The sequence below is a fragment of the Pseudomonas sp. Marseille-P9899 genome (genome assembly GCF_903166565.1).
GTDB classification, from domain to species: domain Bacteria; phylum Pseudomonadota; class Gammaproteobacteria; order Pseudomonadales; family Pseudomonadaceae; genus Aquipseudomonas; species Aquipseudomonas huaxiensis.
The window spans coordinates 337143-447541 of record NZ_CAESCG010000005.1; the positions used below are offsets into that span (position 1 = coordinate 337143).

The window sequence follows — 110399 nt, forward strand, 5'->3', positions numbered from 1 at the left end:
ATCTTTTTTCCTCCTATTTCAAGAAGACGGACCCCGTAAAACTCCATCATGGACCCTTCCCCTAGTATCAGCCTCGCCTCACTCTTCGCCGATTTCGGCATGATTCTTTTCGCTCTCTTGCTGGTTCTGCTCAACGGCTTTTTCGTAGCCGCCGAGTTCGCCATGGTCAAACTGCGCTCGACCCGGGTCGAGGCAATCGCCGAACAGAATGGCTGGCGCGGACACATCCTGCGCACCGTACACAGCCAACTGGACGCCTACCTGTCCGCCTGCCAATTGGGTATCACCCTGGCATCGCTGGGCCTTGGCTGGGTCGGCGAACCGGCATTCGCCCACCTGCTCGAACCGCTGCTGGCCGCCATCGGCGTGCAGTCGCCGGAGATCATCAAGGGCGTCTCGTTCTTCAGCGCCTTCTTCGTGATTTCGTACCTGCACATCGTGGTCGGTGAGCTGGCGCCCAAATCCTGGGCGATCCGCAAGCCAGAGCTGCTGTCGCTGTGGACCGCCGTGCCGCTGTACCTGTTCTACTGGGCCATGTACCCGGCCATCTACCTGCTCAACGCCAGCGCCAACGCCATCCTGCGTATCGCCGGCCAAGGCGAGCCCGGCCCGCACCACGAGCATCACTACAGCCGTGACGAACTGAAACTGATCCTGCACTCCAGCCGCGGCCAGGACCCCAGCGACCAAGGCATGCGTGTGCTGGCCTCGGCGGTGGAAATGGGCGAGCTGGAAGTGGTCGACTGGGCCAACTCCCGGGAAGACATGATCAGCCTCGACGTCAATGCGCCGCTGAAAGAGATCCTGGCGATGTTCCGCCGGCACAAATTCAGCCGCTACCCGGTGTACGACGCCGAGCGCGGCGAGTTCGTCGGCCTGCTGCACATCAAGGACCTGCTGCTGGAACTGGCCGCGCTGGACCACGTTCCCGAGTCCTTCGACCTGGCCGAACTGACCCGCCCGCTGGAACGCGTCTCCCGGCACATGCCGCTGTCACAGTTGCTGGAGCAGTTCCGCAAAGGCGGCGCGCACTTTGCTCTGGTTGAGGAGGCCGACGGCAAAGTCATCGGCTACCTGACCATGGAAGACGTGCTGGAAGTGCTGGTCGGCGATATCCAGGACGAACACCGCAAGGCCGAGCGCGGCATCCTCGCCTACCAGCCGGGCAAGCTGCTGGTGCGGGGTGACACGCCGCTGTTCAAGGTCGAGCGCCTGCTGGGCGTGGACCTCGACCACATCGAGGCGGAAACCCTCGCGGGCCTGGTCTACGAGACCCTCAAACGGGTCCCGGAAGAGGAAGAAGTGCTGGAAGTCGAAGGCTTGCGCATCATCATCAAGAAGATGAAAGGGCCGAAGATCGTTCTGGCCAAGGTGCTCAAGCTCGATTGAGTACCTTCACGGGTTGCCGGCGGTGAAGTTCGGCAATCCACCCACGGGCTGGTTGAACTGGTAGGGAATCGACTCCACCGCCAGCCCGACATTGCGCTGCACCACGAAATGCAGGTGCGGCGCGGTGCTCCTGCCGGTATTCCCCGACCGCGCGAGCGGCGTGCCATACGCCACCTGCTGCCCTTCCCTGACCACCACCGAACCCCGCATCAAGTGCAGGTACACGCCCATGGTGCCGTCGCTGTGCAGGATCCTCACGAAATTGCCGGACGGCTGCGTGCCACGCCCGCTCTGCCGGTTCTCCACCTTGACCACTACACCAGGACGCGCAGCGATGATCGGCGTGCCCTCGGGCATGGCGATGTCCATGGCGTAGCGGCCTTTGGGCCCGAAATGGCTGAAGCGGCCGTTAGGGCCCTGGGTCAGGCGAAACGGCCCGCCACGCCAGGGCAAGGGGTAGCGATAGGCCTGCGGCCGCTGCACGGGATCGCCGAGGGCCGTGCGAAATTTCTCGCGGTAAGTTACCGGTTTGCCCGGTTGCAAGGCGCTGACGCTGGTCAGCGCTACCGTGGCCCGTGGCGGCACCACCCGGCGCACTACCCGCGGTCCGACGTCCCTCGCATTGCCCAGGCGCTCCAGGCGCAACTCGACTTCGACGGGCGCGAACAACTCGTTGTACACGGAGAAATGCACACCGCCGGCATGCGGCGTGGCTTGAAGGTGCACCTGACTGTCCAGTTGCTCGACCATCTGGTCCCGAAAGATGAAAGGCCGCGCACCAGGCTGGGGCCGATCAGAGTAGGAAACAACACCGTAAGGGTCGGTGCTTTTGTAGATGGTCATGGCCAGAGCCGGCCCGGCAGATAGCAGCAAGGCGCAGAACAGCAGCAGGCGGGATGACATGACTAATGGCCTTCTGACAGTTGTGCTTTGTCGAAGCCTAGCAGCCGGTTTTTGTCGCAGAAGGCGGGGACTGTTTCAGGAAGGTTCAAGCCGATCAGCGGTGGCAATTTGCCGCCAGACGGCGCGTCGGCGAGCCACTGGGCAGCTTCGCTCGACGCAGGTCGGGGTGAACGGTGATCAGGCGCTCGGAATGTATTGCTTCTGGGCCGTACCGCGGGCGATCAGGCGGGACAGGTAGTCGAGCTTCTGCGCATCCTGGTCGACGAAGCGGAAGATCAGTTGCAACCAGTCGCTGTCGGGCTTGGGCTCAAGTGCCGCGACCGAATGCAGGTAGCCGTTGAGCCGGGCGATCTCCGAGGTTTCGCCTTGCTCCAGGTCCAGCACGGCGCCTTCCAGAACCTGCGGCAGGGCATCGCTGCGGCGTACCACCAGCGAGGCTTCCTTGAGGGTCAGGGCCTTGATGATGCAGGGCTGGTTGCCGCTGGACAGGCGCAACTGGCCTTGGCCACGTCCGGCCGGCACGGCAGGCTTGGCCGGCTCGGGCGCGGGAGCGCTGACCTGTGGCTGGGCGGCTGGCGCCGCGACCGGTGCACTGGCCTTGGCCTGCTCAGGCTTGCCGCTGGTCAGGGCCGACAGCGAGTCATTGGCAAAACCGCTGGAGGAGCGTGCATTACCGCCGGCCATGCTCGCCTCAAGCTTGCCAACCTTGGCCAGGGCCTTTTTCACTTTGGTCAGCAATTGCTCGTTGGTGAACGGCTTGCCGACATAGTCGGAAACGCCGGCCTGGATGGCCTGAACCACGTTTTCCTTGTCGCCGCGGCTGGTCACCATGATGAACGGCAGGGTCTTCATCGCGTCCTGCTGGCGGCACCAGGTCAGGAGCTCGAGGCCGGACATCTCCGGCATTTCCCAGTCGCACAGAATCAGGTCGAACACCTCCCGGGCCATCAGGGTCTGGGCTTTGCGCCCGTTGACCGCATCTTCAATGACCATGCCCGGAAAATAGTTGCGCAGGCATTTCTTCACCAGATCGCGGATAAACGGCGCGTCATCCACCACCAAAACACTGACTTTACTCATCGCCACTCCTTCCTGATCCCGACTAGCATAACGTTGACTGATGGCCATTGGCCAAAACTTCGGTCACGCCGGGACATAACGCATTCGTTCGCGGGTGCCTTCTATTGCGCTGCCGCAAACGAAAACGCCCGGCCGGAGCCAGGCGTTAGTTCTCGGGGCAGTCTTATTTATCGTCAGATTCGCCCGAAACATTAGCTTTTTCAGTGCCCTGAACTTCTTCTCTCATGCGCGCCAGGCCCAGGTGACGGACGTCTGTGCCGCGCACCAGGTAAATCACCAGCTCGGAGATGTTGCGCGCGTGGTCGCCGATACGCTCCAGCGAACGCAGGGCCCAGATCACGCTCAACACCCGCGAGATGGAACGCGGGTCTTCCATCATGTAGGTGACCAGTTCGCGCAGCGCGGTCTTGTATTCGCGGTCGATGGTCTTGTCGTATTGAGCAACCGACAGGGCCAGTTCGGCGTCGAAGCGGGCGAAGGCGTCAAGTGCATCGCGGACCATGTTGCGCACCTGGTCGCCGATGTGGCGAACCTCGACGTAACCGCGCGGCGATTCGCCTTCCTCGCAGAGCTGGATGGCGCGGCGAGCGATTTTGGTCGACTCGTCACCGATGCGCTCCAGGTCGATCACCGACTTGGAAATGCTGATGATCAGGCGCAGGTCCGACGCGGCCGGCTGGCGACGGGCAAGAATGCGCACGCATTCTTCGTCGATGTTGCGTTCCATCTGGTTGATTTGCTCGTCAACCTCGCGCACCTGCTGGGCCAGACCGGAGTCGGCCTCGATCAGCGCGGTGACCGCGTCGTTGACCTGCTTCTCGACCAGGCCGCCCATGGCCAGAAGGTGGCTGCGCACCTCTTCGAGCTCGGCGTTGAACTGCTGGGAGATGTGATGGGTGAGGCTGTCTTTGTCGATCATGCTTTCGCTCCGCGAATAAGCTGCCAGCTTCAAGCCGCAAGCTTCAAGTCGTTCGTGTAATCCCTGAGTTCACATTGTTGCCGCTCGTGGCTCGCAGCGTGAAGCTGTCGCGCCCCGCGCGACTAGCCGTAGCGACCGGTGATGTAGTCTTCGGTCTGCTTCTTCGCCGGGTTGGTGAACAGGGTATCGGTATCACCGAATTCGACCAGTTTGCCCATGTACATGAACGCGGTGTAGTCCGAAACCCGGGCCGCCTGCTGCATGTTGTGGGTCACGATGACGATGGTGTACTTGGACTTCAGCTCGTAGATCAGCTCTTCGACCTTCAGGGTGGAGATCGGGTCCAGTGCCGAGCAAGGCTCGTCGAGCAGCAGGACTTCCGGTTCCACGGCGATGGTACGGGCGATCACCAGACGCTGCTGCTGACCACCGGACAGGCCGAGGGCCGAGTCGTGCAGGCGGTCTTTCACTTCTTCCCACAGGGCCGCGCCTTTCAGTGCCCATTCGACGGCTTCGTCGAGCACGCGCTTCTTGTTGATGCCCTGGATGCGCAGGCCGTAGACCACGTTTTCATAGATGGTCTTGGGGAACGGGTTCGGCTTCTGGAACACCATGCCGACGCGACGGCGCAGCTCGGCGACGTCTTCGCCCTTGCGGTAGATGTTGTTGCCGTAGAGGTTGATCGCGCCCTCGACGCGGCAGCCGTCGACCAGATCGTTCATCCGGTTGAAGGTCCGCAGCAGGGTGGATTTACCGCAGCCGGACGGGCCGATGAAGGCGGTCACGCGCTGTTTGGGGATGTTCATGCTGACGTCGAACAGGGCTTGTTTCTCGCCGTAGAACAGGCTCAGGCCGGGCACTTCGATGGCCACGGTTTCTTCCGCCAGACGCAGGCTCTGTTTGTCGCGACCCAAGGCCGACATATCGATGCCGTGGGTGTGGGGTTCATGCTGCATGGTCAGACTCCATACGCTATCAATTTCGTTTCATCGAACCGCCCGGCACACAGCGCGGGCGGCACTTGCAAAAAGACGGTGACGATCAGTGATCCAGCGCTTTGTACTTCTCGCGCAGGTGGTTACGGATCCAGACCGCCGACAGGTTCAGCGTGGCAATGACCAGCACCAGCAGCAGCGCGGTGGCGTACACCAGCGGACGTGCGGCTTCGACGTTCGGGCTCTGGAAGCCGACGTCATAGATGTGGAAGCCCAGGTGCATGATCTTCTGGTCCAGGTGCAGGTACGGGTAGTTGCCGTCCACCGGCAGCGACGGCGCCAGTTTCACCACACCCACCAGCATCAGCGGCGCCACTTCACCGGCGGCACGGGCCACCGCGAGGATCATGCCGGTCATCATCGCCGGGCTGGCCATCGGCAGAACGATCTTCCACAGCGTCTCGGCCTTGGTTGCGCCGAGGGCCAGAGAGCCTTCACGCACGGTCCGCGGGATCCGCGCCAGGCCTTCTTCAGTGGCAACGATCACCACCGGTACCGCCAGCAGTGCCAGGGTCAACGAAGCCCAGAGCAGGCCCGGCGTACCGAGGGTTGGCGCCGGCAGCGATTCGGGGAAGAACAGCCGGTCAAGCGAGCCACCCAGCACGTAGACGAAGAAGCCCAGGCCGAACACGCCGTAGACGATCGCCGGGACACCGGCCAGGTTGTTCACCGCGATGCGGATCAGCCGGGTGATGGGTCCCTGACGAGCGTATTCACGCAGGTAGACCGCTGCCAGCACGCCGAATGGCGTCACGATCACGGCCATGATCAGGGTCATCATCACCGTACCGAAAATGGCCGGGAAGATACCGCCTTCAGTGTTGGCTTCACGCGGGTCGTCGCTGAGGAATTCCCAGACCTTGGCGAAGTACACGCCCAGCTTGGTGAACAGGCCCATGCCGTTCGGCTGGTAGGCGTGCACCACCTTGCTCAGGTTGATCTCGACTTCACGGCCGTTGCCGTCACGCGCTACCAGGCTGTCGCGAGCGAAATCCTGGTGCAGGGTGCCCAGACGCTCTTCGATGGCCTTGTAACGGTTGTTCAGCTCGGCGCGCTCAGACTCGATGTCGGCCTGGGCGGCGGCATCCAGCTTGCCTTCCAACTCCAGCTTGCGACCGTGAAGGCGCAGACGCTCAAGACCGTGGTTGATGGCACCGATGTCTTTCTTCTCAAGACTTTGCAGGTCGCGAGCCAGCTTCTCCGAGCGCTCCAGACGGTTCTGCAGTTCGGTCCAGGCAGCCTGCCCTTCGCCGACCACCTTGCCGTTTTCCTTGACGCTGACCAGGTAGCCGTAGAAGTTGCCCCACTCGCGGCGTTCCAGGGCGATCATCTCGGCGGGACGCTGTTCGTCGGTCAGCCATTCACCCACAACCCAGGTGAAGTCGCTGCCGTTGAGGTCACGGTTACCGACCTTGATCAGTTCGCGGGTCATGAATTCCGGGCCGACGTCAGGTACCGGCAAGCCGGCACCTTTCAGACGGGCGCGTGGTACTTCTTCCTTCTGTACCACTTCGCCCACTACCACGTGCGCGGGCTGGCCCGGCACGGTGTAGTTGGCCTGGACCAGGTCGGCGGGCCAGAAATGGCCCAGACCACGTACAGCGATGACCGAGAGCAGACCGATGGTCATGATGACTGCGATGGCCACCGAGCCACCGCTTATCCAGACACCGGGGGCGCCGCTCTTGAACCAGCTTTTGAGGGAATCCTTTTTCACGGATCTCTACCTTCCTATCAAAGCGACGAGTATTTCTTGCGCAGACGCTGGCGAATCAGCTCGGCCAAGGTGTTCATCACGAACGTGAACATCAGCAGCACCAGCGCGGCAAGGAACAGGACGCGGTAGTGGCTGCCACCGACTTCCGATTCGGGCATTTCCACGGCGACGTTGGCTGCCAGGGTGCGCATACCTTCGAACAGGTTCAGCTCCATGACCGGGGTGTTGCCGGTGGCCATCAGCACGATCATGGTTTCGCCTACCGCACGACCCATACCGATCATCAGTGCCGAGAAGATACCCGGGCTGGCGGTCAGGATGACGACGCGGGTCAGGGTCTGCCACGGCGTGGCGCCCAGAGCCAGCGAACCCAGGGTCAGGCTGCGCGGCACGCTGAACACGGCGTCCTCGGCGATCGAGTAGATGTTCGGGATAACCGCGAAGCCCATGGCGATACCCACTACCAGGGCGTTGCGCTGGTCGTAGGTGATGCCCAGGTCGTTGGTGATCCACAGGCGCATGTCACCGCCGAAGAACCAGGTCTCCAGGAACGGACTCATGTACAGGGCGAACCAGCCGGTGAAGAGGATCACCGGGATCAGGATTGCAGCTTCCCAACCGTCCGGTACTCGCAGGCGGATCGACTCGGGCAGGCGGCTCCAGGAGAAGCCGGCGACCAGGATACCCAGCGGCAGCAGCATCAGCAGACTGAACACGCCCGGCAAGTGGCCTTCAAGGTACGGCGCGAGGAACAGACCCGCGAAGAAGCCGAGAATCACCGTCGGCATCGCCTCCATCAGCTCGATCACCGGCTTGACCTTGCGGCGCATGCCCGGTGCCATGAAGTAGGCGGTGTAGATCGCTGCGGCGATGGCCAGCGGGGCGGCCAGGATCATCGCGTAGAACGCGGCCTTGAGCGTACCGAAGGTCAGCGGCGAGAGGCTCAGCTTGGGTTCGAAGTCGGTGTTCGAGGCGGTCGACTGCCAGACATACTTCGGCTCGTCGTAGTTCTCGTACCAGACCTTGCTCCACAACGCGCTCCAGGAAACTTCCGGGTGCGGGTTCTTCAAGGTCAGCGGCAGCAGCTTGCCACCTTCTTCGATGATCACGCGGTTGGCCCGCGGCGACAGTGCCAGCACGCCAGCGCCTTCAGCGGCCGGCTCGACCAGCAGGGTGCGGTGCGCGGTGCTGTGGAACACGCCGAGCTTGCCGTTGGCGTCCAGGGCGATGAAGCCCTTGCGGCGCTCTTCGGCATCGATCTGCACGATCGGCGCGTTGTCCATCTTGAAGTCGCGGATGCGCTTGAAACGCTGCTCGCCGTCCGGATCGCGCGCCATGAACCACTGGCTCAGACCGCCTTTGGAGTCACCGAGAATCAGCGAGATACCACCGACCAACTGGGTGCTGGCGGTGATTTCGGCAGTGCCGTCTTCGAGCAGCTTGTAGCGACCGTTGAGGCTCTTCTCACGCAGGCTGAACACGTCGGCCTGGGCACGACCATTAAGGACGTAGAGCCACTGCTGGCGTGGGTCGATGAAGATCGCCTTCACCGGCTCGGTCATCTGCGGCAGCTCGATACGGCTCTGCTCGCTGGTGACTTCGCCCGTCATCATGTTTTCTGTGCGGCTGAGCGACAGCACCTGCAGGTGAGCGCCCGCGGAACCGGCCAGCAACAGCGTGTCGCCGTTGTGGTTCAGGCTCACGTGCTCAACGGCACGGCCCTGGTCGTCCAACGCGACAGGCTCCTGGCCATACGGGAAATCGACGGCAGGAGTGATGGTTTTCTTGTTGTCCGGGTAGGTGATCTTGTAGCTGTGGCTGAAGACCATCACCTGACCATTGGACAGGCCCAGCACGATCAGCGGGCTGCCCGGCTGGTCGGAACCGATGGAGGTCACCTGGACGCCTGCCGGCAGTGGCAGGTCGACGCGCTTGAGCTCGGCACCGGTCTTGGTGTCGAAGAACAGCGCCTGGCCCTTGTCGGAGACACGCATCCCCACCAGGTTCTGTTCTTCCAGAGCGATCATCAGCGGTTTGCCGGCGTCCTGTTGCAGCCAGGTCGGCTCCAGCGCTTTCTTGCTGGTCAGCGTCGCACCCTGGAACAGCGGCACGACCACGTAGGCCAGATAGAAGAAAATCAGGGTAATTGCCGCCAGCACGGCAAGCCCGCCCACCAGGACATACCAGCGGGTCAGGCGATCCTTGAAGGCGCGCAGGCGACGTTTGCGTTGCAGCTCGGGCGTATTGAAATCAATCCGCACGGGGGGAGAATTTTGGGTCATGGTGGAGTTGGCCAGATCATTCATGCGCACACCCTAGCGGTCCCGTATGACAAAAACATTACAGTGCAGTGACGCAAAAAAGCCCGCCGCGCAGAGGTCCTGGCAGCGGACTGACAATTTGCGGCAGGGTTCGGCATCCTCCGAACCCTGCCTGAGTCACACTCAGTTCTTCGCGACGCCCGCGGTCTGGCTCAGACCGAGGTCAGCCAAGGCTTTCTCAGCCACTTTGGCTGGCAGCGGGATGTAGCCGTCTTTCACCACGACCTGCTGGCCTGCCTGGGACAGAACCAGTTTCACGAACTCGGCTTCCAGCGGGGCCAGAGGCTTGTTCGGGGCCTTGTTGACGTAGACGTAGAGGAAACGCGACAGCGGGTAGGTGCCGTTCAGGGCGTTGGTTTCGTTGTCTTCAACGAACTCGCCGCCTTCTTTCTTGGCCAGGGCTACGGTCTTGACGCTAGCGGTCTTGTAACCGATGCCCGAGTAGCCGATGCCGTTCAGCGAGGAGCTGATCGACTGAACCACCGAAGCGGAGCCTGGTTGTTCGTTCACGTTTGGCTTGAAGTCGCCTTTGCACAGGGCTTCTTCTTTGAAGTAGCCGTAGGTGCCGGATACCGAGTTACGGCCGAACAGTTGAACTGGCTTGTTGGCCAGGTCGCCGGTCACGCCCAGGTCGCCCCAGGTTTTGACGTCGGCTTTGCCGCCGCACAGACGGGTCGACGAGAAGATCGCGTCAACCTGAGCCATGGTCAGGCCTTTGATCGGGTTGTCCTTGTGGACGAACACAGCCAGGGCGTCAACGGCAACCGGGATAGCGGTTGGCTTGTAGCCGTACTTCTGCTCGAAAGCCTGCAGCTCGACGTCCTTCATCTTGCGGCTCATCGGGCCCAGGTTGGCGGTGCCTTCAGTCAGCGCGGGTGGCGCGGTGGAGGAGCCGGCGGCCTGAATCTGAATGTTGACGTTCGGGTACTCTTTTTTGTACGCCTCGGCCCACAGTGTCATGAGGTTGGCCAGGGTATCGGAACCAACGCTGGAGAGGTTGCCCGACACACCGGTGGTCTTGGTGTAGGTCGGAATAGCTGGGTCAACAGCGGCAACCGCATTGGCGGTGGCTACGCCAGCGGCGACAAAGGTCAGGGCCGCCATCAAACGCTTCAGTTTCATGCCTTGCTCCTAGCAGGAATTCGGGGGTGAGATGGATCGGGCCCAAGTATCTGTAGGCCGTGTGACTACTCTATGAATCGATTGTGACAATTAGATGAAAGGCCACCACCGAGTTGTAACATCAGGGCTCGGCGTGCCTGGGAACCGCGCCGCAAAGCCCTGCCCACTCGTCAGAAGGCTGCAGGCAGAGCTTCATGGGCCTACTGGATACCCTTGAAGGTCAAGTAGATCGGTTCAATTTCGCTCTCGAGAGGAAACACGACGACACAGTCCTCGAACTGGATGCTCTCCATCAACGGCACAGTTTCGAGCAGTGGCACCTTTGGCAGGTCCAGCGAACCACCTCTCGTTGTCACTGACGGCGTTACCGCTTCGGCTACAGCACTGCTGACATCCGCAGTTGTAAACCATCGAAGGGTCACTGGAGCCTTGCCCGCTAACGTGAGGCTAAAGGTTGCAGATGCCGGATCCCAATCCACCAACCTGACCCTGACGTCGGATGGCAGCAGGGTTCCGTCGGCAGGCGTGAGGCAAATCTGCTGCAACTCGGTGAAATTCTTCAGACCGACAGATATCTTTCGCTCGCCCGCTGGAACGGTTCTCGAAAAGAGCCGATAGGGCAATTTCACTGTCGCCCCTGTTCGGGCGAGATGCTGCCAATCGTGCCCCTCCCCGGGCATCAGTTCTCTCAACGGAACACTCAGGGCATACCAGTCGCGGGCCTTCCAGTGAGCGAAGCTGAAGGTGGCGATGGCTGAACATGTCCCTGGGTGCCCGCCCTCCAACGAAATCGCCTGCCAGTCGAACTCCGCAACCGCCGAGCGAAGCGCGTTCTTCAAGGCGATGGAAACCCCCTCGTCGACTTGCAGGGTTTTGGCAGCAACCATCAGACAGGGGCGTTTGGAGGCAGAACGCAGGCTGAATCGCACTGTTTGCGCAAGCTCGATCGTGTTGGCACCCGCCTCAGCCAGCCGCCCAACAATGGAACGCTCGGCTTCGTCAAACAACGCTACCGAACGGCCATAGCATTCGGCATGACGCTGGACGGCATTAGTGACGGCTGTCTGGTATCGCAGTTCACTCTGATTGATGAGTTCGAGAATGCGGTTCTGAATGGCTGGGTCATGAAAGCTGCTAATGACATTTCGCTCGGCAGCGGTTTTGGCGAATTGCAACTTCATTCGCAGTGTCTCCAGCGCTCTCAACGATTTGACGACTCGCGACAACGCCAACTCCAATACATCAATGGCGTCGACATGCTGAGCGATGCCCCGGTCCTGCAACGGGATGGACTGCCACTGATCCATCAACTGGCTGAAATGTTCCAACGCGCCGTTTGCCGTTTGCGCCGACACCTCTATGTCCGCTGTGATCTGCTGCGCCTTGTCCAACTCCCTGTTCGACGCATTTACCTTCCGTTCCTGCGCACTCAAGCGCACATTCGTCCTGATCGGTGCGACAGGCACGGACTCGCCTGCGAAGGGCGCCACACCATTCCTGTGATGCCATTGAGTGATGTGGAACAGCACATTGCCGACCGAGTGCAGGTTGCCGGTCTCGGCATCCGGGGGATAGAAGATCAGGTCGGCGCCGAGGGGGTGGCCGACGACCTTGTCGAAGTGGTCGATCAGCAGGGCTTGCGTATCGTTGTTCGCTTCGGCGTTCCAGATGGCGGATACCAGTCCAGTGAATTCCGCGCGGGTGTAGTCCTGCAGAAGGGCTTTGAATTCCATTTAATTATTTCCTTTTTCACATGGAAAATCTTTCATTCGTTTCAGAATGAACGCTCAAGCCACTTACGGTTGATGTTTGAAAACCAAGGTCTCAACTACCATGTCAGCGCGATACTTAAATATCAGCTCAATCCCCGGAAACTTATGACCATCATAATTATAGGTATCCCAACCACCTGTCCATCCCGTCGGTTTTGGTAGCCTCACAGGATCGTGGCTAGACTTCGGAACGCCGAAGAACTCTTGTACCGTAGTTTTATCCATATCCATTGCCAAGCCACTTGGAAGTTCCCCTTCATACTCGGTTGTGGATGGCGTAGTTTCCTTGAGCGTGACAAAAAGTCTTGTGAATATTTTCCCGTCGGGTGAAAAGCTCATCTCAACCCCCTCTTCAGGCTCGAAGAAAAAAATCTCCGACTCAGGGAAAATCTGCAAAAGCGGAGCATCGGGCACTACGCTCATTGCAATCAAATCAGCATGGCTTTTCCCAAGGTAACCAATAAGCGCCTCAAGTTCTGCGATTTTCATTCATACCATCCTTGTTCTCGATTAAGGGTGTGAAGCTTCGTGCGCGCTGCTTCAATATCCGCCTCTTGCAGCCCATATTCGAGCAGACCTGGTTTGATAGCATCGAGATTAGTATTTACCGCAACTTCAATATCAAGAGAGTCCTGATACTGCTTGGATTTGGTATTTCTTCCACCATAGGTTTCGCTGAACTTTCTATGAACCTCTGTGGGAATTGCAATACTTGGCGCCCTCGATAGATAGTCTGTTAGTACCCAAGATTTCATCTCAGGATCCTGCCTCAGAATAAACATCTCCAACGCCTTCCGCGAAGCAATATGGTCAATATCCAACCCGTCCTTTCTGCTGTCTCGACTCAGCTCATCATATGGCCCGACATCCAGCGGCTCCGAGAAAACCAGCCCTGGCTCGGGTAGGTCACCGTCCGCCCCATAACCAGGAATACTGGACCCGGTCTCGCCCTCGTCCAGCCCTGGAAGTGTTTCAATTTGCGGCCGATACGGGTCGAGCTCAGTACCCGGAAAGGTCCCCGGTAATGTCGGCCCTTCAGGTAGGTCGGTCGAGCCCAGCAGACCCGCTCCCGGCGGCGCCAGCGGCGTCCAGGTACGACGGCCGCCCGAGGAGTGCGCCAACGACTTCGCCGCCTCTAGTGAAATGGGTTCGCCGAGCTGCAGCCACGGGGTAAAAGGCAGAATCTGTGGTCGCGCACCCACAACGCTGGCAGGACTGTGGAGACTCAGGCGATCAAGGTCATACGGCGCGGTGGCGAGCGCAGCACTTTGCGGATAACGAACCTCTATCTCGCGGCGCGCACCGAGCCAATCGCTTTTCGGCGCATAAGGCGCAAGGCCGTTGACGATGCGTCGCTGATTGACCTCGCTGAAAGTCCCTCCGGGCGCAGCTTCCTCAGCAATAGCCCGCCACAACGCCTGCTCGAAGCTGCCGAACGAAACGAATTCCCGGCCCCTCAGCGTATTCGCCGCCTGCGCAGGGATCGCGGCTCCGCTTGCCTGGGCGCTGGCCTGCCACCAACCAGGCGCAGCAACTTGTCCACCGCCACTGACGACACCCGTCCCGACTGGCGGAACATCGAACGAGAAATAAAGAGGTGCCCGACCTGGAATACAGACGATGCAGTCGTTGAGGCGGTAGTCCGCACCAGAGGGAATCGCGAAAGCGGCCAACTCGGACGACAGCAAGCCCGATTCCCTCGTTGCCTCCGATCCAGACAGGTCCGCAAGCACGGCGTCAGAGGCGAATACAAGGTCACGGTCCATGGGCGTTTGCCCAGCGGCCCTATAGGTGTTTGTCAGTGGATCGAAAACCGCGTTTCTCACCGGAACGCTGGATGGGATTTCCTCCCCGGTGCCAGCCACGATGATTGCGGTGCTGTCGCCATGTGTTTCGAGCTTGATCCGATAGCCAACCTCGACCCTCTCTCCGCGATCGGCCAGGGCTTGCAGATCTTGCCCCGGACGTACGCCTATCAGCGCAGCCGGGACCCCGATCCCTTGAATGAGGCGACGCTGGTCGGGTCTTAGCTCGCTATTTCCCAAGTCCTCGGAGTAGGTCAACGCTGTTACGAATGTCCCAACCACCTGACCTGTGCGAATCGCTGCGACACGGAATAGCTCCTTGGCCGCGTCGAAAACCGCCCGTTCGATTGCCCCCACAATAGGTTCGGCCACCCGGACTCCGTTCCAGGTGAGGATGCTTGCTCCGCCTGTGGCGGCCATCGGCATCGTCAGTGAATTGGCCTCGCGGATCCGCTTCAGACGCAGGTTTTCATCGGCCAACTGCTTGAACTGGACACGCGCTTCGCGTAGCTCGGCGTACTGCTTCTGGCGCTCCCACTCCGCCTCCCGAGCCTTCCATACCTCCTTCTGCTCGGCATGACGGGCCACCAGAGCATTGGATCGCTCGGTCAACTGGCGAATGGCTTCAGAAAGCAGCTGTGTCTCGTTCGCCGCGACATAAGCGGCCTCCCAGGCCTGGTGGAGCGGCTGAAAGGACTGATGGGAGCTCTGCTGCGCCAGTTGCGCCGCATAGTCCTGGGGTGAACTTAGAAATGGGTTTTGCCCATCAAACGCCAGGGCCTGTTGGGTTGTGCGCTGAAGCTCGGCAGCTTTCGCGGCGATGATCTGTTCGATCACCACCCTTTCCCTGGTGATCAGATGAAGCTGCCAGCGCTCACTGCCATCACTGGCCGGATACTGGCGGACAGCATCCAGTTCAGCCTTCAGCGCTTGACCGATGTTCCCTTGGCGGTCGGCGTAAAGCCGGTCAATTTCCGCGCGGACGGACTGCTGGCTTTGCGAAAAGTGTTCTACCCATTGCCGGTGGGCTGCAGCCTGAGCAGCGAGTTGCGCCTGCTGCGCAGCTTCGGCGGCTGCCTGTTGTTCGGCGCGGCGTTTCGCGGTCGCCTCCGCCCTGGCCCTGGCGCGCTTCTTTGCACGCTTGCTGCTCGATCCTCCAAAACCACCGGAAAACCCGCCACCACCGCCGATGGTGAAAAAGCCCCCGGCCCCGCTGTTTTCGGTTTTAGCCGAACCGTCCCGGATGACGACGTCACCCGACGAATTATCGAATAGCTCCTTGTCCATACAGATTCTCCTTGTCTGTATGGCGCAGGGTGTCGGGGAGGCGGGGTGTGGCTGAGGTACATCCTTATGGCGACGGGGGCGCCATATTGATCAGCATGTTTCGCGGGGGCCGCTGCAGGATTGCCCTGCAACGGCGGGAGAAGGGATCAGCGTTTAGTCGCCAGCAAATACAGCCCGACCAACAGACCAATGGTGCAGATACCAGCGACATACAGCGCCGGGGCCATGGGGCTGAACTTGAGCAGCGCGGTCACGGCCATCGGGGGCAGGCCGCCGAAGATGGCGTAGGCGACGTTGTAGGAGAACGACAGACCGCTGAAACGCACCGCTGGCGGGAAGGCGCGAACCATCACGAACGGCACCGCACCGACGATGCCCACGCACAGGCCAGTCAGGGCGTACATCGGGAACAGCAGATCCTTGTGGTCCGCGAGCGTGTGATAGAAGGTCCACGAGGTGACCAGCAGGGCCAGGCTGCCCGCCACGAAGACGCCGCCAGCGCCGAAGCGGTCGACCAGCTTGCCGGCGCCGACACAGCCGAGGGTCAGAAAGACGATCGCCAGGCTGTTGGCCTGCAAGGCCATGGTCGGGGTGAAGCCGTAGACGGTTTGCAGGATGGTCGGGGTCATCAGGATCACGACGATGATGCCGGCCGACAGCAGCCAGGTCAGCAGCATCGACAGCACGATGGCACCACGGTGGTCGCGCAGCACCGCGCGCAGCGGCACTTCTTCGGCCAGCGCCTTGCGCTGCTGCAGTTCGGCGAACACCGGGGTTTCGTGCAGCCAGCGGCGCAGGTACACCGAGAACAGGCCGAACACGCCGCCCAGCAGGAACGGGATCCGCCAAGCGTAATCGGCCACTTCCGTCGGGGTGTAGACGGTATTGATGAGCGTGGCGACCAGCGAGCCGAGCAAAATGCCCGCAGTCAGGCCGGCCGTCAGGGTGCCGCAGGCGAAGCCGGTATTGCGCGCCGGCACGTGCTCGGAGACGAACACCCAGGCGCCGGGGACTTCACCACCAATGGCCGCGCCCTGGATGACGCGCATCAGCAGCAGCAACATGGGCGCCGCCATGCCGATCTGCGCGTAGGTCGGCAACAGGCCCATGATCAGGGTCGGCACCGCCATCAGGAAAATGCTCAGGGTGAACATCTTCTTGCGCCCGAGCAGGTCGCCGAAGTGAGCCATGACGATGCCGCCCAGCGGCCGCGCCAGATAGCCCGCGGCGAAGATGCCGAAGGTCTGCATCAGGCGCAGCCACTCGGGCATGTCCGCGGGGAAGAACAACTTGCCGACCACCGTGGCGAAGAACACGAAGATGATGAAGTCGTAGAATTCCAGCGCACCGCCCAGGGCGGAAAGCGACAGGGTTTTGTAGTCACTGCGGGTCAGCGGCCGGGCGGGCTGCTCGATACTGGAGGGCACGGAGGTCATTGAGGCTTCTCTTATTGGCGACTCAGACCTGATGGCACGGTTGTAACAGGCCTGAAATGAACTCCGCACGATAACAAATTGTCCGAAAGCGACACAGATCTACATATTCCCCGCAGATAATGGTGACCGCATGGTCGTCGGTGCCTGCGAGGCTCTATATACTGGCCCCTCGTAGAAACAGGTTGCGTCCAAGGTGGGATATTGTGCGAAAACGCTGCCAAGTATGCTTGGTCGGTTTCGCAGAGTTTCCCTTTCGCCGCCCTTCGAAGCGTAAGCAGCGTGGTATGAGTCTGCTGAACCGTTTTTCGCGGCGTCCGATACTGCGTCAACCAACGAAGCGACACGGGTCAGAGGCACCCCCGGCATGATTGAACTCGAACAAGAAGATCCCATCCCGCAAGGCGACCTGGCCTTGCAGATCACCGCGCTTCCGCGGGAAACCAACGGTTTCGGCGATATTTTCGGCGGCTGGCTGGTAGCCCAGATGGACCTGGCCGGCACGGCCATGGCCAGCCGCGTTGCCGGTGGCCGCGTCGCGACCGTCGCCATCGACCGCATGGCGTTCCTGGTGCCGGTTGCCGTTGGCGCGCAATTGTCCTTCTATACCCAGACCCTGGAAATCGGCCGCAGCTCGATCCAGATGATGGTCGAAGTGTGGAGCGACGATCCGCTGTCCAGCGAATGGCGCAAGGTCACCGAGGCGGTCTTCGTGTTCGTCGCCATCGACGGCAGCGGCCGCACCCGTTCGGTCCCACCTCGTCGCTGACCCGGGTGCGCGGTAAACTCGTCGATCTGTGAAAGGTCAAAGACCCTACGGCACTTCAACGAGATCAGCGCATGTCCACACCCAAGGTCGAATCGGAACAACACGGCGAACTCAACTGCTGGCGCATCACCAGTGACAGCGCCGAGCTGCTGGTGGCCCAGCAGGGCGCGCAGGTGTTGAGTTATCAGCGCCTGGGCGAACCCCCTCTGCTGTGGCTGAGCGACCAGGCCCTGTTCAAGCACGGCAAATCGGTCCGCGCCGGCGTGCCAGTGTGCTGGCCGTGGTTCGGCAACCTGCAGCGCAACCCCGAAGCGGTCCACAATCAGTTCAAGGGCAGCGAAGCACCCGCCCACGGTCTGGCGCGCGGGCGCGACTGGCAACTGCTCGGCATCGACAACAGCGGCGACAGCGTGCAACTGGAATTCACCCTGCCGGAAAGCCAGGGCGACCTGCCCGGCTGGCCCCATCAGGTCGAACTCAAACTGTCCATCGTGATGGGCGAGCAACTGAGCCTGAACCTCACCAGCACCAATCTGGGCAACGACCACGTCACCCTGAGCCAGGCGCTGCACAGCTACTTCGCCGTCAGCGATGTGCGTTCGGTCCGAGTGGAAGGCGTGACGGGTCTGAACTACATCGAGACCCTGGCCGACTGGGAGCAACGCACCCAGCCAGCGGACCTGACCTTCAGCAGCGAGACAGACCGCATCTACCTCAACACCCCGTCCCTTTTGAGCATCGTCGATCCGACCTGGAACCGGCGCATCCGCCTGAGCTGTTCCGGCTCACGCTCGGCGGTGATCTGGAACCCGTGGACCGAACGCGCTGCGGAGCTCGCGGACATGGCCGACGATGGCTGGCAGCGCATGCTCTGCATCGAGACCGCGAACGTGTGGGATGACCTGGTTGAACTGGCGCCCGGCGCCAGCCACACCCTCGGCCTGAGCATCGCCAGCGAAGCGCTCTGACAGCCTGCGGACCTGCGTCTTACAGGTCCGCGTCTTCCACCACGCGTACCTTGCCGGCGTCCATGGCGTAGGCGGCATCGGCCATGTCATTGCTGACCTTCTCGACTTTCAGGGTGCCGCTGACCCACAGCGGCGTGTAGATATCGTCCAGCTTCACGCCCTTGGGATAGCGCACCAGCACCAGTTGGTTGGGCGGTGGCGGCGGCACGTGGATGCAAGCGCCCGGATACGGAACGAGGAAAAACAAGGTGCTGTTGCCCTTGGCATCGGACTCCAGCGGCACCGGGTAACCGCCAATACGGATCGACTTGCCGTTCATCGCCGCGACGGTTTTGGTCGAGTACATCACCGCGGGCAAGCCCTTGCTCTGCTTCATGCCGCCCTTGTCGGTGAAGGTGCCCTGGGCTTCCGGTGAGTTGTGGTCGATTTCTGGCATCTCTTCCAGCGCTTTCTGATCCGACTTGGGCATCAGCTCCAACCAGTCGGTTTCAGGCAGTTCGGCCCGGGCGAGAGTGCTGCACAGCAGCAGCGGAATGAGGAATAACGCACGCATGAAAAATGCTCGGCAACCGTCGGAGAAGTTGCCGAGCATTCTATCCCGCCATCAGCTTTTTTTGATGAATCCGTAGATCACCAGAAGAATGATCGCGCCCACCAATGCGCCGAGGAATCCGGCTGCCTGGCCCGCGTGGTAAATCCCCAGCGCCTGGCCACCGTAGGTCGCGGCCAGCGAGCCGCCGATACCGAGGAGGATGGTCATGATCCAGCCCATGCTGTCGTCGCCGGGCTTGAGAAAGCGCGCCAGCAAGCCAACGATGAGGCCGATGAAGATGGTTCCGATGATTCCCATGGCATTCCCTCTGATGTAAGTGCACTGCCAAAGCCTAGTCAGCGCTTTGGCGTCCTGCCATCAGAGGGGTGCGGAACGCAGAGGTTCAGTTCAACCCGCGATCAGGGCTTCAACCTGCTGGATCTTCTGCTCCAGGCTGGCCATGTCGGCGCAGCGCAGGGTGGCGTGGCCAACCTTGCGTCCGACCTTGAAGGCCTTGCCGTAGTGGTGCAGGTGGCAGTCGTCGATGGCGACCACTTTATCCACAGGCGGAACTTCGCCGATGAAGTTGAGCATGGCGCTTTCACCGACCTTGCGGGTCGGGCCCAGCGGCAGGCCGGCAACGGCGCGCAGATGGTTCTCGAACTGGCTGCACTCGGCGCCTTCGATGGTCCAGTGCCCGGAGTTGTGGACCCGCGGCGCGATTTCGTTGGCTTTCAGGCCGCCATCGACTTCAAAGAATTCGAAGGCCAGAACGCCGACGTAATCGAGCTGCTCAAGCACACGGCTGGCATAGTCTTCGGCCAGGGACTGCAGCGGGTGATCGCTGCTGGCTACCGACAGGCGCAGGATGCCGCTTTCGTGGGTGTTGTGGACCAGCGGGTAGAAGCGGGTTTCGCCATCCCGTGCACGCACGGCAACCAGCGAGACTTCACCGGTGAACGGCACGAAACCTTCCAGCAGGCACGGCACGCTGCCCAGCTCGGCGAAGGTGCCGATCACGTCGGCCGGCGTGCGCAGCACTTTCTGGCCCTTGCCGTCGTAACCCAGGGTGCGGGTTTTCAACACGGCTGGCAGACCGATGCTGGCCACGGCGTTTTCCAGGTCGGCTTGCGACTGGATATCGGCGAAGGCCGGGGTCGGGATGCCCAGGTCCTTGAACATGCTCTTCTCGAACCAGCGGTCGCGAGCGATGCGCAGGGCTTCGGCGCTCGGGTAGACCGGCACGAACTGCGACAGGAACGCCACGGTCTCGGCCGGAACGCTTTCGAATTCGAAGGTCACCAGATCGACTTCATCGGCCAGTTGGCGCAGATGATCCTGGTCGCCGTAGTCGGCACGCAGGTGCTCGCCCAATGGCGCGGCGCAGGCGTCTGGCGCCGGGTCGAGGAAGGCGAAGTTCATGCCCAGCGGGGTGCCCGCCAGAGCCAGCATGCGGCCGAGCTGGCCGCCACCGATTACACCGATTTTCATGCGTGTGACCTCAGGCCTGGCGTGGATCTGGGTTGTCCAGAACGCTGTCTGTCTGTTCTGCGCGGAACTGCTTGAGCACGGCGTGGAACTGCGGGTGCTTGGCCCCCAGAATGCTCGCCGAGAGCAGTGCTGCGTTGATCGCGCCAGCCTTGCCGATTGCCAGCGTCGCCACCGGAATGCCAGCGGGCATCTGAACGATCGACAGCAGCGAATCGACACCCGACAGCATCGACGACTGCACCGGAACGCCCAGCACGGGCAGGTGAGTCTTGGCGGCGCACATGCCTGGCAAGTGGGCAGCGCCACCCGCTCCGGCGATGATCACCTCGATGCCACGGCCTTCGGCCTCTTCAGCGTACTGGAACAGCAGGTCCGGAGTGCGGTGGGCGGAAACCACCTTCACTTCGTAGGGAATGCCGAGTTTTTCCAGCATATCGGCGGTGTGGCTAAGGGTGGACCAATCGGACTTGGAGCCCATGATCACGCCAACCAGTGCACTCATCGTCGAGCCTCTCCTGTAAGCGTCTTCCGACGCACCAAAAGCAACGAGCCACGCGGGAAGACCGGCGTGGCTCGTCATACGGATTCTGAATCGACCGACTGGTCGAAGGCGCGGGATTATAGCGCAATGAGGAGCAAAGCGCCCAGCCCTGTCGCGATGTCCGGCCATTGCCCCGCTGCTGGGCTTCCAGATGCTCTGGCCCCGGAGGCTGGCGGTACGGTGGGTCACCGCACATTAACGTCACGGATGACCTCATGCACAACTCGCTGTTTCCCGCCTTGCCACTGCTTCTCAGCCTGACGCTCAACGCGCCGCACGCCAGTGCCGAATCTGTACCGACGCTGACCATCTGGGTCTTTCCCCACGACGAGCTGTCGGAACTTTCAGACGAACAGTTACAAAAAGACTACTTCGATACCTGGATGGACGAGATACGCCTGATCGCTCACCTCCCGGTTGCCCTGCGCTTCACACGGCGTATCCCCGGCCTCACCGATATGACGTACCAGGGGCTGAACGCCTCCACCGCGCTATCGGTCTGGGCTGACGCCGCCTGGGCCTGGCGGCGTCAACAGAACAGCCCGGGAGGGGTGATCGACAACAAGTACCTGCTGCTGACCCGCGATCAACTGGAACGCCAAGGCAACGACAGCATTTCAGGGGAGGCCTACCAGACGGGCCATTCGGCGATCGCCTCGCTGAGCCCCTATGCCACCGTGGGACATGAACTGGGGCACACGCTGAGCGCCACTCACGAGCAGTCCTGTGTCAGTTTCAATGGCTGGTTCTGCGAAACCTATATGTTCCCCCGGCGATTGGGCCTTCGCTCCAACTGCTATCGCTACTCCGATGAAAACCGGGAGAACATCGCCAATTACCTGAAACGGCTGCGGTGATTACGCTTCAAGGCTGCTCTTGCGTACCGGACTCCAGCTTGCGCCAGAGCAGTCGCACATTGGCCTTGCGCACCAGCGCACAGCGATAAAGACGTATCTCCAGTGGCACATGCCACTGGGGCCCGCCGCAGATCACCAACTCGCCACGCTCCAGTTCTGCCCGCGCCGACAGGCTCGGCACCCAGGCAATGCCCAGCCCTTCCAGCGCCATGCCCTTGAGGCTGTCGGCCATCGCGGTTTCATAGATGGTGGTAAAGCGCAGGTTGCGCTGGCGCAACAGCAGGTTCACCGAGCGGCCGAGAAACGCCCCGGCGCTATACGCCAGCAGCGGCACACTGGCCTCGCCTTCGAGGTCGAACAGTGGTTTGCCGTCCGGCCCCGCCGCGCACACCGGAAGCATCTCGGTGTTGCCCAGGTGCAGCGACGGGAAAATTTCCGCATCCATCTGCAAGGCCGCGTCCGGGTCGTAGAACGCCAGCATCAGGTCACAACCGCCCTCGCGCAGGGCGTGCACCGCATCGCCGACGTTGGTGGCCACCAGGCGGGTAGCGATGTTCAGGCCGTCGTTGCGCAACTGGGCAATCCAGCGCGGGAAGAACCCAAGTGCCAGCGAGTGCGCCGCAGACACCTGGATGACCTCGCCCTGCCCGCCTTCAAGGTGATGCAAATGGCGGAGAACTTCGCTCAACTGGTCGACAACGGTGCGGGCAGTGACGAGAAACAACTGCCCGGCGGCCGTCAGCTCGATCGGCGTGCGCGAGCGGTTGACCAATGTCAGGCCCAGCGCCGCCTCCAGGCTGCGGATACGGCGGCTGAACGCGGGCTGTGTAACGAAGCGGCGCTCGGCGGCCTGGGAAAAACTGCGGGGGGCGGCCAGGGCACTGAAGTCTTCCAGCCACTTGCTTTCAACGTTCATCAAAACTCTCCAAACCGCGCACCAAAATGGCACACGCTCGAACCAGGAAGAACGTCACATCAGACGTTATGCCGTTTGTGCATAGGTTAGCGTGCAACAGCATTGGCCGCAAAACAGCTTCCGCTCCTACGATTAGCGCCATTCCGGCATGTGCCGGGTTAATTCGAGATGATATCCATCATGTCCGCTGCTGCATCGTTCCGCGTCGAGAAAGACCTGCTTGGTACCCTGGAAGTCCCTGCTGATGCCTACTACGGCATCCAGACCCTGCGCGCTGCCAACAACTTCCACCTCTCCGGTGTTCCGCTGTCGCACTACCCGAAGCTGGTCGTGGGCCTGGCCATGGTCAAGCAAGCCGCAGCCGACGCCAACCGTGAGCTGGGTCATCTGAGCGATGCCAAACATGCCGCCATCAGCGAGGCCTGCGCCCGTCTGATCCGTGGCGACTACCACGAGCAGTTCATCGTGGACATGATTCAAGGCGGTGCTGGTACTTCCACCAACATGAACGCCAACGAAGTCATCGCCAACATCGCGCTGGAGGCCATGGGCCACCAGAAGGGCGAGTACAAATACCTGCACCCGAACAACGACGTGAACATGGCGCAGTCGACCAACGACGCCTACCCGACCGCGATCCGCCTGGGTCTGCTGCTGGGTCACGACGCGCTGCTGGCCAGCCTCGACAGCCTGATCCAGGCGTTCGCTGCCAAGGGTCAAGAATTCAGCCACGTACTGAAGATGGGTCGTACCCAGCTGCAGGACGCCGTACCGATGACCCTGGGTCAGGAATTCCGTGCCTTCGCCACCACCCTGACCGAAGACCTGAACCGCCTGCGCACCCTGGCACCAGAAGTGCTGACCGAAGTGAACCTGGGCGGTACCGCCATCGGTACCGGCATCAACGCCGACCCGGGCTACCAGGCCCTGGCCGTTCAGCGCCTGGCAACCATCAGCGGCCAGCCGCTGGTACCGGCCGCCGACCTGATCGAAGCCACCTCGGACATGGGCGCCTTCGTGCTGTTCTCCGGCATGCTCAAGCGCACCGCGGTCAAGCTGTCGAAGATCTGCAACGACCTGCGCCTGCTGTCCAGCGGCCCACGCACCGGCATCAACGAGATCAACCTGCCGGCTCGCCAGCCAGGCAGCTCGATCATGCCAGGCAAGGTCAACCCGGTTATCCCGGAAGCCGTCAACCAAGTCGCCTTCGCCATCATGGGCAACGACCTGGCCCTGACAATCGCTGCCGAAGGCGGTCAACTGCAACTGAACGTGATGGAACCGCTGATCGCCTACAAGATCTTCGACTCGATCCGCCTGCTGCAGCGCGCGATGGACATGCTGCGTGAGCACTGCATCGTCGGCATCACCGCCAACGAACAGCGCTGCCGTGAACTGGTCGAACACTCGATCGGCCTGGTCACCGCCCTGAACCCTTACATCGGCTACGAAAACGCCACCCGTATCGCCCGCATCGCCCTGGAAAGTGGCCGCGGCGTGCTGGAACTGGTGCGCGAAGAAGGCCTGCTGGACGAAGCGATGCTTAACGACATCCTGCGTCCGGAAAACATGATTGCTCCGCGTCTGGTTCCGCTGAAGGCGTAACCCACGCAACAAACCGTCTCACCAGGTCGAGGGACTAGACACCTCTCACCTTTTGAGGGCCCAGGGCTAACCCCGGGCCCTTTTTTTTATTCTGGCGAAAGCCCCCTCCCCTCAATCCGCCTGACAGTTCTCCACCGGATGTCGTCCTGTCCCCCGCCACGAACAAGACCGACCATGGAGAATGGCGCATGACTTCGGCGTCCGCACGACCCGCCCGCAGCATCATGGTGCTGTATACCGGTGGCACCATCGGCATGCAGGCCGGTGCCCACGGCCTGACCCCCGCCTCCGGCTTCGAGCAGCGCATGCGCGCGCAACTGAGCGGATCGGGTCGCCTCGCACCCTGGCGTTTCCGCGAAATGACGCCGCTGATCGACAGCGCCAACATGACCCCGCAGTACTGGCTGCGCCTGCGCACGGCAATCATCGAAGCGATCGATTCTGGCTCCGATGCGGTGCTGATCCTGCATGGCACCGACACCCTGGCCTACAGCGCCGCGGCGATGAGCTTTCAACTGCTCGGGCTGGACGCACCGGTACTGTTCACCGGCTCCATGCTGCCGGCGGGCGTAGACGACAGCGATGCCTGGGAAAACCTCACCGGCGCGCTGCAAGCCCTGACCGACGGCCAGGCGCCCGGCGTACAGCTCTATTTCCACGGTGAACTGCTGGCACCAAGCCGCACCGCCAAGGTCCGCAGCTTTGGCCGGCACCCCTTCGTCACCCTCAAACGCAACAGCACCGCGGCCTCAACGCCGGCCCTGCCCGCCGCCCTGGATTATCGCCAGCCGAAACAGGTGGCGAATGTCGTCGTCCTGCCGCTGGTGCCGGGCTTTTCCGCGCAAGTGCTGAGGGCGGTTATCAACACAGGCACTCGCGGGCTGATCCTCGAATGTTTCGGCAGCGGCACCGGGCCGGGCGACAACCCGGACTTTCTCGCCGCCCTCGGCGAGGCCCGAGCCAGCGGCGTGGTGGTGGTCGCGGTCAGCCAGTGCCATGAAGGCGGGGTGGAACTGGATATCTACGAAGCCGGCAGCAAATTGCGCCAGGCTGGCGTGTTGTCGGGCGGCGGCATGACCCGCGAAGCGGCGTTCGGCAAGTTGCAGTTGCTGCTCGGTGCCGGACTGCCGGTGGACGAAGTGCGCCGTCTGGTGGAAGTGGATCTGGCCGGTGAGCTGCGCTAAAGGCACACAATTTGCTCGCTCACCGATCAGCCCAATAGCCGGACACCCCGCATGCTGCACTCACACCTGACCACCCTGAACGCGGTTTCCCTGGTGCTCCAGGCCTTCCAGAGCCAGGGCCTGGACGACGATTCGCTGCTCAAGGGCAGCGGCATCAGCCCAGCGGACCTGGGGCGCGCCGACCCGCGCATCACCACCCGCCAGGAGATGCTGGTGTGCGCCAACGCGGTGGCCCGGCGCCGGGAAATCGGCCTGGAACTGGGTCGGCGCATGCACATTTCGTCCTACGGCATGCTCGGCTATGCCCTGCTCTCCAGTGCCACCTTAGGTGACGCGTTACGTCTGGCGCTGCGTTATCCCGCACTTCTGGGAACACTTTTCCAGTTGCGCCTGATCGAGGACGGCGAGCGCATCTGGTTCAGCGCCAGCGGCTACCGCGAAGAACCGCAACTGGCCGCCTTCAACGCAGAGTTCTGCCTGACCTCGCTGAAAATCATCTGCGATGACCTGCTGGGCCAGCCGCTGCCCCTGCTCGGTGCGCGCTTCGCCCACCCGACGCCCGATTACCATCCGCTCTACAGCAACCCCTTCACCTGCCCACTACGCTTCGAGGCCGACGACAACGCGTTCGCCTTCGACCGTAGCTGGCTGGAACATCCCCTGCCGCTGGCCGACCAGGTGACCCACCGGGCCATGAGCGAACGGTGCCGCCAGTTGAATCTGGAATTCACCGGCCGCCAGGCCTGGCTCGGGCGCATCCGCGAACTGCTGGCCCGGCAACTGGACGCCGCCCCCGGCCTGGAAGGACTGGCGCGGCAGATGAACTGCTCATCGCGAACCTTGCGCCGGCACTTGAGTGAAATGGGCAGCAGCTATCAACAATTGCTGGACGAACTACGCTTCGAGCGGGCCAAGCAATTGCTGGCCGAGGGGAAGATACCGATCTACCGGATCGCCGAGGAACTGGGCTTCAGCGAGACCGCCAGTTTCCGCCACGCGTTCATGCGCTGGAGCGGCGTGGCCCCGAGCCATTTCAAGACCTGAGCTCATAGCGTCAAGGCGTGCACCATCCAGGGGCCAAATCCGGACACTCGCCGTGGCCATATCGATCCCCTTTTGGCCGTTTGCGCCGTTCTGCTTCACCGGGCCGCCATCAACAATGGACCGATACGCCAGTGACCGGAGAACAACAACATGCTGACGATCTATTCCGATGACCACCGCCTGCACCACGGCCGCTGCGAGCTGATCGACGGGCAACTGATGCCCTGCTTCGAAATGCCGTCGCGTGCCGACCACGTACTGGAGCGGGTCAAGACCCGTAACCTCGGGCCCATCAGCGGCCCGCGCGATTTTGGCCGCGAACCGTTGCTGCGGGTGCACGACGCCGGCTATCTGAACTTCTTCGAAGGGGCCTGGGCCCGCTGGGCCGAGCTGAACCGCGACGGCGACCTGCTGCCATTCACCTGGCCGGCGCGCACCTTGCGCCGGGTCAAACCGACCAGCCTGCTGGGCGAACTGGGCTACTACAGCTTCGACGCCGGCGCGCCGATCACTGCCGGCACCTGGCAAGCAGCCTACAGCGCCGCGCAAGTGGCGCTCACCGCCCAGGCCGCGGTGCAGGCCGGCGCCCACAGCGCCTTCGCCCTTTGCCGTCCGCCGGGACACCACGCCGCCAGCGATGTCATGGGCGGCTATTGCTACCTGAACAACGCGGCCATCGCCGCCCAGGCGTTCCTCGACCAAGGCCACGGCAAAGTGGCGATCCTCGATGTCGACTACCACCACGGCAACGGCACCCAGGAAATTTTCTACGACCGTAGCGACGTGTTCTTCGCCTCGATCCACGGCGACCCGCAGGCCGAATTCCCGTTCTTCCTCGGTTACGCCGACGAACACGGCGAAGGCGACGGCCTGGGCTACAACATCAACTACCCGTTGCCCGCCGGCAGCGACTGGGCTACCTGGAACAACGCGCTCGAGCAGGCCTGTCAGCGCATCGAAGCCTACGCGCCGGACGTGTTGGTGATTTCCCTCGGCGTGGACACCTTCAAAGACGACCCGATCTCCCAGTTCAAGCTCGACAGCCCTGATTACCTGCAGATGGGCGAGCGCATCGCCCGCCTTGGCAAGCCGACCCTGTTCGTCATGGAAGGCGGCTATGCGGTGGAAGAAATCGGCATCAACGCCGTGAACGTTCTCGAAGGTTTCGAACGCGCCCAACAGGAAGCCCAAGCATGACTCGATTAAAACGACTGCTCGCCCCCCTGCTCTGTACAACCCTGCTCGCCGGCAGCCTCCAGGCTGTCGCCGAACAGCGCACCCTGCGGGTCTACAACTGGTTCGACTACATCACCCCGCAAACCCTGACGGACTTCCAGAAGGACGCCCAGGTCAAGCTGATCTACGACATCTTCGACACCAACGAGGCGCTGGAAGCCAAACTGCTGACCGGCAACTCCGGCTACGACGTGGTGGTGCCTTCCAACGTGTTCCTGGCCAAGCAGATCGAGGCCGGCGTGTTCCAGCCGCTGGACCGCAGCAAACTGCCGAACTGGCAGCACCTGGATCCGGCGCTGATGAAGCTGATCGAGGCCAACGACCCGGGCAACAAGTTTGCCGTGCCCTACATGTACGGCACCGTGCTGATCGGCTTCAACCCGGCCAAGGTCAAGGCGGCGCTGGGCGAGAATGCACCGGTGGACAGTTGGGACCTGATCTTCAAGGAAGAGAACATCTCCAAACTCAAGCAATGCGGCGTGGCCCTGCTCGATTCGCCGTCGGAAATCATGCCGCTGGCCCTGCAATACCTGGGCTTGCCGCCCAACAGCAGCAAACCGGCGGACTACAAGAAAGCCGAAGAGTTGATGATGAAGATTCGTCCATCCATCACCTATTTCCACTCGTCCAAATACATGGCCGACATCGCCAACGGCGATATCTGCGTGGCCGTGGGCTACTCCGGCAGCTTCTCCCAGGCCGCCAACCGCGCCATCGAAGCGAAAAACGGCGTAGTGGTGGACATGCGCCTGCCGAAGGAAGGCGCGCCAATCTGGTTCGACATGCTGGCCATCCCCAAAGGCGCAGCCAACCCGGAAGATGCCCACACCTTCATCAACTACCTCCTGCAACCGAAGGTGATTGCGCCGATCAGCGATTTCGTGGGGTATCCGAACCCGAACAAGGACGCTACCGAACTGGTCGCCCCGGCGATCCGCAACAACCCGAATTTGTACCCGACGGCGGAGGCGATGACCAAGCTGTATACCTTGCAGCCGCTGGGCCGTGACGCGGAGCGGGCACGGACGCGGGCCTGGACCAAGATCAAAGCGGGGACCTGAGTGTAATCATCGCGAGCAAGCTCGCCCCTACACAGATGACCTTGTAGGAGCGAGCTCGCTCGCGATGCGTTTCACCCCTTCCAGACCTTCCGCAATTTCCCCAACGCCTGCGCAATCCCCGCCTCTCCTACCGCCGCAAACCCCAACACCAACCCCGCACGCTTATCCACAGACGCGGGCGTCTCCGGCAGCCAGTAATCACTCAGTGGATTGATCTCCACACCCACCTCAAGCGCCCGTTCCACCAGCCACTGCTCACGCTCGAAGTTATCCACATCCACTTTGACGTGCAGCCCCGCCACCATTTCCGGCAACTCGCCCACACCCGGAATATCCACAGGCCAACCGGCCTGCAAGGCATTACGTCGACTCAGCGCCGCCCGCCGCATACGGCGGATATGCCGTTGAAAATGCCCTTGGGCCATGAACTGCGCCATCACCGTCTGCGTACCGACTTCCGAATGCCGCACCATCAACGCCCGACACCGGGAAAACGGCTCCACCAATTGCTGCGGCAGCACCAGGTAGCCCAGACGCAGGGCCGGAAAAGCCACCTTGCTGAAGGTGCCGACGTACAACACCCGCCCACTACGATCGAGCGCCGCCAGCGGTGCCAATGGCGCGCCGCTGTAGCGGTATTCACCGTCGTAGTCGTCCTCGACAATCCAGCGCTCGTTGCGCTCGGCCCAGGCCAGCAGTTCCAGGCGCCGGGCCAGGCTCATCACCACGCCCGTGGGGTATTGGTGTGAAGGCGTGACGTAGGCCAGGCGGCAATCACTCAAGGCAGCTAATGCGTTGCACTCGAGCCCTTCGTTATCCACAGCCACGCCGTGCATCGTCGCGCCGGTCAGGGCGAAGGCACAGGCGGCGGCGCGATAGCCCGGGTTTTCCACAGCGACCCCCGCCCCAGGCTCCAACAGCAACTGTGCACAAAGGCTGATTGCCTGCTGTGCGCCAGTGGTGATCACAATTTGTTCAGGCGTGCAGGAAAGTCCCCTCGATCGACGCAAATAAGCGGCAATCAGTTCGCGAAGCATCGGTTCACCTGCCGGATCGCCGTAGCCGAGGCTGTCCGCATCCGGATTTCGCCAGAAACCCGCCTGCAACTTGGCCCAGACCTCGAACGGAAACAGGTCGAAGGCCGGAACGCCGACCCGGAAAGCCCGTGGCGGACCGCTTCGTGGCGTGGGCAAATGGTGATTTTCCAGGCGAAAAAGCGCGTCCGTGTGGATAACTTTACTGGACGAATCAACAGTATTTTCAGGCGAAATTGTGGATAAGGCTGTTGATAAACCCCGGGATAACCTTGTGGATACTTTTGTGGACAACTTTGGCAGGTGGCTGACATAAGTCCCGTCGCCCACCCGACTTTCGATGAAGCCCTCGGCATACAGTTGGTCGTAGGCGCGCACCACGCTGTTTCGCGACAAACCGAGGATCGCCGCCATATCGCGGCTGGCCGGGAGCCGGGCGCCGCTGCCCAGTCGTCCATCGAGCACGCGCGCACGCAGTGCCTGGTAAAGCTGCCGGCTAAGGCCCTGGCGGCGATCAAGAACGATCCCGGTGGGATCGAACGGCAAGGAAACGGAAGGCTCTACCATTTTATTGGACCCAGGAAATTAGCCTGAAATGGCTCTTACACTAGACCAATAGCCTGCCTAGGATGAGTCCATTCGCCAAGGAAACTTTGTCATGTTCTCACCCAGCGCCTTCAAAGATGACGACCTGCAACGCCAGCTTCAGCACATCGAGAACACCCGCCTGGCGGTACTGATCACCCAAGGCGAGCAGGGCCTGCAAGCCAGCCATGTGCCGCTGCTGCTGAATCCCGATGAAGGCCCCAATGGCACGCTGTACGGGCACCTGGCCCGGGGCAACCGGCAATGGCAGGAACTGGAGCGCGGTGCCGAGGTGCTGGTGGTGTTTCCTGGCGCCGACGCCTATGTCAGCCCGGGCTTCTACCCGAGCAAGGCCGAGGACCCGCGGACCGTCCCGACCTGGAACTACACCGCGGTGCACGCTTGGGGCACGTCCCGCGTCTACCATGAAGCCGAACCGCTGCTGGATATCGTCCGGCGCCTGAGCGACCGCCATGAGCAGGGCCGCGAGCGTCCCTGGTCGGTGGACGACGCACCGGCCGATTACCTGCAAGGCATGCTCAAGGCCATCGTCGGTTTCGCCATACCTATCGAGCGCCTGCAGAGCAACCGCAAGCTCAGCCAGAACCGTTCGACCCTCGACCACGACGGCGTGCGCGACGGCCTGGCCGCCAGCCCCGACCCACTGGACAACCAACTCGCTGCGCTGATGCAGCAACCTTGAAGGAACGCGCCACATGTCTACCGTTCAGATCCGTCCGGTTAGCGCCGCCGATCACGCTGCCTGGCTGCCACTGTGGCGGGCCTACCTGCATTTCTATGAAACCCGCCTGCCCGACGACGTCAGTCAGGTGACCTGGCAACGCCTGCTCGACCCGGCCGAGACCACCAACTCGGCACTGGCCTGGATCGATGGCAAGGCCGTGGGCATGGTCAACTGGATCTACCACCGCTCCAACTGGTCTGTGGAAAACTCCTGCTACCTGCAGGACCTCTACGTTGACGGCAGCCAGCGCGGCAAGGGCGTCGGCCGCGAGTTGATCGAGCACGTCTACGCTGTCGCCCGCGAAGCCGGTTGCGCCAAGGTGCATTGGCTGACCCACGAAACCAACGCCACGGCCATTTCCCTGTACGAGCAGGTCGCCGAGCGTCCGGGCTTCATTCAGTTCCGCAAGCCGCTGTAAGACGGAGCCTTCCCATGAGTACGAATCTGAACGGGAACCCCGCCACGGAACCGCACCCGGAGCCATTGACCGGCCGCTTCATCCGCCTGGAGAAACTCGACCCGCGCCGGCACGGCGATGATCTCTGGCAGGTACTCCAGGGGCCGGGCGCCGATGGCCTGCTGTGGGACTACCTGCCTTATGGGCCTTTCAGCGAGCGCGCGCCGTTCGACCGCTGGCTGGAAGACAACGCCAGCAGCCGCGACCCGCTGTTCTATAGCGTCGTCGACCTGGCCAGCGGCCAGGTGCAAGGCATTCTCAGCCTGATGTCCATTGTCCCGGCGCACGGCCGCATCGAGATCGGCCATATCGCCTTCGGCGCGGCAATGCAGCGCACGCCCAAGGGCACGGAAGCGGTCTATCTGCTGGGCAAGCTGTCCTTCGAACTGGGCAACCGCCGCCTGGAATGGAAGTGCAACAACGCCAACGCCCGTTCGCGACGGGCTGCGGAGCGCTTCGGGTTCAGCTTCGAGGGGGTGTTCCGTCAACACATGGTGGTCAAGGACCAGAACCGCGAAACGGCCTGGTATTCGATCCTCGATGACGAGTGGCCGGCGATTGCCGCCGGCTTCGAGCGCTGGCTGAGCGAAGACAACCAGCGTTCCGAGGGTCAACTCAGAACGCTGGAAGCCTGCCGCGCCGCGCCGTAAGGCGTTACTTCAAACGCTGGGCCAACAGGGCGATATGCTCCGGGCCAATCCCGCAGCATCCGCCCAGCAGGCTGGCGCCACGTTGGCGCCAGTCCTGCGTCCAGTGCAGGTAACCGGGCGGATCGAGGTCTTCACGCAATTCGTCCAGGCCATCGTTGGCGGTGGCGTCCTTTGGCTGCGGCGGGAAAGCATTGGCATAGGCGCCGACGGCAATCTCCACGCCCAGGCGCTTGAAGGTCGCGATGGCGTCGTCGATGGCGGCACCAATCACCTCTGGCTGGCTGCAGTTGAACAGCAGGGTCTCCACGCCCAAGGCCGCAACGGCCTCGGCGGCGTCGACCACCGGCTCGCCGGAGCGCAGCCGCGGCACCTCATCGACATCCTCGTCCTGCAACGTGAACGACACCCAGAACGGCTTGCCGTCCTGCGGAAGGCCGGCGCGGATGGCCTGCACTTCAGCGATCGCGCTCTGGGTTTCTGCCAGCCACAGATCAACGTGTTCGGCCAGACCTTCAACCAGCGGCGTCAGCACGTCGCCGACGCGTTCAGCCTCATACAGGTCGGGGCGATAAGAACCGAACAACGGTGGCAATGACCCAGCCACGCGCACCGCTTGCGGTCCGGCGTCCGCCGCCACGCGAGCAAGTTGCCCGGCCGTGCTGGCCAGGGCGCGGCCCTCGGCCTTGAAACGTTCTTCGCCAATATGGAAAGGCACCACCGCATAACTGTTGCTGGTGATGACCTGGGCGCCCGCCTCGATATAGGCCCGGTGCACCGCCACCACCGCTTCCGGCGCCTCGCTCAATGCCAGTGCCGACCACTCCGGCTGCCGGAACGGCGCACCACGGCGCTGAAGCTCCCGACCCATGCCGCCATCAAGAATGACCAAAGCCTTTTCGCCCATATAACACCTGCTTCTAAAGATATAGATAAAACGTATTAGTGCCTCTATTGTTATAACTATCTAATACATCGCACGTTTTGTCTTACAACTTTTTCCGGTGATTCCTATGAAATTTTCTTCTCTGCTAGGCGCGGGCCTGCTGGCTCTCACTGCGACCCAAGCCTTCGCCGGTGCCACCCTGGACCGTGTGGAATCCCGCAAAGAGTTGGTCAACGTGCTGATGGAAAGCTATCCGCCGTTCTCCTTCCTCAATGAACAGAACCAGCTGGACGGCTTCGACGTCGATGTGGCCAAGGCCGTGGCTGACAAGCTGGGTGTGAAATTGCGCCTGGAAACGCCATCCTGGGACGTGATTGCCGCAGGACGCTGGAGCGGCCGCTACGACATCTGCATCTGCTCCATGACCCCGAGCAAGGCCCGCGCCGAGGTGTTCGCCTTCCCGGTCGAGTACTACGCCTCGCCCGCAGTGATCGTGGTCAACGCCAAGGACGAGCGCATTCACTCGGCCAAGGACCTCGACGGCCTGAAAGTCGGCCTGACCAGCGCCTCCAGCTACGAGAGCTACCTGAACAAGAACCTGGTGATCGAAGGCGCCGAAGACACCAAGCTTGAGTACCCCTTCGAAGCGGTGCAGATCGCCCCGTACGACACCGACAACGTCGCCTTCCAGGACCTCGGCCTGGGTGCCGGCGTGCGTCTGGATGCCATCCTCACCAACCTGGTCACCGCCAAGCCACGTCTGGATCAGGACAAGCGCTTCAAACTGGCCGGCGCGGCGCTCTACGAGGAGCCGAACTCGGTGGCCATCGAGAAAGGCGACGCCGAATGGGACGCCAAGGTTCGCGATGTCTTCGCGCAACTGAAGCAGGACGGCACCCTGACGCGCATTTCGCAGAAATGGATCGGCGCCGACATCAGTAAATGAGTGCTCAACAACCACTGCCGCCAAAGCCCGCCGAAACCCGCGCGGGCTTGCCGCTGCCGGGCTTCCGCGCCCGGCTCTACCTGACCTGGCTGGTCCTCCTGCTGGTGTTCGTGGGCTTCTTCCTGAGTTTTGATCTGAAGTTTTCGATCATCCTTGAGAAGTTTCCCAATCTGGCCGGCTTCAAACTCGGCCCGAACGGCTTCCTGCAAGGCGCCGCGCTGACCCTGTTCCTCTGCCTGTGTTCGATGGTCTGCTCGGTGGTGCTGGGCTTCGCCGCCGCGTTGGCGCGGCTGTCGAACAGCGCGGTGTTGCTGGGCATTGCCAGCTTCTACACCTCGTTCTTCCGCGGCACACCGCTGCTGATCCAGATCATGCTGCTCTACCTGGGCCTCCCGCAGATTGGCCTGGTGCCGGGCGCGATCACGGCGGGGATCATCGCCCTGTCGCTGAACTACGGCGCCTACCTGAGCGAAATCTTCCGCGCCGGCATCCTCGGCGTCGCCCAGGGCCAGCGCCAGGCGGCACTGGCGTTAGGCATGCGGCCGGCGACCATCTTTTGGCACGTCACCCTGCCCCAGGCCATGCGCACCATCATCCCGCCGGGGGCCAACCAGTTCATCTCGATGCTCAAGGATTCATCGCTGATTTCGGTGATGGGCGTGTGGGAAGTGATGTTCCTCGCGCAGTCCTACGGGCGCTCCAGCTACCGCTATCTGGAAATGCTCACGACCGCGGCGCTGATCTACTGGCTGCTGTCGTTTGCCCTGGAACTGGTGCAGGCGCGGTTGGAGCGGCATTACGGGAAGGGGTATCAGCGGTAAAAGTGAGTGGCGCCAGCGATTTGGCTGCTCACTCAGCGCAACCGATCCGGCCGCCTCATGACCCCCATCTGCAAACCGAACGGCCGGAACACGGCATTCAGCGAATTGAGTGTCGGGTTTCCTTCCCCCTGTTCAATCTGAATAAGGGTCCGCACCGAAATCTTGCACATCTTCGCAAACTGGGTTTGCTGCATCTTGGCGACTTCGATCCGCAACCGACGCACGGCGGCACCCAGTTCCAGTGAGCCATCGGCGATACCCGCCATTACGCTTTCGATCAGCAACCCTCGAATCTCGATCGAAACCGTCATAGCAACTCCCAGTCCTTCATGCGTTGTTCAAGGTTTTTCAAAGCGATCGCGGGGTGATTCATGACGGCGTCCGGCAAGCCGAGCCCGGACAGAAGATCAGGTAACGCCAGCAAACCACGGGCATCCTGACGCAATGTTTCAAACACCTGATCCGGATTCACCAGAGGCTTGAGAAGCTGACAGGCCGCACGCCAATCAACCTCCCCGCCACGCTCCACGGGCGAGGACCACTTGGTAGTCCGGGTGATGCCCTCAGCGTCCATCACCATGGGCGCAAGGTCATAGATCGGCGCCAGCCGCAGCGCGTCCTTGCCACGAATAATCGCCGTGTTGCGACCATGGTTGTCGGAGTTGCCGAGAATCTTGTTGATCAGATCACGGCGCAAATATTCCGCCACCAGATCAGGCACCTGATCCTTCTGCCCGGCATTTATCCACAGGGCGGCGAGCCTCTGGATAACCTCCAGATGATCCATTCGGCTGCCCGGCTCGGTCACCCCCGCCAGCGAATACACCGACTCCACCGCCAATCGCTCAACACCGGAAGCACCGATCCGGCGGTCAAAGCGCTTCATCCAGAGGCTGGGCTTATCGGCCTCTTTCAGGTCCAGTTCGGCAGTGGCTACCGTGTCGATACCAAGGCGTTGCAGCGCCGTGTAGTAGAGGTGTTCGGCACGCAAGATGGTCTGATCGTTGCCTAGCGCCTGGTTGCGAGAAAACTTCACAAACCAGTGGCAGGCAGCGTCCTCGTCATTCAGCACCGCATCCGGATAGAGCTGCCCGTCCCGCCCTTCTGTCAGCAGCAGCTTGGGCGCCTCGCCCCCGCCCCGTCGCCCCACCAATAGCCGCGCCCTGCTCGTAGGCATATTCAAGAAAGCGCTGATCGCGACTGACGACATCCTCGAAGCTGAACCCCATCGGGGCGCTGGTATCCAGGGCCTCGGCCGATTCCTTGATGCGCAGATTGCCAATCGGTGCCGGCGTGCTGCGCGTCAGCAAGAAGATGTCTTCAGCCAGCGTCTCCGGCTTTTCTCGCCCAATGTGTTTGAGCAAGAAGCGCTTGGCCGCTCCTGAGGGTGCGATGTCATAGAGAAAGGCCGGCGCCTTTCTCGATTGATGAGTATCGAAATCCACCGGTAGCGCGGCGCTGACGGCCTTGTCGAGGGTGGTCTGGTAGGCGTCCAGATTGGATTTCACATAGGCCGAGGTGTAAGCGAATTGGCAAGGACTCTGAAAACCGTCTTCTGGTTGAGAGAAGGTCAAAGTCATGGCGTCCTGCCACTCGCCTTGGGCGAACAGTTGGAGGGTCAACGGGTACATATCGGCCTCTCTCAGCTAAAGCATCTGATCTGCAATATAGTGCAAATTCTGAGGCCTAACAGGTAAATTTTCTGCATTTAAGTGCAGATGTTTTCAAGATTTATGCGATTTTCTGCATTTAAATGCATATCATCAAACGAAAAAAAGGGGAGCAATTCGCTCCCCATGAGGTTAACCGTTTACTGCCGAGGGCTTGATCAGCCCTCGATCTCGATCAGGATTTCGCCCGGGTTGACCCGGTCGCCCTTGGCAACGTGGATGGCGGTGACCTTGCCGGCAATCGGCGATTGCACTTCGGTTTCCATCTTCATCGCTTCGGTGATGAGCACCGCCTGACCGGCCTTGACCGTATCGCCTTCCTTGACCAGGACATCGACGATGTTGCCCGGCATGGTGGTGCTGATATGGCCCGGTGCAGTGGCCTGCTTGCGCTTGCTGCCACCGCCGCCGACGAACTCGTTGAGCGGTTCGAACACCACTTCTTCCGGCATGCCGTCGATGGACAGGTAGAAGTGACGCTTGCCTTCGGCCTTGACGCCCACACCGGTGATGTCGACGCGGTAGGTCTCGCCGTGCACGTCGATGACGAACTCGGTTGGCACGCCTTCACCGCTGGCCGAGGCCACGGCGCCAGCTTCCGGAATAGGCAGCAGCACTTCAGGGGTCAGGGTGCCGGCTTCGCGCTCTTCGAGGAACTTGCGCCCGATATCCGGGAACATGGCGAAGGTCAGGACGTCTTCTTCCGACTTGGCCAGGGCGCCGATGTCCGCGCGCAGCTTGGTCATTTCCGGCTTCAGCAGGTCCGCCGGACGCACGTCGATCACTTCTTCGCTGCCGATGGCCTGGCGACGCAGTTGCTCGCTGACCACGCCCGGCGCCTTGCCGTAGCCGCCTTGCAAGTAGAGCTTCACTTCGTTGGTGATGGTCTTGTAGCGCTCGCCGGCCAGTACGTTGAAGAACGCCTGGGTACCGACGATCTGCGAAGTCGGGGTCACCAGCGGCGGGAAGCCGAGGTCTTCACGCACTCGCGGGATCTCCGCCAGCACTTCGTTCATGCGGTTCAGCGCGCCCTGCTCTTTGAGCTGGTTGGCCAGGTTGGAAATCATGCCGCCGGGCACCTGGTTGACCTGAACACGGGTGTCGACCGAGGTGAATTCGCTTTCGAACTGGTGGTATTTCTTACGCACAGCGTAGAAGTACAGGCCGATTTCCTGCAGCAGTTGCAGATCCAGGCCGGTGTCGAATTCGCTGCCCTTGAGCGCGGCGACCATCGATTCGGTACCCGGGTGGCTAGTGCCCCAGGCGAAGCTGGAGATGGCGGTGTCGATATGATCCGCGCCGTTCTCGATCGCCTTGAGCTGGCACATCGCAGCCAGGCCAGCAGTGTCATGCGAGTGGATGAACACGGGCAGCGACTGCTCGGCTTTCAGCGCCTTGACCAGTTCGCCGGTGGCGAACGGGGTCAGCAGGCCGGCCATGTCCTTGATCGCGATGGAGTCGCACCCCATGGCTTCCATTTGCTTGGCCTGGGCGACGAAGGCGTCGATGGTGTGAACCGGGCTGGTGGTGTAGGCGATGGTGCCCTGGGCATGTTTGCCAGCGGCCTTCACGGCTTCGATGGCCACGCGCAGGTTACGCACGTCGTTCATCGCGTCGAAGATGCGGAAGACGTCGATGCCGTTGACTGCGGCCTTGGCGACGAACGCCTTGACCACGTCATCGCTGTAGTGGCGGTAGCCCCGCAGGGTCTGGCCGCGCAGGAGCATTTGCAGGCGGGTGTTGGGCAACGCCGCGCGCAGTTTGCGCAGGCGCTCCCACGGGTCTTCCTTGAGGAAGCGCACACAGGCGTCGAAGGTCGCGCCGCCCCAGACTTCCAGTGACCAGTAGCCGACTTTGTCGAGCTTGTCGCAGATCGGCAGCATGTCGTCGGTGCGCATGCGGGTGGCCAGCAGGGACTGGTGGGCGTCGCGCAGGATTGTGTCGGTTACGAAAATTTTCTTGGACATTATGGGTTCCTCACAGGCCTGCATGCGCGGCGATGGCGGCGGCGATGGCCAAAGCCAGCTCTTCGGGTTTGCGCTTGATCGAGTAGTTGGTCAGTTCCGGATGGCTTTCCACGAAGCTGGTGTTGAACTGGCCGCTGCGGAACTCCGGATTGCGCAGGATTTCCTGGTAGTACGCGGCAGTGGTCTTGACCCCCTGCAAACGCATGTCATCCAGGGCGCGCAGGCCGCGGTCCATGGCTTCTTCCCAGGTCAGCGCCCAGACCACCAGTTTCAGACACATGGAGTCGTAGTACGGCGGAATGGTGTAGCCGGTATAGATCGCCGTGTCGGTACGCACGCCGGGACCGCCGGGCGCGTAGTAACGGGTGATCTTGCCGAAGCTGGGCAGGAAGTTGTTCTTCGGGTCTTCAGCGTTGATCCGGAACTGCAGGGCGAATCCGCGGTGCTGGATGTCTTCCTGCTTGACCGACAGCGGCAGGCCCGAGGCAATGCGGATCTGCTCGCGAACGATGTCGATGCCGGTGATTTCCTCGGTGATGGTGTGTTCCACCTGCACCCGGGTGTTCATTTCCATGAAGTACACCTCGCCATCGGCGAGCAGGAACTCCACGGTACCGGCGTTTTCATAACCGACCGCCTTGGCCGCGCGCACCGACAGGTCGCCGATGTAGGCGCGCTGTTCCGGGGTGAGCTGCGGGCTCGGGGCGATCTCGATCAGCTTCTGGTTGCGGCGCTGGATCGAGCAGTCGCGCTCGAACAGGTGCACCACATTGCCGAAGCTGTCGCCAAGAATCTGGGCTTCGATGTGTTTCGGGTTGACGATGCACTTTTCCAGGAAGACTTCCGCCGAACCGAAGGCTTTGGTCGCTTCGGAAATGACCCGGGGGAAGGCCTGCTCCAGCTCGTCGCGGCTGTTGCAGCGACGAATCCCGCGGCCGCCGCCACCGGACGTGGCCTTGAGCATCACCGGATAACCGATGCGTTCACCTTCCTGCAGGGCCTCATGGATGTCGGCAACGTTGCCTTCGGTGCCGGGCGTAACCGGTACGCCGGCCTTGATCATGCTGCGGCGGGCTTCGGTCTTGTCGCCCATGCGGCGAATGACTTCGGCGGCCGGGCCGATGAACTTGATCCCACGCTCCGCGCAGATATCTGCCAGTTCGGCGTTTTCCGACAGGAAACCATACCCCGGGTGCAGTGCATCGCAGCCGGTTTCCACAGCCAGGTTCACCAGCTTGCGCGGGTTCAGGTAACCGGCCAGTGGCTCGGCACCAATGCTGTGAGCCTCATCGGCACGCTTGACGTGCAAGGCGTGACGGTCGGCGTCGGAATAGATCGCCACGGAGCGGATACCCATTTCGGCGCAAGCCCGCACGATCCGAACTGCGATTTCACCCCGGTTGGCGATCAGGATTTTTTTTATCACTGGATTCTTCCCAAAGCCGCTGGACAAACAACCGGGCTCTGCCGGTCGGCGCGTGACCAGAGCTAGCTGGCCAGTCGCACAAACACCCTAGCGCTGTAGGTGAATAAACAAAAATCAATATTTGTTAGAGGCTCCATTAGCAAAAGCTTATAGTGCTGTTACAAGGTTTTGCCAAGGGCTGGGGATAACATGCGTAAGTCATTGATGCGTATGACATTGCGTCAATTGCAGATCTTCAATGAAGTGTGCGATTTGCGCTCTTACAGCCGCGCCGCGGAGGAAATGGCGCTGACGCAACCCGCCGTTAGTCTACAGATCCGCCAGCTCGAAGAACTGGTCGGCCAGCCGCTGTTCGAGTACGTCGGCAAGAAACTCTACCTCACCGAAGCCGCCGAGGCCCTGCAGCGCGCCAGCCGGGACATCTTCGGCCGCCTGGAAAGCCTCGACATGCAGCTTTCCGACATGCAGGGCTCGTTGCAGGGCCAACTGAAGCTGGCGGTCGAGTCGAGCGCCAAGTACTTCGTGCCGCACTTGTTCGCAGCGTTCAAGAAGCTCCATCCCGAGGTCAACCTGACGCTCACGGTGGTCAACCGCGCCCAGGCGATCCGGCGCCTTTCCGACAATCGTGACGATTTGATCATCATGTCGATGGTCCCGCAGGACATGGGCCTGGAATTTCTGCCGTTCCTCAACAACCCGATCGTCGCCGTCGCCCCGCCCGACCACCCGCTGTGCAAGCTGGACAGCCTGCGCCTGCAGGATCTGGAGCCGCATACGCTGCTGGTGCGCGAGCAAGGCTCCGGCACCCGCAAGGCCTGCGAGGAGTACTTCAAGGAAAAGCGCGTGCACTTCACCCAGACGCTGGAAGTGGCCTCGGCCGACGCCCAGCGCGAATGCGTGATTGCCGGGCTGGGCATCGCCCTGCTGACCCGTCATGCGTTGAATATGGAACTGGCGACCGGCGTGCTGCGCGAGTTGCCGGTGGAAGAGCTGCCGCTGTACCGAAGCTGGTGCGTGGTGCAATCCAAGGCCAAGCGGCAGTCGCCGGTGGCCTTGGCGTTTCTTGCGTTCATTCGCAGCGAACGTGTGCAGATCAGCGCGCTTGTTGAGCGTTTCTCTGGGGTTCTGCCGCCGATACCTGCCACAGATTGACGGCTTGCAGGTCGGGGTAGTCGGTGATGTCCTGGAGCAGGCGGCGCTGCTCGCAGTAGCTTTCGATCGCGCGGCGATACTCCATGCGGCGCAGGTCTTTTTCCTGTTGCTTACGGGATTTGGCGCTGGGCTGATACGAGCCATCGAGTTCACGAGCCATTGCATATCCCCTGATCGAGTGCGGGAGTTTCAGCCTGACTGGCAAAGTTGACGGTTTGACGGCGAGTGGGTGACAGAGGCGTTAAACGCAGTGGCAAGCGACAAGCTGCAAGCCGCAAGCAAAGCAGGGGGAAAGTGCTTTCCAGCCGCTTATGGCTTGAAGCTTGAAGCTCAATCTTCCACGTTTTTCAGCGACTTGGGCGACAACCGCAGGCTGCGCAAGCTGCGCTTGACGCTCTTGAGGTGGTTGACCAGGCTCGGACCGCGGGCCATGGCCACGCCCATGGCCAGCACGTCGATCACCACCAGGTGAGCGATACGCGAGGTCAGCGGGGTGTAGATTTCGGTGTCTTCATGGACATCGATGGCCAGGTTGACCGTCGACAACTCGGCCAGAGGCGTCTGGCTCGGGCACAAGGTGATGAGCGTGGCGCCGCTTTCACGCACGAGGTTCGCGGTGATCAGCAGGTCCTTGGAACGACCGGACTGGGAGATGCACACCGCCACGTCGCCGGGCTTGAGGGTTACCGCCGACATGGCTTGCATGTGCGGGTCGGAGTACGCCGCCGCGCTGAGCAGCAGGCGGAAGAACTTGTGCTGGGCATCGGCCGCTACCGCACCGGAAGCACCGAACCCGTAGAACTCGACACGCTGGGCTTGGGCCATGGCAGTCACTGCGCGTTGCAGGGCCTGAGCGTCGAGGTTCTCGCGCACTTCCATCAGGGTGTGCAGGGTGGTATCGAAGATTTTCAGGCTGTAGTCGGCGACCGAGTCATCTTCGTGGATGGCAAACTGACCGAAACTGGCACCGGCGGCGAGGCTCTGCGCCAGCTTGAGGTTCAGGTCCTGGAAGCCCGAGCAGCCAATCGCCCGGCAGAAGCGCACGATGGTCGGCTCGCTGATGCCAACGTTGTGCGCCAGATCAGCCATGGAGCTGTGCATGACCGCCGCAGGGTCAAGCAATACGTGGTCGGCAACCTTGAGTTCCGATTTGCGTAGCAGGTGGCGCGACTGGGCGATGTGTTGCAACAGATTCAATGGCGGGACTCGGTTATGATCGGCTGGCCGGTTGTAGCAATCTTGTAGTTATACTACATGACCAGCGAACCGCCCCGCTAAACGAATCAGGAGTGTGGTGGTATTGACTATTCCTTGTGACATTCTGGTCTTCGGCGGTACCGGTGACCTAGCCCTGCACAAACTGCTTCCAGCGCTCTATCACCTGTTTCGCGAGGCTCGCCTGCACCCTGCGGTGAGGATCGTCGCGCTGGCCCGAAGCCCCATGCCGCGCAATAGTTTTCAAAAACTTGCAGAGCGCCGTTGCCGCGCCCAGATCGCCCGCAACGACTTCGACGAAGACACCTGGCACCGCTTCTCCACCCGCCTCGACTACTTCTCCATGGACGCCTCGCAAAGCGCTGATTTCGGCCGCCTGGCGCATTTCCTCGGCGAACCCGGTGGCCTGGCCCGCATCTACTACCTCGCCACCGCGCCCAACCTGTTCGTGCCCATCGTCACCCACCTGCACATTGCCGGTTTGGTGGACAGCGAATCGCGCATCGTCCTGGAAAAACCCATCGGCCACTCGCTGGAATCGGCCACCGCCATCAACAGTGCGATTGGCGCAGTGTTCGACGAATCCCAGGTGTTTCGCATCGACCACTACCTGGGCAAGGAAACCGTGCAGAACCTCATGGCCCTGCGGTTCGCCAACGCGCTGCTGGAGCCCGTCTGGCGTGCGAACCAGATCGACCACGTGCAAATCAGCGTCTGCGAGACCCTCGGCGTGGAAAATCGCGGCGCCTACTACGACCGCGCCGGCGCCACCCGCGACATGCTGCAGAACCACCTGTTGCAACTGCTCTGCCTGGTGGCCATGGAGCCGCCGGCGCGGTTCGAGGCAGAGGCGGTACGCGACGAGAAAGTGAAGATCCTTCGCGCCCTCAAGCCAATCACCGACCAGGACGTCCAGGACAAGACCGTGCGCGGCCAGTACAGCGCCGGCAAGATCGGCGGCCAGGAAGTGCCGGCCTATTACTTCGAGAAGGATGTGGACAACGACAGCGACACCGAGACCTTCGTCGCCGTCGAAGCCCACATCAACAACTGGCGCTGGGCCGGCGTGCCGTTCTACCTGCGCACCGGCAAGCGGCTGGCCAAGCGCTCGTCGCAAATCGTCATCCAGTTCAAGCCCGTGCCACATCGGTTGTTCGAGGACGATCGCGCCAACCAGTTGCTGATCCAGCTACAGCCGGACGAACGCATCAGCCTGCAGATGATGACCAAGACGCCGGGCAAGGGCATGCGCCTGGAACCGGTTGAGCTGAACCTGAACCTGGCCCAGGTGTTCGGCCAGACACGGCGCTGGGAGGCGTACGAGCGTTTGCTGCTGGATGTGCTGGATGGCGATTCGACGCTGTTCATGCGGCGTGACGAGGTAGAGGCGGCCTGGGCCTGGATCGACCCGATCCTCAATGGCTGGCAGGAGCACTTCCAGACACCGCGCCCCTACCACGCCGGCACCAACGGCCCGGAGCAGGCCCACAGTCTGCTGGCCCGCCACGGACGCGCCTGGCACGGCTGATGCCTACCAGACCGCGTCTTCCTGAAGCAGCCGCGCGAGCGTGGCGGCTTCGACGGGGCGGCTGATCAGGTAGCCCTGGACCTCGTCGCAGCCCTGCTCGCGCAGGAACTTGAGTTGTTCAAGGGTTTCCACGCCCTCGGCCACCACCTGCAAGTCCAGGCTGTGAGCCATGACAATGATCGCGCGGGTGATCGCAGCGTCTTCGCTGCCTTCACTCAGGCCGCGGATGAACGTCTGGTCGATCTTCACGTAATCCACCGGGAAGCGCTTCAGGTAGCTGAGCGAGGAATAACCCGTGCCGAAATCGTCGATGGCCAGCTTCACGCCCAGCTCATGCAACTGCTGGAAGATCGCGATGATGTGCTCGACGCTGTCCAGCAGTTGGCTTTCCGTCAGTTCCAGCTCGAGCAACTGCGGCTCCAGCCCGGTTTCCTCAAGCACCTGGCGCACCAGGCTGACCAGCTTGCCCTGGCGCAACTGGTAGACCGACAGGTTCACCGACACGCGGATCGGGGCCAGCCCCTGCCGCTGCCATTCACAGGCCTGCCAGCAGGCCTGACGCAGAACGAATTCGCCCATGGGCGCAATCAGTCCGGTTTCTTCCGCAAGGCCGATGAAATCTCCCGGCGGCACCATCCCCATGGCCGGGTGATGCCAGCGCACCAGCGCCTCGGCGGCGTGCAGGTGACCGCTGGCAAGGCACACCTTGGGCTGATAGTAGACCTCCAGTTGCCGCTCCTCGATGGCTTTGCGCAACTGGTTTTCCAGTTGCAGGCGGTCGAGGGTGCTGGCCTGCAGGCTCTCGGTATAGAACTGGAAGTTGTCGCCGCCCAGGTGCTTGGCATGCTGCATGGCCATGTTCGCCTGGCTGACCAACTGGTTCAGTTCGAGCGTCATGTCGGACAGCAGCGCAATCCCCACCGAGGCGCTGATCACCAGCTCATGACCGTCGACCCGCACCGGCACCCGCAACTTGTCCAGCAGCCGGGTGGCAACCCTGACCAGGCTCGACAGATTGCTGTAACCATCGAACAGAACCGCGAATTCGTCACCGGAAAGCCGGGCCACGGTGTCGGCCTCGGGCATCGCGTTGCCGATGCGCATGGCCATCTGCTTGAGCAACTGGTCGGCGACTTCATGGCCAAGGCTGTCGTTGAGCAGCTTGAAGCGATCCAGGTCGATATGCATCAACGCCAGGCTACGGCCGCTGGTACGCAGGCGCTGCCCCGCCTCGTGCAGGCGCAGGCGGAATAGCGCGCGGTTGGCCAGGCCGGTGAGTTCGTCGTAATGGGCGAGGTAGCGCAGACGCTCCTCGGATTCGCGCCGCTCGGAAAGATCGCTGAAGAAGCCGACAACGTTGCTGATATTGCCGCGACTGTCGCAGACGCCGTTCAGTTGCAACCACTGCGGGTACAACGAACCGTCCTTGCGCGCTTCGACCAGTTCGCCCTGCCAACGCCCCTGCTGCTCCAGCGCTTGATCGATCGCCCCATAGTGCCGCCGTGCATCGAGGCTGCAGGGTAATTCCAGAGCATTGCGGCCCAGCAGTTCTTCGCGGCTGTAACCGGTCATCCGGCAAAACGCCTGGTTGAGCGCCAGCAGTTGGTAATCCGGGCCGAGAATGGCGATCCCTTCACTGGCCGCTTCGAACACCGTCGCCGCCAACCGTTGCTGTTCTTCCTGAGCCTTGCGCGCGCTGATGTCGCGACGGGTGCCGATCATCCTTATTACACGGCCACTGCTGTCGCGCTCCACGGCGCGACCGCGGTCTTCGATCCAGCACCAGTGGCCCAGGTTGTGGCGGAAACGGTACTCGATACGGTAATCGTCGGTGCGACCCTTGAGGTGTTCCACCAGCGTGCGCCTCAGTGCCGGCACGTCGTCAGGATGCAGGCGCGGCTTGAGATGCACGAGCATCGCCTTGACGCCGTCGGGATTGAGGCCGAACAGCTCCATGAGCTGGGTGTGATGCACCTCGTCGGTTTGCAGGTTCCAGTCCCACAGACCCAGCTCACTCGCCTCCAGCGCCTGGGCCAGACGCTGCTCACTCTTGCTCAAGGCCTGGTTGGCGGCGTCCAGCTCGGCGCTGCGCTGGAACACGCGGTGCTCCAGCCCCGCCTGGGCTTCACGCAGTTGCTCCTCGACCCCACGGCGCTGTTCGACTTCCCCGGCCAGTGCCTGGTTGAGCCGTTCGCTGCGGGTGTGGGCGGCTTGCAGATGCTCGATCAGCGCCTGGTTCTGGAAGCGTCGCAACAGGCTGTGCTCGATCAGCCGATTGACCTGCCAGGCCACCACCAGCAATGCGCTCAACAGAATCAGGCCGAGCAGGCCCCAGCCCTGCTGCTGTTGATCACCCGTCCAGAACAGGAAGGCGATCGGCGGCAGCAGGCATGGCAGGGCAAAACTGAGGAAAGCCGGCAGGCTGACGGCGTAGGCCACGCTGGCCGAGAGGGTCGCGGCACCGAGCAGGCCGAATACCCAGGCCTGCTGCACGAAGTTATCCACAGGGACAAGCGCGATCGCCGCGCTGGCTAGCGTCAAGCCACTGAAGGCCGAGCCCAGGAGGAACATCCGGCGCCAGGTCGGTTTCGCCTGGCGGTCGGGCATGGCGGCGTCGAACGCGGCCACCTGGATCACCCGCAGGGCGACCAGCGCCATCAGCCACACCACCCAGATGCTCACCAGCAGATAACGCTGCGGGCTCCACAACAACCAGGCGCAGACCAGGCCGTTGAGCAGCATGAACAGCGTCGGCAACAGAGAACCTTGATACAACAGACGGGTACGCTCGACCGCCAGCTGCGTGGCGAACTGCTTGCGTATTCCTCGGCGCGCCTCGATTGGCACGCTCGCGGGGCCAGATGCGAGTGTCATGGGCAATGTTCTTGTAATGGTGAGCCGCAAACGTGGACGGAGCATACACAAGCATCCGCTCAGGCCAAACTGCTCTGTGTCATAAATTCGTACCCTCTTTTGCCATCCTTTTGTTCCGTGCCGACCGCTCAAGCGCACGGGCGAAGGCTTGCGCCCGATGACCGGCCGGTCGGCGGACACATCTTTTTCCCCGGCGGGTTTGCCCATGGCTCTGTTGCCCCCATAGAATGGGCGGATGCACGATGATCTCTCTCTCCTGTTGAACTCCCTCAACGATGCCCAGCGCCAGGCCGTAGCCGCGCAGGTCGGGCGTCAGTTGGTCCTGGCCGGTGCCGGCTCCGGCAAGACCCGTGTGCTGGTGCACCGTATCGCCTGGTTGATCCAGGTCGAACGGGCCTCGCCGCACTCGATCCTGTCGGTGACCTTCACCAACAAGGCCGCCGCCGAGATGCGCCACCGCATCGAGCAGTTGCTGGGCATCAGCCCGGCCGGCATGTGGGTCGGCACCTTCCACGGCCTGGCCCACCGCCTGCTGCGCGCGCACTGGCAGGAAGCCGGGCTGAACCAGAACTTCCAGATCCTCGACAGCGATGACCAGCAACGCCTGGTCAAGCGGGTGATCCGCGACCTCGGCCTGGATGAGCAGCGCTGGCCGGCCCGCCAGGCGCAGTGGTTCATCAACGGACAGAAAGACGAAGGCCTGCGGCCCCAGCACATCCAGGTCAATGGCGACCTGTTCCTGGGCACCATGCGCAGCATCTATGAAGCCTACGAAGCCGCCTGCCAACGCGCCGGCGTCATCGACTTCTCCGAATTGCTGCTGCGCGCCCTGGACCTGTGGCGTGACAGCCCCGGCCTGCTGCAGCACTACCAGCGGCGCTTCCGTCACCTGCTGGTGGACGAGTTCCAGGACACCAACGCCGTGCAGTACGCCTGGTTGCGCCTGCTGGCCCAAGGTGGCGACAGCCTGATGGTGGTCGGCGACGACGACCAGTCCATTTATGGCTGGCGCGGCGCGCGGATCGAGAACATCCAGCAATTCTCTACCGACTTCCCCGATTCCGAAGTGATCCGCCTGGAGCAGAACTACCGCTCCACCGCCGGCATCCTCAAGGCTGCCAACGCCCTGATCGCCAACAACAGCGGGCGTCTGGGCAAGGAACTCTGGACCGATGGTGGCGATGGCGAGCCGCTGAGCCTGTACGCCGCCTTCAACGAGCACGACGAAGCCCGCTACGTGGTGGAAACCATCGAAAGCGCGCTGAAGACCGGCATGTCCCGCAGCGACATCGCCATCCTCTACCGCTCCAACGCCCAGTCGCGTGTCTTGGAAGAGGCGCTGCTGCGCGAACGCATTCCTTACCGCATCTACGGCGGCCCGCGCTTCTTCGAGCGTGCCGAGATCAAGAACGCCATGGCCTACCTGCGTCTGCTGGAAGGCCGTGGCAACGACGCCGCGCTGGAACGGGTTATCAACGTCCCGCCGCGGGGCATCGGCGAAAAACCCGTCGAAGCCATCCGTGAACATGCCCGCCACGCCCAGCTTTCCATGTGGGAAGCGATGGCCCAGTTGCTCGCCAACAAAGCCCTCAAGGGCCGCGCCGCGAGCGCTTTGGGCGCGTTTATCGAGCTGATCGAAAACCTCGCTGCCAAAGTCACGGACATGCCGCTGCACCTGATGACCCAGACCGTCATCGAGCAGTCCGGGCTGATCGTCTATCACCAGGAAGAAAAAGGTGAAAAGGGCCAGGCACGGGTAGAAAACCTTGAGGAACTGGTCAGCGCCGCGCGCAACTTCGAGAGCGCCGAGGAAGATGCCGACCTGTCGCCGCTGTCGGCCTTCCTCGGTCACGCCTCGCTGGAAGCCGGCGATGCCCAGGCCGACGAGCACGAAGACAGCATCCAGTTGATGACCCTGCACAGCGCCAAGGGCCTGGAATTCCCTCATGTGTTCCTGGTGGGCATGGAAGAAGGCCTGTGCCCGCACAAGATGAGCCTGGAAGAGCCCGGCCGTCTCGAAGAGGAACGGCGCCTGGCATACGTGGGTATCACCCGCGCCATGCAGCAGTTGGTCATGACCTACGCGGAAACCCGACGCTTGTACGGCAGCGAGACCTACAACAAGGTTTCCCGCTTCGTACGCGAGATCCCCGCAGGTCTGGTCCAGGAAGTGCGCCTGTCCAACAGTGTCAGCCGACCCTTCTCCGGCGCGCAGAAACAGACCGTCAACAGCCTGTTCGCCAACGCCAACATCCCGCAGACCAGCTTCAACCTCGGTCAGCGCGTCCAGCACGCGGTATTCGGCGAAGGTGTCATTCTCAACTTCGAGGGTTCCGGTGCCCAGGCTCGGGTCCAGGTGAACTTCGCCGAAGGCAGCAAGTGGCTGATGCTCGGCTACGCCAAGCTCGAAGCCATCTAAGAGAAAAATCCGACCATGGGCGTGGGCCTTTCCTTCTATAGATGAAGGAAAGGCCCATGGCCTGCTGTGTAGGCGGTCAGACTTTTCAGGCAAAAGATGGAAACATGTTGTCGCTGGTCATGTGTCAGGGAACCTGTGCACCATGGCGCGCGTGTAATCCACAAACGGGAATACCCTTCTATGCAACGTTTTCTAAGCATCGCCCTGGCGCTGTGCATCGGTCTCACCATGAGCCTCGACGCCAACGCCAAGCGCTTCGGCGGCGGCAAGAGCTCGGGCGCCGCACCGACGCACCAGGCCCGTCAGGCCACCCCTGCCAACCCTGCCGCCACCCCGAACGCGCCAGGCCGTGCTCCTGCCGCCGCCAGCGGCGCTTCGAAATGGCTCGGCCCGCTGGCCGGTATCGCCGCAGGTGGCCTGCTGGCCTCCATGCTGATGGGCGATGGTTTCGAAGGCATGCAGATCTTCGACATCCTGATCATGGCGCTGATTGCGTTCCTGGTCTTCCGCTTCATCGCCGCGCGCCGTCGCAAGCAGCAGCAGCCACAAATGGCAGCCGCTGGCCACCCGCCGTATCAGCGTGAAGCCTACGAGCAGCCTGCCCAGCCGTCGATCTTCGGTGGCTCTGCACCTGCCGCGGCCGCCCGCCCGGTGATCAACGCCCCGGCCTGGTTCAATGAGCAGAACTTCCTGGCGGCCGCCCGCAGCCACTTCCAGTCGCTGCAACAGCACTGGGATGCCAACGAGATGGACAAGATCGCCGAGTTCGTGACCCCGCAGATGCTGCAGTTCCTCAAGCAGGAGCGTGCCGATCTGGGTGACACCTTCCAGTCCACCTACATTGATGACCTGCAAGTGCAGCTTGAAGGTGTCGACGATCGTGCCGACAAGACCATCGCCACTCTGACCTTCAGTGGTGTGTCGAAGACTTCGCGTTTCGACAAGGGCGAAGTGTTCAGCGAAAGCTGGAACATGGAGCGTGCTCCAGGCGAGAACCAGCCTTGGCTGGTCGCAGGTATCCGCCAGAACGGCTGATCTTGAGGCGCCGCACAGAAAAAACCCCGGGCTTGCCCGGGGTTTTGCTTTTAGCGCACCGCCCTACTAGGGTATAACGCGCAACGCTTTGAAAAGGTCAGGACACAGAGGACAAGCACCGTGGAAGAAGTCATCGAACAGCTTCGTGAAGCCAACGAACCGGTACCGGTACCGCTTGAGCTACCCGACGAAGACCAACTGGTCGAAATCGAAGAAGAGTTGTTCATCAACATTCCGTTTGTCTTCAAGGAATTCCTGCTGACCGTCAGTGATGTGGTTTATGGCAGCCTGGAGCCGGTGACTGTCACCGATCCACAATCCCATACCTACCTGCCGGAAGTTGCCGCGAACGCCTGGGACGCCGGCGTGCCGCGCGACCTGATTCCGATCTGCCAGGACGGCGACGATTACTACTGCGTCGAGGAAGACGGCACCGTGGTGCTGTGGTCCGGCGAAGAAGAGATCGTCACCGAAGAAAGCTGGGAGTCGGTGTGGCACTGGGTGCGGGATGTCTGGCTGGAAAGCTGAATCAATTCCCTTATACAAATTAATGGCTCTTGGCCATCAATGTTCGTAGAATCCGCCGCGTCTTCCTGTGCGTGGCGGGCCGCTACCGCTCCATCCCCTCGGACATACGTCCCGCACGCACAGGAAGCCCCCTCGCCGTTTACGGGTCTTCGATGTCGATTCATCCTCGTTGGTTGCTGTCATTTACGCTGATGCTGCTCGCAGGCTGTCAGGCGCCTCTGACGCAATTGCAGGAACTGAGCACCGAGCACGCCCACCGCGTCACCCTCGAGTCGTCCCGACCGTTTCCCCTCGCCATGAGCCTCCCGCTAGCGCGCCCCTCCGGCAGCCGCTTGCGTGTCTATCTGGAAGGCGACGGCCATGCCTGGGCTACCGCAACCCAACCCAGCCTCGACCCCAGCCCGCGCACGCTGCTGCTGGCCCGCCTGGCAATGAGCGATCCTCAACCGAGCGTGTACCTCGCGCGACCTTGTCAGTTCGTCAGCAGCCCGGCGTGCAAACCCGTGGTCTGGACCGACCAGCGTTTCGGCCAGGCGGCACTCGACAGCCTCGACCAGGCCCTGGACCGTATTCGACAGCACTATGGCAATCGGGATTTCGAGCTGATCGGTTACTCCGGCGGCGCGGCATTGGCGCTGTTGCTCGCCGCAAAACGCGACGACATCGCGGTAGTGCAGACCCTGGCCGGCAACCTCAGCCCGCGCCAGTGGACGCAAAGCCTGGGCTTGAGCCCTCTGCACGGTTCGCTGGAACCACTGGACCGCTCGGGACGGCTAGCTCGGGTCGCGCAGCGACACTTTCTCGGCCTGGACGACCGCACGGTGCCGCCAGCGCTCTATGAACATTACCGAAGCGCACTGGGCCCCGCAGCGTGCATCGAGAGTGTCCGCCTGCCGGGGGTCGATCATGCGGAAGGCTGGGCTGAGGCCTGGGCGCAGTGGCGCGACCGGCCACTGCGCTGCGCGCCTCAATGATGATGTTCTTTCTGGTTCTCGAGGGTTTCGAGCAAGGCGATCTGCATCCGCGTGTGTACCCGAATGAACCAGCGCCAGAGCAACGCCACCACACCCGCCGCCACCACGGCGATCAATAGCAGCAGCTCGTTGGTCGGCAGGATGCTCGCCGACAACGCCGAGAGCAGCAGGAAGATCACCAGCAGCGAGAGCAGCGGAATGACCTCGGCGATCACCCGGCGCACGCGCTGGGTATGACGGCCGGCCATTTCCGGCTTCACACCCATTTCCGCCAGCAACATCGACAGCGCCTTGAGCTTGCGGTACGCGGCAATCAGGAACGGCAGCGAAAGCAGCAAGGCCAGGCCCCAGATCAGCGCCTTCTGCTGACCAATATCTGGCAGCCAGTGGGTGAGATAGGTCCCGATCTGTACGGCGAAATAACCACCACTGAAGAAGATCGCCACCACCAGCGCCAGGTTCACGCCAACCTGCAACAGGATGCGCCGGATCATCGACGCCAGCATCGCCCCCTCACCCTGCGGCTGAATGCTACGCAGCCATTCGCCATACAAAGACAGCACCCGGGACAAACGGCTCGGGACCACCTTGGCCAGCTTTATCGACAGCGGATCGGCGGCACGGATCAGGTACGGCGTCAGCAGCGTGGTGATGGCGGACACCGCTACGGCCACCGGATACAGGAAGTCGCTGGTCACCTGCAGGGTCATGCCCAGCGCGGCGATGATGAAGGAAAACTCGCCAATCTGTGACAGGCCCATCCCGACACGCAGTGAGGTACGACCATCGTTGCCGGCGATAAAGGCTCCCATGCCGCAGGACAGCATCTTGCCCAGTACCACCGCGATGGTGATAACCACGATCGGCCAGATGTACTCCACCAATACCGTCGGGTCGATCATCAGGCCAATGGCGACGAAGAAGATGGCGCTGAACATGTCACGAACCGGCTCGATCAGGCGCTCGATCTTCACCAGTTGTCGCGACTCGGCCATGATTGCACCGATCAGGAAGGCGCCCAATACCATGCTGTATTCCAGCTTGACCACCAGCAGGCAGAAGCCGAAGCACAGGCCGAGCACGGTGATCAGCAGCATTTCATTGCTTTCGAAGCGCGCCACGTAGGCCAACAGCCGCGGAACCAGAAGGATGCCGATCACCAGCGCGACGATCATGAACAGCGACAGCTTGCCAACGGTGGAGAACACTTCGCCAGAGCTGACCGTGCCGCTGACGGCGATGCCGGAGAGCAGCGCGATGATGCCAATCCCGAGGATGTCCTCGACGATCAGCACGCCGAAGATCAGTTGGGCGAAGCGCTCGTTCTTCATCTTCAGGTCATTGAGCGCCTTGACGATGATGGTGGTGGAGGAAATCGCCAGGATCGCGCCGAGGAACAGCGAGTCCATGGTGCTCCAGCCAAACCAGCGGCCGATTTCGAAACCGATCCAGATCATCAGGACGATTTCCAGGAACGCGGCAATGAACGCCGTGGCGCCCACCTTGAAGAGCTTGCCGAGGCTGAATTCCAGGCCCAGGCAGAACATCAGGAAGATCACCCCGAGCTCGGCGAGCGTCTTGATGGTGTCTTCGTCGTGGATAAGGCCGAATGGCGGGGTGTGCGGGCCGATGATGAAGCCGGCGACGATGTAGCCCAGCACGACGGGCTGCTTGAGACGATGAAAGAGAATGGTGACTACACCGGCAACCAGCATGATCACCGCCAGATCCTGGATAAAGCTGATGGCATGCACGGCGTAACGCTCCTTACTTCTCATGCGAAGAACAAAGCGCGACCCAACCCCAGCTCGGATTGAGTTGCGGACGTTTCTGTTTTAAATGTAGGAAATAGACCTGTTACAAAGTCGTTTCTGGAGGTTATCACCGACGACTGCTGCAAAATGGTCGTGCAATATGCAGAAACAGATCGGCACTTCCATCACCGCAAATGGCATGAAACGCGTGACGAGAGGCGAGGTGTCAGCGTCCCGTTTTCAAGATGGCAATTCATAGGGGAAAGAAGCATGGACAAACCGCGCCACCCCGCCTCAGCGCAACCTTACCGTGAGCAGATTATGGAACCCGGAAACGCCCAGCTATCGATGACCGTCCTGATGACCCCCGACATGGCCAACTTCTCCGGCAATGTCCACGGCGGCACCCTGCTCAAGTACCTCGACGAAGTGGCCTACGCCTGCGCCAGCCGCTATGCCGGTCGCTACGTCGTGACCCTGTCGGTGGACCAGGTAGTGTTCCGCGAGCCGGTGCATGTCGGTGAGCTGGTGACCTTCCTGGCCTCGGTCAACTACACCGGGAACACCTCGATGGAGGTCGGGATAAAGGTGGTGACCGAGAATATCCGCGAGCGCTCGGTACGCCACAGCAATAGCTGCTTCTTCACCATGGTCGCGGTGGACGATGACCGCAAGCCCGTGGCCGTGCCGCCACGCCAGCCACAAAACAGCGAAGAAAAACGACGCTTCCTGCAGGGCAAGCAGCGCCGTCTGATCCGTCAGGAACTGGAGAAGCGTTACCAGGAGCTCAAGGTCGATCTCGACTCGATCTAAACCGAAAGACGCCGGGCCTCGAAACGCAACCGTGGGTGCACGATGCGATCCTGGGCCCGCACCACTTCCAACTCATAGCTGCCGCAGGCCTGGGTTTCCAGCAGCACTTCGTGCACTGCCGCAGCGGTGAATTCGAAGGCCGTCACCCAGTTATCGCCCAACAACAGCCGAGCGATGAACAGGCCGGACGTCAGGTCACCCACACCGACCGGCTGGCGCGGAAACGCCAGCAGCGGGCGTTGCAGATGCCAGCTACCGTCTTCGGTTACCAGCAACATTTCGAAGTCATCCGCAAGCTTGCCGGGGTAGGACAGGTGCTTGACCAGTACCGCCTTCGGTCCGAGCGCCATCAGTGCACGGGCCATGCCCACGCAGTCTTCCAGCGATTCGGCGGATCGACCGGCAAAGCTGTCCAGCTCGAGCTGGTTCGGGCAGAGCACATCGGCGGCCGCGACGGCCTCGCGCAGAAGAAAATCGCTGACTTCGGCCGGGACGATGCAGCCCTTCTCCGGATGGCCCATCACCGGGTCGCAAAGGTACAGCGCGCGCGGATTGGCTTCCTTGATTCGCGCTACCGCGCTGAGGATCGCGCGGCCCTGCGCAGCACTGCCCAGATAGCCGGATAGAACTGCGTCGCAATTGCCCAACTCACCGATATTGCTAATCCCTTCCACCAACGCGGGAATTTGAGCTGGAGCAAGCACTTCTCCCGTCCACTGGCCATACTGAGTGTGATTGGAGAACTGCACCGTATTGAGCGGCCAGACATTGACCCCGACCCGCTGCATCGGGAACACCGCGGCGCTGTTGCCGGCGTGGCCAAACACAACGTGAGACTGGATGGCGAGCAGGTGCGGCGTACGTTTCATGCAGGGCGTCCAAAACGGTTGAATGACAAACAAGGCGCGCAGTATGGCGCCAAATGCCACCTGTACGACAGACCGGGGCGGCAGTTAAGCTGGGCACACCTCGTTGGAGCATGTGTAGATGGTTACCCTCGAAAACATCCTGGTGCTGATGTTGCTCGCCACGGCGGGCGCGTGGCTGTGGCACAACCACGGCTTGCGGGAAAAGGCGCTGGAGCGGGTCAAGCAACACTGCGCGAAGCTCGATCTTGAGCTGCTCGACGGCAACGTCGCGCTGAAGAAGATCGGCTTCGTCCGCGACGCCAATGGCCGCAAACGGCTGGCGCGTGTGTATAACTTCGAATTCACCGTGACCGGCGAGCAGCGCCACCCGGGGACGGTCACCCAGTTCGGTGCCCACAGCGTGCAGATCGAACTCGCGCCGTATCCTTTCGAGATCAAACCGCCCGTGCATGGCGACAACGTGATCGAAATGAAGCAGTGGCGCCAAGAACACAGCCGCTCGCGTCATTAATTATCCACAGGCAAGCGGCAAGCGAGCATCTGCCGCTCCAGCGCCGCGGGTTCCTGGGCCTGATCGAATATCAGTTCGATCCGTGAATCCCGCCGCCAGGCACTTTCCTGCCATTCCAGCGCCTGCCCCGCCACGGCGTTGGCGGAGCACCAGCCTTGCGCGCCGTGCACCACCATCTTGGCCCGACGCCAGTCGAGCTTTTCCACAAACTGCTGCAGTTGCGCCCTCTCCAGCGTTTGCTGTGGATGAAATCGCCAGCCGATGCTCCAGCCCTCCGGGAGTTGTTGATAAGTGCATATCGGCTGGGAAATATCCGTCCACAGCGCGGTAACTGGAGGCGGGCCGCTGGGCAAAAGGTTATCCACAACCGAGTTATCCACTGCCCAGAGCGGGCTGGATGGCAGTTCATCGAGCGGCACCTGCCCGTGATCTGTCCAGAAAAGCGGAACTGAAGGCAGTTTCGAGGTTATCCACAGGCGGCTTTTGTCATCCACAACCGATGCTTTGTTCAGTACCAGCAAGCCAGCGTCGGTCAACGCCTGTGCCTGCGCCGGCGGTAGCTCAGCGCCGGCGGCCAGCGCTTCGGCATCGAGCACCAGCACTGCCGGCAGCACCGCCAATACACCCTGCCACGGTGGTAATCGAAGCTGCGCCATCAATTGCGCCGGATGCCCCAGCCCGGAAGGTTCGATAAACAGGCGATCCGGCCGCGCCTTGCGCAGCAACCGGGCCAGACCAACCTGAAACGGCGCACCGTTCACGCAGCAGAGACAGCCGCCAGCTACCTCGCCCATGCTCACGCCCGCGTCATCAGTACTGAGCAGCGCCGCATCCAGGCCGATCTGACCAAACTCGTTGATCAGCACGGCCCAGCGTTCATCAGCCGGACGCTGGCTGAGCAGGTGACGAATCAGGCTGGTCTTCCCGGCCCCGAGCGGGCCGGCGATCAGATGGGTGGGAATGTTCTTCAGCATGGAGAGCCGTTTCAGCGGGAAATTTCAGCACTATGCTCCGCGCTCACACCAGCCAGTCAAGGGTCAGTATCAAACGTCGCTCGCCGTTGGCCAGCGCCGGAGAGCGGTGGACCACGCCAGCGCCTTCGTTACCCAGCCATTTCTCGCCCTTGAACAGCGCCACATCACCACAGGCCAGTTGCCGGATATCGGCGCTGTCCACTTCGTCCTGCGCCAGCCGCTGCCGATTTACCGCGCCTTCCTCCAGCCACTCACTGGCCGGCCCGGCGTAGGTGGTGATCAAACGCAACGGCACATGATCGACATGAAACCGCGGGCACATGGCCCGCTCCAGCGCGCGCAGACGAACACCGACGCTCTTGGCGCCGAGCAGGCAGGCATAGGCATCGATCAGCCAGGCCAAGTCGGCGATGAAGCCGTCATGACCGGCCAGATCCGTGTAAGCACTGGCCACGCCATCGAGCGGTGGCATCTGGCCGTCCTTGCCGATCGTCAAAGTGAAGGATTCAGCCAACGGCTCATTCAACGACAACAACAGCGTGGCGAAGTCATTGATATGCGCCGGCAAGCGCCGCTGCCATACCGCAAGATTGACGCCGTCGAGCAGGGCCTCGGTCAGCGCCATCGGCGTCTCTCCAAATACCTGGCGCACAGGCGCCAGTGCTTCGGCCACTTGCATCAGGCCACCTCCTCTTCATGCCAGGCGCCAAACGGATCCGGCAGCTGGCGCCAGCGACTTGCACCGAGGGCCATTTCAGCGTTGCTGAGCAGGCAGGCATCGAGCTCGGCATGCAGGCGCGGCACGTCGATGTGCTGACCGATGAACACCAGTTCCTGACGGCAGTCGCCGGATTCCGGGTCCCATTGCTGGAGGATCGCTGCAGTGCTTTCCGGGTCCTGTGGCCATTGTGCTTTCGGGACAAAGCGCCACCAGCGCCCGGCAAAACCATGGCGCATCATGCCGCCAGCCTGCGACCAGCTTCCCGCTTCCTGGTATTTGCTGGCCAGCCAGAAGAAGCCTTTGGAGCGCAGCAGGCGGCCATTGCTCCAGGGCCTGTGGATAAAGTCGAAAAAACGCTGCGGATGCAGCGGGCGCCGGGCTTGCCAGACGCTGGCAGCGATGCCGTATTCCTCGGTTTCCGGCACGTGTTCGCCCCGCAATTCCTGCAGCCAGCCCGGCGCGCTGGATGCGCGGTCGAAGTCGAACAGGCCGGTGTCGAGGATCGTATTAAGGTCCACCTGCCCCATCAGCATCGGTACGATTCGCGCGTGCGCATTGAGGCGGCGCAGGATTGCGCTCAGTTCTTCGCGGTCATGGCTGCTGATCAGGTCGATCTTGCTCAAGAGAATCACGTCGGCGAACTCCACCTGGTCGATCAGCAGGTCGCTGATGGAGCGCTCGTCGTCGTCGCCCAGGATTTCACCACGACTCGCCAGGCTCTCGGCCGCCTGATAGTCACGGAGGAAATTCAAACCGTCGACCACGGTGACCATGGTGTCGAGCCGCGCCATCTCGGCCAGGCTGCGGCCCTGGTCATCGCGGAAGGTGAAAGTTTCCGCGACCGGCAGCGGTTCGGCGATCCCCGTGGATTCAATCAGCAGATAGTCGAAGCGGCCTTCCGCCGCCAGGCGGCTGACTTCTTCCAGCAGGTCTTCGCGCAGGGTGCAGCAGATGCAGCCGTTGCTCATCTCCACCAGTTTTTCTTCGGTGCGATTGAGGCTGACGTTGCGCTGCACTTCGGTGGCGTCGATATTGATCACGCTCATGTCGTTGACGATCACGGCGACCCGCAAGTTGTCGCGGTTACGCAGCACATGGTTGAGCACCGTACTCTTGCCGGCACCAAGAAAGCCGGAGAGCACGGTTACGGGAAGACGATCGGGCATGGCGCGGTTCCTCATCGGGGCGGCAAAGTGCATTCGAACGATGCATTGGCTTATTGTTACATTATAACAATGCACTTTCATCAACCGCCTGTCCACGTCCAAAGCGAGAGGGCACTCATGACGTTACGGAATCACCTGCTATGGATAACCTTGTTCTGTATCGCCGGCGGCGCCGACGCCATGCCACGCAGCGAGCCGGCAAGCTGCACCCGCAGCGCCAACTTGCTGGCCTGCGCCGATCGTCAGGGCAGCTACTACAGCGTGCAGACCCAAGGCGCGACAACCTACCTGCGCGGCTACGATGCACCGAGCGAGCGCCGCTGGGCTCAGACCAACAGCCGCTATGGCCAACTGACCTTCTATACCGGCATCGCCAGCGACGGCGAAGCCTGGGTCGGATACAGCCGGCGAGTGGGCTGGACCACCCTCAACCGGGTCTCCAGTTCCAGCGGTCAGCGCTTCAGCCTGCGCTGCAACCGACTCGGCGGCTGCCAGTGAGGCGAATCAAAAAGTGCTGGCATTCGAATTGTTATAATGTAACTTATTGCGACCTCTTCACTGACGGCTCGCACTATGACCGCCCTGACCCTCCCTGATATTGCCGCACAAGCCAGCCAGCAATCCCTGCCGCTGGAATGGGTTGGCATGTGTGGCATCGCGCTTCCGTTGCGTTTGGATCAGCAAATCCTTCATGGGACCGCAGACGCGGGCGTGAACCTGAGCGATGGCACATCACGCGGCATTCACATGTCTCGCCTGTATCTAGCGCTCGCAGTGTTCAAGGACGCACCGCTTTCAGTTCCCCTGATCCGTCGCGTACTCAGGCAATTTCTCGGCAGCCATGAAGGCCTTTCCACCCGCGCACAGCTCACCCTCCGCTTCGACGTGCTGCTCGAGCGCGCGGCGTTGGTCAGTTCGGAATCCGGTTTCAAGCGCTATCCAGTAGTCATCGATGCGCGGCTGGAAGACGAAATGTTCCACGTGGAACTAAATGCTGAGGTGATCTATTCCTCAACATGCCCCTGCTCGGCGGCGCTGGCCAGACAGTTGATTCAACAACAGTTCCTCACTGACTTCGGCAACCGCAACCTGACCCATGAACAAGTATTGAGCTGGCTCGGCAGCGCCCAGGGCATCGTCGCGACGCCCCACAGCCAGCGCAGCACAGCCAAGTTGCGGGTGCGGCTCAAGCAGGGCTGCGACCAGTTGCCAACTCTCGAAGTGATTGATCAGGCGGAAGCTGCTTTGGGCACTGCGGTACAAACCGCCGTCAAACGAGCCGACGAACAAGCCTTCGCCTTGGCCAATGGTCAGAACCTGATGTTCTGCGAAGACGCTGCCCGCCGCCTGAACCTGGCCCTGCAGCAGGTGCCCTCAGTAGCCGGCTTCCAGTTGCGCGTGGAACATGCAGAGAGCCTGCACGCCCACGACGCTGTCGCCCAAAGTCACTGGAACTGGTGAAGCGAGCCCTAGCTGCGCGGCTTGACCGTTCCGCAGTCGGCTCCCAGCCACACCGCGCGGGTGTCCATGCTGCCCTGCTGCTGGGCGCCGGTTGCGTTGAAGGTGCCATGAACCTTGGTCAGGAATTCACGATCACTGAGGAACTGCGCCTGCCCGGTGCCCTGCGCCTTGGGGCAACTGAACTCGAACTTCCAGACATTGCCATTGCGCTCGGTGATCCGCTGGGTGCAACCCGACTGTGGGTCCTGCAAAGGAATGTTGTCGGTCTTCACCTGTTCTGGCGTCAGACATGAACGCACACCCTTGCCCGCCAGCGTAACGCCCTGCTTGGCCAGCACGCCTTCCATCATCGCGCGCTGCTCCGGCGGCAGGTTCTTCAACTGCCCGAGCATGAAGTCCATGTCAGGCAGCGCCTTGCCATCGACCTGCATGTTGCTGGTGGTCAGTTCCCACAACCCCGGTTGCAGCATCTGCGCCTGAACCAGAGGACTCGACAGGCCAACCAGCAGCGCCAGCATCGACATGCGAATGTTCATCTAATGACTCCCGAAAATTCCGGCCCTGTGCCGGACTACCGATTAGACGACAAATTGCCCACCGGGTTGCAAGACACGTGCGGAACATGGTCTGTTAGGCTCTGTATGAACAGCCTTGAGACGAAGGTCAGGCAAGGCGAAAACAGCCGAGGAAGCGGAGTTTACGGATTGTAAATGAGCATTCCGAGGCTGTTTTCAACGCAGCATCACCGAGTATCAAGGCTTTTCATACAGAGCCTAGGCCCTGATTGCGGACGGCAGGACTTACATGGACTACCACAGCCCCCAGTTCTTCGGTTACCTCATTGGTGCAATTCATCTGCTCGGCCTGATTGCCGCCGCGCACGCGGTGTTCACCGTGCGTACCGCCCAAGGGGCGATCGCCTGGGCGATGTCGCTGCTGTTCATCCCCTACCTGACACTGATTCCCTACCTGATCTTCGGCAGTCGTACCTTCGACGCCTACATCCAGGCCCGACGCCAGGCCAACCAGGAAATGCACATCGCCATGGCCGACCTGAACTGGCGCCCCTGGGTCGAGGAAGCCTTGGCCGCCAGCAACTCACCCGCGTATGCAGGTCTGCGCGCCTTGCCCCGACTCAGTCGCATGCCGTGCCTGGCGAACAACACGCTGAAACTGCTGATCGATGGTCAGGCTACCTTCAAGGCGATCTTCAATGCCATCGATCAGGCTCGCGATACGGTCCTGGTGCAGTTCTTCATCATTCATGACGATGACCTGGGCCGTCAGCTTCAGGCACTGCTGCTGAAGAAAGCTGCCGAGGGCGTGAAGATCTATGTGCTGTACGACAGCGTAGGCAGTCACGCCCTACCCACCCGTTACAGTCAGGTCCTGCGCGAAGGCGGCGTCGATATCCGGGCCTTCGCCACTCGCCGCGGCTGGTTCAACCGCTTCCAGGTGAACTTCCGCAATCACCGCAAGATCGTGGTGGTAGACGGTGTAACGGGCTTTGTCGGCGGACACAACGTCGGCGATGAATACCTCGGCGGCAACCCTCGGCTATCGCCTTGGCGCGACACCCATGTTCAGGTGGGTGGTCCGGTGCTGGCCTGTTTGCAAGAGTCCTTCGCCGAAGACTGGTTCTGGGCCGCTCGCAAATTGCCACCATTGATCCTGCCGGATACCTACCCGGAAAACGGCATGCTCTGTCAGGTCCTGGCCAGCGGTCCGGCTGATCCACAAGAAACCTGCTCACTGTTTTTCCTCGACGCCATCCACGCGGCACAAGAGCGGGTGTGGATAACCAGCCCCTACTTTATTCCTGATGAAGCGGTGTTCGCCGCGTTGCGCCTGGCGGTCCTGCGTGGAGTGGACGTGCGCATTCTGATCCCATCCCGCCCCGATCACCGCATCGTCTACGCCGCCTCCAGCCTGTTCGCCTTCGAAGCGGTGCGCGCCGGCGTGCGGATGTTCCGGTATGAACCGGGGTTTCTGCATCAGAAAGTGGTGCTTGTGGATAACGACGTCGCCGCGATTGGCAGCGCCAACCTGGATAACCGATCCTTCCGCCTGAATTTCGAAATCATGCTGGTGACGATCGACGCGGAGTTCGCTACCACGGTGGAGCAGATGCTGGTGAATGACTTCGACCAGGCCCGGGAAATCACTCCGGAAGACAGCCGCGATACGCACCGTCTACAACAACTGGGGATGCGTATCGCGCGGCTGATATCTCCGATCCTTTAGCGAGTGGCGCTCAGCGGTAGAGATCGGCGCGGGTCAGCGGCAGGTCGTGACTGCCGTCCGCTCTGGGTTTGACCGCGAGGATCTGATGCAGATTGATCCAGCCGCGGGTAAACGCGTAAGAACAGCCCGCCAGATAAAGCCGCCAGATGCGCAAGGCTTTTTCCGGGACCATGGCGGACGCTTCTTCGAGCCGGCCCTCAAGATTGTCGCTCCAGAATTTCAGCGTGCGCGCGTAATGCAGCCGCAGGCTTTCGACGTCCACCACTTCCAGCCCGGCCTCACTGATGGAGCCGCTGATCATCGACACATGCGGCAACTCCCCATGGGGAAACACATAGCGCTCAATGAAGTTTCCGGCCCCACGCCCCACCGGACGACCGTCGAGGTGCTTGGCGGTGATCCCGTGGTTCATCACCAGTCCACCCTCGCGCACCGCGCCGAAAAGGCGTTGGCAATACAGGTCGAGATTGGCATGACCGACATGTTCGAACATGCCGACACTGACCACTTTGTCGAAACGACCATCCTGTGGCAGGTCGCGGTAGTCGAGGATTTGCAGGTCAACCTGCTTCTGCAGCCCTTCGGCCCTGACCCGCTCGCGACCCAGCTTCAACTGCTCCTTGCTCAGGGTGATGCCAAACACCTTGGCGCCGTACTCCCGCGCGGCGAAACGCGCCAGCCCGCCCCAGCCACATCCTACGTCCAGCAGGTAATCGCCCTGCTTGAGGCGCAGCTTGCGGCACAGGTGCTCGAACTTGTGCTGCTGGGCCTGTTCCAGGGTGTCGTCGGCATTCTTGAAATACGCACAGGAGTAGGCCATGTCCGGGTCCAGCCAGAGCTGGTAGAAGGCATTGGACAGGTCGTAGTGGTAGGAAATGGAGGCCGCGTCGGTGGCCTTGTCATGCTCGCTGCGTACGGGTACGTCGTCTTCTTCATCCTTGAGCAACGCCTCGCTGAGTTCATCGCAGATGCGGATGACCTCGCTGATGGTTCCTTCCAGTTCCAGCTTGCCTTCGACAAATGCCGTACCCAGTTCATCCAGGCCCGGATGGCTGAGCTGACTCATCAGCGTCGGATCCTTGACCAGAATGGTTACCTGCGGCTGGGGACCGAGATCGAACTCATGGCCATCCCAGAGCCGTAAGCGAAGTGGCAGATGGAGGCTTTGCAGCGCGGGTGGAAGTTGCACAAGCATGAAGTGGACCCTCCCATACATTCGTAGGACGTCATGGGAAAAGGGTAGTTCATATGTAAGATCTTTCAGGCTATTAGGACCATAGTCTGACCCTATCGAAACCATTCAGCGGAATTAGCTTTGTGTAAAAACAAGCCGTAAATTGTATACAATTCATCGCCTGAGCGACTAACCTTGGCGCCACTTTCGATACCTCATCCGGGAGCACAACAATGAAAAGCTACGACGTCATCATCATCGGCGGCGGCCCCGGCGGTTACAACGCCGCCATTCGCGCCGGACAACTGGGCCTGAGCGTCGCCTGCATCGAGGGTCGCTCGACCCTCGGCGGCACCTGCCTGAACGTCGGCTGCATGCCCTCCAAGGCATTGCTGCATGCATCAGAGCTCTACGAAGCGGCCAGTGGCGCCGAGTTCGCTCACCTCGGTATCGAGGTCAAGCCGAGCCTGAACCTCGCGCAAATGATGAAGCAGAAGGAAGAGAGCGTGACCGGCCTGACCAAAGGCATCGAGTTTCTCTTTCGCAAGAACAAGGTGGACTGGATCAAGGGCTGGGGTCGCCTGGATGGCGTCGGCAAGGTGAAGGTCACCGATGACCAGGGCAACGTCAGCGACTACGCCGCCAAGGACATCGTCATCGCCACCGGCTCCGAGCCCACTCCCCTGCCCGGCGTGACCATCGACAACCAGCGCATCATCGACTCCACCGGCGCCTTGTCGCTGCCGCAAGTGCCCAAGCACCTGGTGGTGATCGGTGCTGGCGTGATCGGCCTGGAACTGGGTTCGGTGTGGCGCCGGCTGGGCAGCGAAGTGACCGTGATCGAATACCTCGACCGGATCTGCCCCGGCATCGATGAAGAAACCGCCAAGACCCTGCAACGCTCCCTGGCCAAGCAAGGCATGGCCTTCAAGCTCGGTAGCAAAGTCACCCAGGCCACCCCGTCGGCCGACGGCGTCAGCCTGACCCTGGAACCCGCCGCCGGCGGCGAAGCCCAGACGCTGCAAGCCGATTACGTGCTGGTGGCCATCGGTCGTCGTCCGTACACCGAGGGCCTGGGCCTGGACAGCGTCGGCCTGCAGACAGACAAACGCGGCATGCTGGAAAACCAGGGCCACCGCACCAGCGTGCCGGGCGTCTGGGTCATCGGCGACGTCACCTCCGGGCCGATGCTGGCGCACAAAGCCGAAGACGAAGCCATCGCCTGCATCGAACGCATCCACGGCAAGCCGCACGAAGTGAACTACGGCCTGATCCCCGGCGTGATCTACACCAAGCCGGAGTTGGCCACTGTCGGTAAGACCGAAGAGCAGCTAAAGGCGGAAGGTCGCGCCTACAAGGTCGGAAAATTCCCGTTCATGGCCAACAGCCGGGCGAAGATCAACCACGAGACCGAAGGCTTCGCCAAAGTCATCGCCGACGCCGAGACCGATCAGGTTCTGGGCGTGCACCTGGTGGGTCCGTGCGTCAGCGAGATGATCGGCGAATACTGCGTGGCGATGGAGTTCGCCGCCTCAGCGGAAGACATCGCACTGATTTGTCATCCGCATCCGACGCGTTCGGAAGCCCTGCGCCAGGCAGCAATGAACGTTGACGGCATGGCAATGCAGATCTGAACACGCTCATCGCTGGCAAGCGGGAGCACCCGACTTGCCAGCGATGAGACCTCAGGTCCTGAACCGCGACACCAAACCGAGGAACCCCTGCGACAGTTGATTCAACTGCCGCGAATCCGCCTGCGCGGAACCCGCAAGCTCCTCGATCAACTGCGCATCCGCCTGAATCTGGATGATGTGCTGGTTGATGTCCTCGGCCACCTGATGCTGCTCCTCCGCGGCCGTGGCGATCTGATTGCTCTGGTCGCGAATCGCGTCCACCGACGCACGAATATCGTCGAAACTGTCCCGCGCTTCGCGGATGCAACCGACACTGTGCTGAGACATGCTCAGGCTGCTGTGCATCTGCTGGGTCACATCCTGGGCGCGCCGGGCCAGACCGCCGAGCAGCCCGTCGATCTCACCCGTGGAGTCGGCGGTACGTTTGGCCAGGGCGCGGACTTCGTCGGCGACCACCGCAAAACCGCGCCCCTGCTCGCCCGCCCGTGCCGCCTCAATGGCCGCGTTGAGCGCCAGCAGGTTGGTCTGCTCGGCAATGGAACGAATGGTGCCGAGGATGGTGTTGATGTCCTGACTCTCGCGTTCGAGTTCCTGCATCGCCTCGGTGGACTGCTGCAGGTTTTCACTCAGGCGGGCAACGCTGCTGGTCGCCTGCTCGATCTGCTGCTGGCCGGCGCTCACCTGACGCTGACCGGCATCGGCGGACGACGCGGCATTGCTGCACGACCTCGCCACTTCGTTGGCCGTGGCCACCATCTCATTGAACGCCGTCGATACCAGTTCCACCGCCTGACGCTGGCGGCCAGTGGCATCGCCCATGTTCGAAGCGACGCGGCTGTTGGTTTCCGAAGCGCTTTGCAGATCGGCAGACGCATTGCCGATGCGCTGCACCAGCGCGCGGATACGCTCGACGAACTGGTTGAACCAGCCAGCAAGCGCGGCGGTTTCGTCATTGCCCTTCACCTGCAGCGAGCGCGTCAGATCGCCCTCACCCTGAGCGATATCCTCAAGGCTGCCGGCCACACCCTTGATCGGGTTGACGATCAGGTTGGCGAACGCAGCACCCAGGACCGCGAACAGGCCGGCGAGCACCAAGGCGATGACCGCGATGGTCCAGGTGAGGCGCGTGACATCCGCCATCACTTCGCTTTTCTCGATCAGGCCGACAAAGCGCCAGCCCAGCGTTGGCGACGTCCAGATATTGGCCATGTAGCGCTTGCCGCCCAAGTCCACTTCGATCAGGCCTTTGCTGGTGCTGGCCAAACGCTCGTAGTCGCCGCCGAGGTCCTTGAGTTGCTTGAAGGCATGCGCCGGGTTACTGGGGTCCACCAGCACCGCACCAGTGTCCTCGACCAGCATCAGGTAGCCACTTTCGCCGAGCTTGGTCTTGCCAATGAATCCGGCCAATTGTGCCAGCGACACGTCCGTCCCCATCACCCCGACCACTTCCCCGGAGGGGCCGTGAATCGTGCGCACAGTGCAAATCAACGCTTCATTACCCCACAGGTACGCGCCGGTGCGGGAAACCTTGCCAGGGTTGGCGAGCGCCTTTTGATACCAGGGGCGTTGGCGCGGATCGTAGTTTTTCAGGCCCGGCTCATCGGGCCAGGCCACATACTGGCCGTCGCTGCGGGCCATCGAGACGAACGCGGTATTCGGGTGCGCCTTGGCGTAACGGGTGAAGTGCTCGAGCAACAGGCGGCTGCCTTCCGGTAATGGAATGCTCGGGGCGTCGCCGCCGGTGTAAACCTTCAAGTCCTTGGCATTGACGACCAATGGATCGTCGGCCCACTGCGCGACGTTCTGAGCGATGGAATCGAGAAACACATTGACCGTATTGTCGATCTGCCGGATCTCCCGGCTGGAGGTATCCACGAAGCCGGTTCTGGCTTGTTCATTGAGGTTGTAAACCACCAGGCAGGCGATCAACGCCACCGGGATGACGGCGATTACGCCGAATGCACACGTCAGCTTCTTTTTTATATTCATGGATGACTTCCGATACGGCGTGCCATGTGTTGGCGAGCTCTTTGAGACGTTCCGGCTGCTATCCGTTCGAGTGCGGCAAACGCGATCTCTCTACGAAAGGATGCAGGAACAAGGAGAATGGCAATTTGATATTGCAGGCGCAAGACTTCCCGAACAGTGCTGGAAAATTGCTCGGAAAAATGGCTGAGGCGGGGAATTTACAGCGAGGAAAAAAGCGAAGGGAGCGTACGAAAGACGCTCCCTTGCCTGATATTACACGTGCTTTCGCTTACTCAACCGTAACCGATTTGGCCAGGTTGCGCGGCTGGTCGACGTCGGTGCCTTTGAGCACGGCGACGTAGTACGACAGCAACTGCAGCGGAATGGTGTAGAGGATCGGCGCCAGCGCATCGGCGATGTGCGGCATGGCGATGACGTGGGTGCCTTCGCCATTGCTCATGCCGGCCTGCTCGTCAGCGAACACGACCAACTGACCACCACGGGCACGCACTTCCTGCAGGTTGGACTTGAGCTTCTCCAGCAGTTCGTTGTTCGGCGCCACGGTAACGACTGGCATGTCGTTATCCACAAGGGCCAACGGACCATGCTTGAGCTCACCCGCCGGATAGGCTTCGGCGTGGATGTAGGAGATTTCCTTGAGCTTGAGCGCGCCTTCCATCGCTACCGGGAACTGCGCGCCACGACCGAGGAACAGGGTGTGGTGCTTGTCGGCGAACAGCTCGGAGATCTTCTCCACGGTGGCGTCCATCGCCAGCGCCTCGCCCAGGCGAACCGGCAGGCGACGCAGTTGCTCGACCAGCTCAGCCTCTACGCCCGCCGCCAAGGTGCCACGCACCTGGCCCAGGGACAGGGTCAGCAGCATCAGCGAAACCAGTTGAGTGGTGAAGGCCTTGGTGGAAGCCACGCCGATTTCCGGGCCGGCCAGGGTCAGCAGGGTCAGGTCCGACTCGCGCACCAGCGAGCTGATGCCGACGTTGCAGATGGCCAGGCTGCCGAGGAAGCCCAGCTCCTTGGCGTTACGCAGGGCGGCCAGGGTGTCGGCCGTTTCGCCCGACTGGGAAATCGACACGAACAGGGTGTCAGGCTGCACCACCACCTTGCGGTAGCGGAACTCGCTGGCTACTTCGACCTGACACGGGATGCCGGCCAATTCTTCCAGCCAGTAACGGGCGACCATACCGGCGTGGTAGCTGGTACCGCAGGCGACGATTTGCACGTTGCGTACTTTGGCGAACAGCTCGGCGGCTTTCGGACCAAACGCCTGAACCAGCACATGGTCGCTACCCAGACGGCCTTCCAAGGTGCGCTGGACTACGGCAGGCTGCTCATGGATTTCCTTGAGCATGAAGTGGCGGTACTCGCCCTTGTCCGCGGCTTCCGCACCTTCGTGGTATTGCACGGTCTCACGTTGCACTGGCGCGCCGCTGGCGTCCCAGATGCTCACCTGCTCACGACGGATCTCGGCGATATCACCTTCTTCCAGGTACATGAAGCGGTCGGTGACCTGACGCAGCGCCAATTGGTCAGACGCCAGGAAGTTTTCGCCAAGACCCAGGCCAATCACCAGCGGGCTGCCACTGCGAGCGGCCAGCAGACGGTCAGGCTGTTTAGCGCTGATCACCGCCAGGCCATAAGCACCGTGCAACTGCTTGACCGTGGCCTTGAGCGCATCGGTCAGGTCCGGGATGGTTTTCAGGGTGTGGTGCAGCAGGTGCACGATCACTTCGGTGTCGGTTTCGGAACTGAACACGTAACCGAGTGCTTTGAGCTGCTCGCGCAGGGCTTCGTGGTTCTCGATGATGCCGTTGTGCACCACCGCCAGCTCATGCCCGGAGAAATGCGGGTGGGCGTTGTGTTCGGTCGGTGCGCCATGGGTGGCCCATCGGGTGTGGGCAATGCCCAGTTGGCCAACCAGCGGCTCGGCGGCGACGGCAGCCTGCAGTTCGCTGACCTTGCCGATACGGCGGCGACGTTCGAGGGTTCCTTGCTGGGTGAAGACAGCAAGACCTGCGCTGTCATAGCCGCGGTACTCGAGACGTTTCAGGCCTTCAATCAGAATGGCGGTGATATTGCGTTCGGCGACGGCGCCAACAATTCCACACATAAATTAATGCTCCTGGCTGATAGCGGCACAAATCACGTTTATGCCACGGGCTTCAATGTGTTCGCGTGCCTCACCGGGCAGGCGTTCATCAGTAATAAGGGTGTTCACGCTGCTCCACGGCAGCTCAAGGTTGGGAATCTTGCGCCCGACCTTGTCCGACTCGACCATCACGATCACTTCCCGGGCGACCTCGGCCATGACCCGGCTCAGCCCCAACAACTCATTGAACGTGGTGGTGCCACGAACAAGATCGATGCCATCGGCGCCGATAAACAACTGGTCGAAATCGTAGGAACGTAGCACCTGCTCGGCAACCTGGCCCTGGAACGACTCGGAGTGCGGATCCCAGGTCCCGCCGGTCATCAACAGCACCGGTTCATGCTCGAGCTCGCTCAGTGCGCGGGCCACATTCAGGGAATTGGTCATCACCACCAGACCGGGCTGGAGACCCAGTTCAGGAATCATCGCCGCGGTAGTGCTGCCACTGTCGATGATGATTCGCGCATGCTCACGAATTCGCGCCACCGCAGCACGGGCGATGGCCTGCTTATACAAGGAGACAGGTTGGGTCTGATCGGCAATCAGCTCTTGCGGCATGGTCACCGCGCCGCCATAGCGACGCAACAGCAGACCGTTGGTTTCGAGCGCCGCCAGATCCTTGCGAATGGTGACTTCGGAAGTTTCGAAACGCTTGGCCAGCTCATCCACACTCACCTCGCCCTTTTCATTGAGCAAAGCGAGAATGTTGTGCCGGCGTTGGGGCGTATTTCGTTTCGACATTGGCTGGTAAGTTTCGTTTCGAAAGATAACGGTGCCAATCAAAACCTAATGCGCTGTTTTGGTCAAGGCAGATGTTGAAAAAAGTGATGTGGATAACAGTATTGGCGGGGCCGATTATCCACAGGGTGCGCCTGAAATGAAAAAGGCCGACTTATGCACAATGCAGGTCGGCCTTTTGTTCAGCTGTGAATAACTCAGCTCTTCTTGATCTTCTCCGGCCGCTTCCAGCCATCGATATTTTTCTGACGAGCCCGGCCCACCGCCAACTGCGAAGGCTCTACGTTCTGGGTGATGGTCGAACCGGCAGCGGTAGTCGCGCCGTCCTTGATGTCCACAGGGGCAACTAGCGAGTTGTTCGAACCGATGAACACGTCCTCGCCCAGCACGGTCTTGAACTTGTTGGCACCGTCATAGTTGCAGGTGATGGTGCCGGCGCCGATGTTGGTACGGGCACCGATTTCCGCGTCACCCAGGTAAGTCAGGTGACCGGCCTTGGCGCCCTCGCCCAGATGAGCGTTCTTCAGTTCGACAAAGTTACCCACATGGGCACGGGCTTCCAGCACGGTGCCCGGACGCAGACGTGCGAACGGGCCGGCATCGCTGCCCTCACCCAGCACGGCGCCTTCGATATGGCTGTTTGCCTTGATGACAACGCCCTTGCGCAGGGTGCTGTTCTTGATCACGCAATTCGGCCCGATCTGGACGTCATCCTCGATCACCACGCGGCCTTCCAGAACCACGTTGATATCGATGAGTACATCGCGGCCGACACTGACTTCACCGCGCACATCGAAGCGCGCCGGGTCACGCAGGGTGACGCCAAGAGCCATCAGGCGGCGAGCTTCGCGGAACTGGTAATGACGCTCCAGCTCGGCCAATTGCCGGCGATCATTGGCGCCCTGCACTTCCATCGGGTCCAGCGGCTGCTCGGTAGCGACCACCAGGCCATCGGCTACAGCCATGGCGATCACATCGGTCAGGTAGTACTCGCCCTGGGCATTGTCGTTGGACAGGCGGCCCAACCACTCGGTCAGGCGGGCGCCCGGGACGGCGAGAATACCGGTGTTGCCTTCGCGAATGGCTTTCTGCGCATCGCTGGCATCCTTGTGCTCGACAATCGCCGCGACCTTACCTTCGGCGTCGCGCACGATGCGGCCATAGCCGGTCGGGTCCTGCAGGGTGACGGTCAGCAAGCCGAGTTGCTGCTCGTTGACCTTTGCCAACAGGCGATTGAGGGTTTCCACTTCGATCAGCGGCACGTCACCGTACAGAATCAACACGGTGTCGGCGCTCAGCGCTGGCAGTGCCTGAGCGACCGCATGGCCAGTACCCAGTTGCTTATCCTGGAGAACGAAATTCAGATCCTCCGCAGCGAGGCGCTCACGGACCAGCTCTGCACCATGACCGATGACGACGTGGATGCCCTGCGGCTGCAACTGGCGCGCGCTGTGGATAACGTGGCCGAGCATGGAGTCGCCGGCGACCGGGTGCAGCACCTTCGGCAATGCGGAACGCATGCGGGTGCCTTGGCCTGCGGCGAGAATAACGATATCGAGAGACATTGACTGGCTACCAATCCTGGGTGATCAGCGATGTGACCGGGGGGAATAATTCGGAAAAAGAAAAAGGGTAGCCGAGGCTACCCTTTAACTCAATTGCGTCAGAAGTGATCGGCAAGCGCCGTATTACTTCTTGCGCATTTGCTGGACGGTACGCAGCTGGGCTGCGGCCTCGGCCAGACGTGCAGCAGCGGCGCTGTAATCGAAATCTGCGCCTTTGCTGTTCAGGGCATTTTCGGCAGCCTTGAGGGCTTCCTGCGCCTGAGCTTCATCCAGGTCTGCAGCGCGTTGCACGGTGTCGGCGAGAACCTTGACCATGTTCGGCTGGACCTCAAGGAAGCCACCAGAGATGTAAAACACTTCCTGGGAGCCGCCCTGCTTGGTCAGCGTGATCGGACCCGGCTTGAGATTGGTGATCAGCGGCGCGTGGCCTGGAGCGATACCAAGATCACCCAGGTTACCGTGCGCAACCACCATCTCGACCAGACCGGAGAAGATTTCTCCTTCCGCGCTGACGATATCGCAATGGACTGTCATAGCCATTTGCTTGCCTCGACCTGATTAGCGCCCCTTTCGGGGCGCCGGGATTACAGTTTCTTGGCTTTCTCGACCGCTTCTTCGATGCTGCCGACCATGTAGAACGCTTGTTCTGGCAGGTGGTCGTAGTCACCTTTGAGGATGCCGCTGAAGCCAGCAATGGTGTCTTTCAGGGAAACGTATTTACCTGGGGAACCAGTGAAGACTTCTGCCACGAAGAACGGCTGGGACAGGAAGCGCTGGATCTTACGAGCACGGGATACCAGCTGCTTGTCGGTTTCGGACAGTTCGTCCATACCCAGGATCGCGATGATGTCTTTCAGCTCTTTGTAGCGCTGCAGCACGTACTGGACGCCGCGGGCGGTGTCGTAGTGCTCGTTGCCGATGACGTTCGGGTCCAACTGGCGCGAAGTCGAGTCCAGTGGATCGACCGCTGGGTAGATACCCAGGGAAGCGATGTCACGGGACAGTACGACGGTGGCGTCCAAGTGGGCGAAGGTGGTCGCTGGCGACGGGTCGGTCAAGTCGTCCGCAGGTACGTATACCGCTTGGATCGAGGTGATCGAACCTTCCTTGGTCGAAGTGATACGTTCTTGCAGAACGCCCATCTCTTCAGCCAGGGTCGGCTGGTAACCTACTGCGGAAGGCATACGGCCCAGCAGTGCGGATACTTCAGTACCGGCCAGGGTGTAACGATAGATGTTGTCGACGAACAGCAGAACGTCGTTACCTTCGTCACGGAACTTCTCAGCCATGGTCAGGCCGGTCAGCGCTACACGCAGACGGTTTCCTGGTGGCTCGTTCATCTGACCGTAGACCAAGGCTACTTTGTCGAGAACGTTGGAGTCCTTCATCTCGTGGTAGAAGTCGTTACCCTCACGAGTACGCTCACCCACACCGGCGAACACGGAATAACCGCTGTGCTCGATGGCGATGTTACGGATCAGTTCCATCATGTTTACGGTTTTGCCTACACCGGCACCACCGAACAGACCAACCTTACCACCCTTGGCGAACGGGCAAACCAGGTCGATAACCTTGATGCCGGTTTCCAGCAGGTCGTTGCCGCCTGCCTGGTCAGCGAAGGAAGGCGCAGGACGGTGAATGCCCCAACGCTCTTCTTCGCCGATCGGACCAGCTTCGTCGATCGGGTTGCCCAGGACGTCCATGATCCGGCCCAGGGTCGCTTTACCGACCGGTACGGAGATGGCTGCCTTGGTGTCGACAACGTCCAGACCGCGCTTCAAGCCTTCGGTCGAACCCATCGCAATGGTACGAACCACGCCGTCGCCCAGCTGCTGCTGAACTTCCAGGGTAGTTTCTGCGCCTTGTACTTTCAGTGCGTTATACACACTCGGAACGCTGTCACGTGGGAATTCCACGTCGATGACGGCGCCGATGATTTGAACGATACGTCCGCTACTCATAGCTGGATCCTCTGAATATTTGAACCGTTAAACCGCGGCAGCGCCGCCGACGATTTCCGAGATCTCTTGGGTGATCGCAGCCTGACGCGCCTTGTTGTAGATCAGCTGCAATTCGCTGATCAGATCACCGGCGTTGTCGGTGGCGTTCTTCATCGCGATCATCCGGGCAGCTTGTTCAGCCGCGTTGTTCTCGACCACCGCCTGGTAGACCTGCGACTCCACGTAACGCACCATCAAGCCGTCCAGCAGCTCTTTGGCGTCAGGTTCGTAGAGGTAGTCCCAGTGGTGCTTGAGTTCTTGATCCGGGGTTGCCACCAACGGAATCAACTGCTCGACCGTTGGCTGTTGCGTCATGGTATTGATGAACTTGTTCGATACCACGGACAGACGATCGATACGGCCGTCCAGGTAAGCGTCCAGCATGACTTTGACGCTACCGATCAGATCGTTGATCGACGGCTCTTCGCCCAGGTGGCTGATCGCAGCAACAACGTTACCGCCGAAGCTACGGAAGAATGCCGCACCTTTGCTGCCGACCACGCACAGATCGATCTCGACGCCTTGTTCGCGGTTTACCGCCATGTCCTTGACCAGGGCCTTGAACAGGTTGGTGTTCAAGCCGCCGCACAGACCACGGTCACTGCTCACTACGACATAACCGGCGCGCTTTACAGGGCGGTCGATCATGAACGGGTGGCGGTATTCCGGGTTGGCGTTGGCCAGATGACCAATCACCTGGCGGATGCGCTCCGCGTAAGGACGGCTAGCAGCCATGCGCATTTGAGCCTTGCGCATTTTGCTGACCGCCACTTTTTCCATGGCGCTGGTAATTTTTTGCGTGCTTTTGATGCTCGCAATCTTACTGCGAATCTCTTTTGCGCCTGCCATGTAACACCTATCAGGTTAGCAAGCGGGGGCTGCAAAGCCCCCGCTGCGGCTTACCAGGTTTGGGTGGCCTTGAACTTCTCGATACCGGCTTTGATGCCAGCGTCGATTTCGTCGTTGAAGTCACCCTTCACGTTGATCTTCGCCATCAGTTCGGCGTGATCACGGTTGAAGTAAGCGATCAGGGCTTGTTCGAAGCTACCGATCTTGGCGATTTCAACGTCGGTCAGGAACCCACGCTCAGCGGCATACAGCGACAGCGCCATGTCAGCAATGGACATAGGAGCGTATTGCTTCTGCTTCATCAGCTCGGTAACACGTTGACCGTGCTCGAGTTGCTTACGGGTAGCTTCGTCCAGGTCAGAGGCGAACTGGGCGAATGCCGCCAGTTCACGGTACTGAGCCAGAGCGGTACGGATGCCACCGGACAGCTTCTTGATGATCTTGGTCTGAGCGGCACCACCCACACGGGATACCGAAACACCGGCGTTAACTGCAGGGCGGATGCCCGAGTTGAACATGGCCGATTCCAGGAAGATCTGACCGTCGGTGATGGAAATCACGTTGGTCGGAACGAACGCGGAAACGTCGCCAGCCTGGGTTTCGATGATCGGCAGTGCGGTCAGGGAACCGGTCTTGCCAGTTACAGCGCCGTTGGTGAACTTCTCGACGTACTCTTCGGAAACGCGCGAAGCACGCTCCAGCAGACGGGAGTGGAGATAGAACACGTCACCTGGGTACGCTTCACGTCCTGGTGGACGGCGCAGCAGCAGGGAGATCTGACGGTAGGCAACGGCTTGCTTGGACAGGTCGTCGTAAACGATCAGTGCGTCTTCACCGCGGTCGCGGAAGAACTCGCCCATGGTGCAACCGGCGTATGGCGCCAGGAATTGCAGTGCGGCGGATTCCGAAGCACTGGCAACCACCACGATGGTGTTGGCCAGGGCGCCGTTTTCTTCCAGCTTGCGAACGATGTTGGCAACGGTGGAACGCTTTTGGCCAACGGCAACATAAACGCAGAAAATACCGGAGTCTTTCTGGTTGATGATGGCGTCGATCGCCATGGCGGTCTTACCGATCTGACGGTCACCGATGATCAGCTCGCGCTGGCCACGGCCGACAGGGATCATGGCGTCGACGGATTTGTAGCCAGTCTGTACAGGCTGGTCTACCGACTTACGCCAGATAACGCCCGGAGCAACTTTCTCGACCGCGTCGGTCTCGGTGTTGCCCAGCGGGCCTTTGCCGTCGATTGGGTTGCCCAGTGCGTCAACGACGCGACCCAGCAGTTCCTTACCAACAGGAACTTCCAGGATGCGGCCGGTGCACTTGGCGCTCATGCCTTCAGCGAGGGTGTCGTAAGCGCCCAGTACTACCGCACCAACGGAGTCTTGCTCCAGGTTGAGGGCCATACCGTAGACGCCGCCTGGAAACTCGATCATTTCGCCGTACATAACGTCGGCCAGACCGTGAATCCGCACGATGCCGTCAGAAACGCTGACGACAGTACCTTCGTTGCGGGCTTGGGAGGCTACATCGAGATTCTCGATGCGGCCCTTGATGATTTCACTAATTTCGGAAGGATTGAGTTGCTGCATTGCTCTGCTGCCCCTTCAAACTCAAGATTTCAATGCTTCGGCCAGTTTCGCGATTTTTCCGCGAACCGAGCCATCGATTACCAGGTCGCCTGCGCGGATCACGACACCACCGATAAGGGAGGCATCCTCCGTCGCATGCAGGCGCACTTCCCGGCTGAGCCGTGCACTGAGAACCTTGGCGAGTTTGTCTTGCTGTTCTTGGTTCAATGCAAAAGCACTGGTGACTTCCACGTCCACGGATTTCTCTTGTTCGGCCTTGTACAGATCGAACAGAGCCGAAATCTCCGGCAACAGCTGGAGACGGTCGTTTTCCGCGGCAACATGAATGAAATTCTGTGCCTGTGCATTGAACTTGTCACCGCACACGTCAATGAACGTGGCGGCCTTTTGTGCGCTCGTCAGTCGCGGGGCCTTGAGCAGGCGCTGCATCGTGTCGTCTTCCGACACTGCAGCAGCCAGGCCGAGCATGGCTGACCAATTGGCCAGTTGCTGATGGGCCTGGGCGTGCTCAAAGGCAGCCTTAGCGTAAGGTCGGGCCAACGTGGTCAGTTCTGCCATGATCGCCCTCGCTTAAATTTCAGCGGCCAGTTTGTTAACCAGCTCCGCATGCGCGTTTTGATCGATTGTGGCGCCAAGGATCTTTTCAGCACCGTTAACGGCCAGGCTACCCACTTGGGCGCGCAGCGCGTCTTTGACGCTGTTAATTTCCTGTTCGATCTCGGCCTGAGCCTGAGCCTTCACACGGTCAGCTTCGACGCGGGCCTGATCACGGGCTTCCTCGACGATCTGAGCACCGCGCTTCTTGGCTTGCTCAATGATTTCGGCTGCCTGAGCTTTAGCTTCGCGCAGTTGCTGACCCGCTTTATCTTGGGCCAGCTCCAGGTCGCGAGCTGCTCGGTTGGCAGCGTCCAGTCCGTCCGCGATCTTCTTTTGACGTTCTTGCAGAGCTGCAATGACCGGAGGCCATACAAACTTCATGCAGAACACCACGAAAATCAAGAACGCAAGGGACTGACCAATCAGGGTTGCATTAATATTCACGCCAACACCTCGCTCGTTCTTCGTCTATCACACCAATCCACTCGAATGATCGAGTGATTAGCCTGCGATTTGACCAACGAAGGGGTTCGCGAAGGTGAAGAACAGTGCGATACCAACACCGATCATGGTTACGGCGTCGAGCAGACCGGCAACGATGAACATTTTAACTTGGAGCATTGGAACCATCTCTGGCTGGCGAGCAGCGCCTTCCAGGAACTTGCCGCCCAGCAGGCCGAAACCAATGGCGGTACCCAGAGCACCCAGGCCGATCAGCAGAGCAACAGCGATAGCGGTAAGACCAACTACAGTTTCCATCTTTCCTCCCGACTTTTACGTCGTATTGGTTAGGTTTTTTAGTTTGAAGCGGTAAAACAAAATCGTTTGGTACAACGGTGCCCTTGCGGACTTTTTCGACCCTCCCTCGTACCGACGGGAGGATCATCAGACACGCCAGGCGGTCTTAATGGTTATCTTCGTGCGCCATCGAAAGGTAGACGATGGTGAGCATCATGAAGATGAATGCTTGCAGCGTGATGATCAGGATGTGGAACACAGCCCACGCCCATTGCAGCACGATACCCAGACCGCTCAGCCACAGCAGGCCGGAGCCGAACATCACGGCAATCAGGATGAACACCAGCTCGCCGGCGTACATGTTGCCGAACAGACGCAGAGCCAGCGAGATCGGCTTGGCGATCAGGGTCACGAACTCGAGCAGGAAGTTGACCGGAATCAGCAGGATCTGCACGAAGATGTTCTTGCTACCGAACGGGTGCAGGGTCAGTTCACCGAGGAAGCCGCCCAGGCCCTTGACCTTGATGCTGTAGAAAATGATCAGCGCGAACACACAGATTGCCATGGCCAGCGTGGCGTTCGGGTCGGTGGTGGATACGGCACGGAACGGAATGTGCGGATCACCCGAGATCCAGATCGCCAACTGAGGAATCCAGTCGACCGGAATCAGGTCGACGGCGTTCATCATGAAGACCCAGACGAAGATGGTCAGTGCCAGCGGTGCGATGACCGGGCTGCGGCCGTGGAAGGAGTCCTTCACGCTGCCGTTGACGAACTCGACCAGCACTTCAACGAAGTTCTGCAGACCGCCGGGCAGGCCGGAGGTCGCTTTTTTCGCCGCCGCGCGGAAAAGAAGAATGAAGATCAGGCCCAGACCGAACGACCAACCCAGGGTGTCCGCATGGAACGCCCAGAAGCCCATTGCCTTGGCTTCTGCTGCGGAATGGGCAAAGCCCCAACCGCCATCTGGTAGTTGACCGAAGGTCAGGTTCTGCAAGTGGTGCTGGATATAGCCCGAAGCGGTTTCTGCTGCCATGTTTGCCTCAAACGCCCTAAGGTCTCGAAAGTCTTGTTTTCATCAGCAGGGGCGCGAACCAGCTGACCAGTTGGGTCAGCAAGAAGACGCCGAATACTGCTAATGGCGCCAATGGCTTCACTCCTGCGAACGTCAGTGCGAACAGCACCGCCGTCAAAATCAATTTGCCTGCCTCGCCTGCGTAAAACGACTTGACGATGGCTTGCGCTGCCCGGGCCCCGGTAAACCGGAAAGCCTTATAGGCGAAATACACATTCGGTAGCCAGGCGATCAGACCTCCACAGAGACCTGAATATCCGCTGACTGTCCCGCGCCACTGCCACAAAGCCAAAGCTGCCAACAGAAACACGACACATTGGGCCAGCAGTACCGGGAAAACCGCCCAGCGATGGAAAGGCAAGCGGTTTGGCGTGCGGGTTTCCATCAAAACTGCTCCCCTGAAGTCGGCCAACCAGTCAACTATGACTTGGCATAATTTGTGCCGACAAAATGCGCGCAGAGTATAGGGGCGGTTTAACCCCTATTCAACTGCCGGGTAGTGATTTCCGACTACGCGCTACAAAGGGAATTGTTTCAGCGGATGTGAGCAAGGACGCCCTGCAACTCATCCAGGGAGTTGTACTTAATAACTAATTGGCCCTTGCCTTTATTGCCATGACGTATCTGTACAGAAGACCCTAAACGCTCGGCCAGCCGTTGTTCCAGACGGGTTATATCCGGATCGGCCTTGGCCGGTTCCACAGGCTCAGGTTTGCCACTGAGCCACTGGCGAACCAGCGCTTCGGTCTGACGTACCGTCAGCCCGCGTGCGACAACGTGTCGCGCCCCTTCAACCTGCTGTTCTTCCGGTAATCCGAGCAGTGCACGTGCGTGCCCCATTTCCAGATCGCCATGGGACAACATGGTCTTGATGACTTCCGGCAAGGCGATCAGACGCAGCAGGTTGGCCACGGTGACCCGCGACTTGCCCACAGCATCGGCAACCTGTTGCTGAGTCAGCTGGAATTCGGTCTGCAGACGTTGCAGCGCATTCGCTTCTTCAACCGGGTTGAGATCTTCACGCTGGATGTTCTCGATCAGCGCCATCGCAATGGCAGCTTCATCCGGCACATCGCGGACCATCGCCGGGATAGTGTCGAGCCCGGCCTGCTGGCTGGCACGCCAGCGCCGCTCACCGGCGATGATTTCGTAGCGGTCACCCTCGATAGGGCGGACCACGATCGGCTGCATGACGCCCTGGCCTCTGATCGACTGGGCCAGTTCTTCAAGCGCCTGCGGGTCCATATCCCGACGTGGCTGGTACTTGCCGCGCTGGATCAGGTCCAGCGGCAGGTGTTGCAGTTCTTTCTTGTCGACCTTTACAGCTTGCTCTTCGAGCGCGCTGACGGTCGGACCACTCAACAGTGCATCCAACCCACGTCCGAGACCTCGTTTCTTAACGGCCATGCGGATTCCTTAAGTTGTCTGTGCAGTGCGAGTTTGACGACGCTGGCGACGAACGAGTTCGCCCGCCAGGGCCAGGTAAGCCAGGGCGCCTCGGGATTGCTTGTCGTAGGCCAACGCCGGCATGCCAAAGCTCGGAGCCTCAGCCAGGCGAATGTTGCGAGGAATGACCGTGTCGTAGAGCTGCTCGCCGAAATGCTCCTTGAGCTGCACCGAAACATCGTTGTTCAGGCTCAGGCGCGGGTCATACATCGTCCGCAGCAGGCCTTCGATCTTGAGCTCGGGATTCAGGCGGGCAGCGATGCGCTTGATGTTATCCACAAGGTCGCTGAGACCTTCCAGTGCATAGTATTCACACTGCATCGGGATGATGACCCCGTCAGCGGCGACCAAGGCATTGAGGGTCAGCATCGACAGCGATGGCGGACAGTCGATGAGGATGTAGTCGTAGCTTTCCCGGATAGGCGCCAGCGCATTGCGCAAGCGGCTTTCCTTCATCTGCATTTCCAGCAGCACCACCTCGGCGGCGGTCAGGTCACGGTTGGCCGGCAGCAGTTGATAACCACCGTGCTCGGAGATGTGCATGGCCTGGGCCAGGTCGCACTCGCCGATCAGCAGATCGTAGACCGAATGTTCCAGGACATGTTTATCCACACCGCTACCCATGGTGGCGTTGCCTTGTGGATCGAGGTCAATCAGCAGCACGCGACGCTTGGTTGCTACCAGCGAGGCCGCGAGATTGATACAGGTGGTGGTTTTACCCACGCCCCCTTTTTGGTTCGCAATCGCGAATACCTTAGCCATTCTTGCTTGTGTTCCCAGTCATGCCGTGCGGCGCAGTATCAGCAGATGGCGTTGGCCTTGGCAACCTGGAACGGTCAAGGCCTGCTCGCTCTCCACTTCGAAATCTGACGGCAATGCTACCAGCTCATCGGCTGGATGCAGTCCTTTCATTGCCAGCCACTGTGTCTGGGAATCCCCCAGGTGCCGCGTCCAGTTAGTGAAATTTTCCATGCTGCTGAAAGCACGCGAGATGATCCCGGTGAATGGCTGCTCAGGTTCGAACTCTTCGGCCCGCTTGTGGATAACTGTCAGGTTGTCCAGCTTCAGCTCCAGTTTCACCTGAGTGAGGAAGCGGGTTTTCTTGCCATTGCTGTCCAGCACCGTGACCTGCTTCTCCGGATGCAGGATAGCCAGCGGAATCCCCGGCATCCCTCCACCACTGCCAACGTCCAGCCAGCGGTCGCTGTGGATAAACGACATCACGCTGAGGCTGTCGAGCAGATGGCGAGACACCATCTCATCCGGATCGCGGACTGCGGTGAGGTTGTAAGCCTTGTTCCATTTGATCAACAAAGCCAGATAGGCCAGCAGTTGCTCCTGCTGCGCCTCGCTCAGCTCGAGCCCGAGTTGGCGGGCCCCTGTGGACAACTCATCGGCGTGTTTTGCGGTGACCATAGAACTCAAGCGCTTTGCTCCAGACCGCGGCCAGCGCCGCGTTTCTTCAGATGGATCAACAACAGGGAAATCGCCGCGGGGGTCACGCCCGGGATACGCGAAGCCTGGCCCAAGGTTTCCGGCCGCGACTGGCCGAGCTTGCCCTGGATCTCCTTGGATAGCCCGGAAATACCACTGTAGTCGATATCTTCCGGCAGGCGGGTGTCTTCGCTGGCACGCAGGCGAGCGATTTCTTCCTGTTGCCGGTCGATGTAACCGGCGTATTTGGTTTTGATCTCGATTTGCTCAGCAACCTGGTCGTCCACATCGCTGCCACCGGTCACTTTCACGAGGCCGGCATAGTCGATTTCCGGGCGGCTCAACAGGTTGAGCAGGTTGTATTCGTGGCTCAGCGGGGTGCCGAATCGTTCGGCAACGGCGGTGCCCTGCTCGGTACCCGGGCGTATCCAGGTGGATTTCAGACGCTGTTCTTCACGCTCGATTCCTTCGCGCTTGGCAGTGAACGCCGCCCAGCGTGCGTCATCCACAAGCCCGAGTTCGCGGCCTTTTTCGGTAAGGCGCAGATCCGCGTTGTCTTCGCGCAGGATCAGGCGGTACTCGGCGCGAGACGTGAACATGCGGTACGGCTCCTGGGTACCCAGGGTAATCAGGTCGTCGACCAATACGCCGATGTAGGCTTCGTCGCGACGCGGACACCAGCTTTCCAGACCTTTCGCACGCAACGCGGCGTTGGCGCCGGCCAGCAATCCTTGGGCTCCGGCTTCTTCGTAGCCCGTGGTGCCATTGATCTGCCCGGCAAAGAACAGCCCGCCGATCACTTTGGTTTCCAGACTGTATTTCAGGTCGCGCGGATCGAAGTAGTCGTACTCGATGGCGTAGCCCGGGCGAACGATGTGCGCGTTCTCCATACCGCGGATCGAACGCACGATCTGCAACTGCACATCGAACGGCAGGGATGTGGATATCCCGTTCGGATACAGCTCGTGGGTGTTGAGGCCTTCGGGTTCGATGAAGACCTGATGGCTCTGCTTGTCAGCGAACCGATGGATCTTGTCTTCGATCGATGGGCAGTAACGCGGACCAATGCCCTCGATGACGCCGGAATACATCGGTGAGCGATCGAGGTTGGACGCGATGATTTCGTGGGTCCGCTCATTGGTGTGGGTAATCCAGCAACTGACCTGCCGCGGGTGCATTGCCTTCGAGCCCATGAACGACATCACCGGGATCGGGGTATCACCAGCCTGTTCGGTCATCACCGAGAAATCCACGGAACGTCCATCGATGCGTGGCGGAGTACCGGTTTTCAGGCGACCCACGCGTAACGGTAATTCACGTAAGCGATGGGCCAGGGCGATCGCTGGCGGATCACCGGCCCGACCACCGGAATAGTTCTGCAGACCGATGTGGATAAGTCCCGCAAGGAAGGTGCCGGTGGTCAATACCACGGAGTCGGCGAAGAACCGCAGACCCATCTGGGTCACTACGCCGCGCACCTGATCCTGCTCGACGATGAGGTCATCGCAGGACTGCTGGAATATCCACAGGTTGGGCTGGTTCTCGAGAATCTCCCGGACCACCGCCTTGTAGATCGCGCGGTCGGCTTGCGCACGGGTTGCCCGTACGGCCGGGCCCTTGCGGTTGTTCAGAACGCGGAACTGGATGCCGCTCTTGTCTGTAGCCAGTGCCATGGCACCACCGAGCGCATCGATTTCCTTGACCAGGTGGCTCTTGCCAATACCACCGATAGCCGGGTTGCAGCTCATGTGCCCGAGGGTTTCCACGTTGTGGGTCAGCAGCAGGGTTTTGACACCCATACGTGCTGACGCAAGCGCAGCCTCGGTACCGGCATGGCCGCCGCCGATGACGATCACTTCAAAACGGGAAGGGAAATCCACCACGCACCTCGTGCCTGTTTCGGGAATAAAAAAGGGATAGCTGGCAAGTATAGGGACTTACCCCCTCCTAAAGGAACCTTTTGCACAAAATCTAACCAGCCTGTGGATGAATGGCCGGCAATAGAAATAACGAAGAAAACTTTATAAAAGCTTTGTTTTTATGTTTATTCTTAGTGCAGCACCTATCTGTGGATAACGTTCTACAGCCCATATAGATCAATATGTACAGCGTTTCAAAACCCTGTTCATCACCACCCCTGGGGGCTATGGATAAGCGCCTTAAGCCTGTGGATTAAACTGCTATTTACCCACAGGCGAATTTATCTCCAGCCTTGAGGCCTAGTTATCAACGGAGCTGAAGGCGGGTTTTCCACAGGGCTTATTCCGGCATTTTGTGGACAAGCGGGTAGCCGAAAGCCCCAGGCAAGCCCGGAGTCTTCGTCAGTGGATAAGTGAAAGGTGCAGAAAGACGCTACAGCCGGGCCGTCAGATGCGACCCGGTCTGTGGATAAGAAGGCTTATTTGCCGATGCAGAAGCTGGAGAAGATTCGACCCAGTAGGTCGTCGGAGCTGAATGCCCCGGTAATTTCACCCAGAGACTGCTGGGCCTGACGCAAATCTTCCGCCAACAGCTCCCCGGCGCCTGCCAGGGTCAATTGCGCGCGACCGTGCTCGAGGCTCGCACTGGCCTGGCGCAACGCCTCCAAATGACGCCGGCGGGCGCTGAAGCCACTTTCGGCGGGCTGTTCATAACCCATGCAGGCTTTGAGGTGTTCGCGCAGCAGATCCAGGCCCATATCGGGCGCTTTGGCGCTGAGCGTGATCGTGACGTGGCCATCCGCACACTGTTCGATGCCAATCGACTCGCCCGTGAGGTCGGCCTTGTTACGAATCAGGGTCACTTTGTCAGGCTGCGGCCGCTGATCGAGGAACTCCGGCCATAACGCAAACGGGTCGCTGGCCTCAGGAGCAGTGGCGTCCACGACCAACAGCACCCGATCGGCCTCTCCAATGGCCTTCAGCGCACGCTCCACGCCGATTTTTTCCACATGGTCCTCGGTGTCACGCAGGCCAGCAGTATCCACAACGTGCAGCGGCATACCGTCGATGTGGATATGTTCGCGCAGGATATCCCGGGTTGTACCGGCGATCTCGGTAACGATTGCCGCCTCGCGACCGGCAAGCATGTTCAGCAGACTGGACTTGCCCGCGTTAGGCCGGCCGGCAATCACAACCGTCATACCATCGCGCAACAAAGCGCCCTGCCCGGCTTCACGCATTACCAAGGCCAGATCTTCTCGGACCTGATCAAGCATGCCGAGGACATGGCCATCGGCGAGAAAGTCGATTTCTTCCTCGGGAAAATCGATGGCGGCTTCCACATAGATTCGCAGGCTGATCAGGCGCTCGGTGAGGTTATCCACACGGCGCGAGAATTCCCCCTGCAACGAACGCAGCGCATTGCGCGCAGCCTGTGCAGAACTCGCCTCGATCAGGTCGGCGATGGCTTCCGCCTGCGCCAGGTCGAGCTTGTCGTTGAGGAAGGCGCGCTCACTGAATTCTCCCGGACGCGCCAGCCGGCAACCGAGTTGTACACAGCGCTGCAGGAGCATATCCAGCACGACCGGACCGCCATGGCCCTGGAGTTCCAGCACGTCCTCGCCGGTGAACGAGTTCGGACCGGGGAAGAACAAAGCGATGCCTTCGTCGAGAACCAGACCGTCTTCACTGCGAAACGGGCCGTAATGAGCATGCCGCGGATTCAGTTGACGACCAGTGATCGCTTGGCCGGCCTGGCTGGCCAAGGGCCCGGAAATACGCACAATGCCCACCCCGCCGCGGCCTTGGGCAGTAGCGATGGCGGTGATGGTTTCACGACGGGAATTCATGGTCGGTGGCCTCGAAACAAAAACGTCAGATAGCAAAACGCCCCACGAGTGGGGCGTTTATCCACAGATTAGCTGGCTAATCTGTCAGGCAGCGGCCTTCTTGGTGGCTGCCTCGATTTTGCGGGTGATGTACCACTGCTGTGCGATCGACAAGCAGTTGTTCACAACCCAGTACAGCACCAGACCAGCTGGGAACCACAGGAAGAAGAAGGTGAAGATGATTGGCATCAGCTTCATCACCTTGGCCTGCATCGGATCCGGCGGAGTCGGGTTCAGCTGCTGCTGGATGAACATGGTTGCGCCCATGATGATCGGCAGGATGAAGAACGGATCCTTGATCGACAGGTCGGTGATCCAGAACATCCACGGTGCCTGACGCATCTCGACACTTTCCAGCAGTACCCAGTACAGCGAGAGGAAGACCGGCATCTGCACCAGGATCGGCAAGCAGCCGCCCAGCGGGTTGATCTTCTCTTTCTTGTACAGCTCCATCATGGCTTGCGACATTTTCTGCCGGTCGTCGCCATGCTGTTCTTTCAGGGCAGCCAGTTTAGGGGCCACGGCACGCATGCGCGCCATCGACTTGTAGCTGGCGGCCGAGAGCGGGAAGAACAGCAGCTTGATCAGCATGGTCAGGGCGATGATCGACCAGCCCCAGTTGCCGAGCAGGCTGTGGATATGTTGCAGCAGCCAGAAGATAGGCTGGGCGATGAACCACAGAATGCCGTAGTCGACAGTCAGTTCCAGACCTGGGGACAACGCTTTCAGCTTGTCCTGAATCTTCGGACCGGCGTACAGCATGGTGCTGGTTTCAGCCTGGGCACCCGTGGCCACGTTCAGCGCTGGGCCAGTGAAACCGATGATGTAGTTGCCTTGGCTGTCTTTGCGGGTTTGAACGATGTTGTTCTCACCGGACTTCGGAATCCATGCGGTCACGAAGTAGTGCTGCAGCCAGGCGACCCAACCACCGGTCACATTTTCTTTCAAATTACCCTTGTCGATGTCCTTCATGGACACCTTTTTGTAGGGCTCGGAACTTGTCCACAGGGCAGCGCCCAAGTAGGTGGCAGTGCCGGTAGCGGTCGACGAGGACGGATCGGAACTGGCGTCACGCTTCAATTGCGCGAACAGGTTACCGGTCCATGGCTGACCACTCTGGTTATCGATCAGGTAAGTGACGGTCAGGTCGTACTCACCGCGCTTGAAGGAGAAGCGCTTGATGTAGTTGACGCCGGCGTCGCTGAATTTCAGGTCGACGACCAGTTGGTCCTGGCCATCAGCAAGTTGATAACTTTTCTGTTCAGTGGCGTACAGCGGGCGACCAGTCGAACGTGCATCCGGGCCATTGACGCCGGTCAGGCCACTTTGAGCCAGGTAAACACGCTCGTTGCCGTTGTCGAACAACTGGAACGGAATTTCAGGGTGGTCCTGACGGCGCGGGTATTTCGGCAGCATCAGTTGCGCGATGTCACCACCGCTTGGGTCGATAGCCAGATCGAGAACATCGGTTTTGACCCGGATCAGGTCCTTGCTGACGACCACCGGAGCCAGTTCGGCTGGGCTGGATTCGCCGCTGGCGCTCGGAACATCAGCACTTGCGCTGTTGCCAGCATTCGGGGTGTCCGACAGAGACGGCGCGACAGTGTTGGCAGCAACATTCTGAGTCGGCAAGGCAGCCTGGCCGTAGTCCTGGTTCCACTTGAGGACCATGACATAGGACACGATTGCCAGGGCGGCGATCAGGATCGTGCGTTTAATATCCATGATTACTCGGCTATCGAAGAAGTACGGGAAGAAGGAACTGGCGGAACCGGGTCAAAGCCGCCGGCATTCCAGGGATGGCAGCGACCCAGCCGACGAACGGTCAGCCACCCGCCACGCAAGAGACCATGTTTTTCGATGGCTTCGTACGCATAGCAGGAGCAACTTGGGTAGAAACGGCAATGACTGGCCATCAATGGGCTGATGGCGTAACGGTAAAACTGGATCGGAACGAGTGCCAGTTTACGCATCTGGACGGTCCACCCCTACAGATTCGGTCTTGACCACTGGAGAGGGCCGACTACGAGCGAGTCGCTTCCAGAGCTTGCCAAAATGCTGGTGCAATTCCGGGTTTTCTATATCGCCAAGGCCTTTGCGCGCGACGATGACAATGTCCCAGCCGACCAGGATCTCCTGGTGAAGGCGAAACGAATCGCGCATCAAACGCTTCAAGCGGTTGCGTTGAACGGAAAGCTTGACGCTCTTCTTGCCGATCACCAAACCCAGGCGGGGGTGATCAAGGCCGTTCTCGCGGGCAAGGAGCAAGAGACTCTTGCCTGGCACCTTGCCTGATGGAGAGTCAAAGACCGCTTTGAAGTGTCGAGGGGTCAGCAGACGCTTTTCCCGACTGAAGTCCTGACTCACCACCGATGCCGAAAAATCAAACTGCCAGGCGCTTACGGCCTTTGGCACGACGGCGGGACAGTACGGCACGGCCGTTCTTGGTGGCCATACGAGCACGGAAACCGTGAGTGCGAGCGCGCTTGATGGTGCTTGGTTGGAAAGTACGTTTCATGGCGTGTTACCTGGTTCGTGACAACGGGCCGGAATGGCCCCCGTTTTAAGAGACCGGCGATTCTAGAGAAAGCAAGCTCGTAGGTCAATTTCCAACCAGCGTTTCCTTATAGGTAAAAAAACGGCGCGTTCCTTTCCCATGAGATCACCTCACTGAAGGACATCGCGATTAAACATAGAAAAAAAGAGAAGAGGTATTTAAAGCTTTTCTGTAGAACTTATAAATCTTATGCAGAGCATTTCTGTGGATAAAGTGCTACAGGCCTTTATTCACGTACTGTACAGAGATCTTAAACCCTGTCGGGAAACGGTGCTCTGGCTGTGCCGGACCCTCGGAAAAGCGGTGGATAAAACAGTGAGTTATCAACAGGCGAGTTATCAACAGGGTTCAGCCCCGACTTGTGCATAGTCCTCAGGTGCGGTTATCCACAGAGCTTATTCACACCGGGTAGATTGTATTTTGGTCAGTAAATGACTGATTTATCGCCTCTCTTGGGCGAGTCCCGTGTGGATAAGTGTGCGGTCGCCCGGTACAATGGCCGCTTGTTTTTGCCTCACTGGCCCTCACCGGCTTTCAAATTCAGGGGATATCCGTGTCAGTGGAACTTTGGCAGCAGTGCGTGGAGCTTCTGCGCGACGAACTGCCTACCCAGCAATTCAACACTTGGATCCGTCCACTACAAGTCGAAGCCGAAGGCGACGAGTTGCGCGTTTACGCGCCTAACCGTTTCGTACTCGACTGGGTCAATGAGAAGTACCTGAGCCGCCTGCTCGAGCTGCTGGGTGAGCACGGCAACGGCGCCGCTCCTTCGCTCTCCTTATTAATAGGCAGCCGTCGCAGCTCTGCTCCGCGTGCGGCGCCCAACGCGCCCTTGGCTGCGTCAGTCGCCGCGTCACAGGCGCAAGCTGCGGCCCAGGCCCGGCCAGCAGTGGCCAGCGAGCCAGTGAACAGCGCTCCAGCCGCTGCTCCTGTCGCGCCTGCTGTTGAGGACAGTCCTTCGCGGGATAGTTTCGATGCCATGGTCGAGGTGCCCGTCAGCGCACCGGCAGCCGGCAATGGACGTTCTGAACAGCGCACGGTGCAGGTCGAGGGTGCGCTCAAGCACACCAGCTACCTCAACCGGACGTTCACGTTCGAGAACTTCGTCGAGGGCAAGTCCAACCAGCTGGCGCGCGCTGCCGCGTGGCAGGTTGCGGACAATCCCAAGCACGGTTACAACCCGCTCTTCCTTTATGGAGGCGTTGGCCTGGGTAAAACTCACTTGATGCACGCTGTGGGTAACCACCTGCTCAAGAAGAACCCCAACGCCAAAGTTGTGTACCTGCACTCCGAGCGCTTCGTCGCTGACATGGTCAAGGCGCTGCAGCTCAACGCGATCAACGAGTTCAAGCGGTTCTACCGTTCCGTGGACGCACTGCTGATCGATGACATTCAGTTCTTCGCTCGCAAGGAGCGTTCGCAGGAAGAGTTTTTCCACACCTTCAACGCCCTGCTCGAAGGCGGTCAGCAGGTGATTCTCACCAGCGACCGTTATCCGAAGGAAATCGAAGGCCTGGAAGAGCGGCTGAAATCGCGCTTCGGCTGGGGCCTGACCGTAGCGGTCGAACCACCAGAGCTGGAAACCCGTGTAGCGATCCTGATGAAGAAGGCTGACCAGGCGAAGGTCGACCTCCCGCACGACGCGGCATTCTTCATTGCCCAGCGCATCCGCTCCAACGTCCGGGAGCTCGAAGGTGCGCTCAAGCGTGTCATCGCTCACTCGCACTTCATGGGGCGCGATATCACCATCGAGCTGATTCGCGAATCGCTCAAGGACCTGCTGGCGCTGCAGGACAAGCTGGTGAGTGTGGATAACATTCAACGCACCGTCGCCGAGTACTACAAGATCAAGATTTCCGATCTGCTCTCCAAGCGACGCTCGCGTTCGGTGGCCAGGCCTCGACAAGTGGCCATGGCCCTGTCGAAGGAACTGACCAACCACAGCCTGCCGGAAATCGGCGACGTTTTTGGCGGACGCGATCACACCACGGTGTTGCACGCCTGCCGCAAGATCAACGAACTCAAGGAATCCGACGCGGATATCCGCGAGGACTACAAGAACCTGCTGCGGACTCTGACAACCTGATGTCGGCGCAGCTTTTCAAGGCAAGGGACTAGACCATGCATTTCACCATTCAACGCGAAGCCCTGTTGAAACCCCTGCAACTGGTCGCAGGTGTCGTAGAGCGCCGCCAGACCTTGCCAGTACTGTCCAACGTACTGCTGGTGGTCCAGGGTCAACAGTTGTCGCTGACCGGTACCGACCTGGAAGTGGAACTGGTTGGCCGCGTCCAACTGGAAGAACCTGCCGAGCCGGGCGAGATCACGGTTCCTGCGCGCAAGCTGATGGATATCTGCAAGAGCTTGCCCAACGACGCTCTGATCGACATCAAGGTCGACGAGCAGAAACTCCTGGTGAAGGCCGGCCGTAGCCGCTTCACCCTGTCGACCTTGCCGGCCAATGATTTCCCGACTGTGGAAGAAGGCCCTGGCTCGTTGACCTGCACCCTGGAACAGAGCCGTCTGCGTCGACTGATCGAACGCACCAGCTTTGCCATGGCGCAGCAGGACGTCCGTTACTACCTCAACGGCATGTTGCTGGAAGTATCCACAGGCACCCTTCGCGCTGTCGCCACCGACGGTCACCGTCTGGCCATGTGCTCGATGAGCGCTGACATCGGTCAGGCTGATCGCCATCAGGTCATCGTGCCTCGCAAAGGTATCCTCGAGCTGGCGCGCCTGCTGACCGAACCAGACGGCACTGTCAGCATCGTGCTGGGCCAGCACCATATCCGCGCAACTACTGGCGAATTCACCTTCACCTCGAAGCTGGTCGACGGCAAGTTCCCGGACTACGAGCGCGTTCTGCCAAAAGGCGGCGACAAGCTGGTGCTGGGCGATCGTCAGGCGCTGCGCGAAGCGTTCAGCCGTACCGCGATTCTTTCCAACGAGAAGTACCGCGGGATCCGTCTGCAACTGGCCGCTGGCCAATTGAAGATCCAGGCGAACAACCCGGAGCAGGAAGAGGCTGAGGAAGAAATCAGCGTCGACTATAACGGCGGCTCGCTCGAGATCGGTTTCAACGTCAGCTATCTGCTGGACGTACTGGGCGTCATGACGACCGAGCAGGTTCGTCTGATCCTTTCCGACTCCAACAGCAGTGCGCTGCTGCAGGAAGCGGGCAACGACGACTCTTCTTATGTCGTTATGCCGATGCGCCTGTAATTGCCCAGACCTGTCTAGATGTCCCTCAGTCGTGTCACTGTCACCGCGGTGCGTAACCTGCACCCGGTGACCTTCTCACCCTCCCCGCGAATCAACATTCTGTATGGCGATAACGGCAGCGGCAAAACCAGCGTGCTGGAAGCCATTTATCTGCTGGGACTCGCTCGTTCATTCCGTAGCACTCGCCTCAACCCCGTCATTCAGTATGAACAGCCCACGTGCACGGTCTTCGGCCAAGTGGCGTTGGAGAATGGCGCCTCAAGCAATCTGGGTGTTTCGCGGGAGCGGCAGGGCGACTTCACCATCCGTATCGATGGGCAGAACGCTCGCGGTACCGCGCAGTTGGCGGAAATTCTGCCGCTGCAATTGATCAATCCAGATAGTTTTCGCCTGCTTGAAGGCGCGCCGAAAATCCGCCGGCAGTTCCTCGATTGGGGGGTGTTCCACGTGGAACCTCGATTTATGGGGACTTGGCAGCGCTTGCAGAAGGCACTTCGGCAGCGAAACTCGTGGTTGCGGCATGGTACACTTGACGCTATTTCCCAAGCGGCTTGGGACCGGGAATTGTGCCTGGCCAGTGCGGAAATCGACGAATATCGCCGTAATTACATCAAAGCGCTGAAGCCTGTTTTCGAGAAAATCCTCGGCGAACTTTTGGAACTCGAAGGGCTTACCCTGAGTTACTACCGCGGATGGGATAAAGACCGAGAGCTGAGTGATGTTCTCGCGGCTTCCGTCCAGCGCGATCAGCAGATGGGACATACCCAGGCGGGTCCACAGCGTGCAGATTTGCGCCTCAGATTGGGCGCCAACAATGCCGCGGATATTTTGTCCCGCGGCCAGCAAAAGCTGGTGGTCTGCGCATTGCGTATCGCCCAGGGACACCTGGTCAGCCAGGCACGTCGCGGCCAATGTATTTACCTGGTGGATGACCTGCCGTCCGAACTGGACGAGCAGCACCGTCGTGCACTTTGCCGCTTGTTGGAAGACTTACGCTGCCAGGTTTTTATCACCTGTGTAGATCACGAATTACTGAGGGAAGGCTGGCAGATGGATACGCCGGTTGCTTTGTTCCACGTGGAACAGGGCCGTATCACCCAGACCCACGACCATCGGGAGTGAAGGCATGAGCGAAAATCAAACGTACGATTCCTCCAGCATTAAAGTGCTGAAAGGGCTGGATGCCGTGCGCAAGCGCCCCGGTATGTACATTGGCGACACTGATGACGGCAGCGGCCTGCACCACATGGTGTTCGAGGTGGTCGACAACTCGATCGACGAAGCCCTCGCCGGCCACTGTGACGACATTACTGTAATCATCCACACGGATGAATCCATCACCGTACGCGACAACGGTCGCGGCATTCCGGTTGATGTGCATAAAGAAGAAGGGGTTTCCGCCGCAGAGGTCATCATGACCGTACTGCACGCCGGCGGTAAGTTCGACGACAACTCCTATAAAGTTTCCGGTGGTCTGCACGGTGTAGGTGTTTCGGTAGTAAACGCCCTGTCCGAAGTGCTGACCCTGACTGTTCGTCGTAGCGGCAAAATCTGGGAGCAGATCTACGTCCACGGTGTTCCACAAGCTCCGATGAAAATCGTTGGCGACAGTGAAACCACCGGTACCCAGATTCACTTCAAGCCTTCGGCTGAAACCTTCAAGAACATTCATTTCAGCTGGGACATCCTGGCCAAGCGGATTCGTGAACTGTCGTTCCTGAACTCTGGCGTTGGCATCCTGCTGAAAGACGAGCGCTCGGGTAAAGAAGAGGCCTTCAAATACGAAGGCGGCCTGCGTGCATTCGTTGAGTACCTGAACACCAACAAGACTCCGGTGAACCAGGTGTTCCACTTCAACGTCCAGCGTGAAGATGGCGTGGGCGTCGAGATTGCTCTGCAGTGGAACGACAGCTTCAACGAAAACCTGCTGTGCTTCACCAACAACATTCCTCAGCGCGATGGCGGTACTCACCTGGTGGGCTTCCGTTCTGCGCTGACGCGTAATCTGAATAACTACATCGAGCAGGAAGGTCTGGCCAAGAAGAACAAGGTCTCGACCACCGGTGACGATGCCCGTGAAGGTCTGACCGCGATCATCTCGGTCAAGGTGCCGGATCCGAAGTTCAGCTCACAGACCAAAGACAAGCTGGTCTCCTCCGAAGTGAAGACGGCTGTCGAGCAGGAGATGGGCAAGTACTTCTCCGACTTCCTTCTGGAAAACCCGAACGAAGCCAAGGCTGTGGTCGGCAAGATGATCGACGCCGCGCGCGCTCGTGAAGCTGCCCGTAAAGCGCGGGAAATGACTCGCCGTAAAGGCGCGTTGGATATCGCCGGTCTGCCGGGCAAATTGGCGGACTGCCAAGAGAAAGACCCTGCCCTTTCCGAACTGTACCTGGTGGAGGGTGACTCCGCGGGTGGCTCGGCCAAGCAAGGTCGTAACCGCAAGACCCAGGCGATCCTGCCGCTGAAGGGCAAGATCCTCAACGTCGAGAAAGCACGCTTCGACAAGATGATCTCGTCCCAGGAAGTGGGCACCCTGATCACCGCATTGGGCTGTGGTATCGGCCGCGATGAGTACAACATCGACAAACTGCGCTATCACAACATCATTATCATGACCGATGCTGACGTCGACGGTTCGCACATCCGTACGCTGCTGCTGACCTTCTTCTTCCGTCAGCTGCCGGAACTGGTCGAGCGCGGCTATATCTACATCGCCCAGCCGCCGCTGTACAAGGTGAAGAAAGGCAAGCAGGAGCAGTACATCAAGGACGACGAGGCCATGGAAGAGTACATGACCCAGTCGGCCCTGGAAGACGCAGCTCTGTACTTGAACGAGTCTGCTCCAGCGATCTCCGGCCCTGCGCTGGAAAGCCTGGTTAACGAGTTCCGCTCGGTAATGAAGACGCTCAAGCGCCTGTCGCGTCTGTACCCGCTGGAACTGACCGAGCACTTCCTGTACCTGCCGGCCGTTTCGCTGGAAGATCTTTCTGACCACGCGAAGATGACCGGGTGGCTGGACAAGTTCAAAGAGCGCCTGAGCACCAGCGAGAAGTCGGGCCTGCTGTACAAGGCCAGTCTGCGTGAAGACCGCGAGCGCAACGTGTGGCTGCCGGAAGTGGAAATCACCTCCCACGGTCTCGCGAGCTACGTCACCTTCAATCGTGACTTCTTCGGCAGTAACGACTATCGCACCGTCACCGCACTGGGTGCACAGCTCAGCACCTTGCTGGACGATGGCGCCTACGTTCAACGCGGTGAGCGCAAGAAAGCCATCAGCGAGTTCAAGGAAGCACTTGAATGGCTGATGAACGAAAGCACCAAGCGTCACACCATCCAGCGCTACAAAGGTCTGGGTGAGATGAACCCGGATCAGCTGTGGGAAACCACCATGGACCCAAGCGTGCGTCGCATGCTCAAGGTGACCATCGAAGATGCGATCGCGGCTGACCAGATCTTCAACACCCTGATGGGTGATGCGGTCGAGCCACGCCGTGAGTTCATCGAGAGCAACGCGTTGTCGGTGTCCAACCTCGACTTCTGATTGTTCCACGTGAAACAAAAAGCCCGGCGAAAGCCGGGTTTCTTGTTTCTGGGGTTTATCAATTCAAAGCCAAAAGTTCGCGCAAACGCCGGGGTAAGATGCGTTCACTCACCCTGTTCATCGATGGTCGGCCGTAGTGACCTTTCTGGAGAATGGATAATGATCATCGCCGGCACTCTCTATGTGGAAGCGCTGTTCGACAGTACGACCTGGACCATCAGCTATCTGGTCATGGACACCGAGACCAGGCACTGCGCATTGATCGACAGCGTGCTCGACTACGACCCGAAGTCCGGGCGCACCGACACTCACAACGCTGATCGTCTGATTGATCGGGTAAAAGCGCTGGGCGCTAGCGTGCAGTGGATTCTGGAAACCCACGTCCACGCCGATCATCTTACCGCGGCGGCGTACCTGAAAAAGGCCCTCGGCGGACAACTGGCAATCGGCAGCAGGATCACCCAGGTGCAAAAGACCTTCGGCGCGCTGTTCAATGCCGGCCCCGGCTTTGCCCGTGATGGGAGCCAGTTTGATGTGCTGCTCGACGACGAGGCCACTTTTACCATTGGCGGTTTGCAGGCCCGTGCCTTGCATACCCCGGGGCATACTCCGGCCTGTATGACCTTCCTGGTGGAAGCCGCCGGCGAGACCGTGGCCTTCGTTGGCGACACCCTGTTCATGCCTGACTATGGCACCGCCCGCTGCGACTTTCCCGGCGCCGACGCACGCGTGCTGTACCGCTCGATCATGCGCATCTTCGCCCTGCCCGACGACACCCGACTGTTCATGTGCCACGACTACTTACCCGGTGGTCGCGAGTTGCGCTACATGACCACGGTGGCCGAGCAGCGCGCCAGCAACATCCATATTCACCAAGGCATCAGCGAGGACGAATTTGTCGTCATGCGCCAGGCCCGTGACGCCACCCTGGAGATGCCGGTGCTGATGCTGCCATCCGTGCAGATCAACATGCGCAGCGGCCAGTTCCCCGAGCCTGAGGATAACGGCGTGAGCTACCTGAAGATTCCCCTGGCCGGTGAGCCATAGTCATGATGGAACACGAGTTGCTCGGTGCCGGACTGGGCGCGGTCATTGGCTTGATCCTGGCGCTGACGGGTGCCGGTGGAGGAATCCTTGCCGTGCCGCTGCTGGTCTTCGGACTTGGTCTGTCGATGGTCGAAGCAGCGCCGGTGGGCTTGCTCGCGGTGGGACTGGCCGCCGGCGTGGGCGCGATACTGGGCTGGCGCCAAGGGTTGGTGCGTTACCGGGCGGCGTTCTTTATCGCCGGGCTCGGCTGGTTGGCAGCGCCCTTCGGTTTCTGGCTGGCGCATCGATTGCCCAACGCGCCGCTGGCGTTGGGATTCTCGGCGGTGCTGGTGTACGCCTGTGGGCGGATGTTGCTAAGGGCCCGACGCGAGCTACGCGGCGAGTCGCCCTGCGCCAATAGACAGATACAACCTTGCGTCCTCAACCCGCAGCAGGGACGGTTGCGCTGGACCCTGCCCTGCGCCCGGGCACTCGCCTTTACCGGATTGCTCGCTGGATTGCTGTCCGGGTTGTTAGGCGTGGGCGGCGGTTTCGTCATCATTCCCGCCCTGGGTCGCTACAGCAACCTCGACATGAAAAGTATGGTGGCTACCTCGCTGGCGGTGATCGCCCTGGTCTCCAGCGGCAGCGTGCTGACGGCCAGCTTCAGTGGTGTGATGCCTTGGGCGGTCGGCGCGCCGTTTGCCGCGGGCGCACTGGTCGGCCTGCTCGGTGGACGCCAGATCGCCCACCGTCTGGCCGGGCCACGACTGCAGCAGGCGTTCGCGCTGGTCGGGATCGGGGCTGCGGTGTTGCTGGCGTTCAACACCCTGCTGCACTGAGCTAGTCGGCCAGCAGTTCGCCCTGCTCTTGCGCGCACAGCGCCAGCAGGTAGTCCCAGACCACCCGCAGGCGCACCGACTTGTGCAACTCGCGGCGTGTGCTGATCCAGTAGCTGCGCTGGATGGTTTCGCTGGGCAGGATGCGCACCAGCCCCGGATCGTGCCGCGCCATGTAGTTGGGCAGCACGGCGATGCCCAGCCCGGCGCGCGCCGCATGCTGCTGGGCGATCACGCTGGTGCTGCGGAACACTACGTTCGGCGCCCGGCAGAAGCTGTGCAGAAACAGCAGCTCCTGACTGAACAGCAGGTCGTCGACGTAGCCGATCCAGGTATGCCGGGCCAGATCTTCGCGGCTGTTCAGCGCGGGAGCGCGGGCGAGGTAGTCGGGGCTGGCGTAGAGCGCCAGGCGGTAGTCGGTGAGCTTGCGAGTGATCAACAGGTCGGCGTTGGGTCGCTCCAGGTGGATGCTGATTTCCGCCTCGCGGTTGATGATGCTGACAAAGCGCGGCACCGCCACCAGCTCCACTTCAAGCCCCGGATACCGGTCGAACAGGCTGCCCATGCGCGGGGTGAAAAACATGATGCCGATGCCTTCGGTGACCCCCAGGCGGATCTTGCCCAGCGGGGTGATGGCCTGGGTGATTTCTTCCTGGGCCAGCAGCGCGACGTTCTCCATCGCCTCGGCATGCTTGAGCAGGGCCTGGCCGGACGGCGTCAGTTCATAGCCCTGGGCATGCTGGACGAATAGCGCGGTGCCCAGGCTCTGCTCGATATTTTCGATATGCCGGGCCACGGTGCTGTGGGTGGTGTTGAGGCGTTTGGCGGCAGTGAGCAGGCGGCCGCTGCGCTGTAATTCGAGAAAAAACCGCAGATCATTCCAGTCGAACATTGGCTGTCCCTGTTAACCGCAGGCTTGCCGGCGTTGTGTTTAAACGCACAGCGGTTGAGTGAAAACGAACGTTTTCATCTCGAAAATAATCAATAACACTGAAGGAAGACAAGAATAAAAATCAGGCGCGAGGTCTTCATGCCATCAGCCGATCATTCCTACGACTACGTCATCGTTGGTGCCGGTCCAGCGGGTTGCCTGCTGGCGAACCGGTTGTCCGCCGATCCTTCCTGCCGCGTTGCCCTGCTCGAAGCCGGTGGCCGCGACAACTACCCCTGGATTCATATCCCGGTCGGTTATCTCTACTGCATTGGCAATCCACGCACCGACTGGTGTTTCAAGACCGAATCCCAAGCCGGCCTCAACGGGCGCAGCCTGGGTTATCCACGGGGCAAGGTGCTCGGCGGCTGTTCCTCGATCAACGGCATGATCTACATGCGCGGGCAGTCCGGTGACTATGACCGCTGGGCCGACGAGGGCAATCCCGGTTGGGCGTGGAACGACGTGCTGCCACTGTTCAAGGCCAGCGAGCGGCACTACGCCGGCGCCAGCGAGGCGCACGGTGCTGACGGTGAATGGCGGGTCGAGCAGCAGCGTTATTCCTGGGCGATTCTCGACGCGTTTCGCGAGGCGGCCGCGCAACAGGGGATCGCCAGCGTCGATGACTTCAACGGCGGCGATAACCAGGGCTGTGGATATTTTCAGGTCAACCAGAAAGCCGGCGTGCGCTGGAATGCCTCCAAGGCGTTTCTCCGGCCGATTGCCCAGCGCACCAACCTGAGCGTGCTGACGGGTGTCGATGTGGACCGTGTGCTGCTGGAGAACGGCCGTGCCTCTGCGGTGCGCGCACGGTGGCAGGGGCAATGGCAGAACTTCGAAGCGCGCCGCGAAGTGATCCTGTGCGCTGGCTCCGTCGGTTCGCCGGGTATCCTGCAGCGTTCCGGCATCGGTCCACGGCCGCTGCTGGAGCGCTTGGGCATTGGCGTGAACCACGAACTCCCGGGCGTTGGCGGCAACCTGCAGGACCACCTGCAACTGCGGCTGATCTACCAGGTCGACAATGTCCGCACCCTCAATCAGGTGGCCAACACGCTCTTCGGCAAGATGGGCATGGGCCTGCGTTATCTCTATGACCGCAGTGGCCCGCTGGCGATGGCGCCGAGCCAACTGGGCGCGTTCGTGCGCTCGGGCCCGGAGCAGGCTTCGCCGAATCTGCAGTACCACGTCCAGCCGCTGTCGCTGGACCGCTTCGGCGAGCCGTTGCACCGCTTCGCCGCCTTCACGGCGTCGGTGTGTAACTTGCGCCCGCTCAGCCGCGGACGTGTGGATATCCGCTCGGCAGACCCCGCCGACGCGCCATTGATCGACCCCAACTACCTCAGCGCACCGGAAGACCTGCAGGTCGCTGCCCAGGCCATCCGTCTGACTCGCAATATCGTCCAGTCCCCTGCCCTCGCGCCCTTCTCGCCGCGCGAATACCTGCCGGGACCGACGTTGCAGAGTGACGAAGACCTGTACGCCGCTGCCGGTCAGATTGGCACCACCATCTTCCATCCGGTGGGTACCTGCCGCATGGGCAACGGGCCGCTGGATGTGGTGGACGCGCAGTTGCGGGTTCATGGCGTCGGCGGTCTGCGCATCGCCGATGCGTCGATCATGCCGAACATCGTTTCGGGCAATACCTGCTCACCCACCTTGATGATCGCGGAAAAGGCCGCGCAACTGATCCGCCAGGGCCATGAGGCCGTCAGCACCCGCAGTGACCGCACGAAGATAGCGACGCCCTGAGCCTTGCGCGGGGCGGCGTGGCAACAGTGACACCGGCAGCAGTCGACCGGTGTCGACAGTGGACAACAACAATAATCACTGTGCCCCAACGTGGGCCGAGGACAGCACGATGTCGGACACCCTTCAGCAACAGAGCGCAACCACGACGGCCAGCAGCCGCCGCGAAGAGCGCAAGATCATTTTCGCGTCATCCCTCGGGACGGTTTTCGAGTGGTATGACTTTTTTCTCTACGGGGCGCTGGCCGCGGTCATCAGCAAGCAGTTCTTCGCCGGGGTCAACGACACCACGGCGTTCATCTTTGCGCTGATGGCATTTGCCGCCGGGTTCCTGGTCAGGCCGTTCGGTGCGCTGGTATTCGGGCGGCTGGGAGACATGATCGGCCGCAAGTACACCTTCCTGGTGACCATCGTGCTGATGGGCCTGTCCACCTTCGCCGTGGGCCTGCTGCCGACCTACGCCAGCATCGGCATCGCCGCACCGATCATCCTGGTGGTGCTGCGCATGCTCCAGGGCCTGGCGCTGGGCGGTGAGTACGGCGGCGCGGCGACCTACGTTGCCGAACACGCCCCGCACGGCAAACGTGGTTTCCACACAGGCTTTATCCAGTCCACCGCGACGCTTGGCCTGCTGCTGTCGCTGCTGGTGGTGCTGGGCAGCCGCTACATCAGTGGCGACCAGTTCGAAACCTGGGGCTGGCGCCTGCCGTTCTTGCTGTCCATCGTGCTGCTGGCAATCTCTACCTGGATCCGCATGAGCATGCATGAGTCGCCGGCCTTCGTGAAAATGAAGGCCCAGGGCAAGATCAGCAAGTCGCCGATCCGCGAGTCCTTCACCTCCTGGCCGAACCTCAAGGTGGTGCTGACGGCGCTGTTCAGTATCAATGCCGGGCAGGCGGTGACCTTCTACACCGCGCAGTTCTACGTGCTGTTCTTCATGACCCAGATGCTCAAGATGGACCCGGCCCAGGCCAACACCCTGCTGATCATCAGCGTGGTGATCGGCGCGCCGTTCTTCGTCTTCTTTGGCTGGCTGTCGGACCGCATCGGGCGCAAGCCGATCCTGATGACGGGCTTGCTGCTCGCTACCCTGCTCTACTTCCCGCTGTTCAAAGCGCTCAGCCACTACGCCAACCCGCAGATCGACACCGCCAGCCGTCAGTCGCCCATCGTGGTGATGGCTGACCCTGCTGGCTGCACGTTCCAGTTCGACCCGGTGGGCAAGGCGCGTTTCGACAGCCCTTGCGACAAGGTCAAGACGTTCCTGGTCAAGCAGGGCCTGCCGTACAGCTCGCAATCGGTGCCTGCCGGCAGCAACGTGGCAGTGATGGTGGGTGAGCAGCGCATCGAGGGCTTCGACGAGGCGGCCATGCGCGCGGCGATCGAGAAGGCTGGCTACCCGTCCAAGGCCGACGCCAGCAGCGTCAACCAGCCAATGGTGGTGCTGCTGATCGTGGTGATGATCCTGATCGCCACCATGACCTATGGACCGCTGGCCGCAGTGATGGTCGAGCTGTTCCCGACCCGCATTCGCTACACCTCGATGTCCCTGCCCTACCACATCGGCAACGGCTGGTTCGGCGGCTTCCTGCCCACCGTGTCGTTCGCATTGGTGGTGTACACCGGCGACATTTTCTACGGGCTCTGGTACCCGGTGCTGATCACCGGCGTCAGTCTGGTGGTGGGTCTGTTCTGTCTGAAAGAGACCCGTGATGTCGACATCGATAAGGTGTGAATAACAGGCACAAAAAAACCGGCGTAAAAGCCGGTTTTTTTATTCCGCGAAAAAACTTATGCACGATTTACACGAAACAGTCATACATAGAAATATGTAAGCAGATTAATGAGTTAGCGCGTTTTTTCGTGATCCATCCAAATATTGTCAACAAGTTATCCACAGAACGGGTCAAGCCACCGACTGCGTTTCGCTGACCGCCTGCAGAGGGGGCAGCGAACCCAGTTCGCGCTGGGTTTTTTCGTTCCAGGCGGCAGCGCGGTCGTTCAGTTCGGCGATCGCCCGCGGGCCACTGCCTTCGGCCCACATCGGCTCGCCGATCACCACTTCAATGGTGCCAGCGCGCTTGCCCCAGCCTTCCTTGGGCCAGTACTTGCCAGCGTTGTGGGCGATGGGCAGTACCGGCAGGTCGGCGTTCACCGCCAGGGCGGCGCCGCTGCGCGAGAACTTGCCGATCTGGCCGAATGGCACGCGGGTACCTTCCGGGAAGATCAGCACCCAGACGCGTTCCTTGAGCAGCTTGTCGCCTTTGGCGGCAACCTGTTTCAGGGCGGCCTTGGGGTTGTCGCGGTCGATGGCGATCGGCCGCAGCATGGCCATCGCCCAACCAAAGAACGGCACGTACAGCAGCTCGCGCTTGAGCACCTGGCTCAGGGGCTGGAAGTACGCGGAAAGGAAGAAGGTTTCCCAGGTGCTCTGGTGATTGGAGAGGATCACACAGGGGCGCTCGGGGATGTTTTCGGCGCCGGTCACCTTGACCCGGATATTCAGGAACACCCGCACCAGCACCAGCGCGAAGCGGCACCAGAAGACGTTGATCCAGCGATAGCGATAACGGAACGGCAGGAATGGCGCGATAAAGAAGCTGAGTGAACACCAGATCAGCGCGCTGGCGCCCAACAACAGATAAAAGGGAACGATTCTGATCGCCTGCAGGATCGACATAGCGGCTTGTACCGTTGCGGGAGGGCCCGCCTAGTAAGAGTGCGCCCGCAAGGGGCAGGCGCGCTATTTGTGGATAAGTGCTCTGGCGACGGCAGCCAGGTCATCGAAAATCAGTGTATCCGGCGCAACGCCCTTGGCGAGGGTCTTCTCACCCTTGCCGGTGCGTACCAGAACCGGTTGAGCATCGACGGTTGCCGCGGCTTCCAGGTCACCGCTGCTGTCGCCGACGAACCACACGCCGGCGAGGCTGGCGTCATAGTGTTCGGCAATCTGCCGCAGCATCCCGGGCTTTGGCTTGCGGCAATCGCAACCATCGTCCGGCCCGTGCGGGCAGTGGACGATCAGCCCGACGTCCCCACCCTGCGCGGCCACCAGCTCACGCAGGCGGGCGTGCATCGCGTCGAGGGTCGACAGCGGGTAGTAGCCGCGAGCGATGCCGGACTGGTTGGTGGCGACGGCCACCGTCCAGCCGGCCTGGCTCAACTGCGCGATGGCCTCGATCGAGCCGGGGATCGGAATCCATTCCTCCAGCGACTTGATGTAGGCGTCGGAGTCCTGGTTGATCACCCCGTCACGATCGAGAATCAGCAGTTTCAAGGCTTACCCCAGCAGCGAGATGTCGGCCACGCCCAGGAACAGACCGCGCAGGCGGCTGAGCAGGGCATAACGGTTGGCCCGCACGTTGGCGTCCTCGGCATTGACCATCACCGCTTCGAAGAACGCATCCACCGGCTCACGCAGGGCAGCCAGACGCGCCAGCGACTCGCGGTACTGACGCGCTGCTGCCAGCGGTTGCACGGCGTGGTCGGCCTGCTGGATCGCCGAGTACAGCGAGAACTCGTTGGCGTTGTCGAAGTACTTCGGCTCGACGGTGGTGGCCACGGTGCCTTCGGCTTTGCTCAGCAGGTTCGACACGCGCTTGTTCACCGCGGCCAGGGCGGCGGCTTCCGGCAGTTGGCGGAAGGCCTGAACGGCCTGCACGCGCTGGTCGAAGTCCAGCGCCGAACCCGGTTTCAGGGCACGGACCGACAGGTAGGTGGCGACATCGATGCCTTCATCTTCGTAGCGCGCACGCAGGCGGTCGAAGATGAACTCCAGCACCAGCTCGGCCAGGCCGGCCGGCTTGACCTTGGCACCGAACTGCTTGACCGCGAACTCGACCGCTTCGGTCAGGTCCAGGTCCAGTTGCTTCTCGATCAGGATGCGCAGTACGCCCAGGGCTGCACGACGCAGTGCATACGGGTCTTTGCTGCCGGTTGGCAGCATGCCGATACCGAAGATGCCGACCAGGGTGTCGAGCTTGTCGGCGATGGCCACGGCTGCGCCGGTCAGGGTCGATGGCAGTTCAGCGCCAGCACCGCGCGGCATGTACTGCTCGTTCAGGGCCAGGGCAACATCTTCCGGCTCGCCGTCGTTGAGCGCGTAGTAGTAACCGGCAACGCCCTGCATTTCAGGGAATTCGCCGACCATCTCGGAGGCCAGGTCGCACTTGGACAGCAGACCCGCGCGGGCTGCGCGTTGGGCGTCGCCGCCGATCTTGCCGGCGATGAACGCGGCCAGATTCGAAACGCGCTCGGCCTTGTCGAAGACGCTGCCCAACTGGGCCTGGAAGACCACGTTCTGCAGGCGGTCGTTGAAGCTTGCCAGTGGCTGCTTCTTATCCTGCTTGAAGAAGAACTCGGCGTCGGTCAGGCGTGGACGCACGACCTTCTCGTTGCCTTCGATGATCTGCTTCGGATCGCGGCTTTCGACGTTGGCCACGGTGATGAAGCGCGGCAGCAATTTGCCGTCGACGTCCAGCAGGCAGAAGTACTTCTGGTTGTCCTGCATGGTGGTGATCAGGGCTTCTTGCGGCACTTCAAGGAAACGCTCCTCGAACGAGCAGACCAGCGGAACCGGCCACTCGACCAGCGCGGTCACTTCGTCCAGCAGGGCTGGCGGAACGATCGCGGTGCCTTCCTGCTGCATCGCCAGTTCAGCGGTGCGCTTGCTGATCAGCTCGCGACGCTCGGCGAAGTCGGCCAGGACGTAGGCCTTGCGCAGGTCTTCCTGGTAGTTGGCCGGAGCGCTGATGCGCACGTTTTCCGGATGGTGGAAGCGGTGGCCACGGGATTCACGACCGGCAGTCTGGGCGAGGATGGTGCAATCGACCACCTCGTCACCCAGCAGCATTACCAGCCATTGGGTCGGACGCACGAACTCTTCGCGGCGAGCACCCCAGCGCATGCGCTTGGGGATCGGCAGGTCGTTCAGGGAGTCTTCGACGATGGTCGGCAGCAGGCTGGCGGTTGCCTTGCCCGGGATGTGCTGGGGGAAGCGCAGCTTGGCGCCGCTCTGGTCGATTTCCGACAGCTCCACGCCACACTTCTTGGCGAAGCCAAGGGCGGCCTGGGTCGGGTTGCCTTCAGCGTCGAACGCGGCCTGGCGGGGCGGGCCGTCGACATTGATGCTGCGGTCTGGCTGCTGGGTGTCGAGTTGACGGATCAGCACGGCCAGACGGCGCGGCGCGGCGTACACCTGTTTGCCGGTGTAGTTCAGGCCGGCGGCCTGCAGGCCTTTTTCGATGCCGGCGAGGAACGCATCGCCGAGGCTGGCCAGGGCCTTGGGTGGCAGCTCTTCGGTGCCCAGTTCAACCAGGAAATCTTGAGCACTCATTCTGCAGCCTCCAGCTTGGCCAACACTTCATCACGCAATTCAGGGGTTGCCATCGGGAAGCCCAGCTTGGCGCGGGCGTTCAGGTAGCTCTGGGCCACGGCACGGGCCAGGGTGCGCACGCGCAGGATGTAACGCTGGCGCTCGGTGACCGAGATGGCGCGGCGGGCATCCAGCAGGTTGAAGGTGTGGGACGCCTTGAGGACCATTTCGTAGGTCGGCAGCGGCAGTTCCAGCTCGATCAGGCGGTTGGCTTCGCTTTCGTAGAAGTCGAACAGCTCGAACAGCTTCTCGACGTTGGCGTGTTCGAAGTTGTAGGTCGACTGCTCCACTTCGTTCTGGTGGAACACGTCGCCGTAGGTCACCTTGCCGAACGGACCGTCGGTCCAGACCAGGTCGTAGACCGAGTCGACGCCCTGCAGGTACATGGCCAGACGTTCCAGGCCATAGGTGATTTCACCGGTGACCGGCAGGCATTCGATGCCGCCAACTTGCTGGAAGTAGGTGAACTGGGTGACTTCCATGCCGTTGAGCCAGATTTCCCAACCCAGACCCCAGGCGCCGAGGGTCGGCGATTCCCAGTTGTCTTCGACGAAACGGATGTCGTGAACCAGCGGATCCAGGCCAATGGCTTTCAGCGAGCCGAGGTACAGCTCCTGGAAGTTGGCCGGGTTCGGCTTGAGCACTACCTGGAACTGGTAGTAGTGCTGCAGGCGGTTGGGGTTTTCACCGTAACGGCCATCAGCCGGGCGACGGCTTGGCTGTACGTAAGCGGCGTTCCAGGTTTCCGGGCCTACGGCGCGCAGAAACGTGGCGGTATGAAAGGTGCCGGCGCCCACTTCCATATCGTAGGGCTGAAGCACCACACAACCTTGCTCGGCCCAGTACTGCTGGAGCGCGAGGATCAAGTCTTGGAAGGTACGCACGGCTGGCGTAGGCTGGCTCACGAAATTCACCTGTTTCTAGGGCTGCGAATATAAAGAGCGGGAGTATAACCCGATTCGCCCCGGCCTCTACCCATGGTGCTTTATGCCACGTTGCTTTTGGTGTACCGACGATCCGCTGTACCAGGCTTATCACGATCAGGAATGGGGCACGCCGCAGCGCGATGCCGGGCAGCTCTTCGAAATGCTGCTTCTGGAAGGATTCCAGGCCGGTCTGTCGTGGATCACCGTGCTGAAAAAGCGCGAGCGTTATCGGCAGGTGATGTTCGGGTTCGACCCGCATCGGCTGGCGCAAATGACCGATGAAGAAATCGAAGAACGCATGCTCGACCCCGGCATCATCCGCAACCGCCTGAAGCTCAAGGCTTCGCGGCGCAATGCGCTGGCCTGGCTGAAGCTGGACGACCCGGCGGCCTTCCTCTGGTCCTTCGTCGGCGGCCAGCCGAAGATCAATCACTTTGTCGGGCGCAGCGAAGTGCCGGCGGTCACCGACGAGGCCAAGGCCATGAGCAAGGCGCTGCAAAAGGCCGGGTTCACCTTTGTCGGACCGACCATCTGTTATGCCTTCATGCAGGCCACCGGCATGGTCATGGATCACACCACTGATTGCGATCGATACGCCGCCCTGCTGCGCTGACGGTTACAATGCCCGGCTTGCTTACGGAGGAACCTGCCTGTGGAAAAGTTCAAGGGCGCCTTGATGGTCGGGGCGTTGCGGTTGTTTGCCAAGCTGCCCTGGGGCGCAGTGCAACGGGTCGGCGCGGCCATCGGCTGGATCATGTGGAAGGTGCCGAACAGCTCCCGTGAAGTGGTGCGGATCAACCTGTCCAAGTGCTTCCCGGAGATGGACCCGGTCGAGCGCGAGAAGCTGGTGGGACGCTCGCTGATGGACATCGGCAAGTCCTTCACCGAAAGCGCCTGCGCCTGGATCTGGCCGGCGCAGCGTTCCATTGACCTGGTGCGTGAAGTCGAAGGCCTGGAGGTGTTGAAAGACGCGCTGGCCTCGGGCAAAGGCGTGGTCGGCATCACCAGTCACCTTGGCAACTGGGAAGTGCTCAACCACTTCTATTGCAGCCAGTGCAAACCGATCATTTTCTACCGCCCGCCCAAGCTCAAGGCGGTCGATGACCTGCTGCGCGAGCAGCGCGTGCAACTGGGCAACCGCGTTGCGCCTTCGACCAAGGAAGGCATCCTGAGCATCATCAAGGAAGTGCGTCGTGGCGGTCAGGTGGGAATTCCGGCTGACCCGGAGCCTGCGGAATCGGCGGGGATCTTCGTGCCGTTCCTGGGGACGAAAGCGCTGACCAGCAAGTTCGTGCCGAACATGCTGGCGGGCGGCAAGGCGGTGGGGGTGTTCCTGCATGCCTTGCGGCTGCCGGATGGCTCGGGCTTCAAGGTGATCCTGGAAGCGGCGCCGGAGGCGATGTACAGCACCGACACCGAGACTTCGGCGGCGGCGATGAGCCAGGTGGTGGAGAAGTATGTGCGGGCTTATCCGAGCCAGTACATGTGGAGCATGAAGCGGTTCAAGAAGCGGCCGGCTGGGGAAGCTCGCTGGTATTGATGTATCTGGGCCCGCTTTGCGGGCCTTCGCGACGGTTCGGCGCCCCGACAAGCTCGCTCCCACCGAATTAGGCCAGCCCTGTAAATCCACTGTGGGAGCGAGCTTGCTCGCGAAGGACCGCGCAGCGGGCCCAAAACATTCAACTCAATTTCCGGCTTTATCCAGCTTCTTCAAGAACACCGCCATCTCCTTCTCGGCCTGCTTGTCCCCATGAGCCTGCGCCGCCGCAATCCCCTGCTCCCAGGCCGCCCGTGCCGCAGCGTTATCCCCAGCCGCCACCCACGCCTTGCCGAGCAACTTCCACGCCGCCGAATACTTCGGATCCAGCTCCACACACCGCGCCAGGTGTACCGCCGCTTCGGCGCCGTTGCCTTCGTCCAGCCAGGACTTGCCCAGCCCAAAGCGCAACAGCGGGTTATCCACACCCTTGGCGAGCATCTTTTCCAGCGATTCGCGCATTGCCTTCCCTTCCTTCGGTAGCAGTCAGAAGAACGTCAGACCGACGTGGAACAACTTCTCCACATCGCGAATGTACTTTTTATCCACAACGAACAGGATCACGTGGTCGCCGCTCTTGATCACCGTGTCGTCGTGGGCGATGAGCACTTCGTCGTCGCGGATGATCGCGCCGATGGTGGTGCCCGGCGGCAGGTTGATGTCTTCGATGGCCTTGCCCACCACCTTGCTCGACTTCGAGTCGCCGTGGGCGATCGCTTCGATGGCTTCCGCCGCACCCCGGCGCAGCGAGTGCACGCTGACGATATCGCCGCGGCGCACGTGGGCCAGCAAGGTGCCGATGGTCGCGAGCTGAGGGCTGATGGCGATATCGATCTCGCCGCCCTGCACCAGATCGACATAGGCCGGGTTGTTGATGATGGTCATCACCTTGCGCGCGCCGAGGCGCTTGGCCAGCAGCGAGGACATGATGTTGGCCTCGTCGTCGTTGGTCAGGGCCAGGAAGATGTCGGCGTCGGCGATGTTCTCTTCCAGCAGCAGGTCGCGGTCCGAGGCACTGCCCTGGAGCACCACGGTGCTGTCGAGGGTGTCGGAGAGGTAGCGGCAACGGGCCGCGCTCATCTCGATGATCTTTACCTGATAGCGGCTTTCGATGGCCTCGGCCAGGCGCTCGCCGATCTGCCCGCCACCGGCAATCACCACGCGCTTGTTGGTTTCATCGAGGCGGCGCAGCTCGCCCATCACCGCACGGATGTGGGCCTTGGCGGCGATGAAGAATACTTCGTCATCGGCTTCGATCACCGTGTCGCCTTGCGGCAGGATCGGCCGGTCGCGGCGGAAGATCGCTGCTACGCGGGTATCGACATTGGGCATGTGCGCGCGGATCTGGCGCAGTTGCTGGCCCACCAGCGGCCCGCCGTAGTAGGCCTTGACCGCCACCAGTTGCGCCTTGCCGTCGGCGAAGTCGATCACCTGCAGGGCGCCCGGATGTTCGATCAGGCGCTTGATGTAGTGGGTCACCACCTGTTCCGGGCTGATCAGCACGTCCACCGGAATGGCTTCGTTGTCGAACAGCTCGTTGCGGGTCAGGTAGGCGGATTCGCGGACGCGGGCGATCTTGGTCGGGGTGTGGAACAGCGTGTAGGCGACCTGGCAGGCGACCATGTTGGTCTCGTCGCTGTTGGTCACCGCCACCAGCATGTCGGCATCGTCGGCGCCGGCCTGGCGCAGGATGGTCGGCAGCGAGCCGCGGCCCTGGACGGTGCGGATATCCAGGCGATCGCCAAGATCGCGCAGGCGCTCGCCATCGGTGTCGACCACGGTGATGTCGTTGGCTTCACTGGCCAGGTGTTCGGCCAGCGTCCCGCCGACCTGCCCCGCGCCAAGGATGATGATCTTCATCCGCTGTCCCTTCCCTTGTTGTTATAGGCCGCGCGCGGCGGCGATTTTTATCAGCTTGGCGTAGTAGAAACCGTCGTGCCCGCCTTCCTGGGCGAGCAACTGGCGACCGTGCGGCTGGCGGATGCCGGCGTCGGTGGCCGGGTCCAGCTCACGGGCGCCGGGGGTGCGGGCGAGGAACGCCTCGATCACTTCGGTGTTTTCCGTGGGCAGGGTGGAACAGGTGGCGTAGAGCAGCATGCCGCCGACCTCGAGGGTCGGCCAGAGTGCATCGAGTAATTCGCCTTGCAGGGCGGCCAGTGCGGCGATGTCGTCGGCCTGGCGGGTCAGCTTGATGTCCGGGTGGCGGCGGATCACGCCGGTGGCCGAGCACGGTGCGTCCAGCAGGATGCGCTGGAAGCCCTTGCCGTCCCACCACTCGCCGGTGTTGCGGGCATCGCAGGCGATCAGCTGGGCGTCGAGGCCGAGGCGGTCGAGGTTCTCGCGCACGCGCACCAGACGCTTGGCTTCCAGGTCGATGGCGACCACGCCGGCCAGCTTCGGCTCGACTTCCAGCACATGGCAGGTCTTGCCGCCAGGGGCGCAGCAGGCGTCCAGCACCCGTTGTCCCGGCGCCAGCTCCAGCAGGTCGGCGGCCAGTTGCGCGGCTTCGTCCTGGACGCTGATCCAGCCGTCGGCGAAGCCCGGCAGGTCACGCACATCACAGGCGACGGCCAGCAGAATGCCGTCGACGCTGTACTGGCACGGCGCGGCGTCGATGCCGGCCTGGCGCAGCAATTCGAGGTAGGCGTCGCGGCTGTGATGACGGCGGTTGACCCGCAGGATCATCGGCGGATGGGCGTTATTGGCGGCGCAGATGGCTTCCCACTGCTCCGGCCAGAACGCCTTCAGCGACTTTTGCAGCCAGCGCGGGTGAGCGGTGCGCACCACCGGATCGCGTTCCAGCTCGGCGAGGATGTCGTTGCCTTCACGCTGGGCGCGGCGCAGCACGGCGTTGAGCAGGCCCTTGGCCCAGGGCTTTTTCAGCTTGTCGGCGCAGCCTACGGTTTCGCCGATGGCGGCGTGTTCCGGGACGCGGGTGTAGAACAACTGGTACAGGCCCACCAGCATCAAGGCCTGCACATCGGCATCGGCGCTCTTGAAAGGTTTTTGCAGCAGACGCTCGCCCAGTGCCGACAGGCGTGGCTGCCAGCGGGCGGTGCCGAAGGCGAGGTCCTGGGTCAGGCCGCGGTCGCGGGCCTCGACCTTGTCCAGTTGCGCCGGCAGCGAACTGTTCAGCGAGGCTTTGCCGCTGAGCACAGCGGCCAGGGCACGAGCGGCGGCCAGACGCGGGTTCATTGGCCGAGTACCGTGCCGGGGGTGAATTTCTCGCGACGGCTATTGAACAGGTCGCTGAAGTTCAGCGCCTTGCCGCCGGGCAGTTGCAGGCGGGGCCGGGTCAGCGCTTGCCCCCCGCAGGCGACGCCCCGGCCGTCCTTGCTCGCGGGAAGGGATTCCCCCCGCGCGCCCCGCCCCCCCCGGGGCGGGGGGCGTGTTCCCCCGCCCGGGGCGGGGGGGGGTCTGGCGCAGCTCGATGTTCTGCACCGCCACGTCGAGTACCCGCCACACCCGGGCGATCAGCTCGGGCCGGCTGACGGCGTTGCGATAGTCGGCGGTGTAGCGTAGCCGCCCGACCATCCGCAA

Annotated in this window: 97 protein-coding genes and 3 pseudogenes; 36 read left to right on the forward strand and 64 right to left on the reverse strand. The window is 61.2% G+C overall.

The window, feature by feature from the left end; genetic code table 11:
- Positions 1–48 precede the first annotated feature (48 nt).
- Complete coding sequence (locus HWV67_RS23995) at positions 49–1389, forward strand: hemolysin family protein (RefSeq protein ID WP_110969797.1); 1341 nt, start codon at positions 49–51, stop codon at positions 1387–1389.
- 6 nt (positions 1390–1395) lie between these two features.
- Here the strand turns inward: HWV67_RS23995 and HWV67_RS24000 are convergent, their stop codons facing one another.
- The 11 genes from HWV67_RS24000 to HWV67_RS24050 all read right to left on the reverse strand — a co-directional run bounded on the left by HWV67_RS24000 (position 1396) and on the right by HWV67_RS24050 (position 16746).
- A complete protein-coding gene (locus HWV67_RS24000; protein ID WP_175653055.1) occupies positions 1396–2292 on the reverse strand; it encodes a peptidoglycan DD-metalloendopeptidase family protein in 897 nt (298 codons plus the stop codon).
- Between the two features lie 177 nt (positions 2293–2469).
- Complete coding sequence (locus HWV67_RS24005; RefSeq protein WP_175653056.1) at positions 2470–3372, reverse strand: response regulator; 903 nt, start codon at positions 3370–3372, stop codon at positions 2470–2472.
- A gap of 163 nt (positions 3373–3535) precedes the next feature.
- The gene (phoU, locus tag HWV67_RS24010; RefSeq protein ID WP_095158927.1) at positions 3536–4291 is read right to left on the reverse strand and encodes a phosphate signaling complex protein PhoU; all 756 of its coding nucleotides are present in this window, start codon (positions 4289–4291) and stop codon (positions 3536–3538) included.
- A gap of 122 nt (positions 4292–4413) precedes the next feature.
- Positions 4414–5247, reverse strand: coding sequence for a phosphate ABC transporter ATP-binding protein PstB (gene pstB, locus HWV67_RS24015; RefSeq protein WP_095158926.1), 834 nt, complete (start codon positions 5245–5247; stop codon positions 4414–4416).
- A gap of 85 nt (positions 5248–5332) precedes the next feature.
- Positions 5333–7003, reverse strand: coding sequence for a phosphate ABC transporter permease PstA (gene pstA, locus HWV67_RS24020; protein WP_175653057.1), 1671 nt, complete (start codon positions 7001–7003; stop codon positions 5333–5335).
- Positions 7004–7020: 17 nt separating this feature from the next.
- Positions 7021–9309 (reverse strand): ABC transporter permease subunit, encoded by a 2289-nt coding sequence (locus tag HWV67_RS24025; protein WP_175653058.1) that lies wholly within the window; start codon positions 9307–9309, stop codon positions 7021–7023.
- Between the two features lie 138 nt (positions 9310–9447).
- The gene (locus tag HWV67_RS24030; RefSeq protein ID WP_175653059.1) at positions 9448–10446 is read right to left on the reverse strand and encodes a phosphate ABC transporter substrate-binding protein PstS; all 999 of its coding nucleotides are present in this window, start codon (positions 10444–10446) and stop codon (positions 9448–9450) included.
- Positions 10447–10646: 200 nt separating this feature from the next.
- Entirely contained in the window at positions 10647–12179 is a 1533-nt protein-coding gene (locus HWV67_RS24035) for an S-type pyocin domain-containing protein (RefSeq protein ID WP_175653060.1), read from the reverse strand.
- A gap of 63 nt (positions 12180–12242) precedes the next feature.
- Positions 12243–12707, reverse strand: coding sequence for a DUF6392 family protein (locus tag HWV67_RS24040; RefSeq protein WP_175653061.1), 465 nt, complete (start codon positions 12705–12707; stop codon positions 12243–12245).
- Entirely contained in the window at positions 12704–15310 is a 2607-nt protein-coding gene (locus HWV67_RS24045) for an S-type pyocin domain-containing protein (protein ID WP_175653062.1), read from the reverse strand. The genes HWV67_RS24040 and HWV67_RS24045 overlap by 4 nt, the downstream gene beginning before the upstream one ends.
- A gap of 146 nt (positions 15311–15456) precedes the next feature.
- Positions 15457–16746, reverse strand: a complete 1290-nt coding sequence (locus tag HWV67_RS24050) for an MFS transporter (protein WP_371929328.1) — start codon at positions 16744–16746, stop codon at positions 15457–15459.
- A gap of 364 nt (positions 16747–17110) precedes the next feature.
- Between HWV67_RS24050 and HWV67_RS24055 the strand changes: the two genes are divergently transcribed.
- A complete protein-coding gene (locus tag HWV67_RS24055; RefSeq protein WP_009402429.1) occupies positions 17111–17512 on the forward strand; it encodes an acyl-CoA thioesterase in 402 nt (133 codons plus the stop codon).
- Positions 17513–17583: 71 nt separating this feature from the next.
- Positions 17584–18480, forward strand: a complete 897-nt coding sequence (locus tag HWV67_RS24060) for a D-hexose-6-phosphate mutarotase (RefSeq protein WP_175653063.1) — start codon at positions 17584–17586, stop codon at positions 18478–18480.
- A gap of 19 nt (positions 18481–18499) precedes the next feature.
- Here the strand turns inward: HWV67_RS24060 and HWV67_RS24065 are convergent, their stop codons facing one another.
- The 4 genes from HWV67_RS24065 to purE all read right to left on the reverse strand — a co-directional run bounded on the left by HWV67_RS24065 (position 18500) and on the right by purE (position 21005).
- On the reverse strand, positions 18500–19033 hold the full coding sequence (locus HWV67_RS24065; protein WP_256680189.1) for a DUF3299 domain-containing protein: 534 nt from the start codon (positions 19031–19033) through the stop codon (positions 18500–18502).
- 51 nt (positions 19034–19084) lie between these two features.
- Complete coding sequence (locus tag HWV67_RS24070; protein ID WP_175653065.1) at positions 19085–19330, reverse strand: GlsB/YeaQ/YmgE family stress response membrane protein; 246 nt, start codon at positions 19328–19330, stop codon at positions 19085–19087.
- A gap of 90 nt (positions 19331–19420) precedes the next feature.
- A complete protein-coding gene (locus HWV67_RS24075) occupies positions 19421–20503 on the reverse strand; it encodes a 5-(carboxyamino)imidazole ribonucleotide synthase (protein ID WP_110969806.1) in 1083 nt (360 codons plus the stop codon).
- Between the two features lie 10 nt (positions 20504–20513).
- Positions 20514–21005 carry a 5-(carboxyamino)imidazole ribonucleotide mutase gene (gene purE / locus HWV67_RS24080; RefSeq protein ID WP_065758113.1) on the reverse strand — a complete coding sequence of 164 codons (492 nt, stop codon included), beginning with the start codon at positions 21003–21005 and terminating at the stop codon, positions 20514–20516.
- Positions 21006–21259: 254 nt separating this feature from the next.
- On the opposite strand from purE, the gene HWV67_RS24085 reads away from it, so the two are divergent.
- The gene (locus HWV67_RS24085; RefSeq protein WP_175653066.1) at positions 21260–21901 is read left to right on the forward strand and encodes a hypothetical protein; all 642 of its coding nucleotides are present in this window, start codon (positions 21260–21262) and stop codon (positions 21899–21901) included.
- A 7-nt stretch (positions 21902–21908) separates the two neighbouring features.
- On the opposite strand, the gene HWV67_RS24090 is transcribed toward HWV67_RS24085, so the two are convergent.
- Positions 21909–22817, reverse strand: coding sequence for a LysR substrate-binding domain-containing protein (locus tag HWV67_RS24090; RefSeq protein WP_175653067.1), 909 nt, complete (start codon positions 22815–22817; stop codon positions 21909–21911).
- A gap of 180 nt (positions 22818–22997) precedes the next feature.
- On the opposite strand from HWV67_RS24090, the gene aspA reads away from it, so the two are divergent.
- The 5 genes from aspA (at position 22998) to HWV67_RS24115 (ending at position 28947) form a co-directional block, all read left to right on the forward strand.
- On the forward strand, positions 22998–24422 hold the full coding sequence (aspA, locus tag HWV67_RS24095; RefSeq protein ID WP_095158915.1) for an aspartate ammonia-lyase: 1425 nt from the start codon (positions 22998–23000) through the stop codon (positions 24420–24422).
- A 188-nt stretch (positions 24423–24610) separates the two neighbouring features.
- Complete coding sequence (locus HWV67_RS24100) at positions 24611–25606, forward strand: asparaginase (protein WP_175653068.1); 996 nt, start codon at positions 24611–24613, stop codon at positions 25604–25606.
- Positions 25607–25657: 51 nt separating this feature from the next.
- Positions 25658–26650, forward strand: a complete 993-nt coding sequence (locus HWV67_RS24105) for an AraC family transcriptional regulator (protein ID WP_175653069.1) — start codon at positions 25658–25660, stop codon at positions 26648–26650.
- A gap of 150 nt (positions 26651–26800) precedes the next feature.
- Positions 26801–27847, forward strand: a complete 1047-nt coding sequence (locus tag HWV67_RS24110; protein ID WP_175653070.1) for a histone deacetylase family protein — start codon at positions 26801–26803, stop codon at positions 27845–27847.
- Positions 27844–28947 carry a polyamine ABC transporter substrate-binding protein gene (locus HWV67_RS24115; RefSeq protein WP_175653071.1) on the forward strand — a complete coding sequence of 368 codons (1104 nt, stop codon included), beginning with the start codon at positions 27844–27846 and terminating at the stop codon, positions 28945–28947. The genes HWV67_RS24110 and HWV67_RS24115 overlap by 4 nt, the downstream gene beginning before the upstream one ends.
- A gap of 71 nt (positions 28948–29018) precedes the next feature.
- On the opposite strand, the gene pdxR is transcribed toward HWV67_RS24115, so the two are convergent.
- Positions 29019–30548 (reverse strand): MocR-like pyridoxine biosynthesis transcription factor PdxR, encoded by a 1530-nt coding sequence (gene pdxR / locus HWV67_RS24120; RefSeq protein ID WP_175653072.1) that lies wholly within the window; start codon positions 30546–30548, stop codon positions 29019–29021.
- 91 nt (positions 30549–30639) lie between these two features.
- Here pdxR and HWV67_RS24125 point away from each other — a divergent pair, with 91 nt between their 5' ends.
- From HWV67_RS24125 to HWV67_RS24135, 3 genes are read left to right on the forward strand one after another with little or no spacing between them, the layout of a single operon-like run.
- A complete protein-coding gene (locus tag HWV67_RS24125; RefSeq protein ID WP_175653073.1) occupies positions 30640–31269 on the forward strand; it encodes an FMN-binding negative transcriptional regulator in 630 nt (209 codons plus the stop codon).
- A 13-nt stretch (positions 31270–31282) separates the two neighbouring features.
- Positions 31283–31729 carry a GNAT family N-acetyltransferase gene (locus HWV67_RS24130; RefSeq protein WP_175653074.1) on the forward strand — a complete coding sequence of 149 codons (447 nt, stop codon included), beginning with the start codon at positions 31283–31285 and terminating at the stop codon, positions 31727–31729.
- Positions 31730–31743: 14 nt separating this feature from the next.
- Positions 31744–32418, forward strand: a complete 675-nt coding sequence (locus tag HWV67_RS24135; RefSeq protein WP_175653075.1) for a GNAT family N-acetyltransferase — start codon at positions 31744–31746, stop codon at positions 32416–32418.
- 4 nt (positions 32419–32422) lie between these two features.
- Here HWV67_RS24135 and HWV67_RS24140 read toward each other — a convergent pair whose 3' ends face one another.
- Entirely contained in the window at positions 32423–33322 is a 900-nt protein-coding gene (locus HWV67_RS24140; RefSeq protein ID WP_110969817.1) for a homocysteine S-methyltransferase family protein, read from the reverse strand.
- Positions 33323–33428: 106 nt separating this feature from the next.
- On the opposite strand from HWV67_RS24140, the gene HWV67_RS24145 reads away from it, so the two are divergent.
- On the forward strand, positions 33429–34247 hold the full coding sequence (locus HWV67_RS24145) for an ABC transporter substrate-binding protein (RefSeq protein ID WP_175653076.1): 819 nt from the start codon (positions 33429–33431) through the stop codon (positions 34245–34247).
- Complete coding sequence (locus HWV67_RS24150; protein WP_175653077.1) at positions 34244–35068, forward strand: amino acid ABC transporter permease; 825 nt, start codon at positions 34244–34246, stop codon at positions 35066–35068. Before HWV67_RS24145 ends, HWV67_RS24150 begins: the two co-directional genes overlap by 4 nt.
- A 32-nt stretch (positions 35069–35100) precedes the next feature.
- Here HWV67_RS24150 and HWV67_RS24155 read toward each other — a convergent pair whose 3' ends face one another.
- The 4 genes and pseudogenes from HWV67_RS24155 to HWV67_RS24170 form a co-directional block, all read right to left on the reverse strand.
- Entirely contained in the window at positions 35101–35379 is a 279-nt protein-coding gene (locus tag HWV67_RS24155; RefSeq protein ID WP_175653078.1) for a helix-turn-helix domain-containing protein, read from the reverse strand.
- A pseudogene (locus HWV67_RS24160) lies at positions 35376–36699 on the reverse strand (type II toxin-antitoxin system HipA family toxin). The gene HWV67_RS24155 and the pseudogene HWV67_RS24160 overlap by 4 nt, the downstream one beginning before the upstream one ends.
- 197 nt (positions 36700–36896) lie before the next feature.
- On the reverse strand, positions 36897–38705 hold the full coding sequence (gene oadA, locus HWV67_RS24165; protein WP_175653079.1) for a sodium-extruding oxaloacetate decarboxylase subunit alpha: 1809 nt from the start codon (positions 38703–38705) through the stop codon (positions 36897–36899).
- A 10-nt stretch (positions 38706–38715) separates the two neighbouring features.
- Positions 38716–40131 carry an acetyl-CoA carboxylase biotin carboxylase subunit gene (locus tag HWV67_RS24170; protein WP_110969821.1) on the reverse strand — a complete coding sequence of 472 codons (1416 nt, stop codon included), beginning with the start codon at positions 40129–40131 and terminating at the stop codon, positions 38716–38718.
- A gap of 204 nt (positions 40132–40335) precedes the next feature.
- On the opposite strand from HWV67_RS24170, the gene HWV67_RS24175 reads away from it, so the two are divergent.
- Entirely contained in the window at positions 40336–41283 is a 948-nt protein-coding gene (locus HWV67_RS24175) for a LysR family transcriptional regulator (RefSeq protein WP_175653128.1), read from the forward strand.
- Here HWV67_RS24175 and HWV67_RS24180 read toward each other — a convergent pair.
- A complete protein-coding gene (locus tag HWV67_RS24180) occupies positions 41225–41443 on the reverse strand; it encodes a PA3496 family putative envelope integrity protein (protein WP_095158899.1) in 219 nt (72 codons plus the stop codon). The two genes, HWV67_RS24175 and HWV67_RS24180, sit on opposite strands and share 59 nt — an antisense overlap.
- Before the next feature lie 170 nt (positions 41444–41613).
- Entirely contained in the window at positions 41614–42480 is an 867-nt protein-coding gene (gene hexR / locus HWV67_RS24185) for a transcriptional regulator HexR (protein WP_175653080.1), read from the reverse strand.
- A 103-nt stretch (positions 42481–42583) separates the two neighbouring features.
- Between hexR and zwf the strand changes: the two genes are divergently transcribed.
- Complete coding sequence (gene zwf, locus HWV67_RS24190) at positions 42584–44026, forward strand: glucose-6-phosphate dehydrogenase (protein WP_175653081.1); 1443 nt, start codon at positions 42584–42586, stop codon at positions 44024–44026.
- Between the two features lie 3 nt (positions 44027–44029).
- On the opposite strand, the gene HWV67_RS24195 is transcribed toward zwf, so the two are convergent.
- Positions 44030–46900, reverse strand: a complete 2871-nt coding sequence (locus HWV67_RS24195; RefSeq protein WP_175653082.1) for a putative bifunctional diguanylate cyclase/phosphodiesterase — start codon at positions 46898–46900, stop codon at positions 44030–44032.
- Positions 46901–47135: 235 nt separating this feature from the next.
- Between HWV67_RS24195 and uvrD the strand changes: the two genes are divergently transcribed.
- The 4 genes from uvrD (at position 47136) to HWV67_RS24215 (ending at position 51856) form a co-directional block, all read left to right on the forward strand.
- Complete coding sequence (uvrD, locus tag HWV67_RS24200; RefSeq protein WP_175653083.1) at positions 47136–49319, forward strand: DNA helicase II; 2184 nt, start codon at positions 47136–47138, stop codon at positions 49317–49319.
- Positions 49320–49499: 180 nt separating this feature from the next.
- The gene (locus HWV67_RS24205; RefSeq protein WP_110969824.1) at positions 49500–50354 is read left to right on the forward strand and encodes a Tim44 domain-containing protein; all 855 of its coding nucleotides are present in this window, start codon (positions 49500–49502) and stop codon (positions 50352–50354) included.
- 120 nt (positions 50355–50474) lie between these two features.
- Positions 50475–50882, forward strand: coding sequence for an SMI1/KNR4 family protein (locus HWV67_RS24210; RefSeq protein ID WP_095158893.1), 408 nt, complete (start codon positions 50475–50477; stop codon positions 50880–50882).
- Between the two features lie 152 nt (positions 50883–51034).
- Entirely contained in the window at positions 51035–51856 is an 822-nt protein-coding gene (locus HWV67_RS24215) for an alpha/beta hydrolase (RefSeq protein ID WP_256680190.1), read from the forward strand.
- Here HWV67_RS24215 and HWV67_RS24220 read toward each other — a convergent pair.
- Positions 51850–53610, reverse strand: coding sequence for a cation:proton antiporter (locus tag HWV67_RS24220; RefSeq protein ID WP_095158892.1), 1761 nt, complete (start codon positions 53608–53610; stop codon positions 51850–51852). The genes HWV67_RS24215 and HWV67_RS24220 overlap by 7 nt on opposite strands.
- A gap of 321 nt (positions 53611–53931) precedes the next feature.
- On the opposite strand from HWV67_RS24220, the gene HWV67_RS24225 reads away from it, so the two are divergent.
- Positions 53932–54423 (forward strand): acyl-CoA thioesterase, encoded by a 492-nt coding sequence (locus HWV67_RS24225; RefSeq protein WP_175653084.1) that lies wholly within the window; start codon positions 53932–53934, stop codon positions 54421–54423.
- Here the strand turns inward: HWV67_RS24225 and pdxY are convergent.
- Positions 54420–55292: a pyridoxal kinase PdxY gene (gene pdxY, locus HWV67_RS24230; RefSeq protein ID WP_095158890.1), complete on the reverse strand. Its 873-nt coding sequence runs from the start codon at positions 55290–55292 to the stop codon at positions 54420–54422. The genes HWV67_RS24225 and pdxY overlap by 4 nt on opposite strands.
- Positions 55293–55410: 118 nt before the next feature.
- Here pdxY and HWV67_RS24235 point away from each other — a divergent pair, with 118 nt between their 5' ends.
- Positions 55411–55803, forward strand: a complete 393-nt coding sequence (locus HWV67_RS24235) for a DUF3301 domain-containing protein (protein ID WP_175653085.1) — start codon at positions 55411–55413, stop codon at positions 55801–55803.
- Here the strand turns inward: HWV67_RS24235 and HWV67_RS24240 are convergent.
- The 3 genes from HWV67_RS24240 to zigA are packed head-to-tail and all read right to left on the reverse strand — an operon-like array spanning position 55800 to position 58664.
- Positions 55800–56777, reverse strand: a complete 978-nt coding sequence (locus tag HWV67_RS24240) for a CobW family GTP-binding protein (RefSeq protein WP_175653086.1) — start codon at positions 56775–56777, stop codon at positions 55800–55802. The genes HWV67_RS24235 and HWV67_RS24240 overlap by 4 nt on opposite strands.
- 43 nt (positions 56778–56820) lie before the next feature.
- The gene (locus HWV67_RS24245; RefSeq protein ID WP_175653087.1) at positions 56821–57456 is read right to left on the reverse strand and encodes a DUF1826 domain-containing protein; all 636 of its coding nucleotides are present in this window, start codon (positions 57454–57456) and stop codon (positions 56821–56823) included.
- Positions 57456–58664 carry a zinc metallochaperone GTPase ZigA gene (zigA, locus tag HWV67_RS24250; RefSeq protein ID WP_175653088.1) on the reverse strand — a complete coding sequence of 403 codons (1209 nt, stop codon included), beginning with the start codon at positions 58662–58664 and terminating at the stop codon, positions 57456–57458. Before zigA ends, HWV67_RS24245 begins: the two co-directional genes overlap by 1 nt.
- Positions 58665–58781: 117 nt before the next feature.
- Here zigA and HWV67_RS24255 point away from each other — a divergent pair, with 117 nt between their 5' ends.
- A complete protein-coding gene (locus HWV67_RS24255) occupies positions 58782–59162 on the forward strand; it encodes a glutamine synthetase (RefSeq protein ID WP_175653089.1) in 381 nt (126 codons plus the stop codon).
- A 75-nt stretch (positions 59163–59237) separates the two neighbouring features.
- Positions 59238–60125, forward strand: coding sequence for a GTP cyclohydrolase FolE2 (gene folE2 / locus HWV67_RS24260; protein ID WP_175653090.1), 888 nt, complete (start codon positions 59238–59240; stop codon positions 60123–60125).
- Positions 60126–60133: 8 nt separating this feature from the next.
- Here the strand turns inward: folE2 and HWV67_RS24265 are convergent, their stop codons facing one another.
- Positions 60134–60661: a DUF3617 domain-containing protein gene (locus HWV67_RS24265; RefSeq protein WP_175653091.1), complete on the reverse strand. Its 528-nt coding sequence runs from the start codon at positions 60659–60661 to the stop codon at positions 60134–60136.
- A gap of 268 nt (positions 60662–60929) precedes the next feature.
- On the opposite strand from HWV67_RS24265, the gene cls reads away from it, so the two are divergent.
- On the forward strand, positions 60930–62369 hold the full coding sequence (gene cls / locus HWV67_RS24270) for a cardiolipin synthase (RefSeq protein WP_095158882.1): 1440 nt from the start codon (positions 60930–60932) through the stop codon (positions 62367–62369).
- Between the two features lie 10 nt (positions 62370–62379).
- Here cls and cfaB read toward each other — a convergent pair whose 3' ends face one another.
- The gene (cfaB, locus tag HWV67_RS24275) at positions 62380–63564 is read right to left on the reverse strand and encodes a C17 cyclopropane fatty acid synthase CfaB (RefSeq protein WP_175653092.1); all 1185 of its coding nucleotides are present in this window, start codon (positions 63562–63564) and stop codon (positions 62380–62382) included.
- 212 nt (positions 63565–63776) lie between these two features.
- Here cfaB and lpdA point away from each other — a divergent pair, with 212 nt between their 5' ends.
- Positions 63777–65177, forward strand: coding sequence for a dihydrolipoyl dehydrogenase (lpdA, locus tag HWV67_RS24280; protein ID WP_175653093.1), 1401 nt, complete (start codon positions 63777–63779; stop codon positions 65175–65177).
- A gap of 51 nt (positions 65178–65228) precedes the next feature.
- Here lpdA and HWV67_RS32250 read toward each other — a convergent pair whose 3' ends face one another.
- The 23 genes and pseudogenes from HWV67_RS32250 to rpmH all read right to left on the reverse strand — a co-directional run bounded on the left by HWV67_RS32250 (position 65229) and on the right by rpmH (position 87672).
- Positions 65229–65996 (reverse strand): methyl-accepting chemotaxis protein, encoded by a 768-nt coding sequence (locus tag HWV67_RS32250; RefSeq protein WP_371929333.1) that lies wholly within the window; start codon positions 65994–65996, stop codon positions 65229–65231.
- A gap of 87 nt (positions 65997–66083) precedes the next feature.
- Positions 66084–67166 (reverse strand): annotated as a pseudogene (locus HWV67_RS32255) (cache domain-containing protein); the annotation flags it as partial.
- A gap of 268 nt (positions 67167–67434) precedes the next feature.
- On the reverse strand, positions 67435–69270 hold the full coding sequence (gene glmS / locus HWV67_RS24290) for a glutamine--fructose-6-phosphate transaminase (isomerizing) (protein ID WP_175653095.1): 1836 nt from the start codon (positions 69268–69270) through the stop codon (positions 67435–67437).
- 3 nt (positions 69271–69273) lie between these two features.
- Positions 69274–70050 carry a DeoR/GlpR family DNA-binding transcription regulator gene (locus tag HWV67_RS24295; RefSeq protein ID WP_175653096.1) on the reverse strand — a complete coding sequence of 259 codons (777 nt, stop codon included), beginning with the start codon at positions 70048–70050 and terminating at the stop codon, positions 69274–69276.
- 194 nt (positions 70051–70244) lie between these two features.
- Positions 70245–71612 (reverse strand): bifunctional UDP-N-acetylglucosamine diphosphorylase/glucosamine-1-phosphate N-acetyltransferase GlmU, encoded by a 1368-nt coding sequence (glmU, locus tag HWV67_RS24300; RefSeq protein WP_175653097.1) that lies wholly within the window; start codon positions 71610–71612, stop codon positions 70245–70247.
- A gap of 123 nt (positions 71613–71735) precedes the next feature.
- Positions 71736–72152 (reverse strand): F0F1 ATP synthase subunit epsilon, encoded by a 417-nt coding sequence (locus HWV67_RS24305; protein WP_095159130.1) that lies wholly within the window; start codon positions 72150–72152, stop codon positions 71736–71738.
- A 44-nt stretch (positions 72153–72196) separates the two neighbouring features.
- On the reverse strand, positions 72197–73573 hold the full coding sequence (gene atpD / locus HWV67_RS24310; protein WP_175653098.1) for a F0F1 ATP synthase subunit beta: 1377 nt from the start codon (positions 73571–73573) through the stop codon (positions 72197–72199).
- A gap of 27 nt (positions 73574–73600) precedes the next feature.
- Entirely contained in the window at positions 73601–74461 is an 861-nt protein-coding gene (gene atpG, locus HWV67_RS24315; protein ID WP_095159128.1) for a F0F1 ATP synthase subunit gamma, read from the reverse strand.
- Positions 74462–74511: 50 nt separating this feature from the next.
- On the reverse strand, positions 74512–76056 hold the full coding sequence (atpA, locus tag HWV67_RS24320; protein ID WP_095159127.1) for a F0F1 ATP synthase subunit alpha: 1545 nt from the start codon (positions 76054–76056) through the stop codon (positions 74512–74514).
- Positions 76057–76077: 21 nt separating this feature from the next.
- Positions 76078–76614, reverse strand: coding sequence for a F0F1 ATP synthase subunit delta (locus tag HWV67_RS24325; protein ID WP_175653099.1), 537 nt, complete (start codon positions 76612–76614; stop codon positions 76078–76080).
- A 12-nt stretch (positions 76615–76626) separates the two neighbouring features.
- Positions 76627–77097, reverse strand: coding sequence for a F0F1 ATP synthase subunit B (locus tag HWV67_RS24330; RefSeq protein WP_095159125.1), 471 nt, complete (start codon positions 77095–77097; stop codon positions 76627–76629).
- Positions 77098–77154: 57 nt separating this feature from the next.
- Entirely contained in the window at positions 77155–77412 is a 258-nt protein-coding gene (atpE, locus tag HWV67_RS24335; RefSeq protein WP_003097235.1) for a F0F1 ATP synthase subunit C, read from the reverse strand.
- A gap of 145 nt (positions 77413–77557) precedes the next feature.
- Entirely contained in the window at positions 77558–78427 is an 870-nt protein-coding gene (gene atpB / locus HWV67_RS24340) for a F0F1 ATP synthase subunit A (protein WP_175653100.1), read from the reverse strand.
- Positions 78428–78443: 16 nt separating this feature from the next.
- On the reverse strand, positions 78444–78851 hold the full coding sequence (locus HWV67_RS24345) for a F0F1 ATP synthase subunit I (RefSeq protein WP_095159123.1): 408 nt from the start codon (positions 78849–78851) through the stop codon (positions 78444–78446).
- Positions 78852–79000: 149 nt separating this feature from the next.
- Positions 79001–79873, reverse strand: coding sequence for a ParB/RepB/Spo0J family partition protein (locus HWV67_RS24350; RefSeq protein WP_175653101.1), 873 nt, complete (start codon positions 79871–79873; stop codon positions 79001–79003).
- 9 nt (positions 79874–79882) lie between these two features.
- Complete coding sequence (locus HWV67_RS24355) at positions 79883–80674, reverse strand: ParA family protein (RefSeq protein WP_095159121.1); 792 nt, start codon at positions 80672–80674, stop codon at positions 79883–79885.
- Between the two features lie 18 nt (positions 80675–80692).
- Complete coding sequence (rsmG, locus tag HWV67_RS24360) at positions 80693–81337, reverse strand: 16S rRNA (guanine(527)-N(7))-methyltransferase RsmG (protein WP_175653102.1); 645 nt, start codon at positions 81335–81337, stop codon at positions 80693–80695.
- Positions 81334–83226, reverse strand: coding sequence for a tRNA uridine-5-carboxymethylaminomethyl(34) synthesis enzyme MnmG (mnmG, locus tag HWV67_RS24365; protein ID WP_175653103.1), 1893 nt, complete (start codon positions 83224–83226; stop codon positions 81334–81336). The genes rsmG and mnmG overlap by 4 nt, the downstream gene beginning before the upstream one ends.
- A 518-nt stretch (positions 83227–83744) precedes the next feature.
- Positions 83745–85115 (reverse strand): tRNA uridine-5-carboxymethylaminomethyl(34) synthesis GTPase MnmE, encoded by a 1371-nt coding sequence (gene mnmE, locus HWV67_RS24370; RefSeq protein WP_175653104.1) that lies wholly within the window; start codon positions 85113–85115, stop codon positions 83745–83747.
- Positions 85116–85199: 84 nt separating this feature from the next.
- Positions 85200–86879 carry a membrane protein insertase YidC gene (yidC, locus tag HWV67_RS24375; protein WP_095159117.1) on the reverse strand — a complete coding sequence of 560 codons (1680 nt, stop codon included), beginning with the start codon at positions 86877–86879 and terminating at the stop codon, positions 85200–85202.
- A 2-nt stretch (positions 86880–86881) separates the two neighbouring features.
- Entirely contained in the window at positions 86882–87127 is a 246-nt protein-coding gene (gene yidD, locus HWV67_RS24380; protein WP_095159116.1) for a membrane protein insertion efficiency factor YidD, read from the reverse strand.
- Positions 87120–87524: a ribonuclease P protein component gene (gene rnpA / locus HWV67_RS24385; protein ID WP_218241378.1), complete on the reverse strand. Its 405-nt coding sequence runs from the start codon at positions 87522–87524 to the stop codon at positions 87120–87122. The genes yidD and rnpA overlap by 8 nt, the downstream gene beginning before the upstream one ends.
- A gap of 13 nt (positions 87525–87537) precedes the next feature.
- Positions 87538–87672, reverse strand: coding sequence for a 50S ribosomal protein L34 (gene rpmH, locus HWV67_RS24390; protein ID WP_002551315.1), 135 nt, complete (start codon positions 87670–87672; stop codon positions 87538–87540).
- Between the two features lie 592 nt (positions 87673–88264).
- Here rpmH and dnaA point away from each other — a divergent pair.
- The 6 genes from dnaA (at position 88265) to HWV67_RS24420 (ending at position 96348) form a co-directional block, all read left to right on the forward strand.
- On the forward strand, positions 88265–89797 hold the full coding sequence (gene dnaA, locus HWV67_RS24395) for a chromosomal replication initiator protein DnaA (RefSeq protein WP_095159115.1): 1533 nt from the start codon (positions 88265–88267) through the stop codon (positions 89795–89797).
- 35 nt (positions 89798–89832) lie between these two features.
- The gene (dnaN, locus tag HWV67_RS24400; RefSeq protein ID WP_042121660.1) at positions 89833–90936 is read left to right on the forward strand and encodes a DNA polymerase III subunit beta; all 1104 of its coding nucleotides are present in this window, start codon (positions 89833–89835) and stop codon (positions 90934–90936) included.
- 18 nt (positions 90937–90954) lie between these two features.
- Positions 90955–92058 carry a DNA replication/repair protein RecF gene (recF, locus tag HWV67_RS24405; RefSeq protein ID WP_175653105.1) on the forward strand — a complete coding sequence of 368 codons (1104 nt, stop codon included), beginning with the start codon at positions 90955–90957 and terminating at the stop codon, positions 92056–92058.
- 4 nt (positions 92059–92062) lie between these two features.
- Positions 92063–94480 (forward strand): DNA topoisomerase (ATP-hydrolyzing) subunit B, encoded by a 2418-nt coding sequence (gyrB, locus tag HWV67_RS24410; protein ID WP_095159113.1) that lies wholly within the window; start codon positions 92063–92065, stop codon positions 94478–94480.
- Positions 94481–94639: 159 nt separating this feature from the next.
- Positions 94640–95527, forward strand: coding sequence for an MBL fold metallo-hydrolase (locus HWV67_RS24415; RefSeq protein WP_175653106.1), 888 nt, complete (start codon positions 94640–94642; stop codon positions 95525–95527).
- Between the two features lie 2 nt (positions 95528–95529).
- Entirely contained in the window at positions 95530–96348 is an 819-nt protein-coding gene (locus HWV67_RS24420) for a sulfite exporter TauE/SafE family protein (RefSeq protein WP_175653107.1), read from the forward strand.
- 1 nt (position 96349) lies between these two features.
- Here the strand turns inward: HWV67_RS24420 and HWV67_RS24425 are convergent, their stop codons facing one another.
- Entirely contained in the window at positions 96350–97237 is an 888-nt protein-coding gene (locus HWV67_RS24425; protein WP_110969859.1) for a LysR family transcriptional regulator, read from the reverse strand.
- Between the two features lie 138 nt (positions 97238–97375).
- On the opposite strand from HWV67_RS24425, the gene HWV67_RS24430 reads away from it, so the two are divergent.
- Both HWV67_RS24430 and HWV67_RS24435 read left to right on the forward strand, forming a co-directional pair.
- Positions 97376–99025, forward strand: coding sequence for a GMC family oxidoreductase (locus tag HWV67_RS24430; RefSeq protein WP_175653108.1), 1650 nt, complete (start codon positions 97376–97378; stop codon positions 99023–99025).
- Positions 99026–99134: 109 nt separating this feature from the next.
- Positions 99135–100757, forward strand: a complete 1623-nt coding sequence (locus HWV67_RS24435; RefSeq protein WP_175653109.1) for an MFS transporter — start codon at positions 99135–99137, stop codon at positions 100755–100757.
- A 171-nt stretch (positions 100758–100928) separates the two neighbouring features.
- Here the strand turns inward: HWV67_RS24435 and HWV67_RS24440 are convergent, their stop codons facing one another.
- The 4 genes from HWV67_RS24440 to glyQ all read right to left on the reverse strand — a co-directional run bounded on the left by HWV67_RS24440 (position 100929) and on the right by glyQ (position 105301).
- Entirely contained in the window at positions 100929–101702 is a 774-nt protein-coding gene (locus HWV67_RS24440) for a lysophospholipid acyltransferase family protein (RefSeq protein WP_175653110.1), read from the reverse strand.
- 63 nt (positions 101703–101765) lie between these two features.
- The gene (gene gmhB / locus HWV67_RS24445; protein WP_175653111.1) at positions 101766–102299 is read right to left on the reverse strand and encodes a D-glycero-beta-D-manno-heptose 1,7-bisphosphate 7-phosphatase; all 534 of its coding nucleotides are present in this window, start codon (positions 102297–102299) and stop codon (positions 101766–101768) included.
- Positions 102300–102302: 3 nt separating this feature from the next.
- Positions 102303–104357, reverse strand: a complete 2055-nt coding sequence (gene glyS, locus HWV67_RS24450; RefSeq protein ID WP_175653112.1) for a glycine--tRNA ligase subunit beta — start codon at positions 104355–104357, stop codon at positions 102303–102305.
- Complete coding sequence (gene glyQ / locus HWV67_RS24455; protein ID WP_110969864.1) at positions 104354–105301, reverse strand: glycine--tRNA ligase subunit alpha; 948 nt, start codon at positions 105299–105301, stop codon at positions 104354–104356. Before glyQ ends, glyS begins: the two co-directional genes overlap by 4 nt.
- Positions 105302–105383: 82 nt before the next feature.
- Between glyQ and HWV67_RS24460 the strand changes: the two genes are divergently transcribed.
- Both HWV67_RS24460 and HWV67_RS24465 read left to right on the forward strand, forming a co-directional pair.
- Positions 105384–105935 carry a DNA-3-methyladenine glycosylase I gene (locus HWV67_RS24460; RefSeq protein ID WP_110969865.1) on the forward strand — a complete coding sequence of 184 codons (552 nt, stop codon included), beginning with the start codon at positions 105384–105386 and terminating at the stop codon, positions 105933–105935.
- A gap of 39 nt (positions 105936–105974) precedes the next feature.
- Positions 105975–106862, forward strand: a complete 888-nt coding sequence (locus tag HWV67_RS24465) for a lysophospholipid acyltransferase (RefSeq protein ID WP_175653113.1) — start codon at positions 105975–105977, stop codon at positions 106860–106862.
- 144 nt (positions 106863–107006) lie between these two features.
- On the opposite strand, the gene HWV67_RS24470 is transcribed toward HWV67_RS24465, so the two are convergent.
- From HWV67_RS24470 to fmt, 4 genes and pseudogenes are all read right to left on the reverse strand, one after another.
- Positions 107007–107321: a tetratricopeptide repeat protein gene (locus tag HWV67_RS24470; protein ID WP_110969867.1), complete on the reverse strand. Its 315-nt coding sequence runs from the start codon at positions 107319–107321 to the stop codon at positions 107007–107009.
- Positions 107322–107345: 24 nt separating this feature from the next.
- Entirely contained in the window at positions 107346–108719 is a 1374-nt protein-coding gene (gene trkA / locus HWV67_RS24475) for a Trk system potassium transporter TrkA (RefSeq protein ID WP_175653114.1), read from the reverse strand.
- Positions 108720–108740: 21 nt separating this feature from the next.
- A complete protein-coding gene (rsmB, locus tag HWV67_RS24480; protein WP_175653115.1) occupies positions 108741–110054 on the reverse strand; it encodes a 16S rRNA (cytosine(967)-C(5))-methyltransferase RsmB in 1314 nt (437 codons plus the stop codon).
- Positions 110051–110230 (reverse strand): annotated as a pseudogene (gene fmt / locus HWV67_RS24485) (methionyl-tRNA formyltransferase); the annotation flags it as partial. The pseudogene fmt and the gene rsmB, both read right to left, overlap by 4 nt.
- Between the last annotated feature and the right edge of the window lie 169 nt (positions 110231–110399).

Excerpts from the sequence above, each read along its gene's own strand:
- HWV67_RS24325 (WP_175653099.1), bottom strand. The coding sequence starts at position 76,614 with ATGGCAGAACTGACCACGTTGGCCCGACCTTACGCTAAGGCTGCCTTT.
- cfaB (WP_175653092.1), bottom strand. The coding sequence starts at position 63,564 with ATGCTTGTGCAACTTCCACCCGCGCTGCAAAGCCTCCATCTGCCACTT.
- HWV67_RS24140 (WP_110969817.1), bottom strand. The coding sequence starts at position 33,322 with ATGGGCGAAAAGGCTTTGGTCATTCTTGATGGCGGCATGGGTCGGGAG.
- glyS (WP_175653112.1), bottom strand. The coding sequence starts at position 104,357 with ATGAGTGCTCAAGATTTCCTGGTTGAACTGGGCACCGAAGAGCTGCCA.
- atpE (WP_003097235.1), bottom strand. The coding sequence starts at position 77,412 with ATGGAAACTGTAGTTGGTCTTACCGCTATCGCTGTTGCTCTGCTGATC.
- cls (WP_095158882.1), top strand. The coding sequence starts at position 60,930 with ATGGACTACCACAGCCCCCAGTTCTTCGGTTACCTCATTGGTGCAATT.
- HWV67_RS24085 (WP_175653066.1), top strand. The coding sequence starts at position 21,260 with ATGCACAACTCGCTGTTTCCCGCCTTGCCACTGCTTCTCAGCCTGACG.
- HWV67_RS24355 (WP_095159121.1), bottom strand. The coding sequence starts at position 80,674 with ATGGCTAAGGTATTCGCGATTGCGAACCAAAAAGGGGGCGTGGGTAAA.
- HWV67_RS24430 (WP_175653108.1), top strand. The coding sequence starts at position 97,376 with ATGCCATCAGCCGATCATTCCTACGACTACGTCATCGTTGGTGCCGGT.
- HWV67_RS24040 (WP_175653061.1), bottom strand. The coding sequence starts at position 12,707 with ATGAAAATCGCAGAACTTGAGGCGCTTATTGGTTACCTTGGGAAAAGC.
- HWV67_RS24055 (WP_009402429.1), top strand. The coding sequence starts at position 17,111 with ATGATTGAACTCGAACAAGAAGATCCCATCCCGCAAGGCGACCTGGCC.
- gyrB (WP_095159113.1), top strand. The coding sequence starts at position 92,063 with ATGAGCGAAAATCAAACGTACGATTCCTCCAGCATTAAAGTGCTGAAA.
- aspA (WP_095158915.1), top strand. The coding sequence starts at position 22,998 with ATGTCCGCTGCTGCATCGTTCCGCGTCGAGAAAGACCTGCTTGGTACC.
- HWV67_RS24350 (WP_175653101.1), bottom strand. The coding sequence starts at position 79,873 with ATGGCCGTTAAGAAACGAGGTCTCGGACGTGGGTTGGATGCACTGTTG.
- HWV67_RS24135 (WP_175653075.1), top strand. The coding sequence starts at position 31,744 with ATGAGTACGAATCTGAACGGGAACCCCGCCACGGAACCGCACCCGGAG.
- HWV67_RS24100 (WP_175653068.1), top strand. The coding sequence starts at position 24,611 with ATGACTTCGGCGTCCGCACGACCCGCCCGCAGCATCATGGTGCTGTAT.
- lpdA (WP_175653093.1), top strand. The coding sequence starts at position 63,777 with ATGAAAAGCTACGACGTCATCATCATCGGCGGCGGCCCCGGCGGTTAC.
- HWV67_RS24155 (WP_175653078.1), bottom strand. The coding sequence starts at position 35,379 with ATGACGGTTTCGATCGAGATTCGAGGGTTGCTGATCGAAAGCGTAATG.
- HWV67_RS24125 (WP_175653073.1), top strand. The coding sequence starts at position 30,640 with ATGTTCTCACCCAGCGCCTTCAAAGATGACGACCTGCAACGCCAGCTT.
- rsmB (WP_175653115.1), bottom strand. The coding sequence starts at position 110,054 with ATGAACCCGCGTCTGGCCGCCGCTCGTGCCCTGGCCGCTGTGCTCAGC.
- uvrD (WP_175653083.1), top strand. The coding sequence starts at position 47,136 with ATGCACGATGATCTCTCTCTCCTGTTGAACTCCCTCAACGATGCCCAG.
- HWV67_RS24070 (WP_175653065.1), bottom strand. The coding sequence starts at position 19,330 with ATGGGAATCATCGGAACCATCTTCATCGGCCTCATCGTTGGCTTGCTG.
- HWV67_RS24180 (WP_095158899.1), bottom strand. The coding sequence starts at position 41,443 with ATGGCTCGTGAACTCGATGGCTCGTATCAGCCCAGCGCCAAATCCCGT.
- HWV67_RS24075 (WP_110969806.1), bottom strand. The coding sequence starts at position 20,503 with ATGAAAATCGGTGTAATCGGTGGCGGCCAGCTCGGCCGCATGCTGGCT.
- HWV67_RS24130 (WP_175653074.1), top strand. The coding sequence starts at position 31,283 with ATGTCTACCGTTCAGATCCGTCCGGTTAGCGCCGCCGATCACGCTGCC.
- glmS (WP_175653095.1), bottom strand. The coding sequence starts at position 69,270 with ATGTGTGGAATTGTTGGCGCCGTCGCCGAACGCAATATCACCGCCATT.
- HWV67_RS32250 (WP_371929333.1), bottom strand. The coding sequence starts at position 65,996 with ATGGGCGATGCCACTGGCCGCCAGCGTCAGGCGGTGGAACTGGTATCG.
- HWV67_RS24265 (WP_175653091.1), bottom strand. The coding sequence starts at position 60,661 with ATGAACATTCGCATGTCGATGCTGGCGCTGCTGGTTGGCCTGTCGAGT.
- HWV67_RS24035 (WP_175653060.1), bottom strand. The coding sequence starts at position 12,179 with ATGGAATTCAAAGCCCTTCTGCAGGACTACACCCGCGCGGAATTCACT.
- HWV67_RS24030 (WP_175653059.1), bottom strand. The coding sequence starts at position 10,446 with ATGAAACTGAAGCGTTTGATGGCGGCCCTGACCTTTGTCGCCGCTGGC.
- HWV67_RS24460 (WP_110969865.1), top strand. The coding sequence starts at position 105,384 with ATGCCACGTTGCTTTTGGTGTACCGACGATCCGCTGTACCAGGCTTAT.
- HWV67_RS24425 (WP_110969859.1), bottom strand. The coding sequence starts at position 97,237 with ATGTTCGACTGGAATGATCTGCGGTTTTTTCTCGAATTACAGCGCAGC.
- HWV67_RS24175 (WP_175653128.1), top strand. The coding sequence starts at position 40,336 with ATGCGTATGACATTGCGTCAATTGCAGATCTTCAATGAAGTGTGCGAT.
- HWV67_RS24470 (WP_110969867.1), bottom strand. The coding sequence starts at position 107,321 with ATGCGCGAATCGCTGGAAAAGATGCTCGCCAAGGGTGTGGATAACCCG.
- HWV67_RS24005 (WP_175653056.1), bottom strand. The coding sequence starts at position 3,372 with ATGAGTAAAGTCAGTGTTTTGGTGGTGGATGACGCGCCGTTTATCCGC.
- atpB (WP_175653100.1), bottom strand. The coding sequence starts at position 78,427 with ATGGCAGCAGAAACCGCTTCGGGCTATATCCAGCACCACTTGCAGAAC.
- HWV67_RS24235 (WP_175653085.1), top strand. The coding sequence starts at position 55,411 with ATGGTTACCCTCGAAAACATCCTGGTGCTGATGTTGCTCGCCACGGCG.
- HWV67_RS24255 (WP_175653089.1), top strand. The coding sequence starts at position 58,782 with ATGACGTTACGGAATCACCTGCTATGGATAACCTTGTTCTGTATCGCC.
- HWV67_RS24420 (WP_175653107.1), top strand. The coding sequence starts at position 95,530 with ATGATGGAACACGAGTTGCTCGGTGCCGGACTGGGCGCGGTCATTGGC.
- atpA (WP_095159127.1), bottom strand. The coding sequence starts at position 76,056 with ATGCAGCAACTCAATCCTTCCGAAATTAGTGAAATCATCAAGGGCCGC.
- HWV67_RS24440 (WP_175653110.1), bottom strand. The coding sequence starts at position 101,702 with ATGTCGATCCTGCAGGCGATCAGAATCGTTCCCTTTTATCTGTTGTTG.
- HWV67_RS24415 (WP_175653106.1), top strand. The coding sequence starts at position 94,640 with ATGATCATCGCCGGCACTCTCTATGTGGAAGCGCTGTTCGACAGTACG.
- HWV67_RS24345 (WP_095159123.1), bottom strand. The coding sequence starts at position 78,851 with ATGGAAACCCGCACGCCAAACCGCTTGCCTTTCCATCGCTGGGCGGTT.
- HWV67_RS24115 (WP_175653071.1), top strand. The coding sequence starts at position 27,844 with ATGACTCGATTAAAACGACTGCTCGCCCCCCTGCTCTGTACAACCCTG.
- recF (WP_175653105.1), top strand. The coding sequence starts at position 90,955 with ATGTCCCTCAGTCGTGTCACTGTCACCGCGGTGCGTAACCTGCACCCG.
- HWV67_RS24090 (WP_175653067.1), bottom strand. The coding sequence starts at position 22,817 with ATGAACGTTGAAAGCAAGTGGCTGGAAGACTTCAGTGCCCTGGCCGCC.
- dnaN (WP_042121660.1), top strand. The coding sequence starts at position 89,833 with ATGCATTTCACCATTCAACGCGAAGCCCTGTTGAAACCCCTGCAACTG.
- HWV67_RS24065 (WP_256680189.1), bottom strand. The coding sequence starts at position 19,033 with ATGCGTGCGTTATTCCTCATTCCGCTGCTGCTGTGCAGCACTCTCGCC.
- HWV67_RS24000 (WP_175653055.1), bottom strand. The coding sequence starts at position 2,292 with ATGTCATCCCGCCTGCTGCTGTTCTGCGCCTTGCTGCTATCTGCCGGG.
- HWV67_RS24110 (WP_175653070.1), top strand. The coding sequence starts at position 26,801 with ATGCTGACGATCTATTCCGATGACCACCGCCTGCACCACGGCCGCTGC.
- yidC (WP_095159117.1), bottom strand. The coding sequence starts at position 86,879 with ATGGATATTAAACGCACGATCCTGATCGCCGCCCTGGCAATCGTGTCC.
- glmU (WP_175653097.1), bottom strand. The coding sequence starts at position 71,612 with ATGTCTCTCGATATCGTTATTCTCGCCGCAGGCCAAGGCACCCGCATG.
- purE (WP_065758113.1), bottom strand. The coding sequence starts at position 21,005 with ATGAGTGCACTGGTTGGCGTGATCATGGGCTCCAAGTCCGATTGGTCC.
- HWV67_RS24205 (WP_110969824.1), top strand. The coding sequence starts at position 49,500 with ATGCAACGTTTTCTAAGCATCGCCCTGGCGCTGTGCATCGGTCTCACC.
- phoU (WP_095158927.1), bottom strand. The coding sequence starts at position 4,291 with ATGATCGACAAAGACAGCCTCACCCATCACATCTCCCAGCAGTTCAAC.
- HWV67_RS24050 (WP_371929328.1), bottom strand. The coding sequence starts at position 16,746 with ATGACCTCCGTGCCCTCCAGTATCGAGCAGCCCGCCCGGCCGCTGACC.
- yidD (WP_095159116.1), bottom strand. The coding sequence starts at position 87,127 with ATGCGTAAACTGGCACTCGTTCCGATCCAGTTTTACCGTTACGCCATC.
- atpG (WP_095159128.1), bottom strand. The coding sequence starts at position 74,461 with ATGGCAGGCGCAAAAGAGATTCGCAGTAAGATTGCGAGCATCAAAAGC.
- rpmH (WP_002551315.1), bottom strand. The coding sequence starts at position 87,672 with ATGAAACGTACTTTCCAACCAAGCACCATCAAGCGCGCTCGCACTCAC.
- HWV67_RS24145 (WP_175653076.1), top strand. The coding sequence starts at position 33,429 with ATGAAATTTTCTTCTCTGCTAGGCGCGGGCCTGCTGGCTCTCACTGCG.
- HWV67_RS24215 (WP_256680190.1), top strand. The coding sequence starts at position 51,035 with ATGTCGATTCATCCTCGTTGGTTGCTGTCATTTACGCTGATGCTGCTC.
- atpD (WP_175653098.1), bottom strand. The coding sequence starts at position 73,573 with ATGAGTAGCGGACGTATCGTTCAAATCATCGGCGCCGTCATCGACGTG.
- HWV67_RS23995 (WP_110969797.1), top strand. The coding sequence starts at position 49 with ATGGACCCTTCCCCTAGTATCAGCCTCGCCTCACTCTTCGCCGATTTC.
- HWV67_RS24225 (WP_175653084.1), top strand. The coding sequence starts at position 53,932 with ATGGAACCCGGAAACGCCCAGCTATCGATGACCGTCCTGATGACCCCC.
- pdxR (WP_175653072.1), bottom strand. The coding sequence starts at position 30,548 with ATGGTAGAGCCTTCCGTTTCCTTGCCGTTCGATCCCACCGGGATCGTT.
- HWV67_RS24435 (WP_175653109.1), top strand. The coding sequence starts at position 99,135 with ATGTCGGACACCCTTCAGCAACAGAGCGCAACCACGACGGCCAGCAGC.
- HWV67_RS24295 (WP_175653096.1), bottom strand. The coding sequence starts at position 70,050 with ATGTCGAAACGAAATACGCCCCAACGCCGGCACAACATTCTCGCTTTG.
- HWV67_RS24150 (WP_175653077.1), top strand. The coding sequence starts at position 34,244 with ATGAGTGCTCAACAACCACTGCCGCCAAAGCCCGCCGAAACCCGCGCG.
- pdxY (WP_095158890.1), bottom strand. The coding sequence starts at position 55,292 with ATGAAACGTACGCCGCACCTGCTCGCCATCCAGTCTCACGTTGTGTTT.
- HWV67_RS24105 (WP_175653069.1), top strand. The coding sequence starts at position 25,658 with ATGCTGCACTCACACCTGACCACCCTGAACGCGGTTTCCCTGGTGCTC.
- HWV67_RS24195 (WP_175653082.1), bottom strand. The coding sequence starts at position 46,900 with ATGACACTCGCATCTGGCCCCGCGAGCGTGCCAATCGAGGCGCGCCGA.
- HWV67_RS24240 (WP_175653086.1), bottom strand. The coding sequence starts at position 56,777 with ATGCTGAAGAACATTCCCACCCATCTGATCGCCGGCCCGCTCGGGGCC.
- oadA (WP_175653079.1), bottom strand. The coding sequence starts at position 38,705 with ATGTCCAAGAAAATTTTCGTAACCGACACAATCCTGCGCGACGCCCAC.
- trkA (WP_175653114.1), bottom strand. The coding sequence starts at position 108,719 with ATGAAGATCATCATCCTTGGCGCGGGGCAGGTCGGCGGGACGCTGGCC.
- mnmE (WP_175653104.1), bottom strand. The coding sequence starts at position 85,115 with ATGAATTCCCGTCGTGAAACCATCACCGCCATCGCTACTGCCCAAGGC.
- HWV67_RS24025 (WP_175653058.1), bottom strand. The coding sequence starts at position 9,309 with ATGAATGATCTGGCCAACTCCACCATGACCCAAAATTCTCCCCCCGTG.
- pstB (WP_095158926.1), bottom strand. The coding sequence starts at position 5,247 with ATGCAGCATGAACCCCACACCCACGGCATCGATATGTCGGCCTTGGGT.
- HWV67_RS24245 (WP_175653087.1), bottom strand. The coding sequence starts at position 57,456 with ATGCAAGTGGCCGAAGCACTGGCGCCTGTGCGCCAGGTATTTGGAGAG.
- HWV67_RS24060 (WP_175653063.1), top strand. The coding sequence starts at position 17,584 with ATGTCCACACCCAAGGTCGAATCGGAACAACACGGCGAACTCAACTGC.
- HWV67_RS24305 (WP_095159130.1), bottom strand. The coding sequence starts at position 72,152 with ATGGCTATGACAGTCCATTGCGATATCGTCAGCGCGGAAGGAGAAATC.
- HWV67_RS24045 (WP_175653062.1), bottom strand. The coding sequence starts at position 15,310 with ATGGACAAGGAGCTATTCGATAATTCGTCGGGTGACGTCGTCATCCGG.
- folE2 (WP_175653090.1), top strand. The coding sequence starts at position 59,238 with ATGACCGCCCTGACCCTCCCTGATATTGCCGCACAAGCCAGCCAGCAA.
- zigA (WP_175653088.1), bottom strand. The coding sequence starts at position 58,664 with ATGCCCGATCGTCTTCCCGTAACCGTGCTCTCCGGCTTTCTTGGTGCC.